Annotated in this window: 81 protein-coding genes, 1 tRNA gene and 1 pseudogene; 59 read left to right on the top strand and 24 right to left on the bottom strand. The window is 62.8% G+C overall.

Features of this window, described 5'->3' with window-relative positions; translation table 11 throughout:
- Window positions 1-169 precede the first annotated feature (169 nt).
- The 23 genes from soxA (at window position 170) to CDV46_RS05415 (ending at window position 22,317) form a co-directional block, all read left to right on the top strand.
- Window positions 170-955 carry a sulfur oxidation c-type cytochrome SoxA gene (gene soxA, locus CDV46_RS05305; RefSeq protein WP_371328811.1) on the top strand — a complete coding sequence of 262 codons (786 nt, stop codon included), beginning with the start codon at window positions 170-172 and terminating at the stop codon, window positions 953-955.
- Between the two features lie 19 nt (window positions 956-974).
- Window positions 975-1,625 (top strand): sulfur oxidation c-type cytochrome SoxX, encoded by a 651-nt coding sequence (gene soxX / locus CDV46_RS05310; RefSeq protein ID WP_087691047.1) that lies wholly within the window; start codon window positions 975-977, stop codon window positions 1,623-1,625.
- Between the two features lie 135 nt (window positions 1,626-1,760).
- The gene (locus CDV46_RS05315) at window positions 1,761-2,225 is read left to right on the top strand and encodes a TlpA family protein disulfide reductase (RefSeq protein ID WP_087691200.1); all 465 of its coding nucleotides are present in this window, start codon (window positions 1,761-1,763) and stop codon (window positions 2,223-2,225) included.
- 78 nt (window positions 2,226-2,303) lie between these two features.
- A complete protein-coding gene (soxB, locus tag CDV46_RS05320) occupies window positions 2,304-4,013 on the top strand; it encodes a thiosulfohydrolase SoxB (RefSeq protein ID WP_087691049.1) in 1,710 nt (569 codons plus the stop codon).
- A gap of 102 nt (window positions 4,014-4,115) precedes the next feature.
- Window positions 4,116-4,191, top strand: a tRNA-Ala gene (locus CDV46_RS05325).
- Window positions 4,192-4,736: 545 nt separating this feature from the next.
- Window positions 4,737-5,102 carry a MarR family EPS-associated transcriptional regulator gene (locus tag CDV46_RS05330; protein WP_087691051.1) on the top strand — a complete coding sequence of 122 codons (366 nt, stop codon included), beginning with the start codon at window positions 4,737-4,739 and terminating at the stop codon, window positions 5,100-5,102.
- Entirely contained in the window at window positions 5,099-6,550 is a 1,452-nt protein-coding gene (locus tag CDV46_RS05335; protein WP_087691052.1) for a mannose-1-phosphate guanylyltransferase/mannose-6-phosphate isomerase, read from the top strand. The genes CDV46_RS05330 and CDV46_RS05335 overlap by 4 nt, the downstream gene beginning before the upstream one ends.
- Window positions 6,547-7,524, top strand: a complete 978-nt coding sequence (gene fcl, locus CDV46_RS05340; protein ID WP_087721953.1) for a GDP-L-fucose synthase — start codon at window positions 6,547-6,549, stop codon at window positions 7,522-7,524. The genes CDV46_RS05335 and fcl overlap by 4 nt, the downstream gene beginning before the upstream one ends.
- A 47-nt stretch (window positions 7,525-7,571) precedes the next feature.
- Window positions 7,572-8,702 carry a GDP-mannose 4,6-dehydratase gene (gene gmd / locus CDV46_RS05345; RefSeq protein WP_087691056.1) on the top strand — a complete coding sequence of 377 codons (1,131 nt, stop codon included), beginning with the start codon at window positions 7,572-7,574 and terminating at the stop codon, window positions 8,700-8,702.
- A gap of 153 nt (window positions 8,703-8,855) precedes the next feature.
- The gene (rfbF, locus tag CDV46_RS05350; RefSeq protein ID WP_087691058.1) at window positions 8,856-9,629 is read left to right on the top strand and encodes a glucose-1-phosphate cytidylyltransferase; all 774 of its coding nucleotides are present in this window, start codon (window positions 8,856-8,858) and stop codon (window positions 9,627-9,629) included.
- Window positions 9,630-9,645: 16 nt separating this feature from the next.
- Window positions 9,646-10,890, top strand: a complete 1,245-nt coding sequence (locus CDV46_RS05355) for a lipopolysaccharide biosynthesis protein (RefSeq protein ID WP_087721954.1) — start codon at window positions 9,646-9,648, stop codon at window positions 10,888-10,890.
- Entirely contained in the window at window positions 10,887-12,014 is a 1,128-nt protein-coding gene (rfbG, locus tag CDV46_RS05360) for a CDP-glucose 4,6-dehydratase (RefSeq protein WP_087721955.1), read from the top strand. The genes CDV46_RS05355 and rfbG overlap by 4 nt, the downstream gene beginning before the upstream one ends.
- Complete coding sequence (locus tag CDV46_RS05365; RefSeq protein ID WP_087691065.1) at window positions 12,002-12,433, top strand: dTDP-4-dehydrorhamnose 3,5-epimerase; 432 nt, start codon at window positions 12,002-12,004, stop codon at window positions 12,431-12,433. Before rfbG ends, CDV46_RS05365 begins: the two co-directional genes overlap by 13 nt.
- Before the next feature lies 1 nt (window position 12,434).
- Complete coding sequence (locus CDV46_RS05370) at window positions 12,435-13,316, top strand: sugar nucleotide-binding protein (protein WP_087721956.1); 882 nt, start codon at window positions 12,435-12,437, stop codon at window positions 13,314-13,316.
- Complete coding sequence (locus CDV46_RS05375) at window positions 13,313-14,572, top strand: protoporphyrinogen/coproporphyrinogen oxidase (protein WP_087691069.1); 1,260 nt, start codon at window positions 13,313-13,315, stop codon at window positions 14,570-14,572. The genes CDV46_RS05370 and CDV46_RS05375 overlap by 4 nt, the downstream gene beginning before the upstream one ends.
- 1 nt (window position 14,573) lies before the next feature.
- Window positions 14,574-15,542: a glycosyltransferase family 2 protein gene (locus tag CDV46_RS05380; protein WP_087691071.1), complete on the top strand. Its 969-nt coding sequence runs from the start codon at window positions 14,574-14,576 to the stop codon at window positions 15,540-15,542.
- A gap of 3 nt (window positions 15,543-15,545) precedes the next feature.
- Window positions 15,546-16,202 (top strand): acyltransferase, encoded by a 657-nt coding sequence (locus CDV46_RS05385; protein WP_087721957.1) that lies wholly within the window; start codon window positions 15,546-15,548, stop codon window positions 16,200-16,202.
- Window positions 16,199-17,176 (top strand): glycosyltransferase family 2 protein, encoded by a 978-nt coding sequence (locus tag CDV46_RS05390; protein WP_176399007.1) that lies wholly within the window; start codon window positions 16,199-16,201, stop codon window positions 17,174-17,176. Before CDV46_RS05385 ends, CDV46_RS05390 begins: the two co-directional genes overlap by 4 nt.
- Window positions 17,173-18,096, top strand: coding sequence for a hypothetical protein (locus tag CDV46_RS05395; protein WP_087721959.1), 924 nt, complete (start codon window positions 17,173-17,175; stop codon window positions 18,094-18,096). Before CDV46_RS05390 ends, CDV46_RS05395 begins: the two co-directional genes overlap by 4 nt.
- Window positions 18,093-18,677: a D-sedoheptulose-7-phosphate isomerase gene (locus CDV46_RS05400; protein WP_087691079.1), complete on the top strand. Its 585-nt coding sequence runs from the start codon at window positions 18,093-18,095 to the stop codon at window positions 18,675-18,677. Before CDV46_RS05395 ends, CDV46_RS05400 begins: the two co-directional genes overlap by 4 nt.
- Window positions 18,678-18,824: 147 nt before the next feature.
- Complete coding sequence (locus CDV46_RS05405) at window positions 18,825-19,952, top strand: hypothetical protein (RefSeq protein WP_087691081.1); 1,128 nt, start codon at window positions 18,825-18,827, stop codon at window positions 19,950-19,952.
- A 92-nt stretch (window positions 19,953-20,044) separates the two neighbouring features.
- Window positions 20,045-20,776, top strand: a complete 732-nt coding sequence (locus CDV46_RS05410; RefSeq protein WP_441339302.1) for a glycosyltransferase family 2 protein — start codon at window positions 20,045-20,047, stop codon at window positions 20,774-20,776.
- 194 nt (window positions 20,777-20,970) lie between these two features.
- A complete protein-coding gene (locus CDV46_RS05415; RefSeq protein ID WP_087721961.1) occupies window positions 20,971-22,317 on the top strand; it encodes a hypothetical protein in 1,347 nt (448 codons plus the stop codon).
- An 83-nt stretch (window positions 22,318-22,400) separates the two neighbouring features.
- Here the strand turns inward: CDV46_RS05415 and CDV46_RS05420 are convergent, their stop codons facing one another.
- From CDV46_RS05420 to CDV46_RS05435, 4 genes are read right to left on the bottom strand one after another with little or no spacing between them, the layout of a single operon-like run.
- The gene (locus CDV46_RS05420; RefSeq protein WP_087721962.1) at window positions 22,401-24,020 is read right to left on the bottom strand and encodes a hypothetical protein; all 1,620 of its coding nucleotides are present in this window, start codon (window positions 24,018-24,020) and stop codon (window positions 22,401-22,403) included.
- The gene (locus CDV46_RS05425; RefSeq protein WP_087721963.1) at window positions 24,017-24,793 is read right to left on the bottom strand and encodes a class I SAM-dependent methyltransferase; all 777 of its coding nucleotides are present in this window, start codon (window positions 24,791-24,793) and stop codon (window positions 24,017-24,019) included. Before CDV46_RS05425 ends, CDV46_RS05420 begins: the two co-directional genes overlap by 4 nt.
- On the bottom strand, window positions 24,790-25,122 hold the full coding sequence (locus CDV46_RS05430; RefSeq protein WP_087721964.1) for a hypothetical protein: 333 nt from the start codon (window positions 25,120-25,122) through the stop codon (window positions 24,790-24,792). The genes CDV46_RS05425 and CDV46_RS05430 overlap by 4 nt, the downstream gene beginning before the upstream one ends.
- The gene (locus CDV46_RS05435) at window positions 25,119-26,054 is read right to left on the bottom strand and encodes a glycosyltransferase family 2 protein (protein WP_176399008.1); all 936 of its coding nucleotides are present in this window, start codon (window positions 26,052-26,054) and stop codon (window positions 25,119-25,121) included. Before CDV46_RS05435 ends, CDV46_RS05430 begins: the two co-directional genes overlap by 4 nt.
- A 345-nt stretch (window positions 26,055-26,399) precedes the next feature.
- Here CDV46_RS05435 and CDV46_RS05440 point away from each other — a divergent pair.
- From CDV46_RS05440 to CDV46_RS05460, 5 genes and pseudogenes are all read left to right on the top strand, one after another.
- Window positions 26,400-27,527 (top strand): annotated as a pseudogene (locus CDV46_RS05440) (cytochrome c oxidase subunit II); the annotation flags it as partial.
- Window positions 27,528-27,919: 392 nt separating this feature from the next.
- Window positions 27,920-29,749 carry a cytochrome c oxidase subunit I gene (ctaD, locus tag CDV46_RS05445; RefSeq protein ID WP_087691094.1) on the top strand — a complete coding sequence of 610 codons (1,830 nt, stop codon included), beginning with the start codon at window positions 27,920-27,922 and terminating at the stop codon, window positions 29,747-29,749.
- The gene (locus CDV46_RS05450; RefSeq protein WP_254915928.1) at window positions 29,746-30,369 is read left to right on the top strand and encodes a cytochrome c oxidase subunit 3; all 624 of its coding nucleotides are present in this window, start codon (window positions 29,746-29,748) and stop codon (window positions 30,367-30,369) included. The genes ctaD and CDV46_RS05450 overlap by 4 nt, the downstream gene beginning before the upstream one ends.
- A 14-nt stretch (window positions 30,370-30,383) precedes the next feature.
- A complete protein-coding gene (locus CDV46_RS05455) occupies window positions 30,384-31,085 on the top strand; it encodes a heme-copper oxidase subunit III family protein (RefSeq protein WP_176399009.1) in 702 nt (233 codons plus the stop codon).
- 9 nt (window positions 31,086-31,094) lie between these two features.
- Complete coding sequence (locus CDV46_RS05460; protein ID WP_087691098.1) at window positions 31,095-31,457, top strand: cytochrome C oxidase subunit IV family protein; 363 nt, start codon at window positions 31,095-31,097, stop codon at window positions 31,455-31,457.
- Window positions 31,458-31,469: 12 nt separating this feature from the next.
- Here the strand turns inward: CDV46_RS05460 and CDV46_RS05465 are convergent, their stop codons facing one another.
- Window positions 31,470-32,402 carry a LysR family transcriptional regulator gene (locus tag CDV46_RS05465; RefSeq protein ID WP_087691100.1) on the bottom strand — a complete coding sequence of 311 codons (933 nt, stop codon included), beginning with the start codon at window positions 32,400-32,402 and terminating at the stop codon, window positions 31,470-31,472.
- A gap of 283 nt (window positions 32,403-32,685) precedes the next feature.
- Here CDV46_RS05465 and CDV46_RS05470 point away from each other — a divergent pair, with 283 nt between their 5' ends.
- The 10 genes from CDV46_RS05470 (at window position 32,686) to CDV46_RS05515 (ending at window position 43,777) form a co-directional block, all read left to right on the top strand.
- Window positions 32,686-33,459, top strand: coding sequence for a putative hydro-lyase (locus CDV46_RS05470; protein ID WP_087722040.1), 774 nt, complete (start codon window positions 32,686-32,688; stop codon window positions 33,457-33,459).
- A gap of 182 nt (window positions 33,460-33,641) precedes the next feature.
- Window positions 33,642-34,979 (top strand): MFS transporter, encoded by a 1,338-nt coding sequence (locus CDV46_RS05475; protein WP_249277687.1) that lies wholly within the window; start codon window positions 33,642-33,644, stop codon window positions 34,977-34,979.
- Window positions 34,980-35,178: 199 nt separating this feature from the next.
- Window positions 35,179-38,820, top strand: a complete 3,642-nt coding sequence (locus CDV46_RS05480) for a hydantoinase B/oxoprolinase family protein (RefSeq protein WP_087721966.1) — start codon at window positions 35,179-35,181, stop codon at window positions 38,818-38,820.
- Between the two features lie 187 nt (window positions 38,821-39,007).
- On the top strand, window positions 39,008-39,415 hold the full coding sequence (locus CDV46_RS05485; protein WP_087691103.1) for a hypothetical protein: 408 nt from the start codon (window positions 39,008-39,010) through the stop codon (window positions 39,413-39,415).
- 14 nt (window positions 39,416-39,429) lie between these two features.
- Window positions 39,430-39,972 carry a hypothetical protein gene (locus tag CDV46_RS05490; RefSeq protein WP_140413299.1) on the top strand — a complete coding sequence of 181 codons (543 nt, stop codon included), beginning with the start codon at window positions 39,430-39,432 and terminating at the stop codon, window positions 39,970-39,972.
- A gap of 30 nt (window positions 39,973-40,002) precedes the next feature.
- A complete protein-coding gene (locus CDV46_RS05495; protein WP_087721968.1) occupies window positions 40,003-40,617 on the top strand; it encodes a hypothetical protein in 615 nt (204 codons plus the stop codon).
- A complete protein-coding gene (locus CDV46_RS05500) occupies window positions 40,614-41,129 on the top strand; it encodes a tetratricopeptide repeat protein (protein WP_087721969.1) in 516 nt (171 codons plus the stop codon). Before CDV46_RS05495 ends, CDV46_RS05500 begins: the two co-directional genes overlap by 4 nt.
- The gene (sctE, locus tag CDV46_RS05505; protein WP_176399010.1) at window positions 41,126-42,625 is read left to right on the top strand and encodes a type III secretion system translocon subunit SctE; all 1,500 of its coding nucleotides are present in this window, start codon (window positions 41,126-41,128) and stop codon (window positions 42,623-42,625) included. Before CDV46_RS05500 ends, sctE begins: the two co-directional genes overlap by 4 nt.
- A 65-nt stretch (window positions 42,626-42,690) precedes the next feature.
- A complete protein-coding gene (locus CDV46_RS05510) occupies window positions 42,691-43,329 on the top strand; it encodes a hypothetical protein (protein ID WP_087721971.1) in 639 nt (212 codons plus the stop codon).
- Between the two features lie 4 nt (window positions 43,330-43,333).
- Window positions 43,334-43,777 carry a hypothetical protein gene (locus CDV46_RS05515; RefSeq protein WP_140413300.1) on the top strand — a complete coding sequence of 148 codons (444 nt, stop codon included), beginning with the start codon at window positions 43,334-43,336 and terminating at the stop codon, window positions 43,775-43,777.
- Here the strand turns inward: CDV46_RS05515 and CDV46_RS05520 are convergent.
- Both CDV46_RS05520 and CDV46_RS05525 read right to left on the bottom strand, forming a co-directional pair.
- On the bottom strand, window positions 43,745-44,950 hold the full coding sequence (locus tag CDV46_RS05520) for a methyl-accepting chemotaxis protein (RefSeq protein ID WP_087721973.1): 1,206 nt from the start codon (window positions 44,948-44,950) through the stop codon (window positions 43,745-43,747). The two genes, CDV46_RS05515 and CDV46_RS05520, sit on opposite strands and share 33 nt — an antisense overlap.
- 125 nt (window positions 44,951-45,075) lie before the next feature.
- On the bottom strand, window positions 45,076-46,542 hold the full coding sequence (locus CDV46_RS05525; protein ID WP_087721974.1) for an SLC13 family permease: 1,467 nt from the start codon (window positions 46,540-46,542) through the stop codon (window positions 45,076-45,078).
- A 184-nt stretch (window positions 46,543-46,726) separates the two neighbouring features.
- On the opposite strand from CDV46_RS05525, the gene CDV46_RS05530 reads away from it, so the two are divergent.
- Window positions 46,727-47,539 carry a helix-turn-helix domain-containing protein gene (locus CDV46_RS05530; RefSeq protein ID WP_087691120.1) on the top strand — a complete coding sequence of 271 codons (813 nt, stop codon included), beginning with the start codon at window positions 46,727-46,729 and terminating at the stop codon, window positions 47,537-47,539.
- Complete coding sequence (locus CDV46_RS05535) at window positions 47,536-47,892, top strand: GIY-YIG nuclease family protein (RefSeq protein WP_254915929.1); 357 nt, start codon at window positions 47,536-47,538, stop codon at window positions 47,890-47,892. The genes CDV46_RS05530 and CDV46_RS05535 overlap by 4 nt, the downstream gene beginning before the upstream one ends.
- Here CDV46_RS05535 and CDV46_RS05540 read toward each other — a convergent pair.
- Window positions 47,864-49,225: a serine hydrolase domain-containing protein gene (locus tag CDV46_RS05540; RefSeq protein ID WP_087721975.1), complete on the bottom strand. Its 1,362-nt coding sequence runs from the start codon at window positions 49,223-49,225 to the stop codon at window positions 47,864-47,866. The two genes, CDV46_RS05535 and CDV46_RS05540, sit on opposite strands and share 29 nt — an antisense overlap.
- Before the next feature lie 526 nt (window positions 49,226-49,751).
- Here CDV46_RS05540 and mprF point away from each other — a divergent pair.
- The 3 genes from mprF (at window position 49,752) to CDV46_RS05555 (ending at window position 55,684) form a co-directional block, all read left to right on the top strand.
- Window positions 49,752-52,328 (top strand): bifunctional lysylphosphatidylglycerol flippase/synthetase MprF, encoded by a 2,577-nt coding sequence (mprF, locus tag CDV46_RS05545; protein ID WP_254915938.1) that lies wholly within the window; start codon window positions 49,752-49,754, stop codon window positions 52,326-52,328.
- 65 nt (window positions 52,329-52,393) lie between these two features.
- Window positions 52,394-54,163: a virulence factor family protein gene (locus CDV46_RS05550; protein WP_176399011.1), complete on the top strand. Its 1,770-nt coding sequence runs from the start codon at window positions 52,394-52,396 to the stop codon at window positions 54,161-54,163.
- A gap of 213 nt (window positions 54,164-54,376) precedes the next feature.
- Window positions 54,377-55,684, top strand: a complete 1,308-nt coding sequence (locus CDV46_RS05555) for a solute carrier family 23 protein (RefSeq protein WP_087691126.1) — start codon at window positions 54,377-54,379, stop codon at window positions 55,682-55,684.
- A gap of 96 nt (window positions 55,685-55,780) precedes the next feature.
- On the opposite strand, the gene CDV46_RS05560 is transcribed toward CDV46_RS05555, so the two are convergent.
- The gene (locus CDV46_RS05560) at window positions 55,781-56,716 is read right to left on the bottom strand and encodes a LysR substrate-binding domain-containing protein (protein WP_087721977.1); all 936 of its coding nucleotides are present in this window, start codon (window positions 56,714-56,716) and stop codon (window positions 55,781-55,783) included.
- Between the two features lie 328 nt (window positions 56,717-57,044).
- Here CDV46_RS05560 and CDV46_RS05565 point away from each other — a divergent pair, with 328 nt between their 5' ends.
- The 4 genes from CDV46_RS05565 to CDV46_RS05580 all read left to right on the top strand — a co-directional run bounded on the left by CDV46_RS05565 (window position 57,045) and on the right by CDV46_RS05580 (window position 61,767).
- Window positions 57,045-58,766, top strand: a complete 1,722-nt coding sequence (locus CDV46_RS05565; RefSeq protein WP_087691130.1) for a DEAD/DEAH box helicase — start codon at window positions 57,045-57,047, stop codon at window positions 58,764-58,766.
- Window positions 58,767-59,070: 304 nt separating this feature from the next.
- Window positions 59,071-60,024: a ketopantoate/pantoate/pantothenate transporter PanS gene (panS, locus tag CDV46_RS05570; protein ID WP_087721978.1), complete on the top strand. Its 954-nt coding sequence runs from the start codon at window positions 59,071-59,073 to the stop codon at window positions 60,022-60,024.
- A gap of 355 nt (window positions 60,025-60,379) precedes the next feature.
- Window positions 60,380-60,940, top strand: a complete 561-nt coding sequence (locus CDV46_RS05575; RefSeq protein ID WP_058376438.1) for a gamma carbonic anhydrase family protein — start codon at window positions 60,380-60,382, stop codon at window positions 60,938-60,940.
- Between the two features lie 65 nt (window positions 60,941-61,005).
- On the top strand, window positions 61,006-61,767 hold the full coding sequence (locus tag CDV46_RS05580) for a peptidylprolyl isomerase (RefSeq protein WP_087691136.1): 762 nt from the start codon (window positions 61,006-61,008) through the stop codon (window positions 61,765-61,767).
- A gap of 89 nt (window positions 61,768-61,856) precedes the next feature.
- On the opposite strand, the gene CDV46_RS05585 is transcribed toward CDV46_RS05580, so the two are convergent.
- On the bottom strand, window positions 61,857-62,666 hold the full coding sequence (locus CDV46_RS05585) for a class I SAM-dependent methyltransferase (protein WP_087721979.1): 810 nt from the start codon (window positions 62,664-62,666) through the stop codon (window positions 61,857-61,859).
- 173 nt (window positions 62,667-62,839) lie between these two features.
- Between CDV46_RS05585 and CDV46_RS05590 the strand changes: the two genes are divergently transcribed.
- Window positions 62,840-63,667, top strand: coding sequence for a helix-turn-helix transcriptional regulator (locus CDV46_RS05590; protein ID WP_087721980.1), 828 nt, complete (start codon window positions 62,840-62,842; stop codon window positions 63,665-63,667).
- A 6-nt stretch (window positions 63,668-63,673) separates the two neighbouring features.
- Here the strand turns inward: CDV46_RS05590 and crcB are convergent, their stop codons facing one another.
- Window positions 63,674-64,072, bottom strand: a complete 399-nt coding sequence (gene crcB / locus CDV46_RS05595; RefSeq protein ID WP_087721981.1) for a fluoride efflux transporter CrcB — start codon at window positions 64,070-64,072, stop codon at window positions 63,674-63,676.
- Between the two features lie 104 nt (window positions 64,073-64,176).
- Window positions 64,177-64,866: an orotate phosphoribosyltransferase gene (locus tag CDV46_RS05600; RefSeq protein ID WP_058376433.1), complete on the bottom strand. Its 690-nt coding sequence runs from the start codon at window positions 64,864-64,866 to the stop codon at window positions 64,177-64,179.
- 301 nt (window positions 64,867-65,167) lie between these two features.
- Between CDV46_RS05600 and CDV46_RS05605 the strand changes: the two genes are divergently transcribed.
- The gene (locus tag CDV46_RS05605) at window positions 65,168-66,415 is read left to right on the top strand and encodes an MFS transporter (RefSeq protein ID WP_087691143.1); all 1,248 of its coding nucleotides are present in this window, start codon (window positions 65,168-65,170) and stop codon (window positions 66,413-66,415) included.
- Between the two features lie 337 nt (window positions 66,416-66,752).
- Window positions 66,753-69,038, top strand: a complete 2,286-nt coding sequence (locus CDV46_RS05610) for an NADP-dependent malic enzyme (RefSeq protein WP_058376431.1) — start codon at window positions 66,753-66,755, stop codon at window positions 69,036-69,038.
- Window positions 69,039-69,192: 154 nt separating this feature from the next.
- On the opposite strand, the gene CDV46_RS05615 is transcribed toward CDV46_RS05610, so the two are convergent.
- Window positions 69,193-72,759, bottom strand: coding sequence for an indolepyruvate ferredoxin oxidoreductase family protein (locus tag CDV46_RS05615; RefSeq protein ID WP_087721982.1), 3,567 nt, complete (start codon window positions 72,757-72,759; stop codon window positions 69,193-69,195).
- A 609-nt stretch (window positions 72,760-73,368) separates the two neighbouring features.
- Between CDV46_RS05615 and CDV46_RS05620 the strand changes: the two genes are divergently transcribed.
- Both CDV46_RS05620 and CDV46_RS05625 read left to right on the top strand, forming a co-directional pair.
- Window positions 73,369-73,593: a hypothetical protein gene (locus CDV46_RS05620; protein WP_058376429.1), complete on the top strand. Its 225-nt coding sequence runs from the start codon at window positions 73,369-73,371 to the stop codon at window positions 73,591-73,593.
- Window positions 73,594-73,917: 324 nt separating this feature from the next.
- Window positions 73,918-74,406 carry an Lrp/AsnC family transcriptional regulator gene (locus tag CDV46_RS05625; protein ID WP_087691147.1) on the top strand — a complete coding sequence of 163 codons (489 nt, stop codon included), beginning with the start codon at window positions 73,918-73,920 and terminating at the stop codon, window positions 74,404-74,406.
- A gap of 127 nt (window positions 74,407-74,533) precedes the next feature.
- On the opposite strand, the gene CDV46_RS05630 is transcribed toward CDV46_RS05625, so the two are convergent.
- From CDV46_RS05630 to CDV46_RS05670, 9 genes are all read right to left on the bottom strand, one after another.
- Window positions 74,534-75,184 carry a GNAT family N-acetyltransferase gene (locus tag CDV46_RS05630; protein WP_087691149.1) on the bottom strand — a complete coding sequence of 217 codons (651 nt, stop codon included), beginning with the start codon at window positions 75,182-75,184 and terminating at the stop codon, window positions 74,534-74,536.
- 249 nt (window positions 75,185-75,433) lie between these two features.
- Window positions 75,434-76,090 (bottom strand): TetR/AcrR family transcriptional regulator, encoded by a 657-nt coding sequence (locus tag CDV46_RS05635; protein WP_087721983.1) that lies wholly within the window; start codon window positions 76,088-76,090, stop codon window positions 75,434-75,436.
- A gap of 9 nt (window positions 76,091-76,099) precedes the next feature.
- Entirely contained in the window at window positions 76,100-76,897 is a 798-nt protein-coding gene (locus tag CDV46_RS05640) for a DUF1835 domain-containing protein (RefSeq protein ID WP_087721984.1), read from the bottom strand.
- Window positions 76,898-77,068: 171 nt separating this feature from the next.
- The gene (paaE, locus tag CDV46_RS05645) at window positions 77,069-78,157 is read right to left on the bottom strand and encodes a 1,2-phenylacetyl-CoA epoxidase subunit PaaE (RefSeq protein ID WP_087691154.1); all 1,089 of its coding nucleotides are present in this window, start codon (window positions 78,155-78,157) and stop codon (window positions 77,069-77,071) included.
- Window positions 78,158-78,207: 50 nt separating this feature from the next.
- Entirely contained in the window at window positions 78,208-78,807 is a 600-nt protein-coding gene (gene paaD / locus CDV46_RS05650; RefSeq protein WP_087721985.1) for a 1,2-phenylacetyl-CoA epoxidase subunit PaaD, read from the bottom strand.
- Window positions 78,808-78,827: 20 nt separating this feature from the next.
- Window positions 78,828-79,631 carry a 1,2-phenylacetyl-CoA epoxidase subunit PaaC gene (paaC, locus tag CDV46_RS05655; protein WP_087691158.1) on the bottom strand — a complete coding sequence of 268 codons (804 nt, stop codon included), beginning with the start codon at window positions 79,629-79,631 and terminating at the stop codon, window positions 78,828-78,830.
- A gap of 49 nt (window positions 79,632-79,680) precedes the next feature.
- Window positions 79,681-79,977, bottom strand: coding sequence for a 1,2-phenylacetyl-CoA epoxidase subunit PaaB (gene paaB / locus CDV46_RS05660; RefSeq protein WP_058376422.1), 297 nt, complete (start codon window positions 79,975-79,977; stop codon window positions 79,681-79,683).
- A gap of 83 nt (window positions 79,978-80,060) precedes the next feature.
- Window positions 80,061-81,068 carry a 1,2-phenylacetyl-CoA epoxidase subunit PaaA gene (gene paaA / locus CDV46_RS05665; RefSeq protein ID WP_087691160.1) on the bottom strand — a complete coding sequence of 336 codons (1,008 nt, stop codon included), beginning with the start codon at window positions 81,066-81,068 and terminating at the stop codon, window positions 80,061-80,063.
- A gap of 121 nt (window positions 81,069-81,189) precedes the next feature.
- Entirely contained in the window at window positions 81,190-82,062 is an 873-nt protein-coding gene (locus tag CDV46_RS05670) for a LysR substrate-binding domain-containing protein (protein WP_087691162.1), read from the bottom strand.
- Between the two features lie 103 nt (window positions 82,063-82,165).
- Here CDV46_RS05670 and CDV46_RS05675 point away from each other — a divergent pair, with 103 nt between their 5' ends.
- The 3 genes from CDV46_RS05675 (at window position 82,166) to CDV46_RS05685 (ending at window position 85,812) form a co-directional block, all read left to right on the top strand.
- Window positions 82,166-83,050 (top strand): HpcH/HpaI aldolase/citrate lyase family protein, encoded by an 885-nt coding sequence (locus CDV46_RS05675; protein WP_087721986.1) that lies wholly within the window; start codon window positions 82,166-82,168, stop codon window positions 83,048-83,050.
- A 5-nt stretch (window positions 83,051-83,055) separates the two neighbouring features.
- Window positions 83,056-84,309, top strand: coding sequence for a CaiB/BaiF CoA transferase family protein (locus CDV46_RS05680; protein WP_441339303.1), 1,254 nt, complete (start codon window positions 83,056-83,058; stop codon window positions 84,307-84,309).
- An 81-nt stretch (window positions 84,310-84,390) separates the two neighbouring features.
- Window positions 84,391-85,812, top strand: coding sequence for a 2-hydroxycarboxylate transporter family protein (locus CDV46_RS05685; RefSeq protein WP_249277689.1), 1,422 nt, complete (start codon window positions 84,391-84,393; stop codon window positions 85,810-85,812).
- Between the two features lie 22 nt (window positions 85,813-85,834).
- Here CDV46_RS05685 and CDV46_RS05690 read toward each other — a convergent pair whose 3' ends face one another.
- Window positions 85,835-86,803, bottom strand: a complete 969-nt coding sequence (locus CDV46_RS05690) for a GlxA family transcriptional regulator (protein ID WP_087691170.1) — start codon at window positions 86,801-86,803, stop codon at window positions 85,835-85,837.
- Window positions 86,804-87,193: 390 nt separating this feature from the next.
- Between CDV46_RS05690 and CDV46_RS05695 the strand changes: the two genes are divergently transcribed.
- From CDV46_RS05695 to CDV46_RS05710, 4 genes are all read left to right on the top strand, one after another.
- Entirely contained in the window at window positions 87,194-87,817 is a 624-nt protein-coding gene (locus tag CDV46_RS05695; protein WP_254915939.1) for a M24 family metallopeptidase, read from the top strand.
- Between the two features lie 191 nt (window positions 87,818-88,008).
- Window positions 88,009-88,521, top strand: a complete 513-nt coding sequence (locus CDV46_RS05700) for a sigma-70 family RNA polymerase sigma factor (protein WP_087721989.1) — start codon at window positions 88,009-88,011, stop codon at window positions 88,519-88,521.
- Window positions 88,518-89,498, top strand: a complete 981-nt coding sequence (locus CDV46_RS05705) for a FecR domain-containing protein (RefSeq protein WP_087721990.1) — start codon at window positions 88,518-88,520, stop codon at window positions 89,496-89,498. Before CDV46_RS05700 ends, CDV46_RS05705 begins: the two co-directional genes overlap by 4 nt.
- A 155-nt stretch (window positions 89,499-89,653) precedes the next feature.
- Entirely contained in the window at window positions 89,654-92,116 is a 2,463-nt protein-coding gene (locus CDV46_RS05710; RefSeq protein ID WP_254915940.1) for a TonB-dependent siderophore receptor, read from the top strand.
- Between the two features lie 155 nt (window positions 92,117-92,271).
- Here the strand turns inward: CDV46_RS05710 and CDV46_RS05715 are convergent, their stop codons facing one another.
- Complete coding sequence (locus CDV46_RS05715; RefSeq protein WP_087721992.1) at window positions 92,272-93,894, bottom strand: phospholipase D family protein; 1,623 nt, start codon at window positions 93,892-93,894, stop codon at window positions 92,272-92,274.
- Window positions 93,895-94,481: the final 587 nt, after the last annotated feature.

Raw genomic sequence — 94,481 nt, forward strand, 5'->3', positions numbered from 1 at the left:
CGTGCAGGAATCAAGCGCCGGGAAGTGCGCGGTGGCGCTCGCGGGGAGTCTCCTCGCGATGCGCCGAACAACCCACACAGAGGAGAGTCAGATGCTTGATGCGCAAGATAGCGCACGGGTGAGCACCCCGCGACACAAAACATGGCTGCGTCGGACAGTGCTCGGCGGTATGTTCGCCATCGCGGGTGTCAGCGCCCCCGCATTTGCCGCCGGTCAATCGACCGCCGACGCGATCGCGCAATATCGCGAGATGCTCGCCGACGGCAATCCGGCCGAACTGATCGAGATGCGCGGCGAAGAGCTCTGGAAAACGCCGCGTGGCCCGAACAACGTCTCGCTCGCGCAATGCGATCTCGGCCTCGGTGCCGGTGTCGTGAAAGACGCCTACGCACAACTGCCCCGCTATTTCCCCGATGCAAAACGCGTGCTCGACGCCGAGTCGCGCATCGTCGAATGCATGGTGAATCTGCAAGGCTTCAAGCGGGCCGACGTCATCAAGCAGCCGTTCTCGAAGGAAGGGCAGGACCCGACCGATCTCGAGTCGCTGACCGCCTATGTGGCGGGCCAGTCGCGCGGCGCCGTCATCCATGTGCCGCAGGCGCACAAGGAAGAGAAGGATGCCTACGCGCGCGGCCAGAAGATTTTCTATTACCGTGCCGGTCCGTACGACTTCTCGTGCGCGTCGTGCCACGGGTCTGACGACAAGCGCATCCGCTTGCAGGATCTGCCGAATCTGACCAAGCCCGCCGCCGCCCGTCAGGCGTTCGCGACGTGGCCGGGCTATCGTGTCTCGCAAGGCGCACTGCGCACGATTCAGTGGCGCATGTACGACTGCTTCCGTCAGCAGCGCATGCCTGAGCTCAATTACGGCTCGCAGGCGTCGATCGATCTGATTACCTTCCTCGGTGTGATGGCCAACGGCGGCAAGATGGACGCCCCCGGCCTGAAGCGCTGACCGATCACGAGGCACACCCATGAAATCATTCGCATTGCGCACGGCGACCGCCGTGCTGGGCGCGGCCGGGGCACTCGTCATCGGCGCGGCATTTGCACAGGGCGAGGGCACGAAGCTCGTGACCGGCTCGACCGATGCTGCTGTCGTGCAGGAGTTGCGCGACTCGTTCCGTGCGTCGGGCATCGCACAACTCGACCGTATCGATCAGAGCGAATTGCAGAAGCTGTGCACGCAATACGCGACGAAGCCGATGCCGGCCAAGATTGCCGAGCGTTTGCAGAAGGCCGAGTTGGCCGCCGTCAAGGCACCGGCTGACGGCAAGTATCTGGGCGACTGGAAAGAGGGCGAGAAGGTGGCCCAGAACGGTCGCGGCATGCAGTTCACCGACAAGGCCGACACGGTCAACGGCGGCAACTGCTACGCGTGTCACCAGTTGACCAAGACCGAGATCTCGTTCGGCAACATCGGTCCGTCGTTGTACAACTACGGCAAGCTGCGCGGCGATTCGCCCGAAGTCGTGAAGTACACGTGGGCCAAGGTCTATGACTCGCACAGCTACATGGCGTGCTCGAACATGCCGCGTTTCGGTGCAGCGGGCATCCTGACCGAACAGCAGTTGAAAGACGTGATGGCGCTGTTGCTCGACCCGGCCTCGCCGGTCAATCAGTAAGTCGTCTGCCGTACCGGCCGGCTGCCTGCGTGAAGACGACAGGTGACCGGCTGGCTTCCGGAGTTCCTCATGACATCCCTGTTTCGTTCGATTCGAACCGCCTGCGACAACGCCGCGCGGCGGGCGGCGCTCGCCATGTTCGGCGCTGCCATCATGGCTTTCGGCATGCCCGCGCAAGCGGTGGAGGTGGGCGACACGGTCACGCTGCCGTCGCTGGTGACCTTTGACGGCAAGACGTTGCCGGCCGAATCGTTCAAGGGCCGCACGGTGATCGTCGAGTACTGGGCGTCGTGGTGCCCGTTCTGTGCGCAGCAGAATCCGCATCTTCAGAAGCTGTACGAGGCCACGCGCGGGAAGCCGATCCAGATCGTCACGCTGTCGATCGACAAGAAGCCGTCCGAGGCGATCGACTATCTCAAGGCGCATCGCTACACGTTCCCGGCCGGCATGGATAACGAGGCGTGGCAGGCGGCGCTCGGCAAGCGGCGCGGGTTGCCGGAGCTTTACGTGATTGGCCGCGACGGCAAAGTGCTGCGCAAGGAAGTCGGCGAGATGTTCGGCGAGGATGTGGCGGCGCTGGCGGATTACGCAGGCAAGTGACGTCGGCGCGAGGCGCTGGCGGTTACCGACGAATGACAAAGAAAGCGTGCCATCAGAGGCGCGTGCCAGGGAGACGAAATGGATCGACGCGAGTTCATGCAGGTATTGGCGGTGGCAGCGGCCGGCGGGATGGCACTGTCGCATCACGAGACGGCGGCGGCCAAGGCGGCGGCGACGTTTTACGATCTGCCGAAATTCGGCAACGTGCACTTTCTGCACTTCACCGATTGCCATGCGCAGTTGCTGCCGATCTACTTCCGTGAGCCGAGCGTCAATCTGGGCATCGGCGCGCAGGCAAACCGCGCGCCGCACCTGGTCGGCGACGCGTTCCTGAAGGCCTACGGGCTGCGTCCGGGCACCCCCGACGCTTCCGCGTTCACCTATCTTGACTTCGCGGCGGCGTCGCGCACCTACGGCAAGGTGGGCGGTTTTGCGCATCTGGCCACGCTGGTCAAGCGCATGAAGGCGTCGCGCCCGGGCGCCTTGCTGCTCGATGGCGGCGACACGTGGCAGGGATCGGGTACGGCCATGTGGACCAAGGGGCAGGACATGGTCGACGCCACGCTCGCGTTGGGTGTCGATGTGATGACCGCGCACTGGGAGTTCACTTACGGCGCCGAGCGGGTGAAGTCGGTGGTCGAAGAGCAGCTCAAGGGCAAGATCGATTTTGTCGCCCAGAACGTGCAGACCAACGACTTCGGCGATCCGGTCTTTGCGCCGTATACGATGAAGTCGATGAACGGCGTGCCGGTGGCGATTATCGGGCAGGCGTTCCCGTACACCCCGATTGCCAACCCGCGCTATCTGGTGCCCGACTGGACTTTCGGCATTCAGGAAGAGCGTTTGCAGTCGATGGTCGACGAGGTGCGCGGCAAGGGGGCGCAGGTCGTGGTGGTGCTCTCGCACAACGGCATGGACGTCGACCTGAAACTGGCGTCGCGCGTGCGCGGCATCGATGCGATTCTGGGCGGGCACACCCATGACGGCGTGCCCAAGCCGGTGATTGTCGAGAACGCGGGCGGCAAGACGCTCGTGACCAATGCGGGCTCGAACGGCAAGTTCCTCGCGGTGCTCGACTTCGACGTCAAGGGCGGCAAGCCGGTCGACTTCCGCTACAAGCTGTTGCCGGTCTTTGCGAACCTGTTGCCGGCCGACGCGCCAATGCAGGCGCTGATCGAGCGTGTGCGTGCGCCGTTCGCCGCGAAACTGGCCGAACCGTTGGCCGTGACGGAGGGCGTGTTGTACCGGCGCGGGAATTTCAACGGCACCTTCGACCAGTTGCTGCTGGACGCCGTCATGGCCGAGAAGGATGCCGAAATCGGCTTCTCGCCGGGCTTCCGTTGGGGCACGTCGCTCTTGCCAGGGCAGGCGATCACGATGGAGCAACTGCTCGATCAGACGGCCATTACCTATCCGTATACGACGCTCACGCCGATGACAGGCGAGACGATCAAGACGGTGCTCGAAGACGTGGCCGACAACCTGTTCAACCCGGACCCGTACTACCAGCAGGGCGGCGACATGGTGCGGGTGGGCGGTATGGACTACACGATCGACCCGATGGCACCGATGGGCCAGCGCATCACGGACATGCGCCTGAACGGCAAGCCCATCGATGCAGGCAAGACGTACAAGGTGGCCGGCTGGGCGCCGGTAGCCGAAGGCGCTCAGGGCGAACCGGTATGGGACGTCGTGGCGCGCTACTTGCGAGCCCAGAAGACCATTGTGGCAAAGGCGCCGAAAGTGCCGGTGATCAAGGGCATGAAGGGGAATCAGGGGGCGGCCTGAGGCCTTTTTGCTTTTTGCCACAAGGGTTTGCGGCTAATCCCGAGCAAATTTGTCGGGCGCTGGCCGGGCTGAAAAAAACCCGCTATGATCGTTGCTTCAAGTGGGGCGGTAGCTCAGCTGGGAGAGCGTCGCGTTCGCAATGCGAAGGTCGGGAGTTCGATCCTCCTCCGCTCCACCAACGTCTAGAGGTAACGCCTCGATCAGAGGCTCTCGCTGTGATTTCCTCACGCCCGATGGCGTGGCACGAGATCGTGGTCCAACCGGTTGCCGGTCGGCGTCATTGTTTTCGGCACAACAAAATCTAAGATATCGCCGAAAGCACGCCTTAAAAACGTCGGTCGTCGGAGAGAGGCATTTCCCATTGATTTTCGGAATCGCACGCGTGATACCATCTCGCGCTTTGGGAAACCTGCGTCAACGTGCTGACAATTGCCGCATCCCGATGCCGCCGGACTCCGGTCCTGACTTCGTCGCTCGTCTGGTGAATTTTCGAGCGAATCGGCACCGGATTCGGCCGGTTAAGCGTGAACGAGGGGCAAGTCAAGCGAGCAGTTGCGCCGCGTTCACACCCTGAGTTCGGTGGATACGTAACAAGTGGCTGCATTCGTAACCGACTGTTAGAATTGTTCGATTTCGCACAAATCTGGGCTACTGTAGCCAATTAACACGAAAAATTGACGGATAGCTACGTTGATTTCAATTCTCTGACGTGGTGTTAATTCAATGACAAGCCGCCGGACATTGCTTCAGCAGGATATTGATTTTCGGGTGCTCCGTATATTGCAGGAAACGCCGGACACCACTCAGCGGGAAATAGCCAAAAAACTTGGAGTGAGCGTTAGTGGTTTGAATTACTGTTTAAAGGCTTTGATCGAAAAAGGATGGGTCAAAGTACAGAATTTCAGTGAATCAAAAAACAAATTTGGCTATGTCTACATGCTGACGCCACGGGGCATTGCGCAGAAAACAGCTCTTACGAGCGAATTCCTCATTCGAAAGATGCGGGAATATGAAGCACTGCGACTCGAAATTGAATCGTTGCGACTCGAAATTGTTAATCAACAAGGCGAAAGACCGTGGAATACATGATTTCAGTATGTCCGGTAATTCTTTGTGGTGGCTCTGGCTCTCGTCTTTGGCCGTTGTCGCGATCCGGTTTTCCGAAGCAATTCCTCTGTCTGACCGGCGATGAGTCGCTTTTTCAGCAGACGATCAATCGCCTCGGGGAAGTCGGCAATAGCGAGATCAATGTCTCGGCACCGTACGTGGTCTGCAATGACGAGCACCGTTTTCTCGTCACCGAGCAGATGCGCGAAGTCGGTGTGGAACCGAGCGGAATTCTTCTTGAGCCGGTAGGGCGAAACACGGCACCTGCCTTGACCTTGGCCGCGTTGGCCGCGCTGGCGTCCGGCGACGATCCCGTCATGATCGTCGCACCCTCGGATCACGCGATTTCCGATCGCGCCGCGTTCGTGCAGACGTTGCGTCGCGCAATTGCCGAGGCGCACGATGGCGCTGTCGTGACGCTTGGCGTCACGCCCGATCGTCCCGAAACCGGGTTCGGTTATATCTGCACGGCCCCTGCCGACGGGGCCGTCACAGGGGCGTTGCCGGTGGAGCGTTTTGTCGAGAAGCCGAATGCCGAGAACGCGCAGCGGTATCTCGACGAAGGGAATTACTTCTGGAATTCCGGCATGGTCGTCGTGCGTGCCTCCACGTGGATGCGCGCACTCGAGACGTTCCGTCGCGACATCACCGATGCCACCCGCCTTGCGTGGGATCACCGGGTCGCCGACGGCGTGTTCATTCGCCCGGGCAAAGCCGAGTTCGCCGCGATTCCGAGTGAGTCCATCGACTACGCCGTGATGGAACGGTGCCCCGGTAGTGAGTTTCCGATTCGCATGGTGCCGCTCACGGCGGGCTGGAGTGATCTGGGTGCGTGGGACGCCGTGTGGGACGTGCTGCCGAAAGACCCGGCGGGTAACGCCCATCTGGGCGATGTCCTCACGCTGGACAGTCGCAACACACTGGTCCACGCGACCAGCCGTTTGGTCGCAGTGGTCGGTGTCGACGATGTCGTCGTTGTCGAAACCCCTGACGCCGTACTCGTCGTTGACCGTGCGCGCTGCCAGGACGTCAAGCGCGTCGTCACGATGCTTGCAGATCAACGCCGCGAAGAGCATTCCCTGCACCGGAAAGTGCACCGCCCGTGGGGTTGGTACGACAGCATCGACGAAGGGACCCGATTCAAGGTCAAGCGAATTCAGGTCAAGCCCAAGGCGAGTCTGAGTTTGCAGAAGCATCATCATCGTGCGGAACACTGGGTCGTCGTCACGGGAACGGCTGAAATCACCAACGGTGAAAAGACCATTCTGCTGACGGAAAACCAGAGCACCTACATTCCATTGGGCGAAGTGCATCGTCTCTCTAATCCTGGGACGATCCCGCTTGAGATTATCGAGATTCAGTCGGGCAGCTATCTCGGCGAGGATGACATCGTGCGTTTTCAAGACAATTACGGTCGAAGTGGTTCATGAACAGCAATCCTAAAATTTATGTCGCCGGCCACCGGGGCATGGTTGGCTCGGCGATTGTTCGCAGGTTGCAAGGCCTCGGTCACGAGAATGTCGTGACGCGCACTCGCGCCGAGCTCGATCTCACGGAGCAGGCGGACGTCCGTAAATTTTTCGAAGAAGAGCGGCCCGATCAGGTGTATCTGGCAGCGGCGAAGGTCGGCGGTATTCATGCGAACAACACGTTCCCGGCGGAATTCATTCAAGAGAACCTCTCGCTTCAGTTGAATGTGATTGATGCTGCGTTTCGCGTCGGGGTCAAGAAACTGCTCTTCCTCGGCTCGAGTTGCATTTATCCGCGCCTAGCCGCGCAGCCGATGCGCGAAGACGCGCTGCTGACCGGCACGCTGGAGCCGACCAACGAACCGTATGCGATCGCGAAGATCGCCGGCATCAAGCTTTGCGAAAGCTACAACCGCCAATACGGCGCGAGTCACGGCGTCGATTACCGCAGTGTCATGCCGACCAATCTGTACGGCTTGGGCGATAACTACCACCCGGAGAATTCTCACGTCGTGCCGGCCCTGATCCGCCGCTTCCACGAGGCGAAGCTCGCCGTAGACCCGCAAGTTGCGATTTGGGGCACGGGTACGCCCAAGCGTGAGTTTCTCTATGTCGATGACATGGCCGCCGCGTCCGTTTTCGTCATGAACTTGGACAAGGCGACGTACGAGGCGCACACGCAACCGATGTTGAGCCATATCAACGTGGGCGTTGGCGACGACATCAGCATCCGGGACGTTGCGGGTTTGGTCGCGCGCGTGGTGGGTTATCAGGGCGAGATCGTATGCGATGCAACGCGTCCCGACGGGGCGCCCCGCAAATTAATGGACAGCAGCCGGCTGAATCAACTGGGTTGGCGCGCTTCGATTTCGCTTGAAGACGGACTGCGCCGCGCGTATGACGATTTCCTGCAAAACGGCGCAATCCGCAAGTAAATCGATCGCCTGCTGAAATTGGCGTCACGTCATCGGAATTTGAGTCTATGTCTGAAAAGCAAAAAATCGCCCTGATCACCGGGATTACCGGTCAGGATGGTTCGTATCTCGCAGAATTTCTGTTGGACAAGGGATATATCGTCCACGGTATCAAGCGTCGTGGCAGCTTGTTCAATACCCAGCGTATCGACCATATCTATCAAGACCCGCACATCGACAATGCGCGGTTCAAGCTGCATTACGGCGACCTGAGCGATACCAGCAACCTGGTTCGCATCATTCAGGAAACGCAGCCGGATGAGATCTACAACCTCGGCGCCATGAGCCATGTGGCAGTGAGCTTCGAGAGCCCCGAATACACGGCGGATGTGGATGCCGTCGGCACCCTGCGGATCCTGGAAGCGATTCGTATCCTGCGCCTCGAAAAGAAGACTCGCTTCTATCAGGCGTCGACCAGTGAGCTCTACGGGCTCGTGCAAGAAACGCCGCAAAAAGAGACCACACCGTTCTACCCCCGCAGCCCCTATGCGGTGGCGAAGCTCTACGCGTACTGGATTGTCGTGAACTACCGTGAGGCCTACGGCATGTATGCCTGCAACGGCATTCTGTTCAATCACGAGTCGCCGCGCCGTGGCGAAACGTTCGTGACGCGCAAGATCACGCGCGGGCTGGCCAACATCGCGCAAGGTCTGGAAGACCGCCTGTACATGGGCAACATGGATGCGCTGCGCGACTGGGGGCATGCCAAGGACTACGTGCGCATGCAATGGATGATGCTCCAGCAAGCGGAACCCGAAGATTTCGTGATCGCGACGGGCGTGCAATACAGCGTGCGGCAGTTCATCCAGTGGAGTGCACAAGAGCTGGGCATCACGCTGCGCTTCGAAGGCGAAGGCGTCGACGAGGTCGGGATAGTCGAGAAGATCGAAGGCGACAAGGCGCCGGCGCTGAAGGTCGGCCAAGCGATCGTGAGTGTCGATCCGCGCTATTTCCGACCGACGGAAGTGGAGACCCTGCTGGGCGACCCGTCCAAGGCCAAGAGCAAACTCGGCTGGACGCCGGAGATCACCGTGCAGGAAATGTGTGCGGAGATGGTGGCTGCCGACCTGGCATCGGCCCGACAGCATGCGCTCCTGAAAGCCAATGGCTTTGACGTGAATGTAAGCGTGGAGTCGTAGTCGCCGCGGGAATCGCAGCGCTGACAGACTGGCATGAGTTAACGCCCCCCGGCAATCTGCTGTCCGGGGTGCCCCTTACGGCTGACGCCGTTCTCTCATGAAAACCCCGCAGTCCACACGTGCGAATCAGGAATCAGAACAAGGAGATTTCATATGAAAGCGGTAATTCTTGCTGGAGGCCTCGGTACGCGACTTAGCGAAGAAACCGCTACGCGCCCGAAGCCCATGGTCGAAGTCGGTGGCAAGCCGATCCTGTGGCACATCATGAAGTTGTACTCGCATCACGGCATCCACGATTTCGTGGTGTGTTGCGGCTACAAGGGTTATGTCATCAAGGAGTATTTCGCCAATTACTTCCTGCATATGTCGGACGTGACGTTCGACATGCGCAATAACCGCATGGAAGTGCATCACAAGCGCGCGGAGCCCTGGAACGTCACGTTGGTGGATACCGGCGATGACTCGATGACCGGCGGCCGGCTTCTGCGCGTGGCGGACTATGTCAAGGATGAAGAGGCGTTCTGCTTTACGTATGGCGACGGCGTAGGTGACATCGACATCTCGGCGACCATTGCTTTCCACAAGGCACATGGCAAGGCGGCAACGCTGACTGCCACGTATCCGCCGGGCCGTTTTGGCGCGCTCGATATCCACCAGAATCAGGTCATGAGCTTCAAAGAGAAGCCCAAGGGCGATGGCGCCATGATCAATGGCGGGTTCTTCGTGCTGTCGCCGTCCGTCCTGCAACACATCTCGGGCGATTCGACGACCTGGGAGCAGGAGCCGCTTATTACGCTCGCGGAAACCGGCCAGTTAATGGCCTACGAACACACTGGATTCTGGCAGCCGATGGACACGCTCCGCGACAAGCATCTGCTTGAGTCGCTCTGGGCTGCCGGCAAGGCGCCGTGGAAGATGTGGGACTGAGGTTCTGGCGATTGGCATGAATTTGATCGCAAGGAATATTGCTTACCTCTACGTCATCCAGTTCCTGCGGCTCTGCTTGCCGCTGGCGTTGCTTTCCGTACTCACGCGAGTGCTCTCCGAGGTGCAGTACAGCGTGTACCTGTACACGCTGGCGAGCTCTGCATGGCTGAGTATTTTCGTGGAGTACGGATTCAACGTTTCCGCCACGCGCCGAATTGCGGCCTTGTCGGATCCCGCGGGGAACCGGACCGTCGTCACTGAAACGCAGTCGGCGAAATGGATGCTGGCAGGCCTGTCGCTGATTTTCTTTGTCTGGGCCCTCACGCAATCCTCGGTCTTTTCCCCGTACCCGGAATGGGCCGTCTGTGCCTGGCTGCTCGGCGTGATGATGGGCATGACACCGACCTACTACTTCCAGGCGCTTTCTCGGCTGCGGATTGTGGCGGTGCTCGAGGTGACGGGGGGATTGCTGACATTCGCATTCGTGTTGTTGCTGATACGGCGCACCGAGGACTTCAGTCTCCTGGTTGCGCCCCTGATCGGCGTACGGTTTCTGATCTGGCAGGTGCTGGAGCGCCAGATGGTGGTCAGCGAGAAGGTCCGGTATCGCGATATTTTCGCCGTGCGCCCTGGCGTGGCGGCGCTCAAGGATGGCTGGCGCATCTTCCTGGTCCAGGGGGCGGCAAGTCTGTACACGTCGTTCAACGTGGTCCTGCTGGGGGGGGTGTCCACCGCCTACGCGGTTGCCGTTTATGGATCATGCGAGCGGCTGGTGCGCGCAGGGCTGACCTTCATCGCGCAGGCAACGTCGGCCATTTTTCCGAGGCTGAACGCGCTGAAGACGACGTCGCCGGACAAACTGGGACGCGCCCGCGGGTGGGCATTGGCTGCCTTTTTTATCGTGGCGACCGCCAGCCTGCCGGTTGTCTATCTGATGGCCCCGTTGGTCTCGCGAGTGCTCTTCCATGACAAGCTGCCGGACATCGTCCACGTGCTGAGGATCATGTCGCTGGTCATCCCGGCGATTGCGGTCAGCAATGTCCTCGCGATGCATTTCCTGGTCGTGGACCGCAAGGAGCATGTCCTCAATCTGGTGGTTTTTTCCGCTGTTCCGATAAGTCTGATCGCCGGCTACTTTTTGTCTATCCAATACGGCGCCGCAGGCATGGCGAGCGCATGGGTGGCGATCGAATGGACGATTTCCATTTGCCTCGCTGCGATCATTTTCTACCGCACGAAACCTTCTAAACAAGACCGATGACTCAGACAACCAACACTATTTTCGGTGCCACGTATCGTGACAAACGCGTGCTGGTTACCGGCCATACTGGCTTCAAGGGGACGTGGCTCACCGCGTGGCTGCTGAAGCTCGGTGCGAAAGTGATCGGCTTCTCCGACCGCATCCCGACGGATCCCGCGATGTTCGAAGTCCTGGATCTGGAAGGCAAGATCGAGCACCACATCGGCGACGTCCGGGACGCAGCGGCCTTGGCGCGCGTGATCGAGACGTCCAAGCCGGACTTCGTATTCCATCTCGCGGCACAGGCGATCGTATCGACCTCCTATCAGGAGCCGCTGGATACGATCTCGACGAACGTGATGGGTACGGCCAACATTCTCGAAGTCTTGCGACACGTGAATCACCCTTGCACCGCCGTTCTCATCACGTCGGACAAGTGTTACGAGAACGTCGAATGGCCTTGGGGTTACAAGGAAACCGACCATTTGGGTGGCCGGGACATCTACAGCGGCTCCAAGGGCGCTGCGGAAGTCATCGCGCACTCCTACTATTGGGCATTCTTCCGGGATCCCGCGAAAACGCCGGTACGGATCGCGACGGGCCGGGCCGGCAACGTCATTGGCGGCGGCGACTGGGCCAAGGACCGGATCATCGTCGACTGCGTGCGGGCATGGTCCAAGGGCGAGACGGTGGAGATCCGCAGCCCGGAGGCCACCCGTCCGTGGCAACACGTACTCGAACCGCTGAGCGGTTACCTGACGCTGGGCGCCGAGTTGGCCCGTGACCAGAAGCTGTGCGGCGAATCGTTCAATTTTGGTCCCCGCACGGAGCAGAACAAGACCGTCGTATCGCTGTTGGGCGATCTGCGCAAGCACTGGGCGCAAGACCCGACCGGTGAGGCCTACCGCATCACCGGTCATGTGCCGTTCCACGAAGCGGGGCTGTTGCGCCTGAACTGCGACAAGGCCGCGTTCTTCCTCAAATGGGAAGCCGCACTGAACTACGCGGAATGCATTGGCATGGTCGGTCGCTGGTATTCCAATTTCTACTCGGGACAGCCCGAGAATGCGTACACGCTCACGCTCGACCAGATTGACCAGTACGAGGCTGCTGCAACCAAACGGGGGCTCGCATGGACGAAGTGATTCAGTTGGCGAGCGGCGCGATTGTGACGCCGCTCAAGCGAATCGAACACCCGAAGGGCGACGTCCTCCACGGGCTGAAGGCTACTGACGACACCTTCCGCGGTTTTGGTGAAGCGTATTTCTCGACCGTGCTTCCGGGAATTACCAAAGGGTGGAAGCGTCACGAACGGATGACGCTGAACCTGGTGGTGCCGGTCGGCACGATCGAATTCCATTTGCGCTCGCTCGACGGCCAGATTGCCGACAGCATTCGCCTGGGCGAGACGCGCTATGCGCGGTTGACGGTGCCGCCGGGCGTGTGGATGGCCTTCACCGGCATCGGGGCGTCGCTCAATCTGCTGTTGAACGTGGCCAGTATTCCCCACGATCCCACCGAGGCGGTCAACGTTCCTCTGGAGCATTTCTCGCTGGAGAGCTGACATGAACCTACTGATCTCAGGTGCCGGCGGATTGCTTGGCGGTGCGTTGGTCAAACTCGCGACCGCCCGCGGTCACGCGTGCACGCCACTGAACCGCAGCCAGGTGCGCCTGAGTCTGGCGGCGTCGGCGGCGGCGGAACTCGACGCCCTGTTCGCAAATGTCGATCATTTCGTGCACGCTGCGGCCAACACGAACGTCGAGCATTGCGAAGCGGAGCCTTCGGCTTGTCATCGCGACAACGTGCTGCTGACAGAGCTCCTCGCGGCGGCCGCGCGGCGCTGCGGCGTGCCGATGACCTTCATTTCCAGCACCGGTGTCTACGGCGCGTTCAAAACGACGCCCTATGCCGAATACGACGACGCTCGGCCCGAAACGCAACATCACCGCAGCAAGCTTCGCGCTGAACAGCTGGTGCTGGCCGCAGAGTGGTCCAATCTGGTGGTGCGCACTGGCTGGTTGTTCGGGGGTGGTGCGCAGGCGCCGAAGAATTTCGTCGCTCGCCGCATCCTCGAGGCGCGCGCCGCGCAGGACGGTTTCATCTCGTCCAATCAGCAACAGCGGGGCTGCCCGACGCTCGTGGACGACCTCGCAGATCGTCTTCTCGACCTGATTGGGATGAAGGCCCGCGGCGTCTTCAACGTGGTCAACGAAGGCAACGCGAGCCGTTTCGAGTACGTGCGGGAGATTCTGTCTCTGGCTGGCGTGGCCGTCGAGGTTCGCCCGGTCGCCGCCGGACAATTCAATCGCATCGCACCGGTATCCGACAACGAAATGGCGGTTAACTGGCGCGCCGATGAACTGGGTCTGCCGCCGCTGCGCGCGTGGCAGACCGCGTTGGCCGACTATCTGTCGACCGACGACATGAGAGCACTGACAGCATGAGACACGTCCCGATCGCCATCCTGGGTGGGGGCATTGCCGGCATGGGCGCCGCATTGCGCGCACGCGAACTTGGACTGGACGCCGTAGTGTTTGAGGCGGCCCCTCAGGCGGGCGGACTGCTGGACAACTTCGTCGTCGAAGGTTTTCGCTTCGACAATGCCGTCCATCTGAGCTTTGCCACCGAGCCGGAAGTTCGCAGCATTTTCGATCGCACGCCGTACTACACACACCCGGCGGACTCGCAGTGCTTCGACCAGGGCGTTTGGCTCAAGCACCCCGTGCAAAACAACCTGTTTCCGCTGCCGGCCGCGCGTAAGGTTGAACTGATCAAGTCGTTTCTGGCACGTCCCGACATCGATGAGCCCGCCAATTACGAACAATGGCTGCTCTCGCAATACGGCGAGGATATCGCCCGTAGTTATCCGATTGCCTACACGTACAAGTACTGGGGGACAGCGCCCGACCATTTGTCCGTCAACTGGATCGGGAATCGCATGCGCCGCGCAGAACTCGACGAGATTCTCTTCGGGGCATTCACTGCGGAAACACCCAATACCTATTACACGAAGGAGATGCGGTATCCCAAGGAGGGCGGCTATAAGGCATTCATTGCGCCGCTGATCCAGGATGCCGACATCCAATTGAACGCTCGTGCCGTCCGTGTCGATCCGGTGGCTCGTCGCATCGAATTCGCGGGTGGCGACGCCGTGAGCTATGACCGGCTGGTGAGCAGCCTGCCGCTGCCCGAACTGATCCGCATCATGCCCGGCGTGCCGGACACCGTGGCAACGGCTGCCGCGACGCTTGAGGCGACCTCGATCGACCTCATCTCGGTCGGCTTCAAGGTGCCGCTCGATCTGGACCTCTGGTTCTATATCTACGACGCGGATATCCATGCAAGCCGGGCGTATTCCCCGTCGGTGAAATCGCCTGCCAACGCGCCGGCCGGATGCAGTTCGCTCCAGTTCGAGATTTACCAACGCGGGCGCGAGGCCCGCCATTCCCCGGAAGCGCTCAAGGACAACGTGCGCATGGCGATTCGCAAGATGGGCATCGCCCGGGAAGAAGACATCCAGTTCCTGCATCACAAACGGTTGCCTTGGGGCAACGTGATCTTCGATATCGGCATGGAAGAAAACCGGCAGATCGTTCGCGATCATCTGGACGTTTGCAAAGTGGCCTCGTGCGGGCGCTTTGGCGAGTGGGACTACCTCTGGAGCAACCAAAGTTTCCTTAGCGGTTACCGGGCTATCTGACATGAAAAAACTGAGCATCTGCATCCCGACCTATAACCGCTCTGGTTTTCTGGACACCCTGTTGAGCTCGCTCGTGGCACAGATTGCTACCTCGGGCCGCGGTGACGAAATCGAAGTGCTGGTCTCCGACAATGCGTCGCCGGACGACACACCGTCGATCGCCGCCAAGTACGAGGGCGCGATTCGCTACTGGCGCAACCCCGAGAACATCGGCCCCGACGCCAACTTCCTCAAATTGTTCGGACAGGCGACCGGCAGTTATATCTGGCTGCCCGGCGACGATGACACCGTTCGTGACGACACGCTGCGCTACATCCTGCGCATGATCGACACCAACGAATTCGACTTCCTGTACCTGCGCACCCAGGGGAGCACGAGCAAAGACTGGCTTACGCGCGGTGCTGCACAGGTCAGTAACGTGGAGCTGCTGCGCCGCGTTAACATCTTCACCACATTCATGACCTCCCAAGTCATCCGCGCGGACCTGATCAAGCCCAACCTGGAGCAGGCGCGTACGCACCTGGGCGGCTTCATGGCGTACTACTGGATCTTTCTGGAAGCGCTGCACCGATCGGCTCGTTGCCTCATCAGCGAGGAACGGGAGGTGTTCCCGGACACGACGGAGAACACCGGTGGCTATCGCTTTTACAAGGTATGGGCGGAAGCGGTCTTCGATGTACTGAAGGCTTCGTCCTTCGGCGCGGATGCCAAGTCCTTCGCGATCATGCGCTTTCGCATGTTCTTCGCGCTCTTGCTGCCGATCACTTACCGTCTGCGCTCGGGCGGGGCGCGTTTCAAGTTCCAGTCCGAGAATCCTGCGGCGGGGCTTCAGAAGTATTTTGGCAGTGGTATTTATCGGCCGATCGTCTCCACCTATCTTGGCCTGCCCTACGTACTGCTCAAACCGGTCCACTTCGCCATGCGCGTGGTGTTGCGCATCACGCGTGCCTGCCGCAACGATATCGTCTGAGCGATGAGCCAAACCCTCCAGCGCATACTCAACAACCTGCGGCGCCCGCTGCCGGATCTGACCGCTTACCTCCAGGGCAAGGTGACATCCGCCCTCTGGAGGCGCTCGATTCACCGTGTCGGCCACGGCTTTCACGTCTGTCGCGGGGCGCTGATTCAGGGTGGCGAACACATCAGCATTGGCGACGGCTTTTACGCCGGGCAACTGTTGTGGATCGAGGCCGTGCGCCGCTATGGCGATGAAAGCTACACGCCAGTGATTGAAATCGGCAATGGCGTCACGTGCAGCCAATCGGTGCACATCGCAGCGACGGTGCGCGTGAGCATCGACGACGGCGTGATGTTCGGGAGTCGCGTGCATGTGACCGACCATGCCCATGGACGCTATCACGGTGACATTCAGGACTCGCCCGACGTCGCGCCGGGCCGTCGCCCGCTGGCACCCGGCCGGCCGGTCCACATCGAGCGCAATGTCTGGCTCGGGGACGGTGTCGTCGTGCTGCCCGGGGTCACGATCGGCGAAGGGTGCGTGATCGGTGCAAACAGTGTGGTGTCGCGATCGCTGCCGCCACATGTCATTGCCGTCGGCGCTCCCGCAGTCCCCATTAAAAAATTCGACTCCAAGACGGGCCAATGGCTTCCGTGCTTTCCCGACACATGACCACCCTAGGTATCTGCATACCAACCTATAAGCGACCGGATTTTCTGATCCGCTGCGTGCTTTCGGCACTGGAGGCGGCTGGCGATCGTCCGATCCGCATCTTCATCGCCGACGACTCGATGGATGACACCAACGACGCCGCTTACGCAAAGCTGGCACAGTGGTCGAACCAGATCGTGATCCACCGCAACGCCCGCAATCTGGGCATCGACGACAACATCCAGCAGGCGGTCGACCTGTGCGACTGCGATTACGCATGGATCGTTGGCGAGGACGACAGCTTCATGTCCGACTCCGTGCGGCGAGTGCACGACGCATTGCAGGGTGCCACCCATGCCTTTGTATTTGCTAACTACGCGTATGTCGGCGATGACGATAACCGCCGGTTAGGCCAGGCGCTGGACGTGCCCGACGGTGAGATGCCGGGGTTCGAATTCGTGTCGAAGTATTTATGGGCCGCGGGCTTCATCGGCGCCTGCATCGTCGACCGGAAACGCTGGGATGCCACGTCGACGGCCCCGTACAAGGGGTCGTACTACACGCACGTCGGCAGAATCTGTGAATTGCTTGCCGGTACGGGTGAGGTCCTCCCTGCACGGATCATCGCCGAGCCCTGCGTTGCCAATCGCGTCGAAGGGACCGACACGTTCACGTGGAAGCGGGACTCCTATGGTGTGTTCTTCGGGTTTTGCGCCATGTGCAATGCCGTGACACGACAATGCCCCAGCCTGTCCGGTGCGTCGATGCAAGCGGCGAAGGTGATGGAGAATCGCTACGGCTGGCTGACGCTGCGTCTCGCCATGCGCCTCAGGTCGGAGCGAGGTTACGACGTCGAACAATACCGGCGCTATCTGTCGCGTCACACCGAGAATGGACTGAAGCGATTTGCGTTCTACGTCATCAGCATTTCGCCGCCGTGGGCCTTCCAGCCGCTGGTGTCGGCGTATCGCCGGATGCGTCGAGGGGCGGCATGACGAACATGAAGATGGGCGCTCACGTCGCATCGATCAAGACGGCTGAAGCGTCATCCGTGGCACGTTATGCGTTCGTGGAGGTCAAGGCATTCGGTGACCTGACGGTGACGGCACGGACCTTGCGTGATCTGCCCCGGGACGCATTGGCACGCTGTGCATTGGTCGTCGCCCCCCATTTGACGGATCTGGTGAACGCCCTGGCGCCGTCGTGTACTGTCGAAACTCTGGCGTTATCCGACGACAGGTTGCCTGCCATTTTCGATCTCAAGGCGAGAGGCCTGCCGGCGGGTATCGGTAGCGCACTGTCGCTGCGCCGCGCGTTGTCCGGCGCGGCGAAGGGGGCAACGCTTGTGCTGCCCCGCGCGCACCGGCGCGAGCGCTTTATCGCGGGTGGACGCCCGATGGCCGTGTTGCCGCCGGCGGAAAACGTCTATGTCGCACAGGAGCAGTTCGTCGCACGCTACCTGACGAGCGCGCCGGTTGCGTGCGTGCCGAGGGCAAGTGCTGCGCACAAGCGCATCGCGTTTTGCCTGTATAGCCGCGTCGCTGCGAAAAACGTTCCGCTAGACCTTGCTATCGCGCTTTCGGACCTGTGCGCCAAGTCCGGATTCGAAGCGGAGTTCCTTTTGCTGGATGGGGAGCATCTGGATGGCGCAGAGCGCCTGAATACCCGGCGGGTCCCCCGGCGCTTCGATGCCTTGGCGAGCGCCTTGGCGGACTACGCTGGCGTATTATCTGCGGATAGTCTTCCCGCCCATCTGGCCGAGTATTGCGGAACACCGGCGTTTGTTGCTTCACCGGTATCGAATCGCTATTGGCTACCTGCCGATGCCTTTAAACAAGATCATTGGGGCGTTTTCGGCCAACGTGACGAGCTCTTCGCGCGTTTCCAACGTTTCCTGGACATGGTGAAACCATGAGCAAACTGTTTCTGAAGAACCTTGAGCAGCATCTGGCACTGTTCCAGCAATTGGAAGGTCTCGCGCCGGCAGTGGATCACGCGTGCCGGCTAATCACCGAGAGCATGCGCAGCGGCGGCAAGCTGATGATCTGCGGTAATGGTGGCTCGGCAGCGGACAGCCAGCACATTGCGGCCGAGTTTACCGGGCGGTTTATCGCCGATCGGCGCCCGTTGGCGGCACTGGCTCTGTCGACCGATACCTCAGCGTTGACCTGTATCGGCAACGATTATTCGTTCGCGGAGGTCTTTGCGCGCCAGGTGACGGGGTTGGGGCGCGCGGGTGATTGCCTGCTCGGCATCTCGACATCGGGCAATTCCGAGAACGTCATCCGTGCGGTTGCCGCCGCGCGCGAGCAGGGCATTCGCACCGTCGGCCTGTTGGGGCGTGACGGTGGTGCGCTGGCTTCGCTGTGCGATCACGCCATCGTGGTGCCGAGCGACGTGACGGCGCGCATTCAAGAGGCCCATATTTTGATTGGTCACACCCTCTGCGGTGGCGTCGAGCAGGCGTTGGGTCTTGCGCCGTCGACTGCGGATTGATGATGAAACGCGTCGCAGCCGGTTTCCCGGGGCGAAAGATCAAGTGATGTCGGTTTGCGGGTGTTTCTCTCAACTGCCAGGTACGAATTGGAAAATAGTAATTCGGTGAATTCTCTATCGAGTGGCACGCCTCCGAGAGTGGGGACAATGACAGACCGCGCGGATGACGGCATGAGACGTGGGGTTCAAGCGTCCATCGACAGACCCATTAACGCTAACGAGCGGATGGGGCGATGGTTGCTGTTCTTTGGGTTTCTCGCCAATGTCCTGAGTAATTCAGAAGCCTATCTGAACGTTTTCCCCGGCGCAGCGAAGCACGGGGTATTCGTGCTTGCGGCAGTCATCTCGCTGATGCGGATGCCAAGGCGCTCCATGCTCGCGATGGTGGTTGCGTCCCCGCTGGCACTTATTTATGTGTTCGGAGACATGGGCGTGTATGCGTTCATGGTGCTGACGCTTGCGTCTGCCCTGCCGGTCATCTGGGCGGGCATCAATAGCGTGATCGAACGACGTGACTACCGATATGTGGCGGCGCTTGCCGTGGTGTCGTTGATTCCTGCGATGTTGAGCTGGCAGACCATGATTGCCGACGGGTTCTTCACCACGACTTACGGCAGGCCACGAATGCTGATGGGATATTTTCATCCCAAGGAAGCGGCGACGGCATTTGCGATTCCGATGTTGCTGCTCATGATGATGGGGCGCTCTGCCAAGACGATCCTGTGGGCGGTGGCGATTCTGTTTCTTTGGGCGGTGGGATCGAGAAACACCGCCATGATGCTATTCCTGGGCTGGGCGTTGCGATGGCATGGCCGGCTGGTGGTGACGGTGGTCCTGATTTTTGTCCCTGCGTTTATTTTCTGGCTGGCGCTGAGCGGCAATTGGTATGAAACGCTCGACAAGCTTCTTTCGCTGCGACTGACGTTGTGGGGCGAGATCTTGCGGGTTGGCCGTGTTGTGACGGACATGGACATGAACTTCAGCGATCGCTTTGCCGCAGACAATTTTCATGTCGAGGCGTACGTGCTTATTGGTGCGGGCTCGGTGTTGCTGACGCTGACGTGGATTGGCACTTGGATTGCCATGGTCGGCCGACGGGTGTCGATGCATTCCTGGGCCTATATCGCGTTCGCGATGCTCCTATTCAATACTTGTTTTGATAGCGGCATTGCATCAACTGGGAATCTTGCACACATATTTCTTTGGACTGTGATGTGCTCGCCAATACTAGGCGCCAGGCGCAAGGCTGAGCGGGTCGAGGCGGCGCGACTATAATTGAGCCGCTGATGTCTCTCTAAAAGAAGTTCAGGGGATCTCGCCCCCAATGATTGGCACATTGATTTGATATGAAGATTTCAGTAATTACCGTGTGCTACAACAGCGCGCGGACAATTGAGCATGCATTGCGCTCGGTGGCCGATCAAGATTTCCCTCTGGTCGAACATATCGTCATCGATGGTGCGTCCAAAGATGACACGCTTGCGATCATTGGCAAGCACGGTCAGCACGTTGCCAAGCTCGTGTCCGAGCGTGATCGCGGTATTTACGACGCGATGAACAAGGGCGTCGCGCTTGCCACCGGAGACGTCATTTGTTTTCTGAATTCGGATGACAGGTATGTGTCGTCCGATGTGCTGTCGCGAGTGGCGGATCTAATGAGCACGCACAATCTTGAGGCGTTGCTCGGTGATGTGGCGTTTTTCCGTGAAGAGGCGCCGGATACGGTGATCCGGCGTTTTCGCTCAGACCGGTTCACGCCCGCGCGGCTCGCGTGGGGGTGGATGCCGGCCCACCCGGCGCTGTTCCTGCGCCGGGAAGTCTATGAGCGTGTCGGTCCGTTCAAGACCGACTACCGGATTGCAGGCGACTTCGAGTTCATCGTTCGCGCGTTCGGCGGCGCGCAGGTGCCCCGCTATCGGCATCTGCCGGAAGTACTCGTCAATATGATGCACGGTGGCGCAAGCACCGGCGGGTTGAAAGCGAAGATCACGTTGAATCGCGAATTCCTGCGCGCGTGTCGGGAAAACGGTATTGAAACCAGCATGCTCAAGCTGCTGGCGAGATATCCGCTGAAGCTTCTTGAGCTGGTGAAGCGCTGACACCGTGATTTGTTGTAAGCGGGTTGGTACGGTCTGTGATGTCGAGGTCTCTCGATCCGCAACGATTTGTCGCTGGTCAATGACCGTCTCTGCTGCGAGCGTTATGGTGAGACCCGTCACCCTCTTGTTGTCGCAATCCGGAATGGATGCGCTCGCCGACACAACGCTGGAAATATAGGCAAGGCTGCTAAGAGATGCAAAGTTCACAAACCTCAGTGCGTAAGAAGCTCATTCTTGTCGAGCTTAACGAAATCAACTTCGACATTGCGTCGGATTACGTCAGGGAGTATCCCGGGCGATTCCCCGCACTTGCCAAATTGATCGCGGGTGCTGGCGTGCGCTCCACGTGCGAGCAGAAGTACGAGGAAATCGAACCCTGGATTCAGTGGGCGTCGGTGCACAGCGGCAAGACATACGCGGAACATGGGATTTTCCGGCTCGGAGACATCGTTGGATCCGATGTCCCGCAGCTGTTCGAGCAGTTGGAGCGCAATGGTCTGCGTGTCGGATGCGTGTCCGCGATGAATGCGGAGAATCGCCTGAGCGCGCCCGCGTACTTCATTCCTGATCCGTGGACGGCGACGCCGAGCGACGGCTCGTGGTGGAGCCGGGTGCTTACGCAAGCCGTATCGCAAACGGTCAACGACAACTCGCAGGCCCGTATCACGCCAAAGAGCGCCATGCATCTGGCGCTGGGGCTTTTGCGCTTTGCTCAGCCGAAGCATTACGGTTTGTACGCCAAGCTGGTCGCGAAGAGCCGAGGGGCATCGTGGCGAAAGGCGCTCGTCCTCGATCTTCTGTTGCACGATATTCACGCCAAGCTTTTCCGTGCCCGCTTGCCCGATTTCTCGACGGTGTTCCTGAATGCGGGGGCGCACATCCAGCATCATTATTTCTTCAATTCGAGCATCGTCAAAGGGAAGACCAAAATCGCCAATCCCGCGTGGTATGTGGCGGGCGATCTGGACCCGATCGCAGAGATGCTGGAGGTGTACGACCGGTTGGTCGCCGACTACATGAGCTTGGAGAACACGGAGGTCATCATCGCGACCGGTCTGTCGCAGAAGCCGTATGACCGTGTGAAGTACTACTATCGGCTCAAGGACCACGCGAGTTTTCTGGACAAGCTCGGGGTTCGGGTCAAAGCGATCCAGCCGCGCATGACACGCGACTTTCTCCTGACGTTCGATTCGGCGCAGGAAGCATCGGTCGCGCAGGCGCGCCTGTCGAGCCTGAAGACCGTGAAGGACGGTGTGCCGATCTTCGGTGAGATCGACAACCGTGGCGACAGTCTGTTCGTGACGTTGACCTATCCGCAGGAGATCGGTGCCGATTTGCTCGTCACGATCGACGGGAAGTCATGGCCGCTCGCGCCGGACGTCACTTTCGTGGCGATCAAGAACGGGATGCATCAGGAAACCGGCTTCTCGTATTTCAGCGCGGGCGTTGCGAAATATGCACCCGACGACCAGAGCCACGTGAAGGAGCTGTACTCGACAGTACTGCGATTCTTCGATCGCCGTAGCGCTACGCCGACGTAATCAACGCGCGGTATGTCGCAGAAAAAACGGGCCGATGGCCCGTTTTTTTTGGGTTGTCACAGTGTATCTACGGTGCGATCAGGCTAATTTGGCCAGATAGCAAAGCCGTCGCGGCAGGTCGTCAACGAGGGACCGTGCATACCGACCGAATAGCAGTCCTGCTGGCTCACATGATCAAGCGCCGTGGTGTCGATCATGTCCGACGTTCCCCCGACCATTGCCTGAAGCTGCTTTGCCAATGTCATTTCGAATGGGTTGATGAAACGTTCCGGTTCCAGTGCGGTCGTGCGCAGCGCGATGGGGTTGGGAATACCGTCGGCACGTAAGTATCTATAAACGGATACAACGGGTTCGATATCCCAAAGACTGTGTATGTTCAGAATGAGCGGGCGCATCCGATCTTCGTGAAGCATTGCCTTGAGCCGATCTAGATTGGCGCTGAACTTCTGTGTTTCGGAGAGTGTGTGGACCGAAGTCGCTCGGTTTGCCGCGAAATGGTCAGATGCGCTAAAGAGAAACGCCGCGCATAGCAGGGTCGCGGTGCCGGCGGTGATAATCGGCGCGTATGCGCTGCGGCGTGTCACGACCCGAATCACATCGACTAACAAGACAGCACCGAATAACAACTGCAACTGTGCTGAGAGCACGCCTGGCAACAGGTATCGGCCCGGTAGGCCCACGTCGTCGGGCCAGGCCTTGCTGTAGAAGACAATCTGCGAAGCGTAGACAGCGAACAGGGCAATGCCGCCGATCGAGAAGCGCTTCAATGACGTGACGAGGGAGGACATGTCGCGGGTCCGATCGTCGTATCGCGCGAGTCGAATGTCCATGAACCGCCACGCCAAAAGTCCGGTGGCGAGCGCGAACACCCAGATCCAGACAACCGGTCTGCCGGCAATCGAGAGCAGCAATTCGAGACGGCTGTGCATCGAAACGTCGTTGCTATAGATATCAGCACCCGCGTTTCGAAGCCGAGACATCACCGTCAACGCGATCCAGCTCATGAACGTCAGCGATGCCATTAACGGCAGGCAAGCCCACGGCGTGACACGCAGCCGCTTTCTCCAGATCAGAAGGAGAACGGGAATCGCCGCGAGTACGAGCATGTTCTCCTTGCTCCCCGCCGCGATGACAATGCCGATGCTTACACCCACCGAGGCGGCAAAACCAAGTGTGCGACGTGAGCGCAGCGCCCAGCTGAGCGCCATGACACAGAGGCCGAATACGGCATAAGTTTCGGCCGGCCCCGCCCGCGCGAAAATATCACCCCAATACGGCGCAGACAGCACAAAGATGGCGAAGCCTGCGCTCAGAACCGGGCCCGCGAATGGCAGGCACAGCAAGGCAAGCGTGAGTCCCGTGAGCAGTGCGATCAAAATACGGATGCCGTACCAGAGCGCAGGTTGTTTGCCCCAGGCCATCGCTTCCGCAGCTCTGATCACGTAGTAGCTGGGACGAAAGCGGGCGAGCTTCGCATCGGGCGCGAGTTCCGTATTGGCCAGGACCTGACCGATTTGCGATGGGGGAAGGCGGGGATGTTGGCCGATCATCCACATGATTTCGTGGTCGTCGATCGCGCCCCATTTTGCATGAGTCAACGGTCCCCACAGAAAGCACGAATACACGGCGATGATCGCGTAGCAAAGCCAATGGCCCCATTTCAGCCGAAAACGAAAGGCACTCCCTGGCGCGACATCGATCACGGCTTTCTCCACATTGTGATGGTCGCAAACGAGAGCTTCCGGCCGATCCAGTTGCGCCAGAACAGCCGGTCAAGGGCAAACGTCGCACGTACCGCAAGCGTGCCGCCACGATTGAGCAGGGGGAAGGCGTCGGGGTTGTAATACAGCACGTAGGCGAGAAGTCCCGGGTACACCTGATCGACGCGTTGCATGCCCACTTGTTCAAACATCGCATCCAGGTCGGGCAGGTCGAATCCCTGTTCGGTCTGCTCATCGAACAAGTCATTCTTCTGATAGATGCGTTCGCGGACTTTACGCGTGAGCCAAGTGTTCTGGGTGGGTTCAAACGTGACGAAGACACCGCCGGGAGCGAGCGCAGCGCAAAGACGGGCTACGACCTCGGCGCTTTGTTCGAACACGTGATGAAGGCCGCCGATCAGAATGATGAAGTCGAACGTCTCGCCCTTGGGATCGAAGCGGGTCGCATCCTGCCACTCGATACGAAGTCCGGGGTGTTGCTCACGCGCAAGCGCGACCATATTGTCGCTGTAATCGAAGCCGTAGTAGTCGACGTTGGGCTGCACGTAATTACGAACGATCGCAAGGCCTTCGGCCATGCCGCACATCGGCTCGAGAAGCCGTGCGCCCGACGCAACCGAACTCTGTTTGTCCGAAAAGAAGTGCGTCCAGATGAGCTTCTTCAGCAGCAGATGATTGCTGCCTTTTCGTGCCGCCGAGTACTTGTCGGAGATCTGGTTGAAGTGCTCACGCTGGCGGTCGATTTTGTCGTTCATGTCTTGCCTGTTGTGATGCCAATGACGGCAATGCCCAGCAGTATCAGCAGGATGCCTGCGCCTTGCGGCATGGAGAGCCGCTCGTTGAGAAGCATGTAACCGGTGACCGTCGTCCCCATCATCAGTAAGCCCGAGGCCACCGGGAAGGCGAGTGACAGCGGGAAGATGCGCAGTATGTAGATCCACATACCGGCACCCGCCACGTACAGAATGCCCCCGCAGACAAACTTCACACTCACCCACGAGGACGACGTCTTCAGAAAGTAGAGACCGAGGCAGCTCGTGACGGTGTAAAGCAGCAGCCCGAGAAAACCAACGAGGAGCTTCACGGCAACTCCTCGTCGATGAGGTATCTCGGACGTCGTTTCACGCCGGTCAGAATCTGCGCCATGTATTCGCCGATGATGGCTACGCAAAGAATCTGCACGCCCCCCAGGAAATAGATGGGCAACGTCGTCGAAGCCCACCCCGGCACAACCCCCCCGAAGAACAGCGCTGCGCAGAGGATGTAGGCAGACATGACGAGTGTGATGCCGAAGACCAGCAGCCCGATCAACGTAATCATTCGCAGCGGCGCAACGCTGAACGATGTGACACCGTTCACGGCCAGCTTGACCATCTTGGCGAGTGAGTATTTGCTGACACCGGCAGCGCGCTCGGAGACATCAAATTCTACGATTGCGCTCCGGTAGCCCAATTGCATGCAGATCGCGCGCAGAAAAACATCCGGCTCGCTGTACTCGCTCAGGGCAGCCATTGCCTTGGCGCTCAACAAACGATAGTCGGCGTGATTGGGAATCACACCCGCCCCCATTTGTCCCATCAGCCGGTAGAAAAAACTGGCTGATGTGCGTTTGAAGCGGCTGTCGGTGTCCCGGCTCTTTCGAACACCGAACACAATTTCAGCGCCATCACGATGGCGTTCTAAAAAGGTCGCCATCGCGCCGGCATCCTGCTGCAAATCGGCGTCAATGGAAATTGAGACGTCGCAGCGTGTTCTGGCCTGTAGCAAACCAGCCAATAGTGCACTTTGATGACCGAAGTTTCGGGATAGCTTCAAGGCGCAGACGGATGGGTTATCGAGCCGTGCGGCGCTCAGAATCGGCCAGGTAAGGTCCGAGGACCCGTCGTCGACAAAATAGAGAAAGCTTGCGGCCGCTACGAGTCCGTTCACTTTCAAAGTGTCCAGCTCGACAATGAGACGGGCGATGGTGAGGGGCAGAACGTCCTGCTCGTTATAACAAGGCACGACGATTGCCAACGTTGGCAGATCGCAATCTTTGCGAGAAGGTCCCATTGTTGTGTGCTTTTTTGCGTTGCCGAATTATACGTGAGCAGTATTCCAGTCCCTGTGGCCAAAGGCTGCTTTGCAACGCGTCGATTCACCATTCCGCCTTGACAGACTGTTTTCACGCACTAGCCTTAACAGAGATGCGTGTGAAATCTGGCGCGTCTTTGGTTCGGGGCGGCTTGGGTTACCTGATTCCCTCATGTGTAAGGGGCCACGGTCGATGACAATGAAACGACTTTCCCCTCGCGAATTGGCGTGGGCGCTATCGCAAGCGTCGCCGCAGCCGACGTGCTGCGCGTCGCGAAGGTGGGTGGTATGGCCCTCCCGATCCTCCTGATCGTCATTGTCGTCGCCGCGCTCGCGTTTCATTTCTGGAGTCCGTGGTGGCTGACCCCGCTGGCGTCGAACTGGCGCCAGATGGACGACACCCTCACCATCACGCTGGTGATCACCGGCGTGGCATTCGTCGTCATCAATCTCTTCGTGGCATGGGCGGTCTTTCGCTATCGCCATCGCGACGGTCACCGCGCCGCCTACGAGCCCCACAACCGACGTCTTGAAGCCTGGCTCATCGGTATCACGACCGTCGGCATCGTGGCGATGCTCGCCCCGGGGCTGCTCGTCTACGCCAAGCTCATCAACCCGCCGTCGAACGCCATGGTGGTGGAAGTCGTCGGCCAGCAGTGGCAGTGGCGGTTTCGACTGCCGGGACCGGACGGGCGCCTCGGCAGCTCCGATCCCGCCTATGTCACCGCCGATAACCCGCTCGGCCTGAATCCCAAGGATCCCGCCAATCAGGACAATCGCATCGTCGATGCCCCCGAGCTTCATCTGCTCGTCGGCGTGCCGGTCAAATTGCTGCTGCGCGCCAAAGATGTCCTCCACGATTTCTATGTCCCGCCATTCCGCACGCGGATGAACATGGTGCCCGGCATGGTCACGCAAATGTGGCTCACCCCCACGCAAACCGGGCGTTTCGACATTCTCTGCGCTCAGCTTTGCGGCGTCGGGCATTCGAACATGCGCGGCGTCGTCGTCGTCGATGACCGCCCCGCCTATGATGCGTGGGCCGCCAAACTGCCGACATTTGCTGCACTGCAAGCCCAGCACGCCGGGGCAAGTGCGATGGACCCGCTCGCGGCCAAGGGCAAGCTGCTTGCACAGGCGAAGGGTTGCGCGGTGTGCCATTCGGTCGATGGCGCTGCGGGCGTCGGACCGACGTGGCATGGCCTTTATGGCAAGACCGAGACATTTCAGGACGGCAGCTCCGCCAAGGTCGACGACGCCTATCTCGCCACGTTCATTCGAAACCCGACCGCGCGCGTGCCCAAAGGCTTCGCGCCAATCATGCCGCAACTCGACGTGAACGATGCCGATCTCGCCGCACTGATCGCCTACATCAAGACACTCGCACCGGGCGGGGCAGCCGGGACGCCAGCGACGCCTGCAACCCCCACAGCGCCTGCTGCCCCCGCCGCACCGACTGCCCGCGCAGATACCCTGCAACTCGCCCAGAACTCGCTGGCCACGCCTCGCTCGCCCGCACCGATGGCGCCGTTGTCACCTGCGGCCGACTCGTCGTCTGCATCGTCGCCTTCGTCGCCTTCGTCGCCCCCGTCGGGCTACCGGGCGCCGTCGCAGTCCGGGCCGCCGCCGCTGGCCACACCGATTCCGCCCTTGGCCATCCCGCCACAACCGGGCAACGCACCTTCGGCACCGTCCGGCGGGGTATCGCCACCGCGTGTGCCATCGATGGTCCCGCCGCAAACCAGACCGCAATAGCACGAACAAGACAGATAAAACAGACAAGACAGACGTGAAGGAGGAGAGACTTCATGGCTTACGGAAAATCCGCACACGGTGACCACGACGGCCCGCAAAGCTTCTGGACGAAGTACGTCTGGAGTCAGGACCACAAAGTCATCGCAGTGCAGTATGCGCTCACGGCCATCGCCGTCGGTCTGGTCGGTCTCGTGCTCTCCAACCTGATGCGTCTGCAACTGGGCTTCCCCGGCAAGTTCTCGTTCATCGACGCCAGTCACTATTACCAGTACGTGACGATGCACGGCATGATCATGGTGATCTACCTGCTCACCGCGCTGTTTCTGGGCGGCTTCGGCAACTACCTGATCCCGCTGATGGTGGGTGCGCGCGACATGGTCTTCCCGTTCCTGAACATGCTCAGTTACTGGGTCTACCTGTTGGCCGTCATCGTGCTGATGGCGAGTTTCTTCGTACCGGGCGGGCCCACGGGGGCCGGCTGGACGCTCTACCCGCCACAGGCCATCCTGCCCGGCACACCGGGCACGGAATGGGGCATCGTGCTGATGCTCGTCTCGCTGCTGATCTTCATCGTGGCGGCGACGATGGGCGGGCTGAACTACGTCACCACGGTCTTGCAGGCGCGCACCGAAGGCATGACCCTGCTGCGCATGCCGCTCACCGTCTGGGGCATCGTGATGGCGACCGTGCTGGCGTTGCTCGCCTTCCCTGCGCTGTTTGTCTCGGGCGTGATGATGCTGCTCGACAAGACGCTGCATACCAGCTTCTTCATGCCCGCCATCGTCTCGCTCGGGCAGCCGCTCGACTATCGCGGCGGCAGTCCGTTGCTGTTCCAGCATCTGTTCTGGTTCTTTGGTCACCCGGAGGTCTACATCGTCGCGCTGCCGGCATTCGGCATCGTCTCCGATCTCATCAGCGTGCATGCGCGCAAGAACATCTTCGGCTACCGCATGATGGTCTGGGCGATTCTCGCCATTGGCGTGCTGTCGTTCGTGGTGTGGGCGCACCACATGTTCATCAGCGGCATGAATCCGTACTTCGGCTTCTTCTTCGCCACGACCACGCTCATCATCGCCATCCCCACGGCCATCAAGGTCTACAACTGGGTGCTCACGCTCTGGCGCGGCGACATTCATCTGAGCGTGCCGATGCTGTTCGCCATCGGCTTCATCAGCACGTTCGTGATCGGCGGCCTGACGGGATTGTTTCTCGGCAACGTGAGCGTGGACATGCCGCTCTCGAACACTTACTTCGTGGTCGCGCACTTTCACATGGTGATGGGCGTCGCACCGTTGCTGGTGGTCTTCGGCGGCATCTATCACTGGTATCCGCTGGTGAGCGGCAGACGCCTCAATGATCGTCTCGGGCAGTGGCACTTCTGGATCACGTTCCTGGGCACCTACGCGATCTTCTTCCCGATGCATTACCTCGGCATTCTCGGCATGCCGCGACGCTATTACGAGTTTCAGGGGTACAGCTTCATTCCGCAGTCTGCCCACACGATGAACACCTATATTTCGGTGGCGGCGTTCATCGTCGCGCTCGGGCAATTACTGTTCCTGTTCAATCTCGCGTGGAGTCTGCGGCACGGCAAACCGGCCGGTGCGAATACGTGGCGTGCAGCGTCGCTCGAATGGCAGACACCCAACGTGCCACCGGTACACGGCAACTGGGGACCGACGCTGCCCGTGGCCTATCGCTGGCCGTATGAGTACAGCGTGCCGGGCGACATCGACGACTTCGTCGCACAGAATCTCGCGCCTGATCCGCGACGGCCGGCGACCATGGTCGATCGCGATGCCTTGCCGTCGCACGGACAATCGTCACCCTCCGTACCGCCCACCCCGCCTTCGCCGGATAGCCCGAAAGGAGCCGCATCATGAGACCCGTTCCGTCGTGGCCGCCCATGCCCGGAGGCGCGCCGATCGCGCAGCCGCCGCGCCGCAGGGCCTCGCAGGTTGCCATCTGGTGGCTGATGGGCGTCATCGGCGTGTTGTTCGGTTTGATGCTCGTCGCCTACGTAATGCGCATGAGTCTCGGCGACTGGCGGCCGCTGCCGTCGCTCCCGATGCTGTGGTTGAACACGGGGGTGCTGGCCGCGGCGTGCATCGTGATGCAGTCGTCCGTCTGGCAGGCGAAGCGCGGCGAACTGCGCCGCTCGCGCCGCGACTGGACGGTGGCCGGCGTGCTCGCGCTGATGTTCGTGATCGGGCAATTGTGGGTCTGGCGCGATCTCGTCGCACGCCACTATGGCGTGGCGGGCAACCCGGCCAATAGCTTCTTCTTCCTGCTCACGGGGCTGCACGCCCTGCATCTCGTCGGCGGACTCGTCGCATGGGCGCTGCTCATGCCGCGCGCGATGTCGCACGGCACACGCGCGCGACGGCTGTCGCTCACCGCGCAGTACTGGCATTTTCTTTTGCTGCTGTGGCTCGTGCTGTTCGCCGCCATGGTCAATCTCACGCCAGAGATTGCACAGCGGTTGTGTGGCGTCAGTCAGTGAGCCGGAGCGACATCGTGAATACGACATCGACCCCTTCGAACGCAATCGCAGACCCAGCCCATCTGCCCGGCGGCTGGCGCGGCATCGTGACCGACTGGTCCGGCGACCGCGCGGCGTTTCAGGTGCCGTGGGGCAAGGCGATGATGTGGATATTCCTCGTCTCGGACACCTTCGTCTTCAGCAGCTTTCTCATCGGCTACATGACGGTGCGCATCTCCACGACGGCACCATGGCCCAACCCCGCTGAGATCTTTGCACTGAACGTGAACGGGCACCCGGTGCCCTTGTTGCTCATCGCGATCATGACCTTCGTGCTGATCAGCAGCAGCGGCAGCATGGCGATGGCCGTCAATTATGCGTATCGGAAAGACCGCGACAAGACGGCGGCGTGCATTCTCGCGACCGCGTATCTGGGCATCGCGTTCGTGGGCATGCAGGCCTTCGAGTGGACCAACCTGATCGCGCATGAAGGCATTCGCCCGTGGGGTAACAAGATGGGCGCGGCGCAGTTCGGTGCGTGCTTCTTCATGATCACCGGATTTCACGGACTGCACGTGAGCGCGGGTGTGATCTATCTGCTCACCGTCATGCGCAAGGTGCTCAACGGCACGCTTGAGCGGCGAGGCAACTATCAACTCGTCGAGATCGCGGGCCTTTATTGGCACTTCGTCGATCTCGTCTGGGTGTTCATCTTTGCGTTGTTCTATCTCTGGTAGAGGCCTGTCATGGACCCCGCTGCTGCTTCCTCAACGGCATCTGCAACTGCCTCCGCATCCGACGATCACTCCGGACAACAACACCCGGTCGGCATCTACCTGAAAGTGTGGGGGCTGCTGTTCGTGCTCTCGACGTTCTCGTATCTGGTCGACTACGCGAACCTGCACGGCTATCTGCGATGGGGATTGATTCTCGCGCTGATGGTCGCCAAGGCGGGGCTGATCGTGGCGGTCTTCATGCATATGCGCTGGGAGCGGCTGGCGCTTGTCTACGCGATTCTGATTCCACCGCTCGCGTTACTCGTGTTGATGGCGCTCATGGCGACCGAAGCCGACTACACGTTCCTCACGCGGCTGGCGCATTTCGGTTAATCCCGCCAACGATCACAACAATTCCACCAGCCGCCGGTCGCTCTTGCGGCAGTATTCCGCACAGGCGGCGCGCGCAGCCGTCGCCGCACCGTGCACGAACAACGGCGCATCGGCGCGCCGCGACATCGACACGACGATGGACGGCGGCGCTGGCTGCAACGGCAGTTCGACCACTTCCCCATTCGCGATCAGCGTGTCTACGAACAGGCGCGGTATTGCCGCCACGCCGAAGCCGTCGCGCACCAGTTGCACGATGACGGCAATCGACGGCGAGCCCGTGATGCGCGTCTCGGAGAGCGGCACGCCGTGCACGCCCGCCAGCTTTGCGACGATATCTTCGAGCGCCCGATGCGGAGCGGTGCCGCGTCCGTAGGTGAGGATCGGGTGCTGCAAGACCTGCTTGGCGAGTCCGCCGCGCGTGTTCGGAAACAAGCCGGTACGTGCGATCCAGTGCACCGGGTAATTGGCTAACGCGTCGCACACCACGCTGCTGTCGTCGCTGCCTTCCACGCGAATGATCAGATCGAGTTCGTCGGCGAGCAACCGTCGTTGCAACTGCACGGAAACATCGACCGTCAGCTCGACTTCCAGTGTCGGGTAATCGGCGGCCAGCCGCCGCAGGTAATGCGGCAACCAGCTATGCACCACCGTTTCGATCACGCCCAGACGCAGGCGTCCGCGTGTCGTGCTTTCACCTGAGGCGGCCGCTTGCAAGCGCTTGGCCGCTTCGACCACGGCCTTGGCATAGCCGAGCAAATATTCGCCGTTGGGCGTGAGGCGAAACTCGCGGCTTTCGCGATCCACCAGCGCGGTGTTCAACTCGTCTTCGAGCGCTTTCAGGCGCTGCGAAATGGCGGCGGGCGTGGCGTGCAAGGCGGCGGCGGTAGCGCGAAAGTTGCGCAGTTTGGCCAGCGTGACGAAGGTTTCGAGAAAACGGGTATTCACGGCAATCCTGTGGGGGGCAGGGGCGCGACGCGCGCGATAGCGGTCATGCTGTGAAGAAAAGAAAGACGGCAAACCTCGGGAAAACCCGCGAAGTCGTTAAGAAATTCTATACGGCGACGCGTAGAAAAACTCGTTAGCGACAACATTTTTTTCTTTCTATGCTTCATCCATTCGATGCGCCCCCCAAGCACTTCAACGCATCGCCCCCGGATTGTTGCTCACTCGCCCGACCGCCATGAACCACCCTGCCACGCCGCTCGATTTCACTTCGCAACGCGAGACGATCATGCCCTTCGAATTCCGTCAGGCCGTGCGCAGCGGCCAGTTCCGTGGACCGACTGCCGGCTATTGCGGCGAGTTCGCACAGGCCAACCTCGCCATCCTTCCCGTGGCGTACGCGCATGACTTCCTGCGCTTCTGCCAGAGCAACCCCAAGGCGTGTCCGCTGCTGGGCGTGGGTGAGCCCGGTCAATGGCATGTGCCGTCGCTGGGCCGCGAAGTGGATATCCGCACCGACGTGCCGGGCTACAACGTCTATCGCGACGGCAAGCTCGCCGGTGAAGTCGACAACCTGGCCGAGTACTGGCAGAGCGACTTCGTCGTGTTCGCCATTGGCTGCTCTTTTTCGTTCGAACACATGCTCGCCAAGGCGGGCATTCCGCTGCGTCACGTGGAGGAGGGCTGCAACGTGCCGATGTATCGCACGAAGATCGCCAACCAGCGCGCGGGCAAATTCGGCGGCGAACTGGTGGTGTCGATGCGCCCGATGAAAGGGGCCGACGCCATTCGCGCCGTGCAGATCACGAGCCGCTTTCCGGGCGTGCACGGCGCACCGATTCATATCGGCGACCCGGCCGAGCTGGGTATCGCCGATTTGTCGAAGCCGGAATTCGGCGACGCCGTGACCATTCGCGACGGCGAACTGCCGGTGTACTGGGCTTGCGGCGTGACGCCGCAAACCGCGCTGATGGGCGCCAAGCTGCCACTCGCCATCGCGCACAAGCCGGGCTACATGCTCATGACCGATATCCCGAACGCATCGCTCGCCGTTTTCTAATTCCTGACGGCAAGACACGCACCCCGCATCAGGCACCACGTAGGACGCATCACATAAGAACACCGCGCCATGACGGAAGTCGGCAGGCAGTTGCTGCCGGCCGTCGACCGAACACGCCCATCGCGGAGCGCGGCCCGAGGGCATCACACGGCAAGACAGGACATCACCGGAGTCTTCTTCTCATGGATAGTAAAACCCCTCTCGCGAGCCCGTCGGCAGCCGCTGCTGCCACGGCGCCGGACACGCCGGCCCCCGCCGGCGGCAGTCTGTTCGGCTGGTACGGCGACGCGACACCGACTGAAAAGCGCGCGTTCTGGAGCTGCAAGGTCGGCTACATGCTCGACGGCATGGACACGCAGATGCTGAGCTTTGTCATCCCGACATTGATCGCCACGTGGGGCATCAGCCTCGCCGACGCAGGCTTTATCGGCACGCTCACGCTGCTCGCGTCGGCACTCGGCGGCTGGGTCGCCGGCATTCTGTCCGACCGCATCGGACGTGTGCGTACGCTGCAACTGACCGTGCTCTGGTTCGCGGTATTCACCGGGCTGTGCGGCCTCGCGCAAAACTATCACCAACTGCTCGCAGCGCGTGCGCTCATGGGCTTCGGCTTCGGCGGCGAATGGACGGCTGGTGCCGTGCTGATCGGCGAAGTGATCCGCGCCCGCGATCGCGGCAAGGCCGTGGGGCTGGTGCAGTCGGGCTGGGCCATCGGCTGGGGCCTGACCGCCATTCTCTACGCGGTGCTGTTCTCGCTGATGCCGGCGGAACTGGCCTGGCGTGCGCTGTTCCTGATTGGCTTGCTGCCGGCGCTGCTGGTGCTGTTCATCCGCCGCTACGTGAAGGAGCCGGAGGTGTATCAGAAGGAGAAGGCCAAACAGGCGAAGTCGGACGACGCACCGGGACTCGCGGCCATCTTCAGCCCGAAACTGCTCTCCACGACGATTCGCGCGGCCTTGCTGACCACCGGCGCGCAGGGCGGCTACTACGCCATCACCACGTGGTTGCCGACGTTCCTCAAGACCGAGCGTCATCTCACGGTGATGGGCACGGGCGGCTATCTTGCGATGATCATCTTCGGCTCGTGGGTCGGCTATCTGGTGAGTTCGTATCTGACCGATCGTCTGGGCCGCAAACCGAACTTCATTCTGTTCGCCGTGGGCTCGATGGTGATTGCGTTCTCGTACACGTCGCTGCCGCTCACCGACAGCGCCATGTTCTGGCTGGGCTTTCCGCTCGGATTCTTCGCCTCGGGTATTTTCAGCGGCATGGGTGCCTTCCTGACCGAGTTGTTCCCGACGAACGTTCGCGGCTCGGGGCAAGGCTTCTGCTACAACGTCGGCCGTGCAGTGGGTGCCCTGTTTCCCTTCCTGATCGGCATGCTCTCCAAGCAGTACGGGCTGGGCACGACCATCGGCATCTTCGCGGCATCGGCCTACGGTGTGCTGATTCTGGCGGCACTCACCCTGCCGGAGACGCGTGGCCGCGAGTTGGATTCGCTCGAACTGAAAACGCAGTGAGGACTTCGGTCATTCACCTCACATCGGCTTGATGAAACACCGCGGCAGCCGTCGCTGCCGCGCCTGAACACATTCCCCTGATCGCACCATTCTGTGCAGCCCCGTGGCGATGGCCATGCGGGCCTGCATGGGAGACGTGCGCTCTGTGAAATTGTGAAATCGGTCTTTCCTGTTTGACCATTGCTTTGCGAGTGACCCCATGACGAACGCTCTCACGCCTGCTACCCAACACAACGTCGCCACCGACCCGCGCTGGCAGTTCTGGATTGATCGTGGCGGCACCTTCACCGATATCGTTGCGCGCCGTCCCGACGGCTCGCTCGTGACGCACAAACTGCTTTCGGAAAACCCGGAACAATATCGCGACGCCGCCGTTGCCGGCATCCGTCACCTGCTCGGTCTGTCGACTGGCGAACCGATTACGCCCGCACAAGTCGAGATGGTGAAGATGGGGACCACTGTTGCCACCAACGCACTGCTCGAGCGCAAAGGCGAAGCGCTGGCGCTGGTTACGACGCAGGGTTTTCGCGACGCGTTGCGCATCGCTTATCAAAATCGTCCGCGGTTGTTCGATCTGGATATCGCGCTGCCCGAAGCGTTGTATGCGGAAGTGGTGGAAGTCGATGAGCGCGTTGGCGCGCAAGGTGAAGTGGTGCGGGAGCTGGATCTCACTGCGGCACGTACTGCGCTGGCGGCCGTGTATGCGAAGGGCGTGCGTGCGCTGGCCATCGTGTTGATGCACGGCTATCGCTATCAAGCGCATGAGAAAGCACTGGCGACGCTCGCCCGCGAGCTGGGTTTCACACAGGTGTCGGTGTCGCACGAAGTTTCACCGTTGATGAAGCTGGTGTCGCGCGGTGACACGACGGTGGTCGATGCGTATCTCTCACCGATTCTGCGTCGCTACGTCGAGCAGGTCGCGCAGGAGATGCCGGGCGTGAATCTGCAATTCATGCAGAGCAGCGGCGGCTTGACGCGTGCCGACAATTTTCAAGGCAAGGACGCGATCCTGTCCGGCCCGGCGGGCGGCATCGTCGGCATGGTGCGCGCGTCGAGTGCTGCGGGCTTTGATCGCGTCATCGGCTTCGATATGGGCGGCACGTCTACCGACGTGTCGCATTACAACGGCGAGTTCGAGCGCGTGTTCGAGACGCAAGTCGCCGGTGTGCGCATGCGCGCACCGATGATGAGTATTCACACGGTGGCAGCCGGTGGCGGCTCGGTGCTGTCGTTCGACGGCACGCGTCTGCGCGTGGGGCCAGATTCGGCGGGCGCCAATCCGGGGCCGGCCGCATATCGTCGCGGCGGACCGCTGACGGTGACCGACTGCAACGTCATGCTGGGCAAGATTCAGCCTGCGCATTTCCCGAAGGTGTTCGGCCCGCATGCGAATGAAGCGCTTGATCGTGAGGTTGTGGTCGAGAAGTTCACCGCGATGGCGAAGGAGATAGCGCAGGCCACCGGTCGCCGCCAGACACCTGAGGCACTCGCCGAAGGCTTCCTCGAGATCGCCATTGGCAGTATGGCCAACGCCATCAAGAAAATTTCCGTGCAACGCGGTCACGACGTAAGCCGCTATGTGCTGACGACGTTCGGTGGTGCGGGCGGTCAACATGCGTGCGGCGTGGCCGACGCGCTGGGCATGACGCAGGTGTTTGCGCATCCGCTGGCCGGTGTTCTGTCGGCGTATGGCATGGGTCTCGCCGATCAGACGGCGATGCGCGAGCGCATGATCGAAGCGCCGCTTTCCGTCGACGGTCTGCAAGCACTGGAAGACGCACTCGGTGCGCTCGCCGACGAAGCGGCGAACAGTCTGCTCGCGCAGGGTGTCCCGCCGTCGCGCATTGAAACCGTGCGTCGCGTGCATGTGCGCTATGCAGGTACGGACTCGGCCATCGCCGTCCCGTTTGGCGATGTCGAACAAATGCGCGCCGCCTTCGAAGCGGCTTATCGTCAGCGCTATTCGTTCCTGATGGATGGCGCGGCGCTGATTGTCGAAGTGGCGTCGGTCGAAGCGATCGGTCACTCGGACGCCCCTGTCGATATCACGCCGCTGGCGGCTCGCACTACCGGTGCACCGCAACCGATCGATCAGGTGAAGCACTACGCGGGTGGCGCGTGGTGCGATGCGGCGCTGTTCGCACGCGATACGTTGCTCGCTGGTGACACCATCGATGGACCCGCTATCGTCGCCGAGAAGAGCGGTACGACGGTGGTCGAGCCGGGGTGGCAGGCGCAGATGAGCGCGCAGGGCAACCTGATTCTGACGCGCGTGGTGCCGCGTGAGTCGCAACGCGGTCTGGGCACGCAGGCCGACCCGGTGCGATTGGAAATCTTCAATAACCTGTTCATGTCGATCGCCGAGCAGATGGGGCTGCGGCTGCAAAACACGGCCTACTCGGTGAACATCAAGGAGCGCCTCGACTTCTCGTGCGCGCTCTTCGACCGGGAAGGCAACCTGATTGCCAACGCGCCGCACATGCCCGTGCATTTGGGGTCGATGGGCGAGAGCATTCGCACGGTGATCGAACGCAATCGCGGCGCGATGCGTGACGGCGACGTCTTCATGCTTAACGATCCGTATCACGGCGGCACGCATTTGCCGGACGTCACGGTGATCACGCCGGTGTTCATGGCGGGCGAGGGCGAGCCGTTGTTCTACGTGGGCTCGCGTGGCCACCATGCCGACATCGGCGGTATTACGCCCGGGTCGATGCCGCCGGACTCGACGCATGTCGAAGAAGAGGGCGTGCTGATCGACAACTGGCAACTGGTGGCCGCCGGCGTGCTGCGTGATCGCGAAACGCGCGGGCTGCTCGCTGGCGCACGTTACCCCGCGCGCAACATCGATCAGAACATGGCGGACCTGCGCGCGCAGGTTGCAGCCAACCAGAAAGGCGTGGATGAACTGCGCCGCATGGTGAACGAGTTCGGCCGCGACGTGGTGTTCGCGTATATGGGGCACGTGCAGGACAACGCCGAAGCGGCGGTGCGCCGAGTGATTGGCGCGCTCGCCGACGGGCATTATCGTTATCCGCTCGATAACGGCGCGGTGATCGACGTCACGATTCGCGTCGATGCCGCAACGCACAGCGCGACCATCGACTTCACGGGAACATCGGACCAGTTGCCGAACAACTTCAACGCGCCGCGTGCGGTGTGTATGGCGGCGGTGCTGTACGTGTTCCGTACGCTGGTTGACGACGACATTCCGCTCAATGCAGGCTGCCTGAAACCGCTGACCGTGATCGTGCCGCGCGGGTCGATGCTCAACCCGGCGTATCCGGCGGCGGTGGTCTCGGGCAACGTGGAAACGTCGTCGGCCATCACCAACGCGTTGTACGGGGCGCTGGGCCGTGTGGCGTCGAGTCAGGGCACGATGAACAACTTCACCTTCGGCAACGAGACGTATCAGTACTACGAGACCATCGCCGGTGGCAGCGGTGCAGGCGACGGTTTCAACGGCTCGGACGCCGTGCAGACCCATATGACGAACTCGAGACTGACAGACCCAGAAGTGCTTGAGTGGCGCTATCCGGTGCGGCTGGAAAGCCACCGTATTCGCGCAGGCTCGGGGGGGACAGGACGTTGGCACGGCGGCAACGGCGCTGTGCGGCGCATTCGCTTCCTTACGCAGATGACGGCATCGATCCTGTCGAACAATCGCGTGCACGCACCGTTCGGTGCGCAGGGCGGCGAGGTCGGCGCGCTGGGCGCAAATTACGTGGAGCGCTCGGACGGCACCCGCGAAGCGCTGGGCCACATTGGCCGCACGCAAATGCAACCGGGCGACATTTTCGTGGTGGAAACGCCGGGCGGTGGCGGGTTTGGTGTGCGCTGATCGCGGGGTCTGCGCGAGAGTCGTCACCGTGCAATGCGGTGAACATGACACGCGTGACATGGGAAAGCACTGAAGCCTATCCGCTTCCCGGAAGCAAAGTCGCAGTTTGAGAAGTCACGTCAGTGACGCCTCCGTACGATGCACGTGTTGTTTCTAACAGCACCAATCTACGTACGGAGGCACTTCAATGTCCGAGTCATCGCAGGTCCCCCAAACGCCACCGCTCTCGTCTGCCGAGAGTGGTTCGGCGTCGCAGGACGATGTCATTCGCCAGTACGAGCGCGCCTGCGCCGAGATGCAACTGGCGGGTCGCAAGCTGCATCGTCACATGCAGGAATATCAGACGATGCTCGACGAGGTCGCTCGTCTCGAAGCGGCCAACACCCCCGAAGCCCGCGAAAAACTTCAGCGACTTTCTGCGCTGGTCGAAAGCGTGGCCTTTCAACGTGACGAACGTGAGATTCAGCGCATGAGCGGTGCGCTGGCGCATGCCATCGAAAAGTTGAAAGCCGATGCCCCCGAAACGCTGCCTGTGCAATCGAAGCAACCTGTGCGTCAGTCGGCGAAGCGCGTGCCGTCTGCGCCGCGCGCCTGAACCGGGAGGCAACGATGTGGAGCGCTATTCCCCGAGTGTCCGGCACGCGTCTTGAAGACGGGCTTGCCGTGATGTCAAAAATCTCGGCGTATGAAATCGCAGATATGCAGATCGACGATGCCGACGGCAATTTGCTGAAGGCGGTGATTCTGCGGGCGCGGGACCAATTGATCGAAGTGCATGCGCACTCGATGTCGGCGTTGCCGCTGCTGATTGCCAGACTTGATGCGGCACGCAGCGCGCGTGATTACGCAAAGGTCTGCGACGGCTTGCTGGCGAGCGCCACACAAACGCAATCGTTGCCGCCGGCGCTGCGTGAATTTGCCACCCGGCACGATCTGATCTCTGCCGAAGCGGCATCGGCACCGTTCGATGCGCCAGCGCTGCGACGCCTGAAAGCGGACCTCGAAGCGGTGTCGTTCGCCGGGGGCGCCGCAACGCAGGATCAAGTCGAGGTCAAGCGGTTGCTCATGTTCTACGAGACCACGCTATCGCTGGCCAACGGCACCCAGACACGTCTGCGCGAGACGTTGAAGTCAATCACGCAAAACATCTGAAGTTCATCTCTTACCTAAGGAAATAAATCAATGGCTACGCCTATCTCAAATCCGAGCTTCATCTCCGAGTCAAAAATCAAGCGCGACCTGCGCGGTTACGAAGGCGCGGGCGAAAAAGTGAAGCTCGACTTTCACGGCCTGCTGGCGCAATACGGCACGATGATGATGGAAGCCGGCGCCGAAGACGCGAACTACAAGATTCAGGAAATGAAGAAGCGTCAGGCACAAGGCCGAGAAGCCCGCGAAGCGGCCAATCAGATCGAGAAGCTGATCAACGATGTCGGCTCGGATAACGCGAAGAAGGTGAAGATCGGTGCCGGTATCCGGGGGTTCTTCGAAAAGTACGACATAGAGATCACGACGAGTGACGACGGCACAAAAAAAACGATCACCAAGTGGGAAGGCCGCACGGAGAAGGGCACCCAGCCGTCCGGTGGCCATGGCGATTACAACGCCGCACATCTGCGCGCGTTGAAGGCGGCTGCCGAAGGTTTCGGCGAACAAGCCTCCGACAGCCGCACCGTCGATCAGATCGAAATCAACAAGACACTTCAGCAGTACAACGGCGCATCGACGCTGGTGAACACGATTATCAGTTCGCAAGGCTCGCAGCTCAATCAGATCAACGGATCGTTGCGCACGTGAGCGGCATCGCACCCGGGGCGGCGTCGCGATCGGAGCCTGCGGCAGAAGACGCCGAGGCGATCTTTGCGAGGTTTTTCGAGCAAGGCGGCGCGCTGCGCATGCTCGCGGATCTTGATGAGGCCGATATCGCTCGTGTGCGTGCCCATGCGTGTCGGCGCTTCACGGAAGGAAAAGTCGCCGCCGCCCAGCGGGTGTATTTCGTGCTGACCACGTTGGATCAGTGGTCGTTCGATGACTGGTTCGGCTTGGGACTTTGCTATCAGCGTCTCGGTCAGCACGAGCAGGCGTTGCCGTGTTTTGCGAAGGCCGGGGTGATCCGCGCGTCGGACCCTCGCGCCCCTTATCTTGCCGGGCTCAGTTATGAGCGCGCCGGCAATCGGGAGTTCGCCATCAAGGCATATCGCGCCGCGCTCCGGTTGTGTGCTGCTGAACCTCAACATGCAACGCTCGCCCGCTCGGCGAGCGCGAGATGCGAAGCCCTCGACATTCCTCTACGACAGGAGACAACATGATTCCGATTTATTCGGTAGGGGCCGGCATCGCCCCGTTGCGGACGACGGACGTCCACGATGTCCCTGCCGCCGATACCGCACCCGCTAATGCGCAGGCGGATGCGGCGCGCAAGCGCCGCGAGCATGACAAATGGCTCACGTCGGATGACTTCGCGCCCGACATGCCGGACGACGTTGACGCGAAAGAAGCGGACGGCGCGTTCGCCCGGTTGTTGCAGAAGCTTTTCTCGATCAGCAGCGGTCTGGCAGCGGATGCCCTCCGCCCGCAGGGCCATCACGGTGCGCAAGACCTTGCCGCGTTGGAGCAACTCGATCCATCGACCATGGCCATGATGGCCTCGATGATCACGATGGAAGCGCTGGGCGATACGGCGAAATCGACGCAACGCGCGCTTGAGCTGCTCGCCGAGCGTCAGGACAAGTTGCGCCAGGAAGATATCCAGAAGTTTCGCGAGCAGATGGACAAGGCCACCGAAGATGCCAACAAGGCGCGCAAGGGCGGCGTCTTCGGGGCCGTGTTCGACTGGATTGTGGCCGCGGTCGAGACGGTCGTGGGTGCCGTCAAAGTGGTGACGGGCGTCTTGACGATGAACCCGTTGCTGATTGCGGGCGGTGTCGCCGATCTTGGCGCGGGCATCGCGGGTCTCGGTGCTGCGTTCCACAAAACGATGGCGCTGGTCGATCCCAAGAACGCGGGCTACCACGAGCAGCAGGCCGAGAAGTGGGGCAAAGCGCAGATGGCGTTTCAGATCATCGGCGCCGTGGTGGGCTTCGGTACGTCGCTCAAAGGGGTGCTTGCCGCGCGCACGGTGACGAAGACAGCGGGCCGCGTGTTCAAGGGCGCTGCGGGCGAGTCGCTCGAACAGGCGGTCAAGGCGGGCGACAAGGCAGCCATCGATACGATCAAGAAGCGCGTGTCGTCCGAAGTCAGCTTCGTGATCCGTGACCAGATCGGCAAGCGCGTTGGCAAATCGCTGCTGCAAAGCGGCACGCGCACCTCGCGTGCGCTGGCCAAGGCGGGTTTCAATCGGATGGCGGAGACATTTGCACAACAGATGACCGAGCAGATGGTCGAGCGGACGTTCAAGAAAGTCGTCAAGGCGGCGACCAAACAGGTCGCGAAGGGCAAGGCCGTCACGGCGAAAAGTCTGAGTAACTCATTCAGTTCGCAATTGCGTCTGGAAGTGGGGCGGGCGGCGTTGCGCGGTTCGTGGTCGCTATCGGGCGCGGTGCGCAGCACGCTGGTCGGTGCCAACGCTGTCGGTCAGAACGTGATCGGCATGCAACGCGCGAAGCTGAACTTCGAAGCGAGAAATCTCGGCGTCGACATGATGTGGCTGCAAACGCTCATGGACATGACAGGGGACGACAAGAAACGCAATGCAAAGCGCATGGAGACGCTGATCGAGCAACAGGCCGACGTTGCGACGTCCGCTAGCCAGATGGTGCAGCAAACGGGCGCAACGCGGATTCGCATCGCGGCGTCCATGGCGTGAATTCGCACCGCTTTTGAATCATCGGGCGTGGCAGATGCCACGCCATTCTTATGATGGAGTTTGATATGACGCTTCGCACCTCCTCGATGTCACCGGCAGCCTCGGTTCAGCGCGACACCGCGCTCGAAGACGAGCGCCCGCCGGTACCGTCGTCCCTCAGAGACAAACCGGATGGTCTTGCACTGCTGCGCATGCTGCACAAGCTCTTCGTCACGATGCGCACGGAAGAGCGCAACGTCGATCAGTCGTTCCGCACCCGTCACGATGTGATCGTGTTCGAGAGGGCACAAACCGCGCGGCAGGAGAAATACAACGCCAACAAGAAGCACTACAGCTCGGGGATGTCGTCAGCGGGCGGCGGTCTGGGTGCCGGTCTCTTTTCGCTGGTCGGAGGCGCCGGTGGCGCGGTGGCCGGTTTCAAGGGCATGGGGGATATCGCACGCATCGGCAGCGATATTACGAACGGTATGGGCACGACGATCAAACACGGCATTGATTTCAAAGCCAACAACGAGTCGTTTGCAGGACGCGATAACGATGTGCTTGGCGAGTTCGAAACCTCGCTGACCGACGAGACCCGCCGTTCCAACGATCGGCTGCGTCAGCGTATCGAGGCGAGCAGCGCAGACATTCGCGAGAAGTCTCAGGCAATGCTCAGTATGTGGGGGCAGCAGGTCGTCAAAATGTACGAGTCCATTCGGTAACCCAATGAGAACTTGCGAGCGCGCTGTTGCGGCATTCTTCCGGACCCATCGCTTTTCAGCCAACGTCGAAGTCTGCGAGCGCACGCGAGTCGAGGTGGGGCATCGTGTCGACGACGGTGTGCTGTCGCTCTGTCATCGCCTGGATAAGGTGGCCGCCGGGACCGTGCTGACGGTCACCGATTTCAGGCTCGGGCCGGAGGCCACCACCAGCGAACTCGTGGTGCGTCGTTTCTGTCGACTGATCCGGATGTTGCTGCGCACGGTACCGCATGTGACCTACGTGCGCGGCATGATCCTGCCCGGTGTGAGCGATGCGCATCGGCGCGACACGCGCCAGCGGCTCGCCGCCGTCCTTGAACGCGAAGGGGCGTTCTGGCGCGAGGAGGACGGCGACCGTTGGCTGGTATTTTGTCGCTCAGGCAGCGAGCCAGCGCTGGGCCTGCGTTGAAGTCTCAATCTCGGACACTACCGCGTTCGACGCATCATGCGCGGGCGATGCCGGCACCGGCGAAGCAGACAGCACCCCTTTGGTGCGTATGTCCCGCAATGCAGCGTCGTCGTCCCATTGCTGCACCACGCCGTACCATCCCAATCCCTCATAAGTCTCGTAGCCCGGCGTGAGCGCATAGCCGACGAGGCCATCCTCGTCTGCCTCTCCCGCATCCCCGGCGTGATAGAAACCGGTCGATGCCGACACGCCGTCGCGCGGTCTGCGCAGACTGAAGCGCTCCAGCAATATCCCCTCGCCATCGCTCGACGCCAACACACGATGCTCCGCATCGAGCAGCAGGCATCGCGTACGCGCGCGTTCGTCAGGCAGCAGCGGGACCCCTTGCACGACGGCCTTCGCCTGCGGTGCCCAATCGAAGAAGATCCCCAGCGCGCCGAGCGGCGCGCCATGCGTTTCGCCCGCCTCTCGAATCGCCGTTGCATAGGTCGCGACTTCGGCGTTGTGCAGGAGCTTTGCGCGACGCACGTCGAACGCGGCATAGTCGGCACCGCTCGGGGTGTTCATCGCCTTGAGAAACCACGGGTGGCGCGAGGCATCAGACCCGATCACGCCGGGATAGCGATCAGGGCGGCCGTTGGCAACGATACGTCCGTCGGCATCCGCCACCCAGAGATCGAGATACACCGTGTAACTGTCGAGAATCACGCCAAGGCGTCGGCACGCATGGCGCGCCGCTTCAGGCGATGGCTCGCTCAGAACATCGACGAGGGCCGCGTCGGTGGCCCACCAGCGCACGTCGCATGAGCGCTCGTAGAGGTTGCGGTCGATGATCTCGATCATGTGATGCGCAAGGTCGGCCAGACGCTGCCCGCGATGCTGTTCCAACTGACCGATCATGCTGTCGCCCAGCGCCGATAGCTCGGTTAGCGAGCCGGCCAGCTCAGTCGTCAGATCCCCGGCAATCGTCGTGATGCGCTCGGAGACATGTTTCACTTCGTTGGCGACGACGGCGAATCCCCGTCCCGCGTCGCCCGCACGAGCGGCTTCGATGAGCGCATTGAGCGCGAGGTACTTGGTCTCCCGGGTGATGTGGGCGATGGTTGCGATCTTGTCGTCGGCAATGTTCTTAACGCTGTGGGCCAACTCGACGATTCTCTCCGGTGCTGCCATGAACGATCTCCCAAACGTGCGCTGCGTTGTGGTGTCACACGGACTACACGAGATGTCATGCAAGCCTCGTGCCAACGCAGCCCTTCGCACGTTATGGATATTCAGGAGTCACGACGATTCAGGGTTCAGGGCAGCATGCCGAGCACGCGCCACCAGAGGTAATCGAGCGGGAACAGCAGCACCAGCGTGATGACGGTCATGACGACGGTCAGCCGCGTGCCGTCGCGCATGGTGGCGCCCCCGAGATGCATGGCGATCATCATCGGCGGGCTCTGGTACGGCAGCAGTGCTGTGGAGAACACCGGCACCTGCAACATCAGCACGGTGTAGAGCGGCAGGCCACTGGCGGTAGAGAGTTGTCCGGCAAGCGGTGTGAGTACCGCCGGCAGCCCCGGTAACGTGGCCACCAGGCCGATGGCCGCACCGATGGCGATCAACCACGCGGCATTGATGACCGGCGTGCCCGGCACCATGCCGACGGCGTCGAGACATAACCGTGCAAGTTTTTCCCCCAGACCGGTGTCTGCCACGACCGCGCCCATGCCGAGAAAGCCCGCCACGTAGATCAACGGCGTGATGTGCATCTGCTCGGTGAAGGTCTTCGGCGTGACGATGTGAATGGCAGGCAGCAAGCAGATGATGGCCGCAGCGACAGAGATCCACGCGGGCGAGATGCCGTGCCATGCGTCGGTGGCGAAGCCGGCAAGCGCCAGCGCCAGCAAGACCGACAAGCGCCGCGCATCGGTCGACAGCGGCGGTGCGACGGCGTCCTTCGTGTTCTCGAGCGGACCGTTATCGGGAAAGAGGCGACAGATCACCCACACCAGAATCACGGCCTTGAGCGCGCCGAGCACCGGGAAGTGCAGCAAGAGATACGGCGCGTAGTGCAGCTTCACACCGTAGAACGAGTCGGCCGCGCCCATCAACACGCTGTTGGGAATGTTAGCGGGCAGGATCGTCGTGGGGGGCATGTAGCTGGCGGCCGCGACGGTCATGACGAGCCCCGTGCGGCCACGTCGTCCCTCCGTGAGTCCGATGCGATCGGCGAGTGCCAGCACGATGGGGATGAGCAACAAGATGCGGCCGGTCGTGGAAGGCATCACGAACGCGAGGCCCACGCACGCGACCATCACAGACGCGACATAGCGCGGGTATGTCGGGCGCTTGAGCGCGAAGAGCGTCGCGGCGAGTTTCGTGCCGAGGCCGGTCGTGCGCACGGCAATGCCGGTGACGGCGCCGCCGAACACCAGCCACCACGCTGCCGAGTGGAAGCCCGCGAAGATGACTTCGGGCTTCGCGACGTGCAGCAACACCGCCAGCAGAAAGAACGTCAGCGTGGTGATCGGCTCGGGGAACAGCCCGAACGCCCATGCGCCGATGGTGAACAGCACGAGCACGGCCGCCTGCGCGGCGGTCGGCGTCAGACCCAGCATGGTGCTGCCGTGGCTGGCGGCCCACAGCGCGAGCGCCAGCAGGATATAGACGCCGTAGCCGGAGAGGGCGCGGGCCTGCGCTTTCAGGCGATCGCGGCGAAGGGTTTCCGCAGGACGGGACGGGGTGACGGGCGAGTGTTGCGGCGAAGCATCGGTCATGGCGCTTGTCGTTTTGATGATGGGCCAGAGAATCGGTGTTGCTCGGTGTTGCTCGGTGTTGCTCGGTATTGCTAGGTATTGCCGCCCGCGATGGCACAGTGGCTTGCGTCGGCGCGGGCATGCCGTATCCTAGCGACTCATCGGGGGCTACGTCACCCCGATCCGGACAAATACCAACGCGAATATGCCACGCCCCCCGCGCGCCTCAGCGGCGCGCCCGAACTTCTTCCCGATGCCGCGCACCGCGCCGAGCGCCGACGTGCCGGTCATCGCGCATCTGCGCACGCCGCCCGCTGACGCACTCATCGAATCGCATCGCCACCCGTGGGGACAGTTGATCTTTCCGCTGCGTGGCGGCCTGCGCATTAACGCAGGCAACACCAGTCTGATCGCCCCGATCTTTCGCGCGGCGTGGGTGCCGGCGGAAATGCTGCATGAAGTGGCGGCACTGGGCGTCGCCGAGTTCTATGCGTTGTATCTGTGGCCCGAAGCGTCGCCGCTACCGGCTGACCGGTGCGTGGTGATCGAAGCATCGCCGCTGATGCGCGATCTGGCGGCAGCGCTGGCAGGCGATATGCCAGTGACGGATCGCCGCCATGGGTTGATCACGTCTTTACTGCTTGAAGAGTTGCGCGTCGCGCCGCCCGTCTCGCTCGATTTGCAGATGCCGACCGACCGGCGCTTGCGGCTGCTGTGTGACGCGTTGATGGAACAACCCGATGACGATCGGTCGTTGGCGCAATGGGCATCGGAAGTGGGGGCCTCGGAGCGCACACTCGCGCGCTTGTTCAGCACGGAACTCGGGACGAGTTTCGGCACGTGGCGGCAGCAGGTGAGACTGGCGCGGGCTGTCGACTGGATTGCGCGCGGCGTGCCGGTGGCAAGCGTTGCGGCACGTCTGGGTTATGCGAACCCGGCTGCGTTCTCGGCCATGTTCCGGCGCGCGTTGGGCGTGTCGCCGCGCGAATTCACGCGTGAGGGGAAGACGAAGGCATGACCGGCACACCCTCCCCCAAACCGTGGTTTCTCTATTTGCTCGAGTGCGCGGGCGGGCGCATCTACACCGGTATCACGGTCGATGTTCAGGCGCGCTACGCCGCACACGTGGCGGGTAAAGGGGCGCGCTTCACACGCGCCCACCCGCCGTCGGGCATTTTGTTGTCGATGGATTTTGCGGACCGCTCCGCAGCGTCGCGCGCAGAGTATCGGGTGAAGCAGTTGAGTGCGACGCAAAAGCGCGCGCTGATTGCGGGGACGCTGGTCGTGGATTTCGGCGTGAGCGATGCAGCGGCGCCGCCGAAGACACCGCGCCGCCGCAAAGTCACGGCACCAGACGCGCCTGTCGAATGATCTTGCGCACGTCGCGCTGAATCGCGCCGAATTGCCCGCGCGGCGGAATCGGCGAGACCACCAGCGCCCAGCTATCTCCCGGCACCGTCTTTTCGACCACCGTGTAGTAGGTGGACTGCGTGCGGAAGAAGTCGGCGATGCCGTCGTGACTGATCCGGTAACTGCGATCTCCCGAACCGGGCACGAGAAACACGCCCAGCGTGTAGAAGATGTCGCGATCCGGATTGATTGGCCCGGCCTGCTTGTCGAGCAGCATCGCGCGCAGTGTCTTCTCGGTCAGCAGACTCGGACGGCGAATGTCGAACACGCGCCACACCTTGAGCAGTGCCGAGGTCGACATCTGCCAGCCCGCGAACGGCGCCAGAAGCCGCCAGCTTTCAGGCAGCGTTGCGTCGGCAATGCCGAGCGGGCCAAAGATGTTCTTCTCGCAGAAATCTTTGTAGTCGGTGCCCGACACGGCTTCGATCACCATCCCGAGCAATAGATACGAGACGTTCGAATAGACGAAGTCGGTCTTGCCCGTGGAGTGACCGGCGTCGCCCGCATCGAGATAGTTGAAGAAGTCAGAGCTGCCGCCCACACGACGAATCGCCAGCCCGCTATACAACCCGTTGACGGGGTCGTTGTAGCCATTGGTCGCGAGACCGGCGCGATGCGCCAGCAGACGCCGCACGCTCAGGTCGCGAAGGCTCGGGTCGAGCGGTTTGCCGTGTTCCTTGGAATAGGCGTCGAGCAGCTCGCCCAGCTTGGCGTCGAGCGAGAGCTTGCCCTGCTGCACGAGCAGCGCGATGCCGATGGCGGTGACCGATTTCGACAGACTGGCCACCGGCAGCATCCGCGAGGCGTCGTCGCCCGGCGTGGCCGCTTCGAGCGGCGCGCCGCCATCGGTTTCCGAGCGCAGCCAGACGTGCGACAGGTTGTAGCGCTCTTTGAGTTGCGCCACGCCCTGCGTGATGGTCGACTGCCCGATCGGCACGGCCGGTGTAATGGGCACCGAGCCACCGGTCGAGGGCAGTGCAACGACAGCGCCTGCTCCACTGGAGGCACTGTTGGCACTGTTGGCACTGCTGGCGGTTGTTGCCGCCGCTGAATTGTTCTGCGCAAGCGCATTGACTGCCGTCAGCAGGGTCGCCGCGCCAATCAGCGCGGCCGCCACCAGACCCCGGAAGGACTGGCGCGGTTTCACATCGGTCGTATCGCCAACATCGGCAACACGCGTCAAACGCGCGCCGATACGCGATACGCCGCACAACACGTCGCGCGACATGCAACGCAACGCCTCATGCGTGGTCAAACGTGCCCCTGCCGCCCGGCGGTGCCGAACGACGTACATTGTTAATTCCCCCCGCGCACGATCCGATGGACATCAACTCAACTCTCTTCGGAGTCGGAATGGTTCGGGGTGCGCACTTGCCGCTTTGCGGCGCTCTTCAATGTTGATCGAAGTCTAGAAAAACTTCGTGTAAATACCTAGCAAAAGGCCAGCATTTTACATTAAGTTGCACATATCGCCAAAAATCACCCATAGCCAAACGCAATCGCAGCCGCCCAGCCCCGAAGACTCGGGCGCGGCGGCCGACGCGTAGTCGCTATTGCACGCCGAGAACTCTCTCGTCTCGCGAGACAACCTCCGCAAATGCCCGTCTGATAAGGCTTTGCGGCTTACCGAGTCGATCTGTCAGCGCCACACCGACAAGACCTGTCACGTTTCGCGGTGTAATCTATCGGCTACTGGCTCCGACTCGCCCACAGGCCCTAGGGGCGGCGTCTGATGGCGTCGTACCGGCCGAAGGATCGACCGATACATGACTGAACCTACTCGCGCGCGCCCGAGCCGGCCCGCCGATTCTGCTGCTGTAATGGCGCTACCCGAACGATGGCGCTGGGTGCGCCAGTTGCCGTGGAGCGCCGCACGCCCTTGGCTGATCACGGCCGGGGTCGTCCTGCTCGGACTCTTCGTCTTCGACGCGCTGCATCACATGCTGCGTCACGTGCACTACGACGACGTTATCGCCGCGATTCACAACACCCCTGTGACACGGCTCGTGCTTGCCATGCTGGCAACCCTCGCGAGCTACGCGGCACTCACCGGTTACGACATCTCCGGCCTGCGGTTCGCGGGCGCGACCGTCAAGCGCTCGACGGTCATGCTCACGTCGTTCATCGCCTATGCGCTGGGGAATTCCGTCGGGCTGGGCGTACTGACCGGCGGCACCGTGCGCATGCGCATGTATGCGGCGGCCGGCGTCGATGCTTCGAAGGTCGCGCAGGCCGTCGCCTTCAACGCGGGTGCGTTCGGTTTAGGTATGACGGTCTTCGGTTCGCTGGGGATGTTGTGGGGCGCGTCGCGCGTCTCTGCGCTGGTGCCGGTGCCCGCGTGGATGTTGCAGTTAGCGGCCCTGTTGCTGCTCGCCGGGTCGGGCTGGTTCCTCGCGTTGTGCGCGCGCAAGCGCACGGTGGCGCTCTTCGGCCGCTGGGATATCCCGCTGCCGCCGCTGCGTCTCGCGTTGCGCCAACTCCTGATCTCTGCCGCCGATCTCGGCATGGCCGCTGCGGCGCTGTGGTGCCTGTTGCCCGCCGGGGTGGTGGATCTACCCACGTTTGTGGTCTTCTACGCCATCGCTATGGCGCTGGGTGTGCTCAGCCACGTCCCGGGCGGCGTGGGCGTGTTCGAGGCGGTGATTCTGCTCGCCACCAACGGACATGCGCCGGTGAGTCAGGTGGCCGGGGCACTGGTGCTCTATCGCGGCATCTACTATCTGCTGCCGCTCATGCTCGCGGCCTGCCTGCTGGCGTGGTTCGAATTCCGGCAAAGTCCGGCCGCCCCCATCGGGCGTGCGGCCGTGCGGCTCTTCCCCGGCGTATTGGCGGCGCTCACGCTCGTGGCCGGCGTCATGTTGCTGATTTCCGGCGTGACGCCCGCCACGCGCGATGCCGAAGACTTCCTGCGCCAGCACGTGCCGTTGTTTCTCGTCGAGGTTTCGCACCTGCTGGGCAGCGTGGCCGGGCTGGCGATGCTGTTTCTCGCGCGTGGCCTGCTGCATCGGCTGGACGCCGCGTGGTGGGGCTCGCTCGGCCTGACGATTGTGGCGGCAGTACTCGCGATTCCGAAAGGCATCGCGTTGTCGGAGTGCTTCGTGCTGGCCGTGCTGGCGACGTTGCTGCTGGTCTCGCGCAAACAATTCGACCGGCGCTCGTCGCTCTTCACGCAGACGTTCGAACCGGGCTGGATCATCGCGGTGCTCTCGGTACTCGGCGCGTGTACATGGCTGATGTTCATGTCGTACCGGCGCGTGGGTTACGCGAATCAACTCTGGTGGCAATTCACGTTCGATGGCGATGCGCCGCGCTCGATGCGGGCGCTGATGGTGGTCGCCGTCATCGGACTGGGCCTGTCGCTGTGGCAATTGCTGCGTCAGTCGGCCGGGGCGATGGTGCCTGCGAGTGAAGAAGAGTTGGCGCGTGCGAGGGCGGTGATTCAGAAGCAGCCGGCCGCCGACGCCTGCCTCGCGCTCATGGGCGACAAGAGCTTCCTGTTCTCGCCGTCGGGCAACGCTTTCATCATGTATGCGAAGCATCGGCGCTCGTGGGTGTCGCTCGCCGACCCGGTGGGAGACCAGAAGGAATGGCCGGAGTTGATCTGGCGCTTCATCGAACTGGCGGACTCGCACGGCGGGCGTGCGGCGTTTTACAAGACACGTCCGCAGGCGCTGCCGCTCTATATCGATGCGGGATTGCGTGCGTACAAGCTGGGCGAGGAGGCGTTCGTGTCGTTGCCCGAGTTCGGTCTGCAAGGCTCGCGCCGCGCGAATTTGCGACACGGCGTGGCACGCGGCGAGCGCGAAGGGCTCTCGCTGGAAATCGTTGCCCCCGCCGATGTGCCGCCACATTTGCCTGAGATGCGAGCGGTTTCCGACGCGTGGCTCGCGCGACAGCACACCCGTGAGAAGGCCTTCTCGTTGGGGGCGTTCACCGACGCCTACGTGGCACGGCAACCGGTGGCGCTCGTGCGGCGCGAAGGGCGGCTGGTCGCGTTTGCGACGTTGATGTGTCCGGACGTGCAGCGCATCGAGGCGAGCATCGACCTGATGCGTCAGGTGCCGGATGCGCCCGCCGGCACGATGGACTTTCTGTTCGCCAATCTGATGCTGCACTTCAAGGCGCAGGGCTATCAGCGCTTCGGGCTCGGCATGGCGCCGATGTCGGGCATGGTGACGCACCAGCTCGCGCCGCGTTGGCATCGCTTCGGACGAATGATGTTTGCGCACGGGGCGCGGTTCTACAACTTCCGTGGTCTGCGCAGCTTCAAGGACAAATTCGATCCGCAATGGGAGGCGCGCTATCTGATGACGCCGGGCGGACTCGCGCCGATGCTCACGCTCGCCGACGTGGCGGCGCTTGTCGGGGGCGGCTGGAAGGGGATGATTACGAAATGACGGATCGGACAGATCGAATGGACCGAAAGGATCGAACGGATTGCTCGCAACGGAAACACCGCGCAATGGCGACGGCAGGGATGAAGACGGGCGGCGGACGTGGTGTTTGGCTGGCTGCGGCATTGTTTCTGCCGCTGACCGTGAGCGCCGTGAGCGGTTTGGCAAACGCACAGACGCCGGCGCAATCGGCGCAATCGGCTCCATCGCCCCAATCGTCGCAGACAGTCACGCATGCCGATCTCGCGTCCGCCGCGTCTGCCCGCTCGGCGGAACAGGCTGCGAAGGCGCGCAACGTACTCAAGCCTGCCCCGAAGGCGGGCCCGGTCGCCGTGCCGCCATCGCTCGCCTCCAGCGTCACCGCGCCTGTCATGGCACCCGCTGCGGCTGCGGCGGCCGGTGCTGCGGCGTCACGCGGCGCCGCCACGGAAGTCATCTCGCATGGCCGGTTCGAAAACGTGCCGGTCTTCCGGCCGGCGGGCGAGCCGAATGCCACGGTGCTGTTCCTTTCGGATGACGACGGCTGGACGCCGCGTGCCGAGCGCATGGCGCGCGCGCTCGTCGACACCGGGGCCATCGTGGCAGGCATCGACACGGCCCGGCTGATGGCGAACTTCACCAAGGATGACGGCGCGTGTGTCTTCCCGTCGGGCGATCTGGATAACTTCGGCCGCTTTCTCGAAGCCTACGAAAAGCTGCCCGGCTACACACCGCCGATTCTTGTGGGCGATGGCGTCGGCGGGACGTTCGCTTACGCGATGCTCGCGCAGGCCAAGAGCGAAACCTTCTCCGGTGCGCTCTCGGTCGACTTCTGCCCGGTACTGCCGATGGCCAAGCCGCTGTGTCAGGGCGAGGGCGTGCATTTCGGACGCGGCATCACGCATACCGCCGGCGGCGCGCCGATGCGTCTGCTGCCGGCCCCCGCGCTGGGGGCGCCGTGGCTGGCCATGAGCGGCCCGGCGGGGAGTCCGGTCGCGCGTGCGCCGCGTTGTTCGGATCGTCTCGCCCAAGGCTTTGTCGCGCGTGCCTCGAACGCCAGTTGGGTCGTGGGCGGTCTGGCGGGCAGTCTCGGCAGTCAGGGTGACGGTGCCGACGCCTCACCGGGCGGGAACACGCCGGTGCTGGCCGACTGGGCCACGCAATACAAGAACGCGTTCAAGCGGCTCAATGCACATCACGTGGCGGGGACGGTGCGCCCGCCCGCCGCAGTGGCCGATCTGCCGGTGATCGAAGTCGCCGCGACGGGCAAGCCCGCGGCCAACATGGCCGATGCGTTCGCGATTCTGCTGTCGGGCGATGGCGGCTGGGCCGGGCTGGATCGCGATGTTGCCGGGGCGCTCGCCGCGCACGGCCTGCCGGTGGTCGGCATCGACTCGCTGCGCTACTTCTGGTCGGCGCGCACACCCGCCTCGGGCGCGCTCGATATCGACCGGCTGGTGCGCTTCTATCAGACACGCTGGAACAAGAAGCGCGTGATTCTCATCGGTTATTCGCAAGGGGCGGATGTGCTGCCGTTCATGGTCAACCGCATGCCACCGGTCAGCAAGGAGCGCGTGGCGCTGCTCGTGCTGATGGGGCTGGGGCAGAAGGCCGACTTCGAATTCCGCATGACCAACTGGGTGATGTCCAGCCAGAACGGCCTGCCGATCCGCCCGGAGGTCGAACGCCTGCCCGATGGCTTGGCGATGTGCGTGTACGGCGCCGACGAGGACGACAGCAATTGCCCCGGCCTCGACCCCAAGCGTGTGCAGATCGTCAAAATGCCGGGGGGGCACCACTTCGACGGCAATTACACGCGGCTGGCCGATCTGATTCTCGAAGGCGTCGGCAAGCACTGAGCGCCCGTCACACACGGCGGCGGCATTCCGGATGCCGCCGCCTGCATCGCTGCTCAGCCCGCCACTCAGCCCGCTGCTCAGCTCGTCGCTTACCCCGCCGTTGTATCCCCGCCCGCGCCGCTTTTTCTCGCCTTGCCTTCCGGTCTGGCGCTCCGTACACTGCCGCCAGTTTCATTGGCCCACCTTGCGCACGACACACAGGAGAAGATCGATATGGCAGAGGGTTATTTCCCCAAATGGCAGCAACGGGACACGGCGTCCGGACGCGTCATCGCGCCCGACGAACGCCTGCCTTGGCCGCAGACCATCGCCATGGGCGTCCAGCACGTGGTCGCCATGTTCGGCTCGACCGTGCTGGCCCCGTTGCTCATGGGCTTCGATCCGAACCTCGCCATCTTCATGTCGGGCATCGGCACCTTGCTGTTCTTCGTGCTCGTCGGCGGGCGCGTGCCCAGCTACCTCGGGTCGAGCTTCGCGTTCATCGGCCTCGTCATCTCGGTGACGGGCTATGCCGGCAGCGGGCCAAACCTGAATATTCCGGTCGCGCTGGGCGGCATCATCGCGTGCGGTGTGCTGTACGCCATCATCGGCCTGATCGTCATGGTGGTCGGCACTCGCTGGATCGAGGCGCTCATGCCCCCGGTGGTGACCGGTGCGGTCGTTGCCGTGATCGGCCTGAACCTCGCGCCGGTGGCGGTGAAGGGCGTCTCGGCCACCAGTTTCGACACGTGGATGGCCCTCGCGACGGTGCTGTGCGTCGGCCTCGTGGCCGTGTTTGCGCGCGGCATGGTGCAGCGGCTGCTGATTCTCGTCGGCCTGCTGCTCGCCTATGTGCTGTACGCGGTGCTCACCAACGGCATGGGGCTTGGCAAGCCGATCGACTTCTCGATCGTCGCCAATGCGGCCTGGTTCGGCCTGCCGCACTTTGCAGCGCCGGTGTTCAAGCCGGAAGCCATGGTGTTGCTGGCACCTATCGCCATCATTCTGGTCGCGGAAAACCTCGGTCACATCAAGGCCGTGAGCGCCATGACCGGTCAGAATCTGGACCGCTATATGGGCCGCGCCTTCCTCGGCGACGGTCTGGCGACGATCGTGTCGGGCAGCGTCGGCGGCACCGGGGTGACGACTTACGCCGAAAACATCGGCGTGATGGCGGTCACGAAGATCTACTCGACGGTGGTGTTTGCCGTGGCGGCGGTGATCGCGCTCGTGCTGGGGTTCTCGCCGAAGTTCGGTGCGGTGATCCAGACGATTCCGGGCCCGGTGCTCGGTGGTGTGTCGATTGTGGTGTTCGGCCTGATTACGGTGGCCGGCGCGCGCATCTGGGTGCAGAACAAGGTGGATTTCTCGGATAACCGCAACCTGATCGTGGCCGCAGTCACGCTGGTGCTCGGCGCCGGTGACTTCACGCTGAAGTTCGGCAACTTCTCGCTGGGCGGCATCGGTTGCGCGACGTTCGGCGCCATCATCCTGTACGCGCTGCTGCGTGGACGCGGTGTTTCGACGCCGGCGGCGATGTAAGCAGGCTTGGCAGGAAAGGCGCCGGGCGAGCCTTCTCCCGGCGTCAGACGAGCATTACACAAGCATCAAACGAGCATCAAACGAGCGGCACGGCAATTACGTCGTGCCGTTTTTGTTTGTGTCGTCGGTCGTGTCAGCCGAATGGGCGGCAGGCCCTTGCAGCCGGTCGAGCAACTGGCGGGCGTAGACGGGCAGGGCGTCGCGCTCGCGCACACACAGCACCAGCGTGCGCAGCGCCCACGCATCTGACAGCGGCACCATGCCGATGCCCAGCGTTGCCGCCGAGCGCCGGGCGGCGCTGAGCGGCACGATACCGAGCGCGGCACCCGCTGCGACGGCCCGGCACAAGCTGTCGAAGTCGCGCAGCCGCAGCCGGTAGCGCAACGGCCGCCCGGCACGCTTCGCGTGGCCGTCGAGATGCTCGGCCAAGGCGCTCTGCTCGGGCAGGCCGATGAATTCGGCGTCGAGAATGTCGATGAGGGCGACGTCGTCGCGTTGCGTCAGCGCATGGCCCGGTGGCGTGACGACCACCAGCCGGTCTTGCCGGAACGGCACGGTTTCAAGCCCGGTCAGCTCGATCCAGTCGGAGACGACGCCGATATCCGCCGCACCTTCCAGCACGGCCTGCACGACAGCGGGGCTGGTCTGTTCGCGCAGGGCAATTTCCACATTCGGATGCTCCGCGAGGAACGCGCCCAGCAGATCCGGCAGAAATTCGGACATGGCGACCGTGTTCGACGCAATGCGCACGTTGCCCTTGAGGCCCGCCGCGTATTCGCCGAGTTCGCCGCGCATCTGCTCGATCTGGGCCAGCACCCGGCGGGCGTGGGCGAGCAGGGCGCGCCCGGCCGGCGTGGGGATGACACCCTGACGGTGGCGCATGAACAGGGCGACCCCTAGCGTCTCTTCCAGCCCGCGAATGCGGGCGCTGGCGGAGGCGAGGGTCAGATGGGCGCGCTCGGCCCCGCCGGTAATGCTGCCGGCCTCGGCCACCAGCAGGCACAGGCGCAGGTCGGTCAGATCGAATCGCACGGAAAATGCCACCTGGGCGTCGGGAGAATGGCGTCAGTGTAGCGGCTAGGCCCGCGCTCGCGATAGCGCCGTGGGATGTCACCTGACTCGCGCAGGGGGCGCGTGGTAAACTACGCCCTTTCAAGACACGGCCGTACCCGCGACGGCCTCGCCCGCCAAGCCGCTAGACACATATAGTCAGCCGGCGGGTCGTCTTGCCGGCGTCTTCAGACGCGTCGCCCAAAATGAGCGCGACGTGCGTCGCACGCCCGACGCGGGCTTTCCATCAAGAACAATCAATCGATACGCGCGGGGACACACATCGTGGAGTCCGCGCATTGGTCTTTATATGTCTTTTGAAACGCTCGGCCTATCGGCCGACATCCTGCGTGCAGTCAGCGATCTCGGCTACACACAACCGACCCCGATTCAACAACAAGCGATTCCGGCTGTCCTGCAAGGCGGCGATCTTCTCGCCGGTGCCCAAACCGGTACCGGCAAGACGGCAGGCTTCACGCTGCCGATCCTGCAAATGCTCTCGTCGCGTGCAGCCCCCGCTGCCGCTAACGGCAAACGCCGCGTGCGCGCTCTCGTGCTTACGCCCACGCGTGAGCTGGCCGCGCAAGTCGAAGAGAGCGTCACGCAATACGGCAAGTACCTGCCCCTCACGTCGATGACCGTCTTCGGCGGCGTGTCGATGGTGCCGCAGGTGCGCCAACTGGCGCGCGGTGTCGATATTCTCGTCGCCACGCCGGGCCGTCTGCTCGACCACATGCAGCAGAAGACCGTCGACCTGTCGGCCGTGGAAATCCTCGTACTCGACGAGGCAGACCGCATGCTCGACATGGGCTTCATTCGCGACATCCGCCGCGTGCTGGCCGTGCTGCCGGCAAAGCGTCAGAACCTGTTGTTCTCGGCCACGTTCTCGGACGAAATCAAGCAACTGGCCGATGGCCTGCTGAAGTCGCCCGCCCTGATCGAAGTCGCTCGCCGCAACACCACGGCCGAGACGGTTGCGCAGAAGATTCACCCGGTCGACCGTGACCGCAAGCGCGAACTGCTCGAACACCTGGTGCGCGAGAACAACTGGTTTCAGGTGCTCGTCTTCACGCGTACCAAGCACGGTGCCAATCGTCTGGCCGAACAGCTGACGAAGGGCGGTGTGCCGGCCCTCGCGATTCACGGCAACAAGAGTCAGGGTGCCCGCACCCGCGCGCTGGCCGAGTTCAAGAGCGGCACGCTGCAAGTGCTGGTGGCGACCGATATCGCCGCACGCGGTATCGATATCGATCAACTGCCGCACGTGGTGAACTTCGATCTGCCGGAAGTGGCGGAAGACTACGTGCACCGTATCGGCCGTACGGGCCGTGCCGGTGCGCAGGGCGAAGCCGTGTCGCTGGTGTGCGTGGACGAGCATCAACTGCTCACCGCCATCGAGCGCCTCATCAAGCGCCAGATCGACACGGAAGTGGTGCCGGGCTTCGAGCCGGACCCGACCGCCGTTGCCCAGCCGATTCGCAAGAATCAATCGGGTGGCCGTGGTGCGCCGGGTGGCGGTGGTGGCGGCGGGCGTGGTCGCGGCGATGGCCAGCAGGCCCGTGCGCCGCGTGAAGCGCGCGAGCCCCGTGAAGGTGGCCGCGACGGCCGCGCCCCGCGTCAGGGCGATGCCGGCAAGCCGCGTCACGCGGCCGACGGTGGCGGCCAACGCAATGGCGAGCGCAACGCACCGGCACCGCGCACGAGCGGCGCGGCAACCGGTGGCCGCAACGGCGGTGGGAACGGTAACGGTGGCGGCTTCGGCGGCAATCAATCGCAACCGGGCAAGCGCGCAGGTGGTGGCGGTAACGGTGGTAGCGGTGGTGTCGGCGGCGGCAAGCGTGTCGAAGGGCAACGCGCCCCGGCGCGTGCCACGCAAGGCGCAGCGCATCAAGGGCAAAATCGCGACGGGCAGAATGCGTCGCGCGGGCAGGGCGGCGGTGAGCGCAGCGATTTCGCGCAGCGCGGGCCGCGCCCGGCACGCCGTGATGGCGTCGGTGCTGCCCTGTTGATGGGCAAACCGAAACGCGATTAAACGTCGCCAGCGCTTGCCACGGGCCTGATGATGCATTCGCGGTTCAACACTCCAGTGAGTTTGAACCGCGTCTTGCTCGTCAGGCCCGTTTTCATTGGGCCTCGAAGTATCGTGCCGCGCGCGTGCCCGACGCGCACGCCGAACCCGTTCGGGGAGTCCTCGAGAAGTGGCTGGCGCAAATTAAGTAAAATATTAACCTTTTGCGCCCGGCGGCCCGGGTGTGGCAGGTGCGATGACCTCTCAGGGAACGAGGGCGCATGGACTCGCCAGTTCGCGCGCCGCATTTCCGTTCTCCGAGGATCTCATGATCGCCCGTGTCACCCGCTTGTTCCCGTTGTGGGCCCTGCTGCTCCCCGTTGCCGCTTACTTTTCGCCGGCCAGCTTCTCCGGCGTCACGCCGCACGTCACCGCGCTGCTGACCGTCGTGATGTTCGCGATGGGCGTCACGCTCACGTTCGACGACTTCAAACGTGTCTTTACACGTCCCGCCCCAATCGTCGCAGGCGTGGTGCTGCATTACCTCGTGATGCCGCTAGCCGCCTGGGTGATCGCGCGCGTACTGCATATGCCGCCCGATCTGACCGCCGGCATGGTGCTCGTGGGCAGCGTGGCGAGCGGCACGGCGTCGAACGTCATGATTTATCTCGCGCGGGGCGACGTGGCGCTGTCGGTCACCATCAGCGCCATGTCCACTTTGGTGGGCGTGTTCGCCACGCCGCTGCTCACGCGCCTGTATGTGGACGCGTCGATCTCGGTGGACGTGGAAGGCATGCTGCTCTCGATTCTGCAAATCGTCGCGCTGCCGATTGGCGCGGGGCTGCTCATCAACCGCTTCTTCAACCGTGCCGTGCGTGCGGTGGAGAGCTATCTGCCGCTGGTCTCGATGGTCGCGATCGTGCTGATCATCGGTGCGGTGGTGGGCGCCAATCAGGGCAACATTGCCACGGTGGGTCCGTTGGTGATGCTCGGCGTTGTGCTGCACAACGGTCTGGGCCTGCTTGGCGGCTACTGGGGCGGACGTCTGCTCGGCTTCGACGAATCGATCTGCCGCACGCTCGCGATCGAAGTGGGCATGCAGAATTCGGGGCTCGCGGCCACGCTCGGCAAGCTGTATTTCACGCCGCTGGCGGCGCTGCCGGGGGCCTTGTTCTCGGTCTGGCACAACCTGTCCGGTTCGCTGCTTGCCGGCTACTGGCGCGGCCGCCCGACGGGTACTGCCAACGATGCGCAAGCCGCACCGACGCGCGCTGCACATTAAGTCGCACAGGAAGCTGCTCGCCAGATAGTTCGCCAGGCGGTTCATTACTTCGGCCATCGCGTAGCGAACCGCGTTTTTCTCGTGCTACACACGCTTGTGTGCGGCGCGCAACGGCTGCCCGCACCGTCATCGCGGGCATTTGCCTTTCTGTCTCTCATCGCCTACAACAACGTTATACCGTTCGCGGCGGTGAGAGAATCTGTACCACGGCGCCTGTCCGTGTTCCCTTTCCCCCGCTTGCCCACAGGGCGTATTCCGACGAGGCCGTTTCAGGCAGCGATGCATCGCGCACGTACGCGACGCGGCTGTCCGCAGGGCCCGGGCTTACGAGCGAGCGGTCTGGAGTCATTCATCAATGTTGCGAAAGAATCCGAGCGGGGATTTCCCCGTCGTGCATGAAACCTCGTTCATCGATCCGACGGCCATTTTGTGCGGCAAGATCATCGTCGGCGAGAACGTCTTCATCGGACCCTACGCCGTATTGCGTGCCGATGAAGTCGACGAGGGCGGCAAGATGGAGCCGATCGTAATCGGCGCCAATTCCAATATTCAGGACGGGGTCGTGATCCATTCGAAAGACGGCGCACGCGTGACCATTGGCGAGAACACTTCGATTGCCCATCGCTCTATCGTGCATGGCCCGTGTGTGATCGGTAACAACGTATTCATCGGTTTCAACTCGGTGTTGTTCAACTGCGTCGTGCACGACGGCGTGGTGGTGCGACACAACAGCGTGGTCGACGGGCGCGATATTCCCGAGAACTTCTACATTCCCTCGACCACACACATCAGCCGCGAGACCGATCTCGCGACCATTCCGAAAGTCACTGTCGACGCGCGCGAGTTCTCCGAATCGGTGAGCCGCACGAACGTGCAACTGGCACGCGCTTATCGTCGTATTCAGAACGAGTTCTGAGTACGAACGTGAGTGTGGGTCATTGCGAGTGAGCGCCGGCCTCTGAGCATTTGCAGGAGTTCGTCATGTCTTTGAGCGTCAACGGGATTGTCATCGACGCACGCCGCGTCGCCGATGAGATCGATCAGCATCGTGACGCGGCCGACCCGGAAACGGCGGCCCAGCACGCCCTCGTGAGTCGCGAGTTGCTGCGGCAACGCGTGCGTGACCTGCGGTTGCTCGGTGATGCTGAAATGGCCGGCGCGAGCGACGACGCGATTGTCGATGCGCTCTTCACCCGCGATGTGCATGTGCGGCGACCCACTGAAGCCGAATGCCGTGCGTACTTCCACGAACATGCGGGGCAATTCCGCGTGGGCGATCAGGTGCAGGCGAGCCACATCCTGTTTGCGCTGTCGGCCGGGGTTCCGCTCTCGGTCACGCTGTCGCGAGCGCAGGCGACGCTCGACCGGCTGCGTGTCGAGCCCGCTGCCTTCGAGTCGCTCGCGGCGAGCGAGTCGGATTGTCCTTCGGGGCGAAGCGGCGGCAGTCTCGGGATGCTCACGCGCGGCAGTGGCGCGCCCGAGTTCGAGCTGGTGTTGTTCTGCGGTGACCGGCTCGGCGTGCTGCCACGGCTGGTGAATACGCGTTACGGCTTTCACGTCGTGCGTATCGAGCGGCGCGTGAAAGGCCGCATGCCGCCATTCGAACGCGTGGCCGATCGCATCGCGGCGCAGCTGTATGAAAACGCCCGCACGCGCGCGCTTCGTCACTATGTGGCGCTGCTCGCCGGGGCGGCGGAAATCAGCGGTGCTAACGATGGCGACGGCGCGCGGCTGTTGCAGTAAGTCGTCGCGTGAAGTCGAAGGCAAAAAAAAGATGGGGCGCTCTTGCGGGAGCGCCCCATTTTCATTGGGTCATGACGAACCTTGGGTCGTCAGCCGGCGATGAATTCCAGCGTGACGGTATCAAGCGTGAACGAGCCGTCGTCCTGAATGCGGAAGTGTCGCCGCACGTCGTCGGCCATGGCCGTTTGCAGCGCGCGAATCGCGACTTGCATCGGCTCGGGGGTGCGCATGCGCGTCGTCCACGTCTTGAAGTCGAGATCGAGCGTGCGCGGCGTGAGCGATGCCACCGAGAAGCCGGCATTTGCTGCCATCGTCAGCCATTCGCCCACCGCGTAATCACGCACGTGTGACGTATCGCGCAATACTTCGACCGCCTGAAGATACGTGTCGAACAGCGGTTGGCCGGTGGAGGCGACATCACAGATTACGACACGGCCGCCCGGCTTCAACACGCGGCGCATCTCGCGCAACGCGGCACCGACGTCGGCCCAGTGGTGGGCGCTGTAACGGCTGAACACGAGGTCGAAGCTCGCGTCGTCGAACGGCAGCGATTCGGCCGCGCCGAGTTGCGTTTCGATATTCGTCAAACCGCGCTTGGCCGCTTCGCCGGCCACGACGCCGAGCATGTCGGCAGACAAGTCATAGGCGACAACACGGGCCGCAAACGGCGCGGTGAAGAAGCTCACGTGACCGGCGCCGCAGCCCAGATCGAGCACTTGGGCGTTCGGGTGTGCACGGGCGATGGCCGCGAGTTGTTCGAGGTCGGCACCCTGCGCGTGGTTGGCGCTCGTCAGATACGCCGATGCCTGCGGGCCGAACTGGCCGGTGACGACCGCGTTGTGGGCGTCGTGCGCTGCGGGGGGCGCTGACGAGGAAGTGGGGCGATTAGCGTCGCTCACGGGGCGTCTCCTTCGAATGGACAGTCGTCATGTTTGTGGGGTCGGGCCGGGGCATGCCGATGACGGGGAGACCCTGTATTCGTGCTTGCGCAACCTCGATGTGACTCACGATAATGGTTCGTCGATACCGGTACAAGTTGTCCATTTATCCTGGTATGAAAACTACCCCTATCATGACCTCACCCGACGCCACGACCCAACGGCATGCCGCCGACGACGCCCGGGGTGCTGCCAGCCAGCGCCGCGCATTGGGCGACTTTCTGCGCGCGCATCGCGAGCGCCTCACCCCGGCCGCCGTCGGTCTGCCGCCGATCGGCCGCCGCCGCACACCGGGATTGCGCCGCGAAGAAGTGGCGCAGTTGTCCGGATTGTCCTCCACTTGGTACACGTGGATCGAACAGGCGCGCGAGGTATCGATTTCGGTGGGGGCGTTGTCGGCGGTGGCGAGTGCGTTGCGACTCTCGCGCGCAGAGCGCTCGTACCTGTTCGATCTTGCAGGAAAACGCGATCCCGAGCGCGGTGCCGAGCCGCTGCCGCACCACGCGGCAGCACAAGTGCAAGCCGCTGTCGCTGCCGTGGCGGCACCCGCGTACGCGCTGGATCGCTGCTGGGATGTGCTGGCGTGGAACGACGCGGCGACCGACATCTTCCGTGGCTGGCTCGACGCACCGGGGCCGAAGAATCTGCTGCGCTACATCTTTCTCGATGTCGGCGCGCAGACCCTGATTCAGGACTGGCCGAGCCGCGCGCGGCGCATAGTGGCCGAGTTTCGCGCCGAGTGCAGTGCGTATCTGGACGATTTGCCGGTGCGCGCGCTGACCGACGCGTTGCAGCGCGAAAGTGCCGTGTTTGCGGCGCTTTGGTCGCAGCAGGATGTGGTGGAGCGTGAAGGCGGCCGCCGTGGCTTTCATCATCCGACGCGCGGCGAGATCGACTTTGCGCAGGTGACGTTCCGGCTCTCCGGTCACGATGACGTGAAGCTGGTGATGTTGCTGGCGTAGGGGGAGTTACGCCGCCGGCCGCATCCACTGCACGAGGTACGTCGCACTCGCCATGCCGAGCAGCGTCATCAGGAGCGAGCCCGCCACGTGGGCCACGACCGTCATCGACGCCCAGCCGAGTTGTCCGTCGCGCAGCAGCGTCGTGACTTCCGCCGAGAAGGTCGAGAATGTGGTGAGACCACCGAGAAAGCCGGTGACGATCAGCAGCCGCCATTCGGCGGGGATCGACGGAAACTGGCTGAACAGCGCGACCGCAACACCGATCAGGTAGCCGCCGCCAAGATTGGCGGCGAGCGTGCCGAGCGGAAGCGTCGGCAGAATGGCGTTGAACTGTACGCTCAACGCCCAGCGCAGCAGCGCCCCGAGCGCGGCGCCCACGCTGATGGCAACGACCGAAGCAAACATAGGTTTTCCCCTGGCAGATAACAAAACGGCCGACCCTGTTCGGGGCCGGCCGTCCTCGCCTCTCAAGCGAATACTACGGGCATTGCGGGCATTGCCACGGTCGCTCAGTCCTTCGGGAAGGACGTTGCGCCACCGTGTGCACCCGACCATTCGGCCGGTGCGTTCAGGAATTTCTCGACTTCATCCAGCGTCTTCGTGTCGAAGTGGTTCTGCTGCTTGGCCACGCGCAGCACGTCCCACCACGTCGCGAGCGAGTGCAGTTGCACGTCGATGTCCTTCAACACCTGACGGCTCTCCGGGAAGATGTCGTAGTGGAAGATCACGAACACGTGGTTCACGCTCGCACCGGCTTCGCGCAGCGCCTTGCAGAAGTTGATCTTGCTGCGGCCGTCGGTCGTCAGGTCTTCGACCAGCAGCACGCGCGAGCCTTCCGGCAGATCGCCTTCGATCTGGGCATTGCGGCCAAAACCCTTCGGTTTTTTGCGCACGTACTGCATCGGCAGCATCAGCTTGTCGGCGATCCAGGCAGCGAACGGAATGCCTGCGGTTTCACCGCCGGCGACCGTGTCGAACTGCTCGCAGCCGACGTCTTCGATGAGCACGGCTTCTGCGAAGTCCATCAGCGTACGGCGCACGCGCGGGTACGAGATGAGCTTGCGGCAATCGGTGTAGACCGGGCTGGCCCAGCCCGAGGTGAAGATGTACGGCTTCTCAGCGTTGAAATGCACCGCGCCCACTTCGAGCAGGATTTTGGCGGTGATGTCGGAGATCGCCTGGCGGTCGATGCCAATCATGATGCGGATCCTTTGCATAGCTGCACGCCGTGCGGGCAGCAGGGGGAAATCAGGTTCAGCGCGACAGGTCGGCACGGCGGACCGGCGCTTAAACGCGAATTATGCCACAACATTCAGCAATCGAGCGGTCAATTATGCACGGAGCGTATATTTTCTTGCCGCCACATACGCCCGGAGTGACCGCACGGCGCATATGAAAAATCTGTCCCGATAGATGAGTCCAAAAAAAGAGACAGTTGCCGACGGTTTATGACAGGCATACACTCTCGCCGAATTTCATACGCCGGCCGGAGCCGCCAACATGTCCAACGATTCAACGTCATTCCCCGCCGCGAGCGCCGTGCCGGGCCACGCGCAAGACAACGGTTATGCCAACCGGGCCCTCTGGGCGTCGGCCGTCGGTTACGCGATGGACGGCTTCGACCTGCTGATTCTCGGCTTCATTCTTCCCGCGATTGCCGCTGACCTGTCGCTGACCAGCGCGCAGTCGGGCGCACTCGTGACGTGGACGCTCATCGGCGCCGTCGTGGGCGGTCTCGTCTTCGGCATGCTCTCCGATCGCTACGGCCGCGTGCGCGTGCTCTCGTGGACGATTCTGCTGTTCGCGGTCTTCACCGGGATGTGCGCGCTTGCCCAAGGCTATTGGGACCTGCTCGCGTATCGCACCATCGCCGGGATCGGTCTGGGCGGCGAGTTCGGCATCGGCATGGCGCTGGCCGCAGAAGCCTGCGCACCGGCACGGCGCGCCCGCGCGTCGTCGTTCGTGGGGCTGGGCTGGCAAGCCGGGGTGCTCGCCGCTGCGTTGCTCACGCCGGTGCTGCTGCCGGTCATCGGCTGGCGCGGCATGTTCGCGGTCGGCCTGCTGCCGGCGGTGGTGTCGTTCATCATGCGCCGCACGCTGGGCGAGCCGGAGCTGTTCATCGCACAACAGAAGCAGCCGCGTGAACACGCGCCGCTCAAGCTGCTGGTGAAGGACTGCGCGACCACGCGTGCGAGCCTCGGCGTGGCCATCCTGTGTTCCGTGCAGAACTTCGGCTATTACGGCCTGATGATCTGGATGCCGTCGTATCTGTCGAAGGCGTTCGGTTATTCGCTTACCAAGTCGGCGATGTGGACGGCGGTGACCGTGCTCGGCATGGCGTTCGGCATCTGGCTGTTCGGCCGTCTGGCCGATCGCTTCGGCCGCCGCCCGACGTTCATCGGCTACCAGATCGGTGCGGTCGTGATGGTGTTCGTCTACGCGCAGTTGCAATCGCAGTTCGCGCTGCTGATCGGCGGAGCCGTGATGGGCATGTTCGTGAACGGGATGATCGGCGGCTACGGCGCACTGATCTCGGAGCTGTACCCGACGGCGGCGCGCGCTACGGCGCAGAACGTGCTGTTCAACATCGGCCGTGCCGTGGGCGGCTTCGGCCCGCTCGCGGTCGGCGCACTGGCCGCGGCGTACTCGTTCAAGATGGCGCTCGTGTTTCTCGCCAGCATTTACGTGCTCGACATCATTGCCACGCTGTTCCTGATTCCGGAGCGTCGCGGCGAGGCGCTTTCCTGATTCCGGATAATCGACAGATTCGCAGTGCCCGGTAAACCGTCAGAACGGGTTGCCGTGCACTGCCATCAAGCTTTTGGCGCAAGGTGTACACTTTGCGTCCTGCGGTGCGTCCGGCGCGCCGCAAGCCCTTGGTCTGACGCGCGCGAGCGCGGTATGCAAGACCCGGGGGAGCGGGGGCCATCACGCCGCCGCGCAGCGAAGAACACCGTCAGCGACAAAATCGCCGAATCCCTCCGGTTGGCTCTTCCCGCCGTGATCCGTCACAAGACTGCCGTGCCTGCGCGCTACCCTCGGGTGGCCGACGCCCGGCCGTCGCCCTGTATTTAGGTATCGAGATATGGACAAACCTGACTTGAAAGAAAGCGCGCTGGCGTACCACGAATTTCCCCGCCCGGGCAAAATCTCGGTGACGCCGACGAAGCCGCTGTCGAACCAGATCGATCTGTCGCTGGCTTACTCACCGGGTGTGGCCTACGCCTGCGAAGCGATCGCCGAAGACCCCCTCGCCGCCAACCGCTACACGTCGCGCAGCAACCTCGTGGGCGTGATTACCAACGGTACCGCCGTGCTGGGTCTGGGCAACATCGGCCCGCTCGCCGCCAAGCCGGTGATGGAAGGCAAGGGCTGCCTGTTCAAGAAGTTCGCCGGCATCGACGTGTTCGACATCGAACTCGCCGAACATGACCCGGACAAGCTCGTCGAAGCGATCGCCATGCTCGAGCCGACGCTCGGCGGCATCAACCTCGAAGACATCAAGGCGCCCGAGTGCTTCTACATCGAGAAGAAGCTGCGCGAGCGCATGAAGATCCCCGTCTTCCACGACGATCAGCACGGTACCGCCATCATCGCGTCGGCCGCTATCCTCAACGGCCTGAAGGTCGTGGGCAAGGACATCGGCAACGTGAAGCTGGTCTGCTCGGGCGCCGGCGCTGCCGCGATTGCCTGTCTGGACCTGCTGGTGAATCTGGGCCTGAAGAAAGAGAACATTCTGGTTCTCGACTCGAAGGGCGTGATTCACACCGGCCGCGACAAGCTCGACGAGAGCAAGGCGCGCTACGCCGTGGCGACCGAAGCCCGCACGCTGGCTGATGCGAGCAACGGTGCCGACGTGTTCCTCGGCTGCTCGACCGCAGGCGTGCTCACCGGCGACATGGTCAAGACCATGGGCCCGAGCCCGCTGATTCTTGCGCTCGCCAACCCCGAGCCGGAAATTCGCCCGGAAATCGCCAAGGCTGCCCGCCCGGATTGCATCGTGGCCACCGGCCGTTCGGACTATCCGAATCAGGTGAACAACGTGCTGTGCTTCCCGTTCATCTTCCGCGGCGCGCTCGACGTGGGCGCGACGACCATTACGGAAGAGATGAAGCTCGCCACCGTGCGCGCCATCGCCGAACTGGCGCAGGAAGAAGAGCAGAGCGAAGAAGTCGCGCGCGCCTATGAAGGCCAGTCGCTCGAATTCGGTCCGGAATACATCATTCCGAAGCCGTTCGATCCGCGTCTGATCATCAAGATCGCACCGGCCGTCGCGCAAGCCGCGATGGACTCGGGCGTGGCGACGCGTCCGATCAAGGACATGGACGCCTACCGCGAGCAACTCGGTGGCACGGTGTACCGCACGGGCTTCATCATGCGTCCGGTGTTTGCCGCCGCACGTGCCCGTTTCGCCGCCGATACGGCTGCCCGCATCGTGTTCGCCGAAGGCGAAGACGAACGCGTACTGCGCGCTGCCCAGTTCGTGCTGGCCGAGCGCATCGCCAAGCCGATCATCATCGGCCGTCCGGCCGTGGTCGAAATGCGTCTGCAAAAGATCGGCTCGAAGCTCAAGCCGGGCGTCGACTTTGAGATCGTGAATCCGGAAGACGACGCGCGCTATCAGCGTTGTTGGCAGGAATATCACAACCTGGGCGCCCGTCACGGCGTGACCCCGGAAGTGGCGAAGGCGGCCATGCGCAAGGACAACACGCTGATCGGTTCGATCCTCGTGCATCTGGGCGAAGCCGACGGCATGATCTGCGGCATGATCGATACGTACCACCGTCACCTCGACGTGGTCGATCAGGTGCTGGGCCGTGCCGAAGGCGTGAGCAACTACGCCGCCATGAACCTGTTGATGCTTGAGAAGCGCAACCTGTTCATCAGCGACACGTACGTGAACGAGACGCCGACGTCGGAGCAACTCGCCGAGATGACGGTGCTCGCCGCCAAGGAAATCGAGCGCTTCGGTATCGCCCCGAAGGTGGCGCTGCTCTCGAACTCGAACTTTGGCAGCGTGAAGTCGGCATCGGCACAACGCATGGCGCGCGCCTGCGAACTGCTCGCTGCCCGTGCGCCGTCGCTGGAAGTGGACGGCGAAATGCACGGCGACGCCGCGCTGTCGGAATCGGTGCGTCGCGCCGCTTACCCGGCCTCGCGTCTGTCCGGCGAAGCCAACCTGCTGGTCATGCCGAACGTGGAAGCGGCCAACATCACGTACAACCTGCTCAAGATGACGGGCGGTGAAGGCGTGACGGTCGGTCCGTTCCTGCTCGGCTGCGCCAAGCCGGTTCACATCCTGACGCCGGCCGCCACCGTGCGCCGCATCATCAACATGACCGCCGTGGCTGCTGCCAACGTGGTTCGTTGATGATCTGACGGACACGCCGCCGGGTGGATCCGGTGCGCGTGTCTGTCAGTGCAGGATAAAAAAATCCCGCCAGTCGCTTACGCGCTGGCGGGATTTTTCATGCGGCTTCTGATGCAGGTGATGCTATCGGCACAGGCTCAGGCTAAACGGACTTTCAGGCCGCAACGCGATGCGCATTGCCATCGCGGAACTGTGTGAGCAGCTTCGTCCACTTGATGCGGGTGGCCGCGAGGTTCTGGTCCTTCACGTGGCCATAACCGCGAATCTCTTGCGGCAGTTCAGCCAATTGCACGGCCAGTGAGGTGTTGCGCTCGTTCAGGTGCGAGATCAGTTCGTTCACCAGTGCCTCGTACTCACCAATCAGCGCACGCTCGGTGCGACGCTCTTCCGTGCGGCCGAAGATGTCGAACGCGCCGCCGCGCAGGCCCTTGAACTTCGCCAGCACGCCGAATGCTTTCATCATCCACGGGCCGTAGGACTGCTTGATCAGATGCCCCTTGTCGTCGTGCTTGGCAAGCGACGGCGGCGCCAGGTGGAAGTGCACCGAGAAGTCGCCTTCGAACTGCTCGTTCAGCTTCTTCATGAAAGCCGGGTCGGTGTACAGGCGCGCCACTTCGTACTCGTCCTTGTAGGCCATGAGCTTGTAGAGCGCGCGGGCAACTGCCTCAGTCAGCGGCATTTGCGAAGCGCCGTTATCGATGGCCGACTCGGCAGTGCGCACGCGATCGACCGTCTGCTTGAAGCGCTCGGCATACGCACGATCCTGATACGCCACCAGTTGGTCGTAGCGGCGTTGAATCAGCGCGTCGAGCGCCTTGGGCGAGTGCAGCGTGATCAGCTTGCCGCCGGCGGCTGACGACTCCGGCGTTTCCCCCTGCTGGGCGAGCTTGCGCACGCTGGCGAGATCGTGCGCGGCACGGCGTCCCCATTCGAACGCCTGCTTGTTCTTCTCGATCGACACGCCGTTGAGTTCGATGGCGCGCGTGAGTGCAGCGTACGAGAGCGGTACCCAGCCCTTCTGCCACGCGAAGCCCAGCACGAACGGGTTGGTGTAGATCGTGTCGCCGAGCAGACGCAGCGCGAGGTGATTCGCATCGACGAAATCGACGTTGTCACCGGCGGCGGCGCGGATATCGTTCTCCGTGCTCGATCCCGGGAAACGCCAGTTCGGGTTGCGGATGAAGTCGGCCGTCGGCGTGTGGGCGCTGTTCACCACGATGTTCGTCACACCGTGCTGCACGCGTGAGAGCGTGTCGTCGCCTGCCGTGGTGATCGCGTCGCAACCGATCACCACGCGCGCGTCGCCCATGGCGATACGCGTGGCGTGAATGTCTTCCGGTTGCAGGGCAATCTGCACGTGGCTCGTCACCGCGCCACCCTTTTGCGCCAAGCCGGTCACGTCGAGCGTGGTGACACCCTTGTTTTCCAGATGCGCCGCCATACCGAGCAGGCCGCCGATGGTCACGACACCCGTGCCACCTACGCCCGTGACAAGAATGCCGTACGGACGCGTGATTTGCGGGAGTGCCGGTTCGGGCAGCGGCGGCAGACCTTCGTTATCGACCTTGGCCGTCTTGGGCTTGCGCAGCTGACCGCCTTCCACCGTCACGAAGCTCGGGCAGAAACCGTTCAGGCACGAAAAGTCCTTGTTGCAGGTCGACTGGTTGATCTGGCGCTTCGTGCCGAATTCCGTTTCCAGCGGTTCGACCGACAGGCAGTTCGACTTCACCGAGCAATCGCCGCAGCCTTCGCAGACGGCCTCGTTGATCACGACACGCTTGGCCGGGTCGGGATACGCGCCGCGTTTGCGACGGCGGCGCTTCTCGGTGGCACACGTCTGGTCGTAGACGAGAATCGTCGTGCCTTTGACCAACCGCAGTTCGCGCTGCACGCGATCGAGTTCGCTGCGATGGTAGATGGGCACATCGCCAACCAACTTCACGCCCTCGTACTTCTCGGGCTCATCGGTCACGATGACGATCTTCTCGGCGCCTTCGGCAGCCACCTGCGCCACGATCTGCGGCACGCTCAACGTGCCGTCGACCGGCTGGCCGCCCGTCATCGCGACGGCATCGTTGTAGAGAATCTTGTAGGTGATGTTGACCTTCGACGAGATCGCCGCGCGAATCGCGAGCAAGCCCGAGTGGAAGTAGGTGCCGTCGCCAAGATTCGCGAAGATGTGTTCGTCGCACGAGAACGGCGCCTGACCGATCCAAGGCACGCCTTCGCCGCCCATTTGCGAGAAGGTGTCGGTCTTGCGGTCCATCCACACGGTCATGTAGTGACAGCCGATGCCTGCGATGGCGCGCGAGCCTTCCGGCACGTTCGTCGAAGTGTTGTGCGGACAGCCTGAGCAGAACCACGGCTTGCGCTCGGCAGCCACGCGCGGCTTGGCGAGCGCTTGCTCCTTGGCTTCGATGACCTTGAGGCGTGTGTTGATGCGATCGCGCACGTCGCTCGGCAACTCGAATTTTTCCAGACGCGTGGCGATCGCTTTCGCGATCAATGCGGGCGAAAGTTCGTAATGCGCGGGCAGCAGCCAGTTGGCCATCGGCACCGACCATTCGCCGCCTGCACCGTCCTTCTCGTCGAACTTGCCGTACACGCGCGGGCGCACGTCGTCGCGCCAGTTGTACAGCTCTTCCTTGATCTGATATTCGAGGATCTGACGCTTTTCCTCGACCACGAGAATTTCCTGCAAGCCCTGTGCAAACGCGCGCGCACCCTGCGCTTCGAGCGGCCACACACAACCCACTTTGTAGAGACGAATGCCGATGCGCTGGCACGTGGCTTCGTCGAGCCCCAGATCGGCGAGCGCCTGACACACGTCGAGATACGCCTTGCCGCCGGTCATGATGCCGAAGCGCGCGTTGTCGGAATCGATCGTCACGCGGTCTAGCTTGTTGGCGCGAACGTAGGCGAGGGCGGCGTACCACTTGTGGTCGATCATCCGCGCTTCCTGCACCAGCGGCGGATCGGGCCAGCGGATGTTCAGGCCGTCAGGCGGCATGATGAAGTCGTTCGGCAGTCGAATGTCGACGTTGTGCGGATCGATCATCACCGAGGCCGACGATTCGACCACGTCCGTCACGCACTTCATCGCGACCCACAGGCCCGAGTAACGGCTCATGGCCCAGCCATGCAGACCGTAGTCGAGATACTCCTGCACGTTCGACGGATACAGCACAGGGATACCGGCCGCCTTGAAGACGTGTTCGGACTGGTGCGCGAGGGTGGAGGATTTGGCCGCGTGGTCGTCACCGGCGAGTACCAGTACGCCACCGTGTTTCGACGAGCCTGCCGAGTTGCCGTGTTTGAGTACGTCCATGGAGCGGTCGACGCCGGGCCCCTTGCCGTACCACATGGAAAACACGCCATCGAACTTGGCGGGATACAGATTGACTTGCTGCGAGCCCCAGACGGCGGTGGCCGCGAGGTCTTCGTTCAGACCGGGCTGAAAGACGATGTTATGGCCGGCGAGGTGCTGCTTGGCCTTCCATAGCGACAGATCCAGGCCGCCGAGCGGCGAGCCGCGATAGCCCGAAATATAACCCGCGGTGTTGAGCCCGGCCGCTGCATCGCGGGCCTGCTGCAACATCGGTAGTCGGACCAGGGCCTGGATGCCGCTCATGTAAGCGCGACCGCGCTCGAGCGTGTATTTGTCGTCGAGCGTGACCGACTCCAGCGCGGCCAGCAAGCTCGGATTGACGGGGGCGTTCATGGGGTGTGCTCCTCACTCTCACTGATTTTGGGATCGCCAAAACTTCCTGCCCCCCCGCTCTCGTGAAGCAGGACGGCGGTGGTGACACAGGCCTCTCTAATGTCCCAAGGGTGAACGATGTCACTCCGTGAGCGGGGCCTTTTTTCGTGATGCTGTTACCAGTCGCAACTATGTTAGCACCGGCGTCATGGCGTCGCCCGATGGGCATGATGCCCGCGCAGCGACGTTGTTCCGGTGTCAGCCGAGTTGTCGATCGAGGGCAGTATAGCGAGGATTCTGACGTTTACGTAAACGTCATATAGCTGGCGTAAACCCTCCCTTTGCGCCCATGTGCATCATCCCAATATGGGGTGGCAGATGCGGCATCGTGACGCGTGGTGTTTTTCGGATTCCGCAGCAAAATGGCGGGATTGTGTCGCGATTATGTCGGCAAAGGTACGCTTGTCGGTGGTTTCTGACACGCGGGTAACAACGTGTAACGCCTGTCGGCGATCGGGAACGGGCAGGGCAGAATGCACACTAAGTTGCGTTACCCGACAGATGGAAAACGACATTGCGTTTAAGAAGTACGCAAGGAAGCACCCAAGCAACACGAAAGAAGGAGTCACTGTGAATCAACGAAACATCGCCAAATTCCTGCTGGTTTCCGCTTCGTTTCTGACCCTGGAAGTGAGCGTCGCACGTGCCGATGAACTGGCACGCGACAAGGCGGCCGAACCCACCCCCGTTACCGTGGCTGTCACGCCGCCGCTGCGCACCACGCAGCAGCCGCAACGGTACGAAGGCCCGCTCGACCAGCGCACGATCGATCCGCGAGAATTTCAGCGCCGTTAAGCCGTCGCCGGCGAAACGGCAAACGGGGCAGGCTGTTCCGACGTGAGCGCATAAGGCGCTGCGAAGCCGGACCCCAGACACACCACGAGTGCGTCACCCTCGAGTGACGCCGCCCAACACCACAGGGCGCCGACCGATGAGGCTGGCGCCTTTTTTATTGGGGCCGATTGGCGTGTTTTCGCGGCGCGGCGAATGCGATTCCCTGAAGTCTTGCCCTGAACTGTCTTGTAATGTCTTGTAATCGGGTAAACAGGGTGATGACTTTATGATTTTCGTATTTTGACGCAATATCATTGCTTATAAATATCAAAATCAGGGGGAGATGTGCCAAAACTCGAATTGGATAAGATCGACCGCCGGATTCTCGGATTGCTGCAAAGCAATGGCCGATTATCCAACCTCGAAATCGCCGAGCAGGTACGGCTCTCGCCGAGCCCTTGCCTGCGTCGCATCCGGCGTCTGGAAGAGGCCGGCGTCATCCGTGGCTACGTTGCCCTGCTGGAACCCACACGGCTGGGGCTCGGCCTGCTGGCGTACGTCAACGTGCGGCTCGACAAGCGGCATCCCGGCGATGCGCAGGGCGGCACGGTCAACGAACACTTCCGCGATGTGGTCGACACGTGGCCGGAGGTCGTCGGTTGCTATGCGATGGCCGGCGACATGGACTATCTGCTGCGCGTGCACGTCGGTGACATGACGCACTTTTCGCGGTTCATGCAAAAGCAGTTGCTCATGCATCCCAGTGTGGTCGATGTGAAGACCAGCTTCGTACTCGATCAGCTCAAGGAAACCACGGCGTTACCGCTGCCCTGATCCGTGCTGTGGCCGCAGGGTGCCCGGTGATTCGTCATTCTGACGGGACAAAAAAGAAACCGGCCAATTTGGCCGGTTTTTTGTTTTGCCGTGCTGCGGGTCTGCTGATCTGTGGCGACGAGTCGAATCAAGCGGCGTTCGGCAGAATGGCGCCGAGCAGACGTCGCGCGTTACGCACCTGACGCTTGATCGCGTAATCGAACGCAGCGACCTGATCCTGCATCATTTCCGACAGCATCGACTGTGTGTCGGCGGGCGGCAGGCTGAGGTAACCGTCGGCTTCGCCGTAGGCATAGTTGATTTCCATGCCGGCCTTCTTCGCGATGCGCATCATGCGGGCGTTGCGCGAGAGGCAGTGCATGTACAGCGTATCGACGCGCTTGTTGCGGCAGTGGATGGAGGCACGTTCGAACAGACGCGAGCCGATACCACGGCCACGGGCCGATTCCAGTACCGAGACGCCGAATTCGGCCACGCGGCCATTCTTGCCTTCGGGGAGCTGTGCCACGTGGGCGACCGCGACCAGTGCCAGATTGTCGTCGTAGACGCCGAGCAGGCTGTCACGCGAGAAGTCGAGGCTGGCGACGTAGCGGGTAATCACGTCGTCGGTGACGGCCTGCCCGAAACGCAGCAGGCGGTCTTCTTCGCCGAGCGCCAGAAAGTGGCGTTGCAGGCGGTGGATGTCGCCCGACGTCAGCTCACGAATCAGCACGCTCGACCGCTCGTTGGCGGCAACCGTCGCGCGGGCGACGTCGGGCGTGTGGTTCGGGGCAGTCATGGCGTATTCCTTGGTGTTCTTTCGAGCGTGCACTGAATTGTGCGGCGCAAAAGAATTATAGCCGAACGGCTAGGTAAAAACCCTAGGAAATAAAAGTGCGCCGTGGAAGGAAACGTCTAAGTACCTGAAGAATGGCGTGTTTTCTCGATAGTTCGAGTCAGGCCATCAAGGGAAGGGTTGTTGCGAAGCAACAAGAAAGGGCGATATTCGCCCTTTCTGTCGTAAGTGTTCGCTCACTTCAAGTGAGGATCAGACCTGTGCAGTGCCTGACGAGGTGGCGACCGTCGTGTCGGCCGCCTCGGGGAGCGGCTGGGCGAGTCCGTGTTCGAGCACACCGATCACTTCGTCGGCGAAGTCGCGGTAGCGCATGCGCCCGCCCGGCTTGAGCCACGTGAACGTCCAGTTGATCATGCCGAACAGCATCATCGTGAGCGCCGTCTGATTGGGCTTGCCCACGCGCTCGGGGAACGCACGCGAGAGCTGACGGGAGAACGCGCCGACCACATCGCGCTGGCGGTTGAGCACCACTTCGCGCTGTTCGTCGTTGAGGAATTTGACGTCGTTGAGCAGCGCGATGTGGCGTGTCTGCGAGGTTTCGTACTCGTCCAGAAACGCCCGGATCAGTTCATGAAACGTTTCGCGCTCGGAGAGCCCGCGCCGCTGGCCAAGGGCTTCGACTTCCGTGACGATCAGCATCAGCCGCTGCGTGTAGCGGTCGAGCAGGTCGAACAGGATGGCGTCCTTGCTGGCGTAGTAGTGGTAGAGACGGGCTTTCGACGTGCCGCAGGCGGCGGCCAGTTCCGACATCGACGTGCTGGGATAGCTCGCGCGGGCAAAGGCCTCGGCGGCGACATCGAGAATCTGTTCGCGCTGCGACTCGTGGTCGGGCGCCTTGGTACGTGCCATAAACGGGGGTTACTCCAGTCGTAGATCGCACGCTGCGGGCACGGTGGTGTCGCCGCGCAACGCGAGCCGGCCCGCCGCACCGAGTTCGCGGCAGCGCCAGAGCAGAAAACTGTCGGTCGCGAAAAAACCTTCGACGCGCGGCATCATTTCACCGAGAAACGCGGCCATCGGCATCCACGTCACCGGCGCCCGATCGAGAATCTGATCGTCGATTTCGGCAAACGTCGCACCTTCGAAGGTGTTGTGCACCCAGCGGCGCACTTGGGTATTCACTTGCTTGAGCGCACGCCATTCCAGTGACAACCGGCCGATCCGCAGCAGCGAAATCGGGGCGATACGGGCGAAGCGCTCGGCCAGCACATCCGGCGCGTACATGCCGACGCTGGTGCGGCGATTGGCATCCTGCGCCGTCGCCGTCTGGGCAGACGGGGCCAGATCGGTGGCGCGCAGCACGATTTCATTCAGCCGCGCCGGGGTGTTGCGCAGCATGAACGCCACGCGCCGCAGCGTGAGCTGATCGGACGCACTGTCGCCGTGCCAGCAAACCACCGCATTGTCGCCTTCCACCAACCGTTGCAGCGATGCCAGTTCCTCGCGCAGTTCACCCGCATAATCGCGGCCGGCGGAGGGGACGACACGTTGCCAGAAGGCGGCGCGTTGCCGCTCGTTCTCGTCGATTTCGCGCAACGGGCCAACGGCCAGATCGTCACGCAAGACAAGGACAGGGTCGGCGCGAAGCGCTTGCGCCATCGCCGCGCGTAACTGCTGCGCGGCGACATCGCCACAGACGACATGGATGGTATTCATGCCGGTAGTTTACGGTATTCCCGGTACCTCGGGTTGACGCTCCCGTAATGCCGGGAATAATCGACGCATTGGCACCATTTCAAGGCAAATTCCGTTGCGATGCCGTAGCGATCGGGAGCGTTCGCACCGGGCGGCAACAGAATTCACCGCCCCGCGCGCCCAACGGCGGGCTTAGCGCTCGTCGTAGCTGACCACCACGCGTTCCGTCAACGGACGTGCCTGGCACGTCAGCACGAAACCTTGTTCGACTTCGTAATCTTCCAGCGTGTAGTTCTTTTCCATCGCCACTTCGCCTTCGAGCACCTTGGCGCGGCACGTGCAGCACACGCCGCCCTTGCAGGCGTACGGCAGCGACAGTCCGGCCGCGAGACCCGTGTCGAGAATGCTCTGACCTTCGTACGGCTGGCGCAGACGACGCTCCTTGCCGTCCATCACGACGACCAGTTCGGCCATCGGCGTGTCGTCGGTGATCACCACCGATTTCACCGGGGCTTGCGACGTGGGCACGCCGAAGCGCTCGACGTGGATCTTTTCCTTCGCGACGCCAGCGGCGGCCAGCGCGGCTTCGGCGGCATCCATCATCGGGCCCGGGCCGCAGATGAACGCTTCGTCGATGCTCGACGGCGGGATCAGCGTCTCGAGAAACGCCGAGCACTTGTCCTGATTGAGCAGGCCGTTGAACAACTCGACTTCCTGCGCTTCGTCCGAGAGCACGTGATACAGGCGCAGACGGCCCAGATACGTGTTCTTCAGATCTTCCAGTGCTTCGGCGAACATGATGGCCGGCACCGAGCGGTTGCCGTACACGAGCGTGAACTGGCTGTTCGGCTCCGAGGCCAGCGTCGTCTTGATGAGCGCGAGCATCGGCGTAATGCCCGAGCCACCGGCAAAGCCGACGTAATGCTTGGCATGCTCAGGCGACAGACGCGTGAAGAAGCGGCCATCCGGCGTCATCACGTCGATCTGCTGGCCCGGCTTCAACTGGTCGTTGGCGAAGTTCGAGAACTTGCCGCCCGGCACGCGCTTGATACCCACGCGCAATTCACCGGTCGCCTCGTAGTCGGGCACACCCACGCAAATCGAGTACGAGCGGCGGGCTTCCTCGCCTTCGATCAGCGTCTTGAGCGTGAGGAACTGGCCTTGCGTGAAACGGTAGGCGTCGCGCAGGGCTTCCGGCACGGTGAACGCGATCGAGATGGCGTCGGCGGTCTCGGGACGGATTTCGCGAATGGTCAGCGAATGGAATTGCGGGGTCGTCATCGTGGGCTTCCTTGCCGCCGGCACCCGCCGGTCGGGATCAATCGGATCAATCAATAGGGCTTGAAGTAGTCGAACGGCTCGCGGCACGTGCGGCAACGGTAATGCGCCTTGCACGCGGTCGAGCCGAACGCCGATACCACTTCCGTGTCGCTCGAACCGCAATGCGGGCACGGCACGCCGTCTTTCGGGCGGCCGTAGAACGTGATCTTGCGCGGCGCGTCGGCGGCCACCGCATGCGCGCCCGTAGGCGGCGCAATGCCGTAGCCGCGCAGCTTCTCGCGGGCCTCCGGGCTGATCCAGTCGGTGGTCCATGCGGGCGCCAGCACGGTCTTGATGTGCCACGGGCCGAGGCCCGCACGCGTCATCGCGGCGTCGATGTCTTCGGCGATCTGTTGCATGGCCGGACACCCCGAGTACGTCGGCGTAATCACGATCTCGAACGACGTCACGTCATCCGCGTTCTGCACCACGCGCACGTCGCGCAGAATGCCGAGTTCGCGAATCGACACAACCGGAATCTCGGGATCGGGTACCGATTCGAGCGTCTGCCACGCGAGCGGCAGCGAAGCTTCCGATGCCGGCGTCAGCACGTCGGGTGCGACGGGCGGGGTGAGCGGCAGATTCATGATCGTGTCGAGGTGCGTGTGCATGGTGGGCGTCGCGCTAACCGTTACCAGCTCGCGCCGGGATGCTGACGCGCAATGACCTGCATCTCGCCGAGCAGATAGCTCATGTGCTCGGAGTGATGGCCGAACTTGCCCGTGCTCTCGAACGCGCCGGCAGCCGGTGCGTTGAGCGTGGCTTCGTCGAGCGCGTCGGTCACGACGGCCTGCCATGCATCTTTCAGGTCGGACATGGTCACGCCCGTGCCGGCAGCGGCAGCGGCGTCTTCGAGCGCATCGCGCTTGAAGATTTCGTTCATGTACGGCATCAGGTAGTCGAGGGCGGCTTGCGCGCGACGGTGCGACTCTTCGGTGCCGTCGCCAAAACGCACCAGCCAGTCGCGGGCGTGATGCAGGTGGTAATGCGCTTCCTTGACCGACTTCGCGGCGATGGCGGCGAGTTCGGCGTCGCTCGATTGCGCGAGCGCTTGCCAGACTTCGACCATCAGGGCCGAGTACAGGAAGTTGCGCACGATCGTCACGGCGTAGTCGCGCTCGGCGGCCGAGGTGCCGGCGGTCGGGCCGAAATGCGGCAGTTCGACGAGCGTCCAGTTGCGGAACGCAAATTCATCGCGCCAGAAGGCGTAGTCGTCTTCCTGCTTGGTGAGGCCGGTGAGTTCGGTTTCGAGCTTGGCGGCGTGTTGATAGAGCATGCGCGCCTGGCCGATCAGATCGAGGCTCAGGTTGGTGAGCGCGATGTCTTCTTCGAGCACGGGGCCGTGACCGCACCATTCCGCGTTGCGCTGACCGAGGATCAGGGCGTTGTCGGCAAGGCGCAGCAGATAGGACAGGTGTTCCTGCGTCGGTTTCATGTTCTGGTGTCTCGCTCGGGGCGCGCCGTGACAGACGGCGCGCAGCCACTTACATGTGGTTCACTTCTTCCGGCAACTGATAGAAGGTCGGGTGGCGGTAGATCTTGTCGGCGGCCGGGTCGAACAGTTCGGCCTTGTCTTCCGGTGCCGAAGCCGTGATGGCGGCCGAGGGCACGACCCAGAGGCTCACGCCTTCCTGGCGGCGCGTGTACACGTCGCGCGCCATGCGCAGCGCCATTTCGGCGTCGGCGGCGTGCAGGCTGCCGCTGTGCTTGTGTTCGAGGCCCATCTTGCTGCGCACGAACACTTCCCAGAGGGGCCATTCCTTGTTGCTTGCTTGCGTCATGATCGTTCCTGTGCGGGGCGTCCCGCGTGTCTGTGAGGTTGCCGCTGGCGCATGTGACTGGCCGGGCGGCTTATTCAGCGGGTTCAGGCCGCCTGTTTTTCAGCGCGCTGACGTTGCTTCGCCGCATGGGCGAGGGCAGCGTCGCGCACCCAGGCGCCGTTGTCGTGAGCGGCCACGCGGGTGCCCACACGTTCCTTGTTGCACGGGCCTTCGCCGTTCACGACACGCCAGAATTCCGACCAGTCGATCTCGCCGTAGTCGTGGGCCTTGCGGTCTTCATTCCACTTCAGATCCGGATCGGGGAAGGTCACGCCGAGCACGCGGGCCTGTTCGATGGCGGCGTCGACAAACTTCTGACGCAGGTCGTCGTTCGAAATGCGCTTGATGCCCCACTTCATGGTCTGCGCGCTGTGAATCGATTCCTTGTCGCTCGGGCCGAACATCATCAACACCGGCCACCACCAGCGGTTGACGGCTTCCTGCACCATGTCGCGCTGAGCCTGCGTGCCGTTCATCATCGAGAGCAGGGCGTCGAAGCCCTGACGCTGATGGAACGACTCTTCCTTGCAGACGCGAATCATCGCGCGTGCATACGGGCCGTACGAGCAGCGGCACAGCGGCACCTGGTTCATGATGGCGGCGCCATCGACCAGCCAGCCGATCACGCCGACGTCGGCCCACGTGAGCGTGGGGTAATTGAAGATGCTGGAGTACTTGGCCTTGCCCGAGTGCAGCGCGTCGATCATCTGGTCGCGCGACGTGCCGAGGGTTTCAGCGGCGGAATAAAGATAGAGACCGTGGCCGGCTTCGTCTTGCACCTTGGCCAGCAGGATCGCTTTGCGCTTGAGGCTGGGTGCGCGCGAAATCCAGTTGCCTTCCGGCAGCATGCCGACGACTTCCGAGTGCGCGTGCTGCGAAATCTGGCGCACGAGCGTCTTGCGGTACTCGACGGGCATGTAGTCCTGCGGCTCGATCTTCTGATCGGCGGCCATGCGCGCGTCGAAGCGGGCTTGTTGCTGCTGCTCCGTCTCGCTCAGGGTGCGCACGCCCTTGGGGCTGTTGCCGGCCAGATCGATGGCTTGCGTATACATAGAGGAAGGCCTCCGCGGCATATGGGGATATGGAACGCATTATAAACCGACCGGCCGGTCGGTCAATAAATGTTTTCCATGAGACGGCGGGGGCGATTGAGGAGGGGTGTTCGCGCCCTGATTACGCCTCGATCACCTCGGCCGCACAGGCCATCAACCCCTTGATCAGCCGTGCCCGGGGCGACGCCCGGTGCCACAGCAGGCCGAAACGACGGCGCTCGACGGGGGCTGGCAGCGGCAGACGCACGATATTCAGGCCGCTCGTGAGCGGCGAGACGATATCGGGCACAAGCGACACCCCCAGCCGGCGGTCCACCATCATGGCGATCGCCATCAGCGAATTCAGCTCGAACAATTCATTCGGCACAATCTTCGCCGCGCGCAGGTACTGGTCGGCCTGTTTGCCGCCGCCCAGCGACCGGTCATAGCGAATGAACGGCTCGCGCCGCAGCAACGCATGGGGGTCTTCATCCGCCAGATACGACGGCGCCAGCACCACGATCGGCTCCTCGCGCAGCAAGTGCCAGTCGTACGCCTTGGGCAGCGCAAACGGTGGATGCAGGCAGATCGCGACGTCCAGATCGCCACGTTGCAGGGTCTCGTACAACTCCATCGACGTGCCCGCACGAATCAACACCTTGGCTTGCGGAAACGCCGTCGAGAAGTTCGCGAGCACGTCGGGCAGCAAACTGAGCAGCGCCGTCGTGATGGTGCCGATCCGAAGTTCGCCAGAGGGTTCGTCGGTCAGCGCCACGGCTTTAAGCTCGGCGGCCTCGCGCACCAGCGCGCGCGCTTTCTCAATCACCCGATGTCCGGCCTCGGTCGGAATGACCGTGCGCCCCGCGCGCACCAGCAACGGCACCCCGAGTTCGCGCTCGAGCGCCTGCACCTGTTGGGCGATGGCCGCAGGCGTCACCCCGATGCGGCGCGCGGCCTCGGCCATCGAGCCACTGTCGACCACGAGCAGAAGATTGGCAAGAAAGGCGGTATCCATGACGATAGATTTTCTATGCTTTTAAGATAGGTGCAGATAGTTTATCTAAAGCAAGGCGCCACTTAGACTCATTTCCAGTCAGAAGAAAGCAAGGACTGGAGACATGAGAAGCAAACTCTTCGTGCCCGCATCGCGGCCGGAGCTCTTCGCCAAGGCGCTCGCCAGCGCGGCCGACGCCCTGTCGTTCGATCTGGAAGATTCCGTCGCCCCCGAGCGCAAGCACGACGCGCGCAACACCTTGCGTGACTGGCTGCGTACGCCGGGTCCCGCCCACGCCGACAAGCAACTGATCGTGCGCGTGAACCCGCTCGATACCGCGTACTTCGGCGACGACATCGATGCCGTCGTGCAGAACGGCGTCGCACTGATCAATCTGCCCAAGCCCGAACGCGCCGACGACGTGCTTGCCGCCGCCGAGCGTATCGAGCAGGCCGAGCGTGCCAACGGCGTCACGACGCCCGTACGTCTGCTGCTGAATATCGAATCGCCGCAAGCGCTGCGCCGCGCCGCCGAACTCGCAACGGCGCATCCGCGCGTGGCCGGGTTGCAACTGGGCCTCGGCGATCTGTTCGAACCATTGGGTGTGGCACGTCGCGAAACCGCCGCGATCTCGCAGGCCATGTTCGCGCTGCGCATGGCCGCCGGTGAGGCGGGCGTTTTTGCCTACGACTCCGCCTTCGCCAACATCAAGGACGAAGCGGGCTTTCGGGCCGAAGCGCAGCTCGCAAAAGCGATGGGTTTCCTCGGCAAGAGCTGCATCCATCCGAGCCAGATTGCGCTCGCCAACGACGTATTCCGTCCTTCCGATGAAGAGATCGCTCATGCCGTGCGCGTGGTCGATGCTGCACGCACTGCGGCGCGCGATGGCGTCGGCGCTTATGTCGTCGACGGAAAAATGATCGATGTGCCGTTCGTCGAGCGCGCCCGCGCGCTGGTGAGCAATGCCCGCCGCATGGGCCTGCTGCGCGACGAGCAACCGGTGAGCTGACGGCTATGAAACGAGATTCCCTGTTGTCTTCCGCCTCCCCCGATGACGCGATGGCCACCGCGGTTGCCGGCCCACTCGACGGCGTCCGTGTGCTCGATCTGAGCGCCTACATCGCGGGCCCCTACGGCTGCACGTTGCTCGCCGATCAGGGAGCGGAAGTCATCAAGATCGAACCGCCCACGGGCGACAACCTGCGCAAATACCCATCGACACTCGCCAGCGAGAGCCGCGCGTTTCTCGGCGTCAATCGGGGCAAGCGCGGGCTCGTGCTCGATCTCAAGCAGCCGGACGCGCTTGCCGTGCTGCGCCGTCTGGTCGAATCGGCCGACGTACTCGTCCACAACTTCCGCCCGAGCGTGCCCGCCCGGTTGGGCATCGCGTACGAACAACTGCGCGAAGTGAACCCGCGCCTGATTTATTGCGCGGTGACCGGCTACGGCGAAACAGGCCCGAGCAAAGACAAGGCCGGCTACGACCAGGTGCTGCAAACCATGACGGGCATGTGCGCCATGCAGGGCAAGGACGGCGGTCCGCCCGAAATTCTCTACGGCTCGGTGGTCGACTACTATGCGGCGTCGCTGGTGGCGGCGGGCGTGTCGTCGGCGCTGTTCGCCCGCGAGCGCACCGGTCAGGGGCAGTACGTGGGCGTGTCGTTGCTGCGCAGCGCGCTGGCGATGCAGTCCGCCCGCATGATCTGGGCCGATGACGAACCGCGCGACGTCGGTCGCGACATGCGTTCCGGCGGCATTACCGGCATCCATCCCACGCGCGACGGCTATCTGTATATCTCCGCCAACACACCGCACTTCTGGCAGGCGCTGTGTGAAAAGACGGGCATGGCTGCACTCTCCGCCGACGAGCGCTACGATTCCGTGCGCAAGCGCGCGCAGCATCGCGACGAGATCGTGCCGCAGTTGCATGCCGCGTTGCAGGCGCATGGCGCGCGCGAGTGGGAGGTGATCTTTGGCGACGCCGTGCCGTGCGCCGCCGCGCGTCGCATCGAAGACATGTTCGACGACCCGCAGGTCGACGCCGAAGCGATGGTGCAGCACTACACCTATGCCGGGACGAACGGTGCTCTGGGTTATCGCGGTTTCCGGCAGCCGATCCGGTTCGGCGCAGGCGCCAGCGACAACAGCAACGCGCCGGTATCGCGCGCCGCACCCGCCTTCGGCCAGCATTCCGATGAAGTGCTGCGCGATCTCGGCCTGACGGACACCGACATCGCCGCGCTGCGTAAGACAGAGGCGGTGCAGTAAGCGAATCCCCCCGCGCGCGACAGGCGATCGGATTCGCAAGGCTGCGCGCCTTATATAAGAAAGATGAACGGAGACAAATCCATGGAAACGGTAACCACGCGCGCCGAGGCGGCAAGGGCACCCGTGCAGACCCAGTCGAGGGCCGGGGCCACGCCGCCCAAGCCCTCGGGCACAACGGACGGCGCACGGCCCGCGACCGGGGGAGCGATGTCGCTGCGCGAGCGTTGGTGGGCGGTGTTCGACCTGCGCATCGGTGCGTTGCCGTTGCCGGTATATCTCGCGCTCGTGGCGATCCTTGCCGCGATGACGCACAACGGCAAGCTCGCCGCCGATCTGCCGACTGGCATAGCGCTCGTCGCCGTCGGCGGCTTCACGTGCGCCGAGCTGGCCAAGCGCATTCCGTGGGTGCGTCACATCGGCGCGACGTCGATCTTTGCGGCGTTCATCCCGTCGGCGATGGTCTATTACGGCCTCATGCCCGCGCCGGTGACGAAGGCCGTCACTACGTTCACCAAGAGCTCCAATTTCCTCTATCTGTTTATCGCCGCGATCATTGTCGGCAGCGTGTTGAGCATGGACCGGCGCACGCTGGTGAAAGGCTTCGTGCGCATCTTCATTCCGCTGGCGAGTGGTTCGTTCGTTGCGGCTATTGTCGGCACGTCGGTCGGCACAGCACTCGGTCTGGAGGCGAAGCAGGCGTTCTTCTACATCGTCGTGCCGATCATGGCGGGCGGGGTCGGTGAAGGTGCGTTGCCGCTCTCGGCGGGCTACGCGCAGATTCTCGGTGTGGAGCAGGGGCCGCTCTTCGCGCAGGCCCTCTCGGCCGCGATGCTCGGCAACATCTCGGCGATCTGTCTGGCGGGGTTGTTGAGCTATCTGGGCACGCGCAAGCCGAAGCTCACCGGCAACGGCCAACTGACGGTCACGCCGGCGGGTGAGGCGCTCGCGGTGCAAGACGAGTCGTCACAGAGTTTCGACGCCTCGAGTCTGGCGGCGGCGGGCGGCACGGCGATTGCCCTGTATCTGCTGGGGGTGCTGAGCCATCAGTGGTTCAACTGGCCGGCGCCCGTGGTGATGCTCGTTTTCGTGGTGATCGCGCAGTTGTTCCAGATTGTGTCGCCGCGCGTGCGGGGCGGGGCGCGTTTCATGTACAGCTTCTTCTCGACGGCGGTCACGTATCCGCTGATGTTCGCCATCAGCGTCGCGATGACACCGTGGGGCGAGATCGTCACGGCATTTCACTGGATCAACATCGTGACGGCCGTCTCGACGGTGCTGTCGCTGGCAGTCACTGGGTTCGTGGTGGCGAAGTGGGTGGGGATGTATCCGGTGGAAGCGGCCATCGTCAACGTGACGCACAGCGGCTTGGGCGGCACTGGCGATGTGGCGATTCTCACGGCGGCGAACCGCATGGCGTTGATGCCCTTCGCGCAGATCGCCACCCGTATCGGCGGCGCGATTGTCGTGATGACGTCGCTGGCGGCGTTTTCTTACTGGCATTGAAGCCGGGGTGGCGGGCCGTGTCTCAGTCCTGCGGCTGCCCGAAGTGTTCGCGGTACTGCTGGGGCGACACGCCGAAGCGGCGCTGAAACACCTTGCGCATGTTGTGCGGATCGCCGAACCCGCATTGCCATGCCACGGTCTTGAGGGGGGCGTTGCCGTTCTCCAGCATCACACGCGCGGCATCGATGCGGGCGGCGCTCACGAAGTCGGCGGGCGTCACGCCCGCGTCGCGAGCAAACACGCGCGAGAAATTGCGCACACTCATCTTGGCCACCGCGGCCAGATCGCCCACCGACAGCGGCTCGGCCAGATGCTCCAGCACGAATTGCTGCACCTGAGCGACCGGGGAATTCGGTTCCGCGTAGGGCGTGAGGTAGGGGCTGAACTGCGACTGACCGCCGGCGCGCTGCGTGAACACCACCAGCCGCTTCGCCACGTTGAGTGCCACCTCTTGTCCGTGATCCTGCGCGAGCAGGTGCAGCGACAGATCGATGCCCGCCGTCACGCCCGCTGACGTGTACAGATTCCCGTCCTGAACGAATAGCCGGTCGGCCTCGATGCGGGCGCCGGGTGCGCGCTCGGCAAGCACGTCGACGTCGTTCCAGTGCGTGGTCACGCGTTTGCCGTCGAGCAGACCGGCGGCGGCCAGCACCAGCGCGCCGTTGCAAATCGACCCGAAGCGGCGCGCCCGGGCCGTGGCGTCGTGCAGCCAGCGCGACACGTTCGGGCCGAGGTCATCGGTCAGCAGCGACGGGCCGCCCGCCACCAGCAGCAGGTCGAGATGTCCGCCGGCTTCCTGATAGTGACGGCGCGGCAGAATCGTCATGCCATTCGAACAGGCGATCGGGCCGTGCTGGGTGCCAATGACTTCCGTCTGATAGTGGTCGCCGGGCAGCAGAAAGCGGTTCGCTTCCGCGAAGACATCGAGCGGGCCGCTCACATCGAGCGATTGCACGCCGGGAAAAACCAGCAAGGCGACATTCCGGATCATGGCAAAGGGGCGCTCTGGCAGTAATGCGCTGCATTTTGGCAGAAAGCGGTCAGATGAGCCGATCACGCCCCGCTGTTGGCGCGAAGGGGCCTCGGTTTGGCAGAATCGGGCCGCTCGGGGCGCGTGGCATCCGAAGGCCGCGTTCGCACAATCGGTGACATCGACGGCGGCATGGGCCGCTGCGTTTCCCCCCGAGAGGCATCGATGCACAACGCCAAAACTGCGATTTCCCCGAATTCCCCGATTTCCCCGACGTCTCCGACGTCTCCAACGCCCTCCGTACCGTCCACCGCGACCGCCGGAGCGGCGGCCAACGATGCGCCTCGCGTGCGCTATCCGGACGATGCATCGCTCGCCGAGCGTGTCGGTCCCGCGTTCTCGGTCGACGGCATGTTGATGGCACGTCACAAGACGCGTGCCGCCATCGCCGACATCGCGAGTCGGGTGAAGCCGGGCATGGTGGAAGAAGATGCGGTCGCGATGGCCAAAGGCGCGCTCGTGGCCGCTGGCCTCGAACTGAGCTGGCATCCGACGCGGGTGCGTTTTGGTGCGAACACGCTCAAGCCCATGCGTCAGCCGTCCACGCCGGGCGTGGTGCTGGGCGAGAACGACATCTTCTTCATCGACATCGCCCCGCGCTTCGACGCGTGGGAAGGCGATGGCGGCGCAAGCTTTGTCGTCGGCGAGCACGCCGGTCAAGCCCGCTGCGCCCACGACGCGCAAGCGCTGTTCCACGACGTGCGCGGCAAGTGGTTGCGCGACGGCGTATCGGGACAGGCGCTGTACGCCTACGCCGACGAGGTGGCAAAACGCATGGGCTGGGAACTGAACTTCGACCTGCCGGGGCATCGCGTGTCCGACTTCCCGCATGCCGCCATTCATACCGGCTCACTCGCCGACTTCGAGACCACCCCATCGGCGATGCGCTGGATTCTGGAAATCCATCTGCGCGACCCGCAGCAACGCTTCGGCGCGTTCTTCGAGGACATGCTGCTCGACGACACCTACTACTGATCGATTCGTGATCTGCGCTTGATCAGATCCTGAACGAGGGGCGATCGTCGCGCCCGCGCGACGCCCCCGTTCACGCGTTATTGATCGTGCGTCGACCCCGGGACTTGTTTGCTATACTGCGAACGATTCTCATTTGCAACGCGGGTGCCTGAGCCTTTCGGCCACACCTGGCCCGGGGACAGGAGGGGCGCATGCCCGCCGACGACACGCTGCAACGCGACGCGTTGCAGGGACTCTATAACGACCATCACGGTTGGCTTCAAGGCTGGCTGCATCGCAAGACCGGTTGCTCGCATCGGGCCGCCGATCTTGCGCACGACACGTTCATCCGGCTGCTAGAACGCGATCCGCCGCGCATGCTCGCGTCGCCGCGCGCTTTCCTGACTACGATCGCGCAGCGTGTTCTCTATAACTACTGGCGTCGCGAACAGATCGAACGCGCTTATCTCGAAGCGCTGGCCCAGCAGCCCGAAGCCGTCGCGCCGTCACCAGAAGAACGCGCCATCGTGCTCGAGACGCTGCTTGAGATCGATCGCTGTCTCGATGGTCTGCCGCCCCCGGTGAAACGCGCTTTTCTGCTGGCCCAGCTCGATGGCCTGTCTCATGCCGAGATTGCGGCCGAACTGAGCATCTCGCTCGCGACCGTCAAACGCTATCTGGTGCGCGCCGGTACGCAGTGCTTCTTCGCAATGGAGGCGGTATGACGCGGGCCGCGGCGCAGGGGTTCGCACCCGGTATCGCGCAGCAGGCCGTCGAGTGGTGGGTGACGCTGCATGGCGGCGACGCCACTGAAACGTTGCGAGCGGCCTGCGTGCGTTGGCGTGAGGCGCATCCCGATCACGAACGCGCGTGGCGGCATATCGAAAGCGCCAACAATCGCATGCGGCATGTGTCCGATACGTTGGGTGCGGCGGTGGCGCAGGCAGCGCTTCGTGCGCCGCGTTCACGGGCACGGCGCACGGCCATCAAGGCGATTGCCGGGGCGCTGTTTGTCGGCGGCGGCGTGTGGCTCGTGGCGGACCCGCTTGCCGTGCAGCGGTTGCGCGCGGATACGCGCACGGGCGTCGGCGAGCGCCGCACGCTGCGTCTGGCGGATGGCACGACGTTGGTTCTCAATACGCGCAGTGCGGTCCGTTTATCGATGGATGGCTCGACGCGCCGCATCGCGCTTGTGGATGGCGAAGTGATGGTGACGACGGGCAAGGACGCCGGGCACGTACCGCCCCGGCCGTTGGTCGTGACGACGGCGCAGGCCATGTTGCAACCATTGGGGACGCGTTTTGCCGTGCGTCAGGACGACGCGGGCGGGCGCGTGCAGGTCTTCGAGGGGGCGGTGCGCGTCATGCCGCTGGGGTTGTCGCACGTCGAGCGCATTGTGCAGGCGGGCGAGCAGGCGCAGTTCACGGCACGCGCGATCGAGCCGCTCACCGCGCTCGAGGACGGTGACGGCGCATGGACGGATGGCATGCTCGTCGCCGTCGACATGCGGTTGGATGCGTTTCTCGCGGAGCTGTCGCGATATCGACGCGGCTATCTGCGTTGTGATCCGGCCGTAGCGGCGCTGCGGGTATCGGGCACCTATCCGCTCGGCGATGTCGACGCCATTCTCGCAGTGCTGCCGCACGCGCTGCCGGTGACGTCGGTCACGCGTTACTGGGTGAGCGTGGGGCCTCGGGGCTGATCCGTTTCCACTTTTTTCAAAATTTTGTCCGGCCAGTGAGCTGTTTTGTACATCTCGCGTGACAAGGGAATTGAAACCTTCTGTCTATTGCCTGAACGAGATATCACATCATGGCCGTCGTATTTTCCGATTCCTCCGCTGTTGCATGCCGCCGGATGCCGCTGGGCGTGCGCCCTCGGCACGTTTGTCTTGCCGTTGCGGTGACGTTCGCGTCCGCGCTCAGCGCGGGTGTCGCACAGGCACAGCAAACGCAGTCGACCGCTGCCACTCAGGCCGCCGCCGCGAGCCGCGTGTATGACATTCCGGCCGGTGGACTCGACGCGGTATTGACGCGCTTCGGCCGCGAGGCGGGCATTCTGCTCACGTACGCGCCGTCGCTGACAGCCGGTCGGCAGAGCCCCGGCGTGCAGGGCAGGTTCGATGTGCCGGCCGCCTTCGGTCAGGTACTGGCCGGGACGGGCCTCGTTGCGTCGCCGCAAGGTGCGGGCTTCACGTTGGTGCCGCAAGGCGCACCGGCGTCGGCCACGCTGGCCGCAGGCGGCGGCTCTGGTGATGTGGCTTTGCCCACGACGCATGTTCAGGGGCAGGCATGGACGGACGCCTACCGTACGCCCGCTGACGCCGGCATTGCGCGCGCCGACGCACCCATTCTCGACATTCCGCAGGCGATCAACGTAGTGCCGCAGCAAGTGCTGGCCGATCAGCGCGCCCGCACGCTCGACGACGCGCTTATCAACGTGAGCGGTATCGTGCAGGGCAATACGTTGGCAGGCACGCAAGATACGCTGCTCAAGCGCGGCTTCGGCGGCAATCGCGACGGCTCGATCATGCACAACGGCATGCCGCTGGTGCAGGGGCGCGGGCTGAACGCGAATGCCGATGCAGTGGAAGTGCTCAAGGGTCCGTCGTCGTTGCTGTACGGGATCATGGACCCGGGCGGTGTGATCAACGTAGTGAGCAAGCGTCCGTTGCTCAAGCCCTATACGGCGGTGAGCGTGGCCGGCACGACGTATGGTCACGGCAAGAACGGCGTGGAAGAAACGCTCGATACCACCGGGCCGATCGGTGACTCGGGGCTGGCTTATCGATTGGTTGTCGACCAGAACAACCAGCAGTACTGGCGCAACTTCGGCTCGCAGCGTGAGACGCTCGTTGCCCCGACGCTGGCGTATTACGGTCGTGATACGCAGGTCGTGCTGTCGTACGAATACCGCAACTTCCTGACGCCGTTCGACCGGGGCACCGTGATCGATCCGACGACCAACAAGCCGTTGGCGATTTCGCCGCGTGAGCGTCTGGACGACGTGCATAACGAGATGACCGGTCAGTCGCATCTGGCGCAGATCACGGTCGATCACCAGTTCAACGCCGACTGGAAGGCGCACTTCGGCTACAGCTACAACACCGAAACGTACGACGCGACGCAGTTGCGCGTGAACGGCATCAACACGAAGACCGGCATCATCTCGCGCAGCAACGACGGCACGCGCGGCTCGGACAGTACCGATAGCTACGGCATCGCGTATCTCGACGGCCGCGTGCAGTTGGCTGGCATGCGGCACGACGTGCAGTTCGGGGGCGATTGGGAATATCGGCGCATCTATCGCCGTGACCTGATCCGGCAGGCGTCGACGTGCAAGTTCAATTACCTGAGCCCGGTATATGGCTGCGAGGTGATTCCGACGACAGTGTCTGCGTCCGATAGCGATCAGACCGATACGCTGCACGACGCGTCGCTGTTCTTTCAGGACGCGATTCACGTGACCGACCGCTGGATTCTCGTGGGCGGCTTGCGTTTGCTCACGTACAGCCAGTTGGCAGGCAAGGGGCGTCCGTTCCAGGTCAATACGAACATCTCCGACTCGAAGTGGCTGCCGCGCGCGGGTGTCGTCTATAAGGCGACGAACTATCTGTCGCTGTACGGCAGCTACTCGGAGTCGCTCAAGCCGACCTCGACGATCGCGCCGCTTTCCAGCGGGGTGGTGATCGACTCGAACGTGGCGCCGGAGCATGCGAAGTCGTTTGAAGTCGGCGCGAAGCTCGACATGCCGAACGGGCTGACCGGGACGGTGGCGCTGTTCAACATCAACAAGCGCAACGTGCTGGTCTCGCAGTTCAACGATGCGACCAAGCTGATCGACTGGCGCACGTCGGGCGCGGCGCGCTCGCGCGGCTTGGAGCTCGACGTGTCGGGCCGCATCGGGCAACGCTGGAACGTGATTGCCAGCTATGCGTTCATCGACGCGAAGACCACGGACGATCCGCTCTACACCGGCAACACGTTGGCCAACGTGGCGCGGCATACGGCGTCGTTGGCGGGGGTGTATGACTGGGGGCCGGTGCTGGGTGACGGCAGCGGTAATTTGCGCTTGGGCGCGGTGGGCCGCTATATCGGGTCGCGTCCGGGGGACTCGGCCAACAGCTTCACGTTGCCCGCGTACTTCGTGGCGGATGTGTTCGCCACCTACGACACGAAGATCGGCCGTCAGCCGGTGCACTTCCAGTTCAACGTGAAGAACGTGTTCAACAAGACGTATTACCCGTCGAGCGCGAGCCAGTACTTCGTGGCCGTGGGCGACGCCCGCTCGGCAACGCTGTCGGCGACGTTCGAGTTTTGAGCGTGCTGCGTGTATTGAGTGTGGTGTGAACGTGGGGTGAACGTGGGGTGAACGCTCGCCGTGCTGACGCCACGGCGTTCATGATTCACAAAAGCCGCCGCTTCCGATCTTGTCGGGGCGGCGGTTTTTGTTTCGGCAAGCGTCGGTTCGCGGGGTTACAGCAGGTCGTCGCTGGGCAGCAGCGTGAAGGCCCCCGCGACGGCGTTACGCCAGAAAGGCGCGTAGGGCTCGACGTCGAACGTGCGCGGCTGGCCGTTCTCCTCGCCGACCCAGCGCAGGGCGGGCATCGTCGGAGGTGTGGGTGTGGGTGGCGCTGTGCCCGGTGGCACCAGTTCGACGTGGAAGCTGGAGCGTGGCGCGACAGCCCGCTCGAAGATCCCCGCCATGCGCTCGGCGAAGTCGGCGCTGTGGATCACGATGGCCAACTCGGTGTTCAACCGTACCGAGCGCGGGTCGAGATTGAATGAACCCAGCACCACGTGCAGCCGGTCGATGATGTAGACCTTGCCGTGCAGGCTCGCACGGGAAGACCCGCCAAAGGTGATGCGCCGCTGCTCGGGCTCCGGGCGGATGGGCTTGAATTCATACAGTTCGATCCCCGCCTGCAACAACGCCGGACGGTAGCGCGCGTAACCAGCGTGGACCGGCACGACATCGGTGGCGGCCAGCGAATTCGTCAGCACGCGCACGCTGACCCCGCGCGCCGTCAGCGCCGACAGGAATTTCACGCCACCATCCAGCGGGACGAAGTAGGGCGAAATGATCAGCACCTCGCGCTGGGCGTGGCCCGCTAGTTCGCGCAGCTTGTCGCCCGGCGCGCTGGTGGTTTCCTTTGCGGGGGTATCGAGCTTGTCGGGGCTGTCGGCGGCGAGTTCGGCAGGTGCCCAGAAAAGCGGCACCTTGCCAGTGCTCAATCCAGTGGCCAGCGAGGGCTGATGGAGTGCGTCCCGTCCGGCCGGCACGTTCTCGGCATCGCGCCAATGCTGGGCCAGGGCGTCGCGGGTGGCGTCGAGGGTTTCCTTGTCGATCTTGGACTGCACCTGTCGGAGCGGGTAGGACTGCGGGCTGGTCCAGAAGTGGTCGAAGCTATGGGAGATCGCGTCGACGACGGGGCCTGCGCACAACAAGTCAAAGTCGCGGAAGGACAGATCGGGGTTGGCGTCGAAATATTCGTCACCCAGATTGCGGCCGCCGACGATGGCGAGCTGGTTGTCGGCGACGAGCGCCTTGTTGTGCATCCGCCGGTTGAGCTGGTCGAATTGCGTCAGGAGGTTGCCGGCGCGTTGGAGCAGGGTGGTGTCGCGCGTGCCGAACGGATTGAAGACGCGGACTTCGATATTGCGATGCTGGTCGAGCACGGCGAAGGTCGGATCGGTGTGGCGGCGGTTGATGTCGTCGACCAGCATGCGCACACGCACGCCTCGGTCGGCGGCGTCGAGCAGCGACTGGAGCAGCAGGCGGCCAGTGATGTCTTCGCCCGCGCTGTAGTACTGCACGTCGAGACTGTGCTGCGCCGACTGGACCAGTGCGATACGCGTGGTGAACGCGGCGGAACCGGTGGCCAGCAACTGGAAGCCGGATTCCCCGGGGTGGGCGTGCTCCGCCGGGGCGAGGGCATCCGCCAATGCGCCCGGGGCCGTGGCGGACGTATGGGACGTCCACTGCGTCGGCTCAGGCGGCGGACGGACAGAGGTGCAGGCCGCCGCGAGGAGCGACAGTGCGAGTACCCATATCAGGCGAGACGGCAGAAGCGACCGGAGGAGGCGCGATAGGACCATCTCGAACGCTCTATATATAGGGAGAAAGAAGCTGTGGCAGAACCGGCGACAAAAGCGGTAACAAAAGCGCGCCGCCGCTGGGGAGGCCTTTCCATATAGGGAAGCTTAGCCAAAAGCATATGCGATTTCGTTGGTTGCGTCGCCGGGGGATGCCCGGATACATTGGGGCTGTCTCCTCCATGAAGTCCTGTCCCATGGATCTCGGCCCGCTCACGACGCGGGCCTTTTTTTGCTCTTTTCAAATTATTTTCACAAAGTGCTTGCCAGCGTTCGGGGTTTTCACTAATATTCCGTCTCTCGCAACGACAGCGACGCAGCGAAAGCGGCGAAGCAGGAAGATGCGACGGGCTGGAAAGCCCGGTGGTTAGTGGTTTTGGAGCTTGTGAGTCGCTACGGCGGCGAACGAAAAGAAGCGAAAAAAACTGTTGACGACGACGAGAAGCTGCGACATAATCTCACTTCTCTGCTGCTGATGCAGCGACGCAGAAAACGAAGCGACAGCGCGGTAATAATGCGACGAAGCAAAGTTCGAAGCGATTGATCTTTAAAAATTGAACAACCGATAAGTGTGGGCACTCGATGAATGG

This window comes from Pandoraea sp. PE-S2T-3, from assembly GCF_002179965.1.
GTDB lineage: Bacteria > Pseudomonadota > Gammaproteobacteria > Burkholderiales > Burkholderiaceae > Pandoraea.

What these genes read in the sequence shown, in the direction of transcription:
- CDV46_RS05600 (WP_058376433.1), bottom strand. Translation starts at nt 64,866, where the DNA reads ATGATTGGCATCGACCGCCAGGCGATCTCCGACATCACCGCCAAAATC.
- CDV46_RS05450 (WP_254915928.1), top strand. Translation starts at nt 29,746, where the DNA reads ATGAGACCCGTTCCGTCGTGGCCGCCCATGCCCGGAGGCGCGCCGATC.
- CDV46_RS05565 (WP_087691130.1), top strand. Translation starts at nt 57,045, where the DNA reads ATGTCTTTTGAAACGCTCGGCCTATCGGCCGACATCCTGCGTGCAGTC.
- CDV46_RS05550 (WP_176399011.1), top strand. Translation starts at nt 52,394, where the DNA reads ATGGCGACGGCAGGGATGAAGACGGGCGGCGGACGTGGTGTTTGGCTG.
- paaE (WP_087691154.1), bottom strand. Translation starts at nt 78,157, where the DNA reads ATGACGACCCCGCAATTCCATTCGCTGACCATTCGCGAAATCCGTCCC.
- CDV46_RS05335 (WP_087691052.1), top strand. Translation starts at nt 5,099, where the DNA reads ATGATTTCAGTATGTCCGGTAATTCTTTGTGGTGGCTCTGGCTCTCGT.
- CDV46_RS05575 (WP_058376438.1), top strand. Translation starts at nt 60,380, where the DNA reads ATGTTGCGAAAGAATCCGAGCGGGGATTTCCCCGTCGTGCATGAAACC.
- CDV46_RS05675 (WP_087721986.1), top strand. Translation starts at nt 82,166, where the DNA reads ATGAGAAGCAAACTCTTCGTGCCCGCATCGCGGCCGGAGCTCTTCGCC.
- CDV46_RS05400 (WP_087691079.1), top strand. Translation starts at nt 18,093, where the DNA reads ATGAGCAAACTGTTTCTGAAGAACCTTGAGCAGCATCTGGCACTGTTC.
- CDV46_RS05390 (WP_176399007.1), top strand. Translation starts at nt 16,199, where the DNA reads ATGACCACCCTAGGTATCTGCATACCAACCTATAAGCGACCGGATTTT.
- CDV46_RS05670 (WP_087691162.1), bottom strand. Translation starts at nt 82,062, where the DNA reads ATGGATACCGCCTTTCTTGCCAATCTTCTGCTCGTGGTCGACAGTGGC.
- crcB (WP_087721981.1), bottom strand. Translation starts at nt 64,072, where the DNA reads ATGTTTGCTTCGGTCGTTGCCATCAGCGTGGGCGCCGCGCTCGGGGCG.
- fcl (WP_087721953.1), top strand. Translation starts at nt 6,547, where the DNA reads ATGAACAGCAATCCTAAAATTTATGTCGCCGGCCACCGGGGCATGGTT.
- CDV46_RS05705 (WP_087721990.1), top strand. Translation starts at nt 88,518, where the DNA reads ATGACGCGGGCCGCGGCGCAGGGGTTCGCACCCGGTATCGCGCAGCAG.
- gmd (WP_087691056.1), top strand. Translation starts at nt 7,572, where the DNA reads ATGTCTGAAAAGCAAAAAATCGCCCTGATCACCGGGATTACCGGTCAG.
- CDV46_RS05515 (WP_140413300.1), top strand. Translation starts at nt 43,334, where the DNA reads ATGAGAACTTGCGAGCGCGCTGTTGCGGCATTCTTCCGGACCCATCGC.
- CDV46_RS05525 (WP_087721974.1), bottom strand. Translation starts at nt 46,542, where the DNA reads ATGACCGATGCTTCGCCGCAACACTCGCCCGTCACCCCGTCCCGTCCT.
- CDV46_RS05475 (WP_249277687.1), top strand. Translation starts at nt 33,642, where the DNA reads ATGGATAGTAAAACCCCTCTCGCGAGCCCGTCGGCAGCCGCTGCTGCC.
- CDV46_RS05680 (WP_441339303.1), top strand. Translation starts at nt 83,056, where the DNA reads ATGAAACGAGATTCCCTGTTGTCTTCCGCCTCCCCCGATGACGCGATG.
- CDV46_RS05370 (WP_087721956.1), top strand. Translation starts at nt 12,435, where the DNA reads ATGAACCTACTGATCTCAGGTGCCGGCGGATTGCTTGGCGGTGCGTTG.
- CDV46_RS05405 (WP_087691081.1), top strand. Translation starts at nt 18,825, where the DNA reads ATGACAGACCGCGCGGATGACGGCATGAGACGTGGGGTTCAAGCGTCC.
- CDV46_RS05415 (WP_087721961.1), top strand. Translation starts at nt 20,971, where the DNA reads ATGCAAAGTTCACAAACCTCAGTGCGTAAGAAGCTCATTCTTGTCGAG.
- CDV46_RS05395 (WP_087721959.1), top strand. Translation starts at nt 17,173, where the DNA reads ATGACGAACATGAAGATGGGCGCTCACGTCGCATCGATCAAGACGGCT.
- paaB (WP_058376422.1), bottom strand. Translation starts at nt 79,977, where the DNA reads ATGACGCAAGCAAGCAACAAGGAATGGCCCCTCTGGGAAGTGTTCGTG.
- ctaD (WP_087691094.1), top strand. Translation starts at nt 27,920, where the DNA reads ATGGCTTACGGAAAATCCGCACACGGTGACCACGACGGCCCGCAAAGC.
- CDV46_RS05485 (WP_087691103.1), top strand. Translation starts at nt 39,008, where the DNA reads ATGTCCGAGTCATCGCAGGTCCCCCAAACGCCACCGCTCTCGTCTGCC.
- CDV46_RS05715 (WP_087721992.1), bottom strand. Translation starts at nt 93,894, where the DNA reads ATGGTCCTATCGCGCCTCCTCCGGTCGCTTCTGCCGTCTCGCCTGATA.
- CDV46_RS05615 (WP_087721982.1), bottom strand. Translation starts at nt 72,759, where the DNA reads ATGAACGCCCCCGTCAATCCGAGCTTGCTGGCCGCGCTGGAGTCGGTC.
- rfbG (WP_087721955.1), top strand. Translation starts at nt 10,887, where the DNA reads ATGACTCAGACAACCAACACTATTTTCGGTGCCACGTATCGTGACAAA.
- CDV46_RS05580 (WP_087691136.1), top strand. Translation starts at nt 61,006, where the DNA reads ATGTCTTTGAGCGTCAACGGGATTGTCATCGACGCACGCCGCGTCGCC.
- CDV46_RS05695 (WP_254915939.1), top strand. Translation starts at nt 87,194, where the DNA reads ATGTTGATGGCACGTCACAAGACGCGTGCCGCCATCGCCGACATCGCG.
- CDV46_RS05330 (WP_087691051.1), top strand. Translation starts at nt 4,737, where the DNA reads ATGACAAGCCGCCGGACATTGCTTCAGCAGGATATTGATTTTCGGGTG.
- CDV46_RS05380 (WP_087691071.1), top strand. Translation starts at nt 14,574, where the DNA reads ATGAAAAAACTGAGCATCTGCATCCCGACCTATAACCGCTCTGGTTTT.
- CDV46_RS05510 (WP_087721971.1), top strand. Translation starts at nt 42,691, where the DNA reads ATGACGCTTCGCACCTCCTCGATGTCACCGGCAGCCTCGGTTCAGCGC.
- CDV46_RS05480 (WP_087721966.1), top strand. Translation starts at nt 35,179, where the DNA reads ATGACGAACGCTCTCACGCCTGCTACCCAACACAACGTCGCCACCGAC.
- CDV46_RS05630 (WP_087691149.1), bottom strand. Translation starts at nt 75,184, where the DNA reads ATGACTGCCCCGAACCACACGCCCGACGTCGCCCGCGCGACGGTTGCC.
- CDV46_RS05520 (WP_087721973.1), bottom strand. Translation starts at nt 44,950, where the DNA reads ATGGCAGCACCGGAGAGAATCGTCGAGTTGGCCCACAGCGTTAAGAAC.
- paaD (WP_087721985.1), bottom strand. Translation starts at nt 78,807, where the DNA reads ATGCACACGCACCTCGACACGATCATGAATCTGCCGCTCACCCCGCCC.
- CDV46_RS05355 (WP_087721954.1), top strand. Translation starts at nt 9,646, where the DNA reads ATGAATTTGATCGCAAGGAATATTGCTTACCTCTACGTCATCCAGTTC.
- CDV46_RS05315 (WP_087691200.1), top strand. Translation starts at nt 1,761, where the DNA reads ATGTTCGGCGCTGCCATCATGGCTTTCGGCATGCCCGCGCAAGCGGTG.
- soxA (WP_371328811.1), top strand. Translation starts at nt 170, where the DNA reads ATGTTCGCCATCGCGGGTGTCAGCGCCCCCGCATTTGCCGCCGGTCAA.
- CDV46_RS05530 (WP_087691120.1), top strand. Translation starts at nt 46,727, where the DNA reads ATGCCACGCCCCCCGCGCGCCTCAGCGGCGCGCCCGAACTTCTTCCCG.
- CDV46_RS05640 (WP_087721984.1), bottom strand. Translation starts at nt 76,897, where the DNA reads ATGAATACCATCCATGTCGTCTGTGGCGATGTCGCCGCGCAGCAGTTA.
- CDV46_RS05375 (WP_087691069.1), top strand. Translation starts at nt 13,313, where the DNA reads ATGAGACACGTCCCGATCGCCATCCTGGGTGGGGGCATTGCCGGCATG.
- CDV46_RS05460 (WP_087691098.1), top strand. Translation starts at nt 31,095, where the DNA reads ATGGACCCCGCTGCTGCTTCCTCAACGGCATCTGCAACTGCCTCCGCA.
- panS (WP_087721978.1), top strand. Translation starts at nt 59,071, where the DNA reads ATGATCGCCCGTGTCACCCGCTTGTTCCCGTTGTGGGCCCTGCTGCTC.
- CDV46_RS05710 (WP_254915940.1), top strand. Translation starts at nt 89,654, where the DNA reads ATGCCGCTGGGCGTGCGCCCTCGGCACGTTTGTCTTGCCGTTGCGGTG.
- CDV46_RS05635 (WP_087721983.1), bottom strand. Translation starts at nt 76,090, where the DNA reads ATGGCACGTACCAAGGCGCCCGACCACGAGTCGCAGCGCGAACAGATT.
- CDV46_RS05365 (WP_087691065.1), top strand. Translation starts at nt 12,002, where the DNA reads ATGGACGAAGTGATTCAGTTGGCGAGCGGCGCGATTGTGACGCCGCTC.
- CDV46_RS05610 (WP_058376431.1), top strand. Translation starts at nt 66,753, where the DNA reads ATGGACAAACCTGACTTGAAAGAAAGCGCGCTGGCGTACCACGAATTT.
- CDV46_RS05685 (WP_249277689.1), top strand. Translation starts at nt 84,391, where the DNA reads ATGGAAACGGTAACCACGCGCGCCGAGGCGGCAAGGGCACCCGTGCAG.
- soxX (WP_087691047.1), top strand. Translation starts at nt 975, where the DNA reads ATGAAATCATTCGCATTGCGCACGGCGACCGCCGTGCTGGGCGCGGCC.
- paaA (WP_087691160.1), bottom strand. Translation starts at nt 81,068, where the DNA reads ATGTATACGCAAGCCATCGATCTGGCCGGCAACAGCCCCAAGGGCGTG.
- CDV46_RS05555 (WP_087691126.1), top strand. Translation starts at nt 54,377, where the DNA reads ATGGCAGAGGGTTATTTCCCCAAATGGCAGCAACGGGACACGGCGTCC.
- CDV46_RS05590 (WP_087721980.1), top strand. Translation starts at nt 62,840, where the DNA reads ATGACCTCACCCGACGCCACGACCCAACGGCATGCCGCCGACGACGCC.
- CDV46_RS05690 (WP_087691170.1), bottom strand. Translation starts at nt 86,803, where the DNA reads ATGATCCGGAATGTCGCCTTGCTGGTTTTTCCCGGCGTGCAATCGCTC.
- CDV46_RS05385 (WP_087721957.1), top strand. Translation starts at nt 15,546, where the DNA reads ATGAGCCAAACCCTCCAGCGCATACTCAACAACCTGCGGCGCCCGCTG.
- mprF (WP_254915938.1), top strand. Translation starts at nt 49,752, where the DNA reads ATGGCGCTACCCGAACGATGGCGCTGGGTGCGCCAGTTGCCGTGGAGC.
- CDV46_RS05495 (WP_087721968.1), top strand. Translation starts at nt 40,003, where the DNA reads ATGGCTACGCCTATCTCAAATCCGAGCTTCATCTCCGAGTCAAAAATC.
- CDV46_RS05535 (WP_254915929.1), top strand. Translation starts at nt 47,536, where the DNA reads ATGACCGGCACACCCTCCCCCAAACCGTGGTTTCTCTATTTGCTCGAG.
- CDV46_RS05540 (WP_087721975.1), bottom strand. Translation starts at nt 49,225, where the DNA reads ATGTACGTCGTTCGGCACCGCCGGGCGGCAGGGGCACGTTTGACCACG.
- soxB (WP_087691049.1), top strand. Translation starts at nt 2,304, where the DNA reads ATGGATCGACGCGAGTTCATGCAGGTATTGGCGGTGGCAGCGGCCGGC.
- rfbF (WP_087691058.1), top strand. Translation starts at nt 8,856, where the DNA reads ATGAAAGCGGTAATTCTTGCTGGAGGCCTCGGTACGCGACTTAGCGAA.
- CDV46_RS05490 (WP_140413299.1), top strand. Translation starts at nt 39,430, where the DNA reads ATGTGGAGCGCTATTCCCCGAGTGTCCGGCACGCGTCTTGAAGACGGG.
- CDV46_RS05700 (WP_087721989.1), top strand. Translation starts at nt 88,009, where the DNA reads ATGCCCGCCGACGACACGCTGCAACGCGACGCGTTGCAGGGACTCTAT.
- CDV46_RS05605 (WP_087691143.1), top strand. Translation starts at nt 65,168, where the DNA reads ATGTCCAACGATTCAACGTCATTCCCCGCCGCGAGCGCCGTGCCGGGC.
- sctE (WP_176399010.1), top strand. Translation starts at nt 41,126, where the DNA reads ATGATTCCGATTTATTCGGTAGGGGCCGGCATCGCCCCGTTGCGGACG.
- CDV46_RS05425 (WP_087721963.1), bottom strand. Translation starts at nt 24,793, where the DNA reads ATGAACGACAAAATCGACCGCCAGCGTGAGCACTTCAACCAGATCTCC.
- paaC (WP_087691158.1), bottom strand. Translation starts at nt 79,631, where the DNA reads ATGAAACCGACGCAGGAACACCTGTCCTATCTGCTGCGCCTTGCCGAC.